83 protein-coding genes, 1 tRNA gene and 3 pseudogenes (2 of these 87 cut by a window edge) are annotated in these 115,343 nt (G+C 71.2%); 45 read left to right on the forward strand and 42 right to left on the reverse strand.

The genetic code is table 11. The features are described 5' to 3' along the window. Positions 1–2,675 carry the 3' portion of a glycoside hydrolase family 3 C-terminal domain-containing protein gene (locus ACFO60_RS14610; protein WP_380840722.1) on the forward strand. It extends 286 nt beyond the left edge of the window, so 2,675 of the gene's 2,961 nt are visible here — the last part of the coding sequence; its start codon lies beyond the left edge, outside the window; its stop codon occupies positions 2,673–2,675. A gap of 123 nt (positions 2,676–2,798) precedes the next feature. On the opposite strand, the gene ACFO60_RS14615 is transcribed toward ACFO60_RS14610, so the two are convergent. After that, positions 2,799–3,218, reverse strand: a complete 420-nt coding sequence (locus ACFO60_RS14615; protein WP_380840723.1) for a PIN domain nuclease — start codon at positions 3,216–3,218, stop codon at positions 2,799–2,801. A 139-nt stretch (positions 3,219–3,357) separates the two neighbouring features. Then, a pseudogene (locus ACFO60_RS14620) lies at positions 3,358–3,438 on the reverse strand (hypothetical protein); the annotation flags it as partial. Between the two features lie 558 nt (positions 3,439–3,996). Here ACFO60_RS14620 and ACFO60_RS14625 point away from each other — a divergent pair. The 6 genes from ACFO60_RS14625 to ACFO60_RS14650 all read left to right on the forward strand — a co-directional run bounded on the left by ACFO60_RS14625 (position 3,997) and on the right by ACFO60_RS14650 (position 8,480). Continuing rightward, a complete protein-coding gene (locus ACFO60_RS14625; protein WP_380840724.1) occupies positions 3,997–4,593 on the forward strand; it encodes a DUF3626 domain-containing protein in 597 nt (198 codons plus the stop codon). A gap of 99 nt (positions 4,594–4,692) precedes the next feature. Further along, a complete protein-coding gene (locus ACFO60_RS14630) occupies positions 4,693–5,559 on the forward strand; it encodes a hypothetical protein (RefSeq protein WP_380840725.1) in 867 nt (288 codons plus the stop codon). Between the two features lie 63 nt (positions 5,560–5,622). Further along, entirely contained in the window at positions 5,623–6,048 is a 426-nt protein-coding gene (locus ACFO60_RS14635) for a hypothetical protein (protein ID WP_380840726.1), read from the forward strand. A 295-nt stretch (positions 6,049–6,343) separates the two neighbouring features. After that, on the forward strand, positions 6,344–7,156 hold the full coding sequence (locus ACFO60_RS14640; protein ID WP_380840727.1) for an alpha/beta hydrolase: 813 nt from the start codon (positions 6,344–6,346) through the stop codon (positions 7,154–7,156). Positions 7,157–7,461: 305 nt separating this feature from the next. Next, complete coding sequence (locus tag ACFO60_RS14645; protein ID WP_380840728.1) at positions 7,462–8,292, forward strand: helix-turn-helix domain-containing protein; 831 nt, start codon at positions 7,462–7,464, stop codon at positions 8,290–8,292. Then, positions 8,283–8,480 carry a DUF397 domain-containing protein gene (locus ACFO60_RS14650; RefSeq protein ID WP_380840729.1) on the forward strand — a complete coding sequence of 66 codons (198 nt, stop codon included), beginning with the start codon at positions 8,283–8,285 and terminating at the stop codon, positions 8,478–8,480. The genes ACFO60_RS14645 and ACFO60_RS14650 overlap by 10 nt, the downstream gene beginning before the upstream one ends. Here ACFO60_RS14650 and ACFO60_RS14655 read toward each other — a convergent pair. Together ACFO60_RS14655 and ACFO60_RS14660 are read right to left on the reverse strand one after the other, a co-directional pair. Next, positions 8,458–10,491 (reverse strand): protein kinase domain-containing protein, encoded by a 2,034-nt coding sequence (locus ACFO60_RS14655; protein WP_380840731.1) that lies wholly within the window; start codon positions 10,489–10,491, stop codon positions 8,458–8,460. The two genes, ACFO60_RS14650 and ACFO60_RS14655, sit on opposite strands and share 23 nt — an antisense overlap. Before the next feature lie 6 nt (positions 10,492–10,497). Continuing rightward, complete coding sequence (locus ACFO60_RS14660; protein ID WP_380840732.1) at positions 10,498–12,582, reverse strand: serine/threonine protein kinase; 2,085 nt, start codon at positions 12,580–12,582, stop codon at positions 10,498–10,500. A 311-nt stretch (positions 12,583–12,893) separates the two neighbouring features. Between ACFO60_RS14660 and ACFO60_RS14665 the strand changes: the two genes are divergently transcribed. Continuing rightward, on the forward strand, positions 12,894–13,145 hold the full coding sequence (locus ACFO60_RS14665) for a hypothetical protein (protein WP_380840734.1): 252 nt from the start codon (positions 12,894–12,896) through the stop codon (positions 13,143–13,145). Positions 13,146–13,199: 54 nt separating this feature from the next. Here ACFO60_RS14665 and ACFO60_RS14670 read toward each other — a convergent pair whose 3' ends face one another. Genes ACFO60_RS14670 through ACFO60_RS14685 form a run of 4 tightly spaced genes read right to left on the reverse strand, consistent with a single transcriptional unit; the run spans position 13,200 to position 18,554 of the window. Continuing rightward, entirely contained in the window at positions 13,200–14,828 is a 1,629-nt protein-coding gene (locus ACFO60_RS14670) for an alkaline phosphatase family protein (protein WP_380840735.1), read from the reverse strand. 10 nt (positions 14,829–14,838) lie between these two features. Then, positions 14,839–15,744 (reverse strand): carbohydrate ABC transporter permease, encoded by a 906-nt coding sequence (locus tag ACFO60_RS14675; RefSeq protein ID WP_380840736.1) that lies wholly within the window; start codon positions 15,742–15,744, stop codon positions 14,839–14,841. After that, on the reverse strand, positions 15,741–16,796 hold the full coding sequence (locus ACFO60_RS14680; protein ID WP_380840737.1) for an ABC transporter permease: 1,056 nt from the start codon (positions 16,794–16,796) through the stop codon (positions 15,741–15,743). Before ACFO60_RS14680 ends, ACFO60_RS14675 begins: the two co-directional genes overlap by 4 nt. 45 nt (positions 16,797–16,841) lie before the next feature. Continuing rightward, entirely contained in the window at positions 16,842–18,554 is a 1,713-nt protein-coding gene (locus tag ACFO60_RS14685) for an extracellular solute-binding protein (RefSeq protein ID WP_380840738.1), read from the reverse strand. 338 nt (positions 18,555–18,892) lie between these two features. On the opposite strand from ACFO60_RS14685, the gene ACFO60_RS14690 reads away from it, so the two are divergent. From ACFO60_RS14690 to ACFO60_RS14700, 3 genes are all read left to right on the forward strand, one after another. Beyond that, entirely contained in the window at positions 18,893–20,104 is a 1,212-nt protein-coding gene (locus tag ACFO60_RS14690; RefSeq protein WP_380840739.1) for an ROK family protein, read from the forward strand. A 380-nt stretch (positions 20,105–20,484) separates the two neighbouring features. Beyond that, positions 20,485–23,322, forward strand: coding sequence for a glycoside hydrolase family 3 protein (locus ACFO60_RS14695; protein WP_380840740.1), 2,838 nt, complete (start codon positions 20,485–20,487; stop codon positions 23,320–23,322). Continuing rightward, the gene (locus tag ACFO60_RS14700; RefSeq protein WP_380840741.1) at positions 23,319–24,326 is read left to right on the forward strand and encodes a LacI family DNA-binding transcriptional regulator; all 1,008 of its coding nucleotides are present in this window, start codon (positions 23,319–23,321) and stop codon (positions 24,324–24,326) included. The genes ACFO60_RS14695 and ACFO60_RS14700 overlap by 4 nt, the downstream gene beginning before the upstream one ends. Positions 24,327–24,442: 116 nt before the next feature. Here the strand turns inward: ACFO60_RS14700 and ACFO60_RS14705 are convergent, their stop codons facing one another. Continuing rightward, positions 24,443–25,219, reverse strand: a complete 777-nt coding sequence (locus ACFO60_RS14705; RefSeq protein WP_380840742.1) for an ankyrin repeat domain-containing protein — start codon at positions 25,217–25,219, stop codon at positions 24,443–24,445. A 140-nt stretch (positions 25,220–25,359) separates the two neighbouring features. Continuing rightward, on the reverse strand, positions 25,360–26,466 hold the full coding sequence (locus ACFO60_RS14710) for a Dyp-type peroxidase (protein WP_380840743.1): 1,107 nt from the start codon (positions 26,464–26,466) through the stop codon (positions 25,360–25,362). 305 nt (positions 26,467–26,771) lie between these two features. On the opposite strand from ACFO60_RS14710, the gene ACFO60_RS14715 reads away from it, so the two are divergent. Both ACFO60_RS14715 and ACFO60_RS14720 read left to right on the forward strand, forming a co-directional pair. After that, the gene (locus tag ACFO60_RS14715; protein WP_380840744.1) at positions 26,772–34,340 is read left to right on the forward strand and encodes an RHS repeat-associated core domain-containing protein; all 7,569 of its coding nucleotides are present in this window, start codon (positions 26,772–26,774) and stop codon (positions 34,338–34,340) included. A 49-nt stretch (positions 34,341–34,389) separates the two neighbouring features. Beyond that, complete coding sequence (locus ACFO60_RS14720; RefSeq protein ID WP_380840745.1) at positions 34,390–35,271, forward strand: hypothetical protein; 882 nt, start codon at positions 34,390–34,392, stop codon at positions 35,269–35,271. A 15-nt stretch (positions 35,272–35,286) separates the two neighbouring features. On the opposite strand, the gene ACFO60_RS14725 is transcribed toward ACFO60_RS14720, so the two are convergent. Next, positions 35,287–36,453: a low temperature requirement protein A gene (locus tag ACFO60_RS14725; RefSeq protein WP_380840747.1), complete on the reverse strand. Its 1,167-nt coding sequence runs from the start codon at positions 36,451–36,453 to the stop codon at positions 35,287–35,289. Positions 36,454–36,590: 137 nt separating this feature from the next. Here ACFO60_RS14725 and ACFO60_RS14730 point away from each other — a divergent pair, with 137 nt between their 5' ends. Continuing rightward, positions 36,591–37,553, forward strand: a complete 963-nt coding sequence (locus ACFO60_RS14730; RefSeq protein ID WP_380840748.1) for a hypothetical protein — start codon at positions 36,591–36,593, stop codon at positions 37,551–37,553. Between the two features lie 42 nt (positions 37,554–37,595). On the opposite strand, the gene ACFO60_RS14735 is transcribed toward ACFO60_RS14730, so the two are convergent. Together ACFO60_RS14735 and ACFO60_RS14740 are read right to left on the reverse strand one after the other, a co-directional pair. Next, on the reverse strand, positions 37,596–38,477 hold the full coding sequence (locus ACFO60_RS14735) for a DoxX family protein (protein WP_380840749.1): 882 nt from the start codon (positions 38,475–38,477) through the stop codon (positions 37,596–37,598). A gap of 108 nt (positions 38,478–38,585) precedes the next feature. Next, complete coding sequence (locus ACFO60_RS14740; protein ID WP_380840751.1) at positions 38,586–40,100, reverse strand: MFS transporter; 1,515 nt, start codon at positions 40,098–40,100, stop codon at positions 38,586–38,588. 405 nt (positions 40,101–40,505) lie between these two features. Between ACFO60_RS14740 and ACFO60_RS14745 the strand changes: the two genes are divergently transcribed. The 7 genes from ACFO60_RS14745 (at position 40,506) to ACFO60_RS14775 (ending at position 51,632) form a co-directional block, all read left to right on the forward strand. Next, positions 40,506–42,368 carry a CHAT domain-containing protein gene (locus tag ACFO60_RS14745; protein ID WP_380840752.1) on the forward strand — a complete coding sequence of 621 codons (1,863 nt, stop codon included), beginning with the start codon at positions 40,506–40,508 and terminating at the stop codon, positions 42,366–42,368. 214 nt (positions 42,369–42,582) lie between these two features. Next, a complete protein-coding gene (locus tag ACFO60_RS14750) occupies positions 42,583–43,017 on the forward strand; it encodes a CBS domain-containing protein (RefSeq protein ID WP_380840753.1) in 435 nt (144 codons plus the stop codon). Positions 43,018–43,237: 220 nt separating this feature from the next. Beyond that, complete coding sequence (locus ACFO60_RS14755) at positions 43,238–45,589, forward strand: AAA family ATPase (protein ID WP_380840754.1); 2,352 nt, start codon at positions 43,238–43,240, stop codon at positions 45,587–45,589. Between the two features lie 201 nt (positions 45,590–45,790). Continuing rightward, positions 45,791–46,774: an ABC transporter permease gene (locus tag ACFO60_RS14760; protein ID WP_380840755.1), complete on the forward strand. Its 984-nt coding sequence runs from the start codon at positions 45,791–45,793 to the stop codon at positions 46,772–46,774. Then, positions 46,775–47,689, forward strand: coding sequence for an ABC transporter permease (locus ACFO60_RS14765; RefSeq protein WP_380840756.1), 915 nt, complete (start codon positions 46,775–46,777; stop codon positions 47,687–47,689). Between the two features lie 89 nt (positions 47,690–47,778). Beyond that, entirely contained in the window at positions 47,779–49,884 is a 2,106-nt protein-coding gene (locus tag ACFO60_RS14770; protein ID WP_380840904.1) for a dipeptide ABC transporter ATP-binding protein, read from the forward strand. Between the two features lie 38 nt (positions 49,885–49,922). Next, complete coding sequence (locus tag ACFO60_RS14775) at positions 49,923–51,632, forward strand: ABC transporter family substrate-binding protein (RefSeq protein WP_380840757.1); 1,710 nt, start codon at positions 49,923–49,925, stop codon at positions 51,630–51,632. A gap of 18 nt (positions 51,633–51,650) precedes the next feature. On the opposite strand, the gene ACFO60_RS14780 is transcribed toward ACFO60_RS14775, so the two are convergent. Together ACFO60_RS14780 and ACFO60_RS14785 are read right to left on the reverse strand one after the other, a co-directional pair. Continuing rightward, positions 51,651–53,426, reverse strand: coding sequence for a hypothetical protein (locus ACFO60_RS14780; RefSeq protein WP_380840905.1), 1,776 nt, complete (start codon positions 53,424–53,426; stop codon positions 51,651–51,653). Positions 53,427–53,572: 146 nt separating this feature from the next. Then, positions 53,573–53,779, reverse strand: coding sequence for a hypothetical protein (locus ACFO60_RS14785; protein ID WP_380840758.1), 207 nt, complete (start codon positions 53,777–53,779; stop codon positions 53,573–53,575). Between the two features lie 637 nt (positions 53,780–54,416). Here ACFO60_RS14785 and ACFO60_RS14790 point away from each other — a divergent pair. The 3 genes and pseudogenes from ACFO60_RS14790 to ACFO60_RS14800 all read left to right on the forward strand — a co-directional run bounded on the left by ACFO60_RS14790 (position 54,417) and on the right by ACFO60_RS14800 (position 59,712). Next, positions 54,417–56,515, forward strand: a pseudogene (locus tag ACFO60_RS14790) (SpoIIE family protein phosphatase). A 237-nt stretch (positions 56,516–56,752) separates the two neighbouring features. Beyond that, positions 56,753–58,468, forward strand: coding sequence for an RNA polymerase sigma factor (locus ACFO60_RS14795; protein WP_380840759.1), 1,716 nt, complete (start codon positions 56,753–56,755; stop codon positions 58,466–58,468). A gap of 269 nt (positions 58,469–58,737) precedes the next feature. Next, positions 58,738–59,712, forward strand: coding sequence for a hypothetical protein (locus tag ACFO60_RS14800; protein ID WP_380840760.1), 975 nt, complete (start codon positions 58,738–58,740; stop codon positions 59,710–59,712). On the opposite strand, the gene yaaA is transcribed toward ACFO60_RS14800, so the two are convergent. Further along, positions 59,699–60,463, reverse strand: a complete 765-nt coding sequence (yaaA, locus tag ACFO60_RS14805) for a peroxide stress protein YaaA (RefSeq protein WP_380840761.1) — start codon at positions 60,461–60,463, stop codon at positions 59,699–59,701. The genes ACFO60_RS14800 and yaaA overlap by 14 nt on opposite strands. Positions 60,464–60,696: 233 nt before the next feature. Between yaaA and ACFO60_RS14810 the strand changes: the two genes are divergently transcribed. Next, positions 60,697–61,434, forward strand: coding sequence for a GNAT family N-acetyltransferase (locus ACFO60_RS14810; protein WP_380840763.1), 738 nt, complete (start codon positions 60,697–60,699; stop codon positions 61,432–61,434). A 125-nt stretch (positions 61,435–61,559) separates the two neighbouring features. Here ACFO60_RS14810 and ACFO60_RS14815 read toward each other — a convergent pair whose 3' ends face one another. Then, positions 61,560–61,787, reverse strand: a complete 228-nt coding sequence (locus ACFO60_RS14815) for a DUF7455 domain-containing protein (RefSeq protein WP_380840764.1) — start codon at positions 61,785–61,787, stop codon at positions 61,560–61,562. 243 nt (positions 61,788–62,030) lie between these two features. On the opposite strand from ACFO60_RS14815, the gene ACFO60_RS14820 reads away from it, so the two are divergent. Next, complete coding sequence (locus tag ACFO60_RS14820) at positions 62,031–64,103, forward strand: DNA gyrase/topoisomerase IV subunit B (RefSeq protein WP_380840765.1); 2,073 nt, start codon at positions 62,031–62,033, stop codon at positions 64,101–64,103. A 111-nt stretch (positions 64,104–64,214) separates the two neighbouring features. On the opposite strand, the gene ACFO60_RS14825 is transcribed toward ACFO60_RS14820, so the two are convergent. Beyond that, on the reverse strand, positions 64,215–64,715 hold the full coding sequence (locus tag ACFO60_RS14825; protein ID WP_380840766.1) for a beta-class carbonic anhydrase: 501 nt from the start codon (positions 64,713–64,715) through the stop codon (positions 64,215–64,217). Between the two features lie 140 nt (positions 64,716–64,855). Between ACFO60_RS14825 and ACFO60_RS14830 the strand changes: the two genes are divergently transcribed. After that, a complete protein-coding gene (locus tag ACFO60_RS14830; RefSeq protein WP_380840767.1) occupies positions 64,856–65,185 on the forward strand; it encodes a hypothetical protein in 330 nt (109 codons plus the stop codon). A 68-nt stretch (positions 65,186–65,253) separates the two neighbouring features. Here the strand turns inward: ACFO60_RS14830 and ACFO60_RS14835 are convergent, their stop codons facing one another. Then, entirely contained in the window at positions 65,254–65,811 is a 558-nt protein-coding gene (locus ACFO60_RS14835) for a thioredoxin family protein (protein WP_380840768.1), read from the reverse strand. 227 nt (positions 65,812–66,038) lie between these two features. On the opposite strand from ACFO60_RS14835, the gene ACFO60_RS14840 reads away from it, so the two are divergent. Further along, the gene (locus ACFO60_RS14840) at positions 66,039–66,413 is read left to right on the forward strand and encodes a VOC family protein (RefSeq protein WP_380840770.1); all 375 of its coding nucleotides are present in this window, start codon (positions 66,039–66,041) and stop codon (positions 66,411–66,413) included. A 44-nt stretch (positions 66,414–66,457) separates the two neighbouring features. Here the strand turns inward: ACFO60_RS14840 and ACFO60_RS14845 are convergent, their stop codons facing one another. Further along, positions 66,458–68,971, reverse strand: a complete 2,514-nt coding sequence (locus tag ACFO60_RS14845; RefSeq protein WP_380840771.1) for a DNA gyrase/topoisomerase IV subunit A — start codon at positions 68,969–68,971, stop codon at positions 66,458–66,460. 542 nt (positions 68,972–69,513) lie between these two features. On the opposite strand from ACFO60_RS14845, the gene ACFO60_RS14850 reads away from it, so the two are divergent. Next, positions 69,514–71,760 carry a RecQ family ATP-dependent DNA helicase gene (locus ACFO60_RS14850; protein WP_380840772.1) on the forward strand — a complete coding sequence of 749 codons (2,247 nt, stop codon included), beginning with the start codon at positions 69,514–69,516 and terminating at the stop codon, positions 71,758–71,760. Positions 71,761–72,089: 329 nt separating this feature from the next. On the opposite strand, the gene ACFO60_RS14855 is transcribed toward ACFO60_RS14850, so the two are convergent. Further along, positions 72,090–72,983, reverse strand: coding sequence for a carbohydrate kinase family protein (locus ACFO60_RS14855; protein WP_380840774.1), 894 nt, complete (start codon positions 72,981–72,983; stop codon positions 72,090–72,092). Positions 72,984–73,136: 153 nt separating this feature from the next. Here ACFO60_RS14855 and ACFO60_RS14860 point away from each other — a divergent pair, with 153 nt between their 5' ends. From ACFO60_RS14860 to ACFO60_RS14870, 3 genes are all read left to right on the forward strand, one after another. Continuing rightward, entirely contained in the window at positions 73,137–76,013 is a 2,877-nt protein-coding gene (locus ACFO60_RS14860) for a bifunctional acetate--CoA ligase family protein/GNAT family N-acetyltransferase (protein WP_380840775.1), read from the forward strand. Positions 76,014–76,434: 421 nt separating this feature from the next. After that, positions 76,435–77,025 carry a DUF5998 family protein gene (locus tag ACFO60_RS14865; RefSeq protein ID WP_380840776.1) on the forward strand — a complete coding sequence of 197 codons (591 nt, stop codon included), beginning with the start codon at positions 76,435–76,437 and terminating at the stop codon, positions 77,023–77,025. Between the two features lie 346 nt (positions 77,026–77,371). Continuing rightward, positions 77,372–78,175, forward strand: coding sequence for a sulfurtransferase (locus ACFO60_RS14870; RefSeq protein WP_380840777.1), 804 nt, complete (start codon positions 77,372–77,374; stop codon positions 78,173–78,175). Between the two features lie 102 nt (positions 78,176–78,277). On the opposite strand, the gene ACFO60_RS14875 is transcribed toward ACFO60_RS14870, so the two are convergent. From ACFO60_RS14875 to ACFO60_RS14905, 7 genes are all read right to left on the reverse strand, one after another. Next, on the reverse strand, positions 78,278–78,514 hold the full coding sequence (locus tag ACFO60_RS14875; protein ID WP_380840778.1) for a helix-turn-helix transcriptional regulator: 237 nt from the start codon (positions 78,512–78,514) through the stop codon (positions 78,278–78,280). A 9-nt stretch (positions 78,515–78,523) separates the two neighbouring features. Continuing rightward, positions 78,524–78,931: a hypothetical protein gene (locus ACFO60_RS14880; protein ID WP_380840779.1), complete on the reverse strand. Its 408-nt coding sequence runs from the start codon at positions 78,929–78,931 to the stop codon at positions 78,524–78,526. Positions 78,932–79,092: 161 nt separating this feature from the next. Beyond that, a complete protein-coding gene (locus tag ACFO60_RS14885) occupies positions 79,093–81,438 on the reverse strand; it encodes a polysaccharide lyase 8 family protein (RefSeq protein WP_380840780.1) in 2,346 nt (781 codons plus the stop codon). Positions 81,439–81,709: 271 nt separating this feature from the next. Further along, complete coding sequence (locus ACFO60_RS14890) at positions 81,710–84,961, reverse strand: CHAT domain-containing protein (RefSeq protein WP_380840781.1); 3,252 nt, start codon at positions 84,959–84,961, stop codon at positions 81,710–81,712. Between the two features lie 20 nt (positions 84,962–84,981). Then, entirely contained in the window at positions 84,982–85,902 is a 921-nt protein-coding gene (locus tag ACFO60_RS14895) for a hypothetical protein (protein WP_380840782.1), read from the reverse strand. After that, entirely contained in the window at positions 85,899–86,420 is a 522-nt protein-coding gene (locus ACFO60_RS14900; protein ID WP_380840783.1) for an RNA polymerase sigma factor, read from the reverse strand. The genes ACFO60_RS14895 and ACFO60_RS14900 overlap by 4 nt, the downstream gene beginning before the upstream one ends. A 43-nt stretch (positions 86,421–86,463) precedes the next feature. Next, positions 86,464–87,495, reverse strand: coding sequence for a S8 family peptidase (locus ACFO60_RS14905; RefSeq protein ID WP_380840784.1), 1,032 nt, complete (start codon positions 87,493–87,495; stop codon positions 86,464–86,466). Between the two features lie 200 nt (positions 87,496–87,695). Here ACFO60_RS14905 and ACFO60_RS14910 point away from each other — a divergent pair, with 200 nt between their 5' ends. After that, on the forward strand, positions 87,696–88,190 hold the full coding sequence (locus ACFO60_RS14910; protein WP_380840785.1) for a DUF3145 domain-containing protein: 495 nt from the start codon (positions 87,696–87,698) through the stop codon (positions 88,188–88,190). Between the two features lie 223 nt (positions 88,191–88,413). On the opposite strand, the gene ACFO60_RS14915 is transcribed toward ACFO60_RS14910, so the two are convergent. From ACFO60_RS14915 to ACFO60_RS14955, 9 genes are all read right to left on the reverse strand, one after another. Then, entirely contained in the window at positions 88,414–89,841 is a 1,428-nt protein-coding gene (locus ACFO60_RS14915; RefSeq protein WP_380840786.1) for an acyl-CoA carboxylase subunit beta, read from the reverse strand. A 13-nt stretch (positions 89,842–89,854) separates the two neighbouring features. Continuing rightward, the gene (fabF, locus tag ACFO60_RS14920; protein ID WP_380840787.1) at positions 89,855–91,087 is read right to left on the reverse strand and encodes a beta-ketoacyl-ACP synthase II; all 1,233 of its coding nucleotides are present in this window, start codon (positions 91,085–91,087) and stop codon (positions 89,855–89,857) included. Positions 91,088–91,166: 79 nt separating this feature from the next. Then, on the reverse strand, positions 91,167–91,406 hold the full coding sequence (locus tag ACFO60_RS14925) for an acyl carrier protein (protein WP_184979702.1): 240 nt from the start codon (positions 91,404–91,406) through the stop codon (positions 91,167–91,169). 71 nt (positions 91,407–91,477) lie between these two features. Then, positions 91,478–92,425, reverse strand: a complete 948-nt coding sequence (locus ACFO60_RS14930; RefSeq protein WP_380840906.1) for a beta-ketoacyl-ACP synthase III — start codon at positions 92,423–92,425, stop codon at positions 91,478–91,480. Positions 92,426–92,430: 5 nt separating this feature from the next. Next, the gene (locus tag ACFO60_RS14935; protein ID WP_380840908.1) at positions 92,431–93,372 is read right to left on the reverse strand and encodes an ACP S-malonyltransferase; all 942 of its coding nucleotides are present in this window, start codon (positions 93,370–93,372) and stop codon (positions 92,431–92,433) included. A gap of 117 nt (positions 93,373–93,489) precedes the next feature. Further along, positions 93,490–94,599: a PucR family transcriptional regulator gene (locus tag ACFO60_RS14940; RefSeq protein WP_380840910.1), complete on the reverse strand. Its 1,110-nt coding sequence runs from the start codon at positions 94,597–94,599 to the stop codon at positions 93,490–93,492. 158 nt (positions 94,600–94,757) lie between these two features. Next, a complete protein-coding gene (locus ACFO60_RS14945; protein WP_380840789.1) occupies positions 94,758–95,207 on the reverse strand; it encodes a DUF350 domain-containing protein in 450 nt (149 codons plus the stop codon). Positions 95,208–95,331: 124 nt separating this feature from the next. Then, complete coding sequence (locus ACFO60_RS14950) at positions 95,332–96,486, reverse strand: glutathionylspermidine synthase family protein (protein WP_380840790.1); 1,155 nt, start codon at positions 96,484–96,486, stop codon at positions 95,332–95,334. 1 nt (position 96,487) lies between these two features. Continuing rightward, positions 96,488–96,883 (reverse strand): hypothetical protein, encoded by a 396-nt coding sequence (locus ACFO60_RS14955; protein WP_380840791.1) that lies wholly within the window; start codon positions 96,881–96,883, stop codon positions 96,488–96,490. A 209-nt stretch (positions 96,884–97,092) separates the two neighbouring features. Between ACFO60_RS14955 and ACFO60_RS14960 the strand changes: the two genes are divergently transcribed. Together ACFO60_RS14960 and ACFO60_RS14965 are read left to right on the forward strand one after the other, a co-directional pair. After that, positions 97,093–98,124, forward strand: a complete 1,032-nt coding sequence (locus ACFO60_RS14960; protein ID WP_380840792.1) for a PHP domain-containing protein — start codon at positions 97,093–97,095, stop codon at positions 98,122–98,124. A 53-nt stretch (positions 98,125–98,177) separates the two neighbouring features. Continuing rightward, complete coding sequence (locus ACFO60_RS14965) at positions 98,178–99,116, forward strand: helix-turn-helix transcriptional regulator (RefSeq protein WP_380840793.1); 939 nt, start codon at positions 98,178–98,180, stop codon at positions 99,114–99,116. A 165-nt stretch (positions 99,117–99,281) separates the two neighbouring features. On the opposite strand, the gene aceE is transcribed toward ACFO60_RS14965, so the two are convergent. Beyond that, complete coding sequence (gene aceE, locus ACFO60_RS14970; protein ID WP_380840794.1) at positions 99,282–102,038, reverse strand: pyruvate dehydrogenase (acetyl-transferring), homodimeric type; 2,757 nt, start codon at positions 102,036–102,038, stop codon at positions 99,282–99,284. An 827-nt stretch (positions 102,039–102,865) separates the two neighbouring features. On the opposite strand from aceE, the gene ACFO60_RS14975 reads away from it, so the two are divergent. The 8 genes from ACFO60_RS14975 to ACFO60_RS15010 all read left to right on the forward strand — a co-directional run bounded on the left by ACFO60_RS14975 (position 102,866) and on the right by ACFO60_RS15010 (position 107,128). Then, positions 102,866–103,060, forward strand: a complete 195-nt coding sequence (locus tag ACFO60_RS14975) for a DUF1918 domain-containing protein (protein WP_380840796.1) — start codon at positions 102,866–102,868, stop codon at positions 103,058–103,060. 10 nt (positions 103,061–103,070) lie between these two features. Then, on the forward strand, positions 103,071–103,478 hold the full coding sequence (locus tag ACFO60_RS14980; RefSeq protein WP_380840797.1) for a secondary thiamine-phosphate synthase enzyme YjbQ: 408 nt from the start codon (positions 103,071–103,073) through the stop codon (positions 103,476–103,478). A 134-nt stretch (positions 103,479–103,612) separates the two neighbouring features. Continuing rightward, positions 103,613–104,041, forward strand: coding sequence for a DUF3052 domain-containing protein (locus ACFO60_RS14985; protein ID WP_380840799.1), 429 nt, complete (start codon positions 103,613–103,615; stop codon positions 104,039–104,041). 312 nt (positions 104,042–104,353) lie between these two features. Next, positions 104,354–104,812: a peroxiredoxin gene (locus tag ACFO60_RS14990; RefSeq protein WP_380840800.1), complete on the forward strand. Its 459-nt coding sequence runs from the start codon at positions 104,354–104,356 to the stop codon at positions 104,810–104,812. A gap of 117 nt (positions 104,813–104,929) precedes the next feature. After that, positions 104,930–105,205, forward strand: coding sequence for a hypothetical protein (locus ACFO60_RS14995; protein ID WP_380840801.1), 276 nt, complete (start codon positions 104,930–104,932; stop codon positions 105,203–105,205). 204 nt (positions 105,206–105,409) lie between these two features. Next, positions 105,410–106,627 (forward strand): ROK family protein, encoded by a 1,218-nt coding sequence (locus ACFO60_RS15000; RefSeq protein ID WP_380840802.1) that lies wholly within the window; start codon positions 105,410–105,412, stop codon positions 106,625–106,627. A 34-nt stretch (positions 106,628–106,661) separates the two neighbouring features. After that, positions 106,662–106,736: transfer RNA gene (locus tag ACFO60_RS15005), tRNA-Val, on the forward strand. A gap of 218 nt (positions 106,737–106,954) precedes the next feature. Beyond that, positions 106,955–107,128 (forward strand): hypothetical protein, encoded by a 174-nt coding sequence (locus ACFO60_RS15010; protein ID WP_380840804.1) that lies wholly within the window; start codon positions 106,955–106,957, stop codon positions 107,126–107,128. Here ACFO60_RS15010 and ACFO60_RS15015 read toward each other — a convergent pair. The 4 genes and pseudogenes from ACFO60_RS15015 to ACFO60_RS15030 all read right to left on the reverse strand — a co-directional run. Next, positions 107,115–109,343 carry a beta-L-arabinofuranosidase domain-containing protein gene (locus ACFO60_RS15015; protein WP_380840805.1) on the reverse strand — a complete coding sequence of 743 codons (2,229 nt, stop codon included), beginning with the start codon at positions 109,341–109,343 and terminating at the stop codon, positions 107,115–107,117. The two genes, ACFO60_RS15010 and ACFO60_RS15015, sit on opposite strands and share 14 nt — an antisense overlap. Positions 109,344–109,461: 118 nt before the next feature. Next, positions 109,462–109,962: an RICIN domain-containing protein gene (locus ACFO60_RS15020; protein WP_380840806.1), complete on the reverse strand. Its 501-nt coding sequence runs from the start codon at positions 109,960–109,962 to the stop codon at positions 109,462–109,464. A 27-nt stretch (positions 109,963–109,989) separates the two neighbouring features. Continuing rightward, positions 109,990–111,552, reverse strand: a complete 1,563-nt coding sequence (locus ACFO60_RS15025; protein ID WP_380840911.1) for a cellulase family glycosylhydrolase — start codon at positions 111,550–111,552, stop codon at positions 109,990–109,992. Positions 111,553–111,786: 234 nt separating this feature from the next. Further along, positions 111,787–112,143, reverse strand: a pseudogene (locus ACFO60_RS15030) (cellulose binding domain-containing protein); the annotation flags it as partial. 483 nt (positions 112,144–112,626) lie between these two features. On the opposite strand from ACFO60_RS15030, the gene ACFO60_RS15035 reads away from it, so the two are divergent. After that, complete coding sequence (locus tag ACFO60_RS15035) at positions 112,627–113,694, forward strand: LacI family DNA-binding transcriptional regulator (RefSeq protein ID WP_380840807.1); 1,068 nt, start codon at positions 112,627–112,629, stop codon at positions 113,692–113,694. Positions 113,695–114,098: 404 nt separating this feature from the next. Then, a protein-coding gene (locus tag ACFO60_RS15040) for an RICIN domain-containing protein (RefSeq protein WP_380840809.1) crosses the window boundary here: on the forward strand, positions 114,099–115,343 show its 5' portion. Its footprint extends 759 nt past the window's final position; only the first 1,245 of its 2,004 coding nucleotides appear in the window; its start codon is at positions 114,099–114,101; its stop codon lies beyond the right edge, outside the window.

The raw sequence follows: 115,343 nt of genomic DNA on the forward strand, positions 1-115,343 counted from the left end.
AGACCTTCGCGAGCGGGACGGTCTTCCCGCAGGCCGTCGGCCTGGCCAGCACCTGGGACCCCGAGCTGGTCAAGAAGGTCGGCTCCGCCGTCGGCGACGAGGTGCGCGGCTACAACTCCGCCGACCCGGTCGCCTGGGGCACCCAAGTGTGGGCGCCGGTGGTCAACCTGCTGCGCGACCCGCGCTGGGGCCGCAACGAGGAGGGGTACTCCGAAGACCCGCTGCTGACCGGCGCGATCTCCGTCGCCTACGGCAAGGGCCTGTCGGGCGACGACCCGCTGTACCTCAAGACCGCCCCCGTGCTGAAGCACTACCTGGCCAACAACAACGAGTACCAGCGCAGCCTGACCTCCTCCAACCTGCCGCCGCGGGTCAAGCACGAGTACGACGAGGCGGCGTTCAGGCCGGCCATCGCGGCCGACGCGGCCACCGGCGTCATGGGGTCCTACAACCTGGTCAACGGGCGGCCCAACACCGTCAACCCCGACATCGGCGGCCTGGTGCGCGGGTGGACGTCCAAGGAGCTCTACAACGTCAGCGACGCCTGGGCGCCGCACGCGCTCACCGACCCCGAGCACTACTTCGACAACGAGACCGAGGCGTTCGCGGCCACGCTCAAGGCCGGCATCGACAGCTTCACCGTGGACGACAACAAGCCGGCCACGATGACCGCGCTCATCAAGGACGCCCTCGCCAAGGGCCTGCTGACCGAGGCCGACGTCGACCGGTCGGTGCACCACGCGCTGTCGATCCGCTTCCGGCTCGGCCAGTTCGACCCGGACGGCGGCCCGTACGCCAAGATCACCAAGGACGTCGTCAACAGCCCGGCCAACCAGAGGCTCAACCGTGAGACCGCCGGCAAGGCCGTGGTGCTGCTGGAGAACTCCGCGAAGACCCTCCCGGTCGACCCCGCGAGGACCAAGAAGGTCGCCGTCATCGGGCCGCTGCACGACACCCTGCTCAGCGACTGGTACGGCGGCAAGATGCCCTACAAGGTGACCCCGCTGGCCGGCATCAAGGAGCGGCTCGGGGCCGGCGCCACCGTGACCGGCGCCGACGCGCTCGACCGGGTCGCCTTCAAGGACGTCAAGACCGGCAAGTACATCACCGTGACCGGGGACTCGGCCGCGGTCACCGTGTCCGACACGACGCCGACGGCCGCCTCGCAGTTCGACCTCACCGACTGGACCGACGGCGTGTCCACCCTGCGCAACGCCGGCAACGGCAAGCTGCTCACCGGCAACTGGGGCACCTTCATCGCCAACTCCGACACCCCCGGCGGCTGGTTCGTCCAGCAGCAGTTCTCGCTGGAGAAGCAGGCCGACGGCGCCTACCTCATCAAGTACGTCGGCTACGAGATCAACGAGGGCTGGTGGTCGCCCCCGAACCCGTACGTTACCATCGACGCCGACGGCACGCTGAAGATGGGCGCCAAGGCCGACGCCGCCCGCTTCGCCAAGGAGGTCCTCACCAGCGGCGCCCAGGCCGCGGCCGCCCAGGCCAAGGCCGCCGACGTGGCCGTCGTCGTGGTCGGCAGCGACCCGTTCGTCGCAGGACGGGAGAACCACGACCGCACGGGGCTGGCGCTCGGCGACAGCCAGCAGGACCTCATCGCGGCCGTCCTGAAGGCCAACCCCAACACCGTCGTCGTCCTCGAGGACAGCTACCCCACCACCATGCCCAAGGTGCAGGGCAAGGTCGGCTCGCTGCTGTGGACCACCCACGCCGGCGCCGAGACCGGCCACGCCCTGGCCGACGTGATCTTCGGTGACGTCAACCCCGCCGGGCGGCTCACCCAGACCTGGTACAAGTCGGAGGCCGGCCTGCCGAGCATCCTCGACTACGACATCACCAAGACCGGCCACACCTACCTGTACTACAAGGGCTCCCCGCTGTACGCCTTCGGCCACGGGCTCAGCTACACGACCTTCGGCTACCAGGGCCTGAAGCTGAACTCCGGCTCGGTCAGGCCGGACGGCACGGTCACCGCGACGGTCAAGGTCACCAACACCGGCAAGCGGGCGGGCGACGAGGTCGTCCAGCTCTACACCCACCAGCGCACCTCGCGGGTCACCCAGCCGGTCAAGGAGCTGCGCGCCTTCCAGCGCGTCCACCTCGCGGCCGGTCAGACCAAGACGGTCACGCTGTCGTTCAAGGCCGCCGAGCTGGCCCTGTGGGACGTCACCCGCAACAAGTGGGCCGTCGAGAAGGCCCCGCACGACGTCATGGTCGCAAGCTCCGCAAGCGCCGTCCGCCAGCGCACCACGCTGGACGTGCTGGGCGAGAAGATCCCGCACCGCGACCTGTTCACGGCCACCCGCGCCGCCGACTTCGACGACTACGCGGGCGTGGAGCTCGTGGACGAGACCAAGGCGTCCGGCGACGCCGTCGGCAGGACCGGCGCCGGCGACTGGATCGCCTTCAAGGACGCCGACCTGCGCACCGGGGCGACCGGCCTCACCGCCGGGGTGGCGGCCACCGCCGCCGGGAGGATCGAGGTCCGCCTCGGCTCACCCACCGGCAAGCTGCTCGGCACCCTCCAGGCCCCGGCCACCGGAAGCGTCTACACCTACACCTCGGTAACCGCGTCGCTGACCAAGGCCGCCGGCATCCACGACCTCTACCTCGTCTTCAACGGAGACCTCCGCATCAAGGACTTCTCCCTGACCCGGTGACCCTTCGCTCCGCTCCCGGCGCGGCCGACCCGCCGCACCGGGAGCATGATCGGGCACACTTCAGGGATGAACGCCTGCCCGCCCAAGAAGATCGCCCCTGGGCCCGTCCGAGGAGTTCAATGGTCAGCTCAGAGATCCAGGAGGTGCTAGCCACTCCACTGGCTGCCCGGTGACCTTCGCGATGGTGTCGTAGTCGCGGTCATAATGCAGGATGGTCAGCCCGTTGAGTTCCGCGGTCGCCGCCACCAGCAGGTCTACGGGGCCGGCACACCGATGCTGTTTTTGCTTTGTCAGCAATTCCTGGATGTCGGCCGCCCGTTGGAAGGCGCGATCGGGCATCGGGACCCAGCAGTACTCATCATGCAACCTGCCTAGCACCGACGTCCTGTCGGCGAAGGATCTAGCACTAAGCAGCAGTTCCAGTTCGGTGATGGGGCACAGACCGATCCTGCCGCTTCTCAGCGGCTCCTGCCACTTCACCCGCAGATCCTTCTGCCGTCCCAGACGTGCAAGCGCACTGGTGTCGATCAGATACCGGGGCATGACCGCCTCGGTAGTTTCTCTTGTCCATCAGCCAGTCCAGGTCGAGCGCGCCTGAGTCCGCCAGTTCCACGAAGTGGTCGAAGGCGTCCGCCCTTCGGCGCCAGTCTGCTGTCGCCTCCAGCAGAATTGTATTGACCGCTTCCTCCTGGCTTGACGTGTGGCACATCTCCATGGCCGCGGCAAGGGCCGCATCGTCCACATCGATCGTTATCTTCGCCATCGTGCACCTCCGGAGTTCGGGGCGTCGCCTGGAGTCTACCCGAGCGGTACGCGTCCATTCGGTGACTTTGCGTAGTGGACCTCATGCAAGCAGAACGTAATTGATCCGATGCGTTGCGTGATGAGAATCCGTAAATCAGAACCGGTCGAGCCCCAGAGTCGTACCCAACCGGTCGAGGGTGAACATCGCGGCCGGTCGGCCCAGATGATCTGGATGTTGCCGTGCGCCGGCCCGGCGTGCCGGGAAAGGACGCCGACCTGCGCACCGGGGTGACCGGCCTCACCGCCGGGGTGGCGGCCACCGCCGCCGGAAGGTCGAGGTCCGCCTCGGCTCGCCCACCGGCAGGCTGCTCGGCATCCTTCAGGTCCCGGCCACCGGCGGTGTCCACGCCGCGGTCACGACCTCGCTGGCCTAGGCCGGCGGCGTTTCACGACCTCTACCTTGTCTTCGGCGGGGTTATCCGCATCAAGGACCTCCGCCTGACCCGGTAGTCCTTCGACCACGCTCCCGGCGCCGCGGACACGCCGCACTGGGAGCATGGTCGGGCACACTTCAGGGATGAGCGACGGCACCTCCCCCTCGTCTTACGAGCGAGCTCTGCGCCATGTCGAGGCCCACTCGTCGGGAGGGCCGCTCGACTCCCGGTTACGCGTGACCTTGAACTTCCATCCGGACAGACTGGTCGGCGGCCGGCCGATCCTGGGCAGGCTGGCCGACGATGGCGTCTACCTCTCGCAGTTCGTCACGGGCGTCGGCAACGGCGGGCTGACGGCCCACCCCGGAGGCGACCGGTGGCGCTGGGAGAGCCGCATGTTCGGCGGTGCCTACGACCACGCGCCCGCTAACGAGCGCCCCGTCTACGGAGCGTTGAACTTGCGGCGCAAGGAGGTCGGCGCGGCACCGCGGTTCGGGTCCGCCCACTTCAGGCTGACGGAGGAGACCCTCGCGCGTGCCACGCTCTGTTACCCGGACAGCTTCTTCGAACCCTCGGCCTTCGGCGTCGCGTCCCGGATGCGACTCGTCGATCTGGCCGAGAACGACCGCCAAGATCTCCTGGACGACTACAAGACGCTCAAGAAGGTCTGGCACTGCCTGGCGCGTTTCGGCTCCGCGTCCGCCGAGCCCGTCGCCGCCGGCGCGTGCCGGCGCTGTTGAAGCAGGCGGTCAGGTCATAGACCATGATGCTCAGCGTCGACGTCGCCGGTGGGGCACACGCGGTCCGTGCATGTTCTCGGACGGAAGGATGGGCCGGCAATGCGAGCCATTTCCCGCGCGAGGTGGGAGTCTCTCGCGGCTTACTGTCGTAAGCCGCCCGCGCAAGCCCTGTCGCATGAGCTTGCCTGGTTCGAGGCCGATGGTGAGCGTATCGTCGCCACGCTCATCGTCGACACGGACGGCGAGTATTCCGGGATCATCCTGGCGCGTGACCGCCTGGAGAGATTCCGGTGGGTCGGAGGCACGGGCTACTTCGACACCCCCGAGGATGCTCTCGCCGACCTGAACCGCGAAATCCTCGACCTGCTGCCCAACCTGGAGGAGGAGCGCCTCCAGGGCGATGAGACCGGCAGAGCCGTCGACTTCTTCACGCCGCTCGCCGACTCGGCGAGGTTGCATCCGCACTTCCGCAGGATCTCCTCCGGTGACGAGTTCTCGGCCGCACGCGAGATCATCAGCGCGATGATGCGCTGGCACGAGGATGTGGACGGGAACTTCGTCGAGCAGTTCCAAACCACCGGCTTCGATGCCCGTGTCTGGGAGTTGTATCTGTTCGCGGCCCTGACCGAAGCCAACCTGGAGGTCTCGCATCCCAAGCCGGCCCCGGACTTCCTGGCTCGCGGCCTCGAGGGTGAGTTCGCCGTGGAGGCGACGACGATCAATCCGAGCATGGGCCGCGATGGCCGGCCGACTACGCCTCCGCGGCCCCAGACCGGCGAGGAACGAAAAGCGTACTTTCTGCATTACCTGCCCATCAGGTATGCGGGACCCTTGACCACGAAACTGCGAAAGGAGTACTGGAAGCGTCCTTCGGTGGCCGGAAAGCCGTTGGTCTTCGCGATCCAGGACTTCCATGGCGTGATGTCGATGACCTACAGCGGCTCGGCGCTGCCCATTTATCTCTAGGGCCGCGCGCAGGACGCCCGGCAGGATGAAGAAGGGCGGCTGACCATCACGTCGGCCGAGATCGTGGAGCACAAGTGGGGGAACAAGGTGGTGCCATCAGGGTTCTTCGCGCTGCCCGGCGCGGAGAACGTCAGCGCAGTGATCTTCAATGGTGGCGGCACGATCACCAAGTTCAACCGGATGGGCGTGAGCGCCGGATTCGGCTCGGACGAGGTCGTGCTCATCCGCCGCGGCACCGCTTGGGATCCCGACCCCCATGCGTCCACCGCCGTGCCCTTTCTGCATGTCGTGAGCAATGGGTATCCAGAGACCTGGATCCAGGGCATGGACGTCTACCACAACCCGAACGCGCTGCACCCGCTCAATCCGGACCTTCTTCCCGGCGCGGCGCATCACCGGCTACGGGCGGACGGGCAGATCGAGACGACCGCGATGGGCTTCAAGCCGATAACGTCCGCTACCACGGCCCTAACGTTCCGCGCCGACTGACGATCCGCCGCCCCGGCTCCGCGTCTGCCGGCCCTTCGCCGCCTTCCGAGCCCCGAGCCGGCAGATGATCGGATGGCGGCACCAGCCTCCTCCTGGGCGATCGGGCGCGACGGGTTGACAGCGCGGTCGCGCAGGTGCGAGGAAGCTCAATGTGAATCGTGGTCGTGGCGTCATCGCCCTCGTCTTCTGTGGCGTCTTGTCCGCCTGTCAAAGCGGTACGGAAGGGGCGGGTCCGCAGGAGACCGCTCCGGCCTCCGCGCCCGCCGTGGCCCGGACACCCCGTGAGCCGGCCAAAGTGGTGTCGACCGAGGTCGTGGACGAGCGGACCGACAAGCTCACCATCGAGTCCGCGGCCACGGGCGGCCGGCGCTCCGTGTGGGTCATGCGTCCGGCGGCCTGGAAGCAGGGGTCCACGGGCTGGCGGGCGCTGTACATGCTGCACGGCTGCTGCGCGGGCGGCGGATGGGACTGGCTCGGCAGCGGCGAGGTGAAGGCTATGACCGCCGGCCTCGACGCCGTCGTCATCGTCCCCGAGGGCGGCATCATGGGCTGGTACACCGACTGGCGTGACGGCCCGGCCTGGGAGACCTTCCACACCTCCGAGATACCCGCCCTCGTCGAGCCGAAGTACGGGGTTGGCGAGCGCCGGGCCGTCGTGGGCTTCTCGATGGGAGGCTTCGGCGCGTTCGGTTACGCGGCCCGCCACCCCGGCATGTTCGAGGCGGCCGCCTCGCTTTCGGGTGTGCTGGACATTCGGCGGGACGTCCGCGGCTACCGTTCGTTCTTCGAGAGCTACGGCCTTGACACCGGCGACGTCTGGGGCGACCCCGGCTCCTGGGCCGCGTACAACCCCGCCGACCAGGCCGCCCGCCTCAAAGGCGTCCGGCTGTACCTCTCGTGCGGCAACGGCGAGCCCGGCCCTCTCGACCCCGGCCAAGGCGCCCACGACGACGTCGAAGACGGCATCCTCCGCCAGAACGAGAACTTCGCCGAGGCGGCCAGGAAGGCCGGCCTCACCATGACGAAGGACTTCTACGGCAAGGGCACCCACACCTGGCCCTACTGGATCCGCTCCCTCCAACGGGCCCTCCCCATCTTGCTTCCCTGACCTGCCGACCTCGCGGTCGTCGTGCGACGGCTCATGGGCGGGCCTGATCGCGTAGCACTTCGGTGGCCGTCGGAGGTCCCGCTTTCGCGGGCGTGATGCTCGTTCCGGTCGCTCAGACGATCACCTCGGGCGGGGTGACGCATTGCGATAAGTGCCGCTTTCCGGATGCGTCCACGGAGTCGTGATTTCTCGCCCCACGCCGGGAGTCGGGGCGTTACCCTTGGTGGTCAATTGACTACGGAATGACTTCACGGTTGTTCTGACGTCGATGAGTCAGGTCTGGCCAGGTGTCGCGAGGGGACCTCATGACCAAGATGATCGACATTGACCCCGAGGAGTCGCCGCGCGCGCGGTTCGCGTACGAGTTGCGCCGCCACCGGCTTGCGGCGCGCCTCACCCAGAAGCAACTGGCCCGGCGCATCGGGTTCTCCAGCAGCGCCGTCGCCATGGTCGAGACGTCCAAGTTCCGGCCGTCCGAGCGCTTCGCCCAGCTCTGCGACCAGGTCTTCGGCCTGGACGGCGTCCTGGCCGGCCTCTATGCCGAGGTCTGGCCGCCCCCGCCCCCCGTTCCGGCCCACTTCCGCGACTGGGCGAAAGAGGAACAGAGGGCCACCGCGCTGCGGCTCTGGTCCCCGCTTCTGATCCCGGGCATCCTCCAGACCGAGGCCTTCGCCCGGAGGATCTTCGAGCGAGAGCCCGGCCTCACCGGCGAGCAGATAGAGGAGCGGCTCGCCGGCCGCATGCAACGCAGGTCGATCTTCTCGCGCACCGATCCGCCGGCCGTCATGTGCCTGATCGACGAGGGCGTCCTTCACCGTCCGGTCGGCGGTCCCGGGGTGATGCGCGAGCAGCTCGAGTACCTGGTGGAGATGGCACGCCGGCCCCGGGTGACCATCCAGATCGTGCCCTATAACGCGGAGGCCCTTTCGGGCCTGATGGGCGCCTACGCCATTGCCGAAATGCGGGGAAACGCGTATACGGTGCGAGTGGAGGCTCAGCCCAAGGGCCGGACGATAACCGACAGAAGCGCCATCACCGAGATCATCGACCGCTATGACGCCGTCCGGGCGGACGCCTATCCGCAGCACCTGTCCTGCAAGATCATTGAGGAAGTGGTGGCGCAGAAATGGACCTGAGCGCGGCGCGCTGGCGGAAGTCGACCTGGTCGGGCGGGGACGGCGGCGAATGCGTCGAGGTGGCCGGCGGGCCGGCCGGGGTCGTGGCCGTGCGGGACTCCAAGAATCCTCATGGCCCCGTGCTGCTGTGCGGCGCCGGCGAGTGGAAGGCCTTCCTCGGCGGCGTCAGAGGCGAGGCGTTCGGGTGAAGCGGTGGGTGGACCGGCCGGGGGCGCCGTCGACCTCGTTGGAGGGGACGTCGGCGAGCACACGGGCGACCTTGCCCTTCAGGTCGACCACGACGATCTGCTGAGGGCTCTTGGTCTGGTCCCGGTACATGACGTGGGCGTCGTTGAACCAGCCGATGGTGCTGTACGACTTCGGCACCGAGAAGGAGGCGCGACGGCGGCCGGTGGCGAAGTCCCACACGCACATGGCCGCGTAGGCGTCCGGGCACGTCGTGAGGAACGACTTCCCGGCCGGCGAGATGGCGCCCTCGGTTCCGTACGCCTCGCCGACGCCGGGGATGGTGCGGACGGTCTTCCCGCGCAGGTCGAACACGCGCAGTCCTGCCCTCGGGCCGCTTCCGTAGTACTGCGCGACGGTGGTCTCGCCCGGCGCCCACATGAAGGGCGCTCCGGTCGCGCCCTGGGCGTCGGCGGTGACCAGGCTCGCCTTCGCGCCGGCGACGTCGACGACGGCGAACCCGACCGGTCTCCTGCCCTCCGTCGTGGCCTGGAATGACGTCAGCAGCAGCCTGCGGCTGTCGGAGGACCAGTGGGGGTTGAAGTTCTGCAGCCGCTTGTCGGTCAGCCGGACGATGAACTGCCGCTCGCTCGCCCGTTCGATCAGCCGGATGAAGTCGTACGGCTGGGGGATCGAGTCCTTCAGCCAGGGCAGCACCGCGGCCCACTTGCCGTCCGGCGAGATGAGCGGCTCCTGGAAGGGGCCGGCCGATTCGAATCGGCCGGACGCGGGGTCCCTCAGGTAGCCCTTCGACTCCTTCCCGGTGGTGTAGATGACGGTGGTCAGGCGCACCGGGTCCGCGGGGTTCTCGTGCAGCGTCGTCTTCAACCCGGGCAGCCGCACGTCGTCGGTCTTCGACGCCGGAGCCGCGGTGACCTCGGCGACGGGCTTCGGCGGCCCGGCGGACGTCCGCGGTGGCGCCGTCGCGGTGCCGCCGCGCGTGCTCAGCCCGTACACCATGGCCGCGGAGGCCAGCGCGAGCGCCACGGCGCCCCCCGCCAGCCAGGCGCGGCTCGGAGACCTGCCGCCGTCCCCCCTCGGCACGGTGGTGATCTCGCCGGCGGCCGGCACGTTCAGGGGCGCGGCGCGGGGCCCGGCGGCGCCGCCGGCGGCGACCGCGGAGCCGGCCGAGAGCAGGTCGGTGCCCGCGGGGCGTTCACGCGCGCCGAGCAGGCGCATCAGCGCCTCCCGGGCGGCGGGACGCCGCGACGGGTCCTTGGCCAGGCAGTCGGCGATCAGTTCGCGCAGGTCGCCCTGGAGGCCGCCGAGGTCGGGCTCGCGGTGCAGGATGCGGTTCACGACGGCGGGCAGGGAGTCCATGCCGAACGGCGGCCGCCCCGTCGCGGCGAACACCATCGTCGATCCCCAGGCGAACAGGTCGGCGGGCGGCTCCACCGTGGCCGTCTCGAGCTGCTCGGGGGCCATGTACGGCGGGGTGCCGACCACGCCCGAGCCGGTCGCGGCGGCGTCGAGCGCCCGCGCGATGCCGAAGTCGATCACCCGTGGGCCGTCCCGGCCCAGCAGCACGTTGCTCGGCTTGAAGTCGCGGTGCACGACCCCGGCGCGGTGGATCGCGGCCAGCGCCGTCATGGTGCCGACGGCCAGGCGCCGCAGCCGGGTGTCGCGCAGCGGGCCTTCGGCGTCCACGACCTGCTGGAGGGTGGGGCCCTCGATGTACTCGCTGACGATGTACGGCCGGCCGTCCAGGGTGCCGCTCTCGACGACCTGGGCTGTGCAGAACGGCGCGACCCGGCGCAGGATCTCGGTCTCGCGCAGGAAGCGGCCGGGGGCGGACACACCTCCGGCCTCCGGCCCTGCGAGGCCCTGGCGCAGCACCTTGACGGCCACGCGTTCCCCCGAGGGCGCCGCGGCGAGGAACACCGAGCCCTGTCCCCCTTCCCCGAGTCGCGCGGTGAGCTCGTAGTCGCCGATCTGGGACGGATCGCCTGGGCGCAGGGGAGTGGTGGAGTTCACGGCCGGCTACTTCCACCCGAACCGGACGAAGACCGTCTCTGAGTCCTTCTTCGGAACATCGACCAGCGTGCGCTTGACCTTGCCGTGGAAGTCGATGACGACGTACTTCTTGACGTCCTTGCGCGTGTCGAGGACGACCAGGTGGTGCTCGTCCCACCAGCCGTGGACGGAGATGTCGTCACTCCAGACGGGGATGGTGGCCGTCCGGTTGCCCGAGTCGAGATTCCAGACGCAGACGGTGTCCGGCGCCTTGGCGTCGGAGGACGGCGGGCAGTAGGTGAAGAAGGAGCGGCCGGAACGGGAGAAGATGCCCGGCCCCGGGATGAGGCCGACCCACGGCAGGGTGCGTACGACGTTGCCGTTCAGGTCGCGGAACCGCAGCCCGAACCTCGGCTTGCCCTTCTTCTCGTACGCGCCGACGACGTAGGCGCCGTCGGGGCTCCAGTCGAAGTTGCCGTACCCGTCGCGCTGGTCGTCGGTCTTGACGACGGTCGCCTTGCGGGTCGCGACGTCCACCACCACGAACCCGGCGGGGTACTGCGTCTTCTTCTTCAGGTCGAATTCGTAGAAGGTGAGCAGGAAGCGCTTGCTGTCCCTGCTCCAGACGCCCGACAGCCCGCGAAGTGGCTGCTTGAGCGTGTCGATGGAGAACTTCTCACCGGTGGCGCGGTTGTGGAAGACGATGTAGTCGTAGCTGGACGCCGCGAACTTCAGCCACGGGTTGATCGTGGCCCACTTGCCGTCCGGCGAGACGGCCGGGTCGCCGAACTCGGCGTTCTCGGCGATCTTGCGGAAGGTGTCGGCGCCGGTGTCGCGGGTGTAGCTCTGGTACAGCTTCTTCTTGATGTCCTGGACGAAGTAGGCGTTGAGCTGGAAGGGGTCCGCGGGGTTCTCGTGCAGGGTGATCTTCGACCCGGGAAGGGTGACGTCCTTGGTGGCCGGGGGCGGCGGGCTGGGCGAGGCCTCGATGACCGAGGCAGACGGGGCGGGGACGGGCGTCGGGGCGGGCGCCGGTGCGGCCACGGGCGCCGTGGTCGTGCGGGGGACCAGCGCGTACACCGCGCCTCCTGAGGCGAGCGCGATGGCGAGGGCGCCGGCCACGAGCAGCAGGGACCGGCGGCGCCGGGCGGCCCGTCCCGGCGGCGGCAGCGTCACGCGGGCCGTCGAGTCGGGCGGCGGCGCGGCGAGCAGGTCGCCGAGCGGCCACGGCCCGGCCCCCTGAGGCGCGGACCCCTGAGGGGCGGCCCCCTGAGGGGCGGGCGCCGCGGCGATGGACTCCGCGGTCGCGAGGATCTGCGAGTGGCCGACCAGGCGGAGCAGCGCCTCGCCGGCCGACGGGCGGCGGGCGGGGTCCTTGGACAGGCACTCGCCCACCAGGCTGAGCAGGTCGCCGTCCAGGACGCTCAGGTCGGGCTCGTCGCGCAGGATCTTGTTGATCGTGGCGGACATGCTCCCCGCGTCGAACGGGTCGCGCCCGGAGGCGGCGAAGAGCATGGTCGCGCCCCAGGCGAACATGTCGGACGACGGCCCGACGGGAGCGCCGTCCAGCTGCTCGGGGGTGAGGTAGGCCGGGCTGCCGACCGACCGCGTCGTGCTGCTCACCCCGGCGTTCAGGGCCTCGGCGATGCCGAAGTCGATCACCCGGGGTCCGTCGGGGCCGAGCAGGACGCTGCGCGGGCCGAACTCGCGGTGGGCGATGCCTGCCTGGTGGATCGCCACGAGCGCGGTCATGGTGCCGATGGCGAGCCGGTGCAGCGCCGGGCCGCGCAGCGGGCCCTCCACTTCGACGGCCTGCTTGAGGGTGGGCCCGTCGATGTACTCGCTGACGACGTACGGCTGGTCGCCGGCCATGCCGGTCTCGATCACCTGGGCCGTGCAGAAGGCCGACACCTGCCGCAGTTCGTCCACCTTCGCGAGGAACCGGTCGGCGCCGGCCAGGTCAGAGTGCAGCAGCTTGACCGCCACGTGCTCCTCGCCCGGCCTCTTCGCCAGGTAGACCGTGCTCTTGCTCCCCACACCGAGCCGGCCGACGATGTGGTAGCCGCCTATATCGGTTGGATCATCCGTGAGGAGGGGCGAAGCCTCCGGCATGTCGGGATTCTCCTTAGGAAAGTCCGTCGGTAGATCGTTAATTATGCGTACGGAAAGCGATGGCGGGGTGGTTGTCATCACTTTCGCCGGGCTTTCGACAGCCTCTCACGCCTGACGGGCCGCGGGGAGCGCCAGGCGGGCGCGGCTCTGACGGGCGCGCGGGACCGCTGTGAGACCGGCGCGGGTGGGTGGTCTCCACCGGTTTCCGGCCCCACAGAGCTGATCAAAGGTGTGTACGGAATCAACCGGCTTAGAGTCGCCCGCCACCCTTTCTGGGTACTTCGGGAGAAAGCAAACCCGAAGGGGAGATCATGGCTAGATGCGAAGTATGCGGTAATGATTATGAAATGAGCTTCGAAGTGCATGCCAAGGGCGGTGTGCACACCTATGACTGCTTCGAGTGTGCCATCCAGGGCATGGCGCCGGTGTGCGAGCACTGCGGGTGCCGCATCATCGGCCACGGCGTCGAGGCGAGCGGCCACTGGTACTGCTGCGCCCACTGCGCGCGGGAGAAGGGCGTCTCTGAGCTGGTCGATCACATCGGAGCCGTCTCCTCGCGCTGACGACGACCCGCTCATGGCCCCGGCCCCCTGATCGCGAGAGGGCCGGTGCCGAGGTCACAGGGAGCCGGCGGCGCGCAGGGCGCCGGTCAGGTCGTTGACCCGCGTGTCCCGGATGCCCACCGGCGCCAGCTTCAGCCCGCGCTCGATCGTGGCGAGGATCGATGTGGTGTCGTACACCGTGTGGTCCACGCCGGAGTGCCGCAGCGACCGGCCGACGACCAGGGTGGGGATGCGGGTGCCCGGGCCGAACGCGTCGAAGGCCCCGCGGGTGCGGCCGTCCGCCCCAGGCGGCGGGACGTGGTCCCACTGGCCGCCGAACTCGTCGTAGGTGACCACCACGAGCGTGTCCTTGCTCTGCGGGCCGCTGTCGATCGTCTCGAGCAGGTCGACCAGGTGGTCGCTGCCGTCGGCCTCGCTGGCGTAACCGGGGTGCTCGTTCTCCGCTCCGTACGGCTTGACGAAGCTCACCGTCGGAAGCGTCCCCTTCTTGGCCGCCGCCAGGAACGCCTTCTCGTCCTTCAGACGCGCGCGGCCGGGCTGCCCCGGCGCGTACGCCGCGAAGTAGTTGAACGGCTGGTGGTGGTACTGGAACAGGGGACCGGGGCGCCCGGCCTCGGCGTCGTCCCAGCCGCCGGAGTACCAGGCCCAGCTGACGCCCTTGCCGCTCAGCCGGTCGCCGATGTTGGGGTACACGGCGTCGTCGATCAGCGGGAGCCGGTCCCCGTCGCCGTGCGGCGCGACGGCCGGCTGGATGGTGTTGACCGCGTAGTCGCCGCAGACGACCGCGGGGTTGGCCGCGGGCCCGCACGCCTGCGTCAGCTGGGCGTCCTCGACCGAGGTCTTCGGCACATAGAGCGGGTAGTCGGCGCTGGGGAACCCCTCGGCGTCGACCACCGAGTGCAGGATCTCGTTCGGCCCGCCCGGCCCCGCGCTGGTGTCGACGGGCGCGCGGCCGGCGATCAGCCACTGGTGGTTGAGGAACGAGCCGCCGAAGGCCCCCTGGAAGAACCGGTCGGCGACCACGTAGCGGGGCGCGCCCGCCGAGTGCAGGTACTTCCAGATGGGCAGCCTGCGCGTGTCGTAGACGCCCATGGTGAGGCCGACGGCGTCGCTGCCGGTCACGTAGCGGTCCTGCCTGCCGCCGTGGATCTGGTACTGCTCCTGGTAGAAGCGGTGGACCAGGTCGCGCGTGCAGCCGCCGGGCTCGGCCCCCTCGCCGCCCCTCGGCACGCCGTTGGGCGCCGCGACGCCCGGGGCCGGGCACGTCCTGTCGTCCGGGCCGATGTGGTCGTCGATGGTGAACGGCTTGTCGGCGAAGTGGCCGGAGAGCACGCCGTGCGCGGCGTCCTCGCAGGTGGCCTTCAGGGGCGGGGTGGTGAGGTTCACGTCGTTCTGGGGCAGGCAGGTGTAGGGGGCGCCGTCCTGGGCGACCTGCCGCACCCGCGACGAGGCCCGGTCGAGGCCGTCGACCCGGTGGCCGCCCACCGGCCCCCAGCCGCCGTAGAGGTTGTCGAAGCTGTGGTTCTCCTCGTAGATGACGACCAGGTGGCGGAAGCCGGCGATCACCCGCGGCCCGGCGTCCGCGTCGCCGCCGCCGGCCACCGCCGCGCAGGCCGGCAGCGACAGCGCCGCCAGCAGCGCGCACGCGGCGACGGCCGCCGTCGGTCTTCTCGTCGCTAGCACCCGCTCATCATCACCCCTTGACCGCGCCGATGATGACTCCCTTGGTGAAGTGTCGCTGGACGAACGGGTAGAGGAACAGCACCGGCACCAGCGCGATCGTCACGATCGACATCTGGATGGCCAGGCTCGGCGGCAGCGTCTGCCCGGCGATGGTGTCGCTGGTCTGGCCGACGACCAGCGACTGCCCCTGAAGGACGTACTGCCGCAGGACCACCTGCAGGGGCCATTTGCTGTTGTCGTTCAGGTACAGCACGGCGTTGAAGAACGAGTTCCAGTAGCCGACCGCGTAGAACAGGCCGATCACCGCGACGACGCCCTTGGAGACCGGAAGCACGATGCGCCAGAGGATGCGGAACTCTCCGGCGCCGTCGACCCGGGCGCTGTCGGTCATCTCGCCGGGGATGTTCATGAAGAACGCCCGCATGACCACCAGGTTGAACGCCGTGACCGCCGAGGGCAGGATCAGCGACCAGTAGCTGTCGATGAGCCCGAGCGAGCTGACCAGCAGGTAGTTCGGGATGATCCCCGGCCCGAACAGGAACGTCAGCAAGATCATGAAGAGCAGCGGCCGGTGGAACAGCGAGCCGGGACGCGACAGCCCGTACGCGGCGAGCACGGTCACCGACAGGCTGATCGCCGTCCCGACGCCCGTGACGGCCAGGCTCACGGCGACGGCGCGGGTGACCACCCCGCCGGCGAACAGCTCGCCGTAGGCGGCCACCGAGAGCTCGCCGGGGACGGAGACCAGCCCGCCGGCCCTGGTGACGGTCTCCTGGGTGGACAGGCTGGTGAGCACCACCATGTAGACCGGGAAGACGACGCAGGCCGCGATCAGCGTGAGCGTGAGGTTCTTGATCAGCCGCCCTGCCAGGCTCGGCGGCTCGTCCCAGACGGGGCGCGAAGTCGTGGTCATCATGATCGTTTGTAGATCCCCTGCTCGCCGAATCGGTGGGCCACCTTGTTGGCCACGAGGATGAGCAACAGCCCGACCAGGCCCTTGACCAGGCCGGCCGCCGCTCCGTAGCTCCACTCGCCGGTGGTGAGCGTGCGCCAGTACACGAAGGTGTCCAGCACCTCGGCCGCCTCCCTGCCCACCGCGTCGCGCTGGAGGAAGAACTGCTCGAAGCCCACGTTGAGCGCTTCGCCCAGGCGCAGGATCAGCAGCAGGATGACCACCGGCCGCAGGCCGGGCAGCGTGATGTGCCAGATGCGCTTCCAGCGGCTCGCGCCGTCCACCGCCGCGGCCTCGTACAGATGCTGGTCGATGGCGGCGAGCGCGGCCAGGAAGATGATCGTCCCCCATCCCGCGTCCTTCCAGACGGTCTCCGCGGTGACCAGTAACAGGAAGGTGTCCGGGTTGGTCATCAGCTCGATGCCCTTGTGGCCGTGGTCGCGCAGGATCTGCGAGATCAGGCCGGCCCCGCCGAGCATCTGCTGGAACAGCGTCACGACCAGCACCCAGGAGAAGAAGTGCGGCATGTAGACGATGCCCTGCATGATCAGCCGCAGGCGGGGGCGGACGACGCTGTCCAGCAGGATGGCGAGCGCGATGGGCACGGGGAAGTAGAAGACCAGCTGGAACGTCGTGATGCTCAGCGTGTTCAGCGTGGCGTCCCAGAAGCTCTCATCCTGCAGGAGCCACTGGAAGTTGCTGAACCCGATGAACGGGCTGTCCTTGAAGCCGACGTAGGGCGAGTAGTCCTGGAAGGCGATGATGTTGCCGAGCAGCGGCACGTAGTGGAACAGCAGCAGCAGTCCCGCCGCGGGCAACGTCATCAGCAGCAGCGGCCAGTCCCGTCGCAGGCGGCTCGCCAGCGGCCTGCGGGCCGGACTCTGGCCGGACTTGCCCGTTTTCCTGCCGTTCCGGCTTGCCTTAGAGGTGGTGTTGCGGACATTGTTAGTGGTGCCGGTCTCGGCGGGTGAGGTCAGGTCACCCGCCGGGCCGGTCCTCAGGCCTTTCCTCAGCACGCCGGCCGCCGTCGTCCGCCCGCTCCGGACCCGGCCGCGGGCCGGCTACGCACGGCCGTTGTCCCGCAGGACCTTCATGTAGAACTCGCGCGCCTCGTCCCCGCCGTCGCGCCGCCACTCGGCGGCGATCTTCTTGACGTCGCTCACCGGCCGGCGCCCGCGCATGACGTCGGTGAACTTGTCCTCGGTGGGGATCTGCAGGCCCGCCATCCGTGAGGGCCGCTGGTCGCGGATACCGTCGAGCGGGGTCTTCTCGATGTACTTGAACGAGGCGTTCTGCCATCCGATGTTGCCCTGGACGGCGTCGGGGAAGGCCACGTAGTCGGCGACGATGGGCCTGCCGCCGAGGAACACGTACGACGGCTGGGCCTCCTTGCGTCCGAGATCGGTGTACTGCGGCACGCCCTTGTCGTCCCGGTTGAAGTGCTTGCCCTCCACGCCGTAGGTCGCGAGCTCGTACTCCTTGGTGCCGAACGGCGCGGCGCACCAGTTGAGGATGGACAGCAACTCGGCGATCTTGTCCTTGCCCAGGCCCTTCTTCACGAACGTGAAGATCCCCGCCGGCTTGTTGTGATACATGATCGGCGTGCTGCCGTCATGGGAGAACAGCGGCATCACGTCGATGGCGAACTTCGGGTTCTTGCCGCGGTGCTGCTGGAGCATCTCCTTCCAGGCGCCGAGGCCGTCGCGGTAGACGACGATCTGGCCGGAGGCGAACAGGTCCTTCTCGTTGGCGCCGCGGTTGCTGCTGATCACGTTCGGGTGGATGAGCTCCGCCTCGAAGAGCTTGCGCATGAAGGCGGTCATCTCCTCCCACTCGGGCGTCTCGTACCTGTAGACGAGCTTGCCGCCCTCCAGCCGCCACTCCTGCGGGACCTTGAAGACCGGCCACACCATCTCGTGGATGTCGCCGAACGCCCAGCGCTTGGCCTTGGGGTCGGTGATGGTCTTGCCCAGGGCGAAGAGCTCGTCGGCGGTCTTGGGCAGCGCCCAGTCGGAGTGCTGGTCGAAGATGTCCTTGCGGTACAACAGGGCGTAGGGGAAGGGGTCGGTCGGGAAGGGCACCGACATGAGCTTGCCGTTGAAGACCGAGAAGCTCCAGGCGGTGGTGGGCAGGTTGGCCAGCATCGGGTAGGCCTTGACCTTGTCGCCCTGCAGGTAGGGGGTGAGGTCCTCGAACGTCTGGTCGACGGCCCGGTTGAAGTCGGCCATCTTCTCGATCTCCCACTGCGGGATGACCATGAGATCGGGGATGTCGCCGCCCGCGAGCCGCGCCGTCACCTTGTCGACGTAGGTGATCCCGTCGGCGATCTGGAACTCGATGGTCGCGCCGATGTCGGCGTTGCACGCCTGGAAGTAGGCGTTCTCCGACAGCCCGGGCGGGGGAGGGCCCCACAACGGCGTCATGGCCTTGTAGGTGCCGCCCTTGCCGGCCGTGCCGGGGACCGCGTCGGCGAGGGTGGCCGGGTAGTTCACGAAGCCGCCGCCGACGTCCGGCACGCCGAGAAGCGTCGAGGTGGTGCCGGGGATGTCCGGCTTCACCCCTTGGAACGGGACGTAGGACGGGGTGAGGGACTTCAGCTTGTCGGCCGCCGCGGCGGTGGCGCCGCCGCTGCCCGGCCTGCGTCCGGCGGGGGTGGAGCAGCCGGCCAGCAGGCCGCCGCCGGCGAGCGAGGCGGCGCCGAGGCCGACGAGGCCGAGGAAGCCCCGGCGGCTGGGGTTGCCGGCGGCGCTCGTGCCGTCGTGGGGAGATGTCACCGGATGCTCCCTTCGTACGGGCGTACGGTGCTTCGCGTGGGGGATGTCAACGGGACTCCTTCAGGTCGTGCCAGGTGTATGGCCTGTCAAGGGTGTCGAGGGGCGGAGCTGCGCGGTAGAGTTAGTTCGTCTGGTGACCAAACAAATTAGTCCAGGGGCACGGACGCCACAAGGGACGGCCCGCGTCGCCGACCGCGGATCCATGACATCGCCGGTCAGGGATCGATGACATCGGCGCGGCGGTGCGTGCGGCGAGGGAGCACAAGGCGAGGTATGACCAGCGGCTCGACGATGCGGCATGATGGGCCCACCGGGGCTCAGCGGGAACGGGGCTGATTTTGATCAACACGCACACCGGGCCTCAGCCGGCGGACTTCGCCGACGTAAGGGCCACCAACCTCGCGGTCGTGCTGCGGTTCGTGCGGGAGAACGCGCCCTGCTCCCGGGCCGACATCGCGGCCTCGACGGGCCTCAACAAGGCCACGGTGTCGAGCCTGGTCGCCGACCTCATCGACCGGCGGCTCCTGCGCGAGACCGGCCTCACCGAGAACCGCGTCGGCAGGCCGGCCACCATGCTCGTGCTGGACGGCTCCCCGTACGCCGCGATCGGCATCGAGGTCAACGTCGACTACCTGACCGCCGTCGCCGTCGACCTGGCGGGAACCGAGCTGCTGTCGTGGCGGCGGTCGTTCCCCGGCGCCACCGCGACTCCGAACCAGGCCGTCGCGTCCGTCGCCGCGCTCGCCCGGCGGGTGCTCAACCGCATGGGCAAGGAGGCTCGCCAGGTGCTCGGCCTGACCGTCGCGGTGCCGGGCCTGGTCGACGTGAACGGTTCGGTGCGCATCGCGCCCAACCTGGGCTGGCGCGACGTCGACCTGTCGGGCGACCTGACCAAGGCCCTGCGCGACCCGGGCTTCCCCGTGCTGGTCGACAACGACGCCAACCTCGCCGCGCTCGCCGAGCACCGTTTCGGCCCGCACGGCGGCGCGGGCGACCTGGTCTACCTGACCGGCGAGGTGGGCGTGGGCGCGGGCGTCGTCCTGGACGGCCGGCTGCGCCGGGGCGGCCAGGGCTTCGCCGGAGAGGTCGGCCACATCCAGATCGATCCATCGGGCGCCGAGTGCCGCTGCGGACGGAGGGGCTGCCTGGAGGCGGTCGCCGGGATGGCGGCCGTGCTTCAGCGCACCGCCCCCGACGCCACGCCCGCCGAGCTGGAACCCGAGATCGAGGAGGTCGTGCGGCTGGCCCGCGGCGATGATCCCGCCATCCTCGATCTGCTCGCCACCATCGGCGGCGAACTCGGCAAGGGCGTGGCGATCATCGCCAACGTGCTCAACCCCGAGGTGGTCGTCCTCGGCGGGTACTACATCGCCGTCGCGCCGTGGATGCTGCCCGCCGCGCGCGAGGAGTTCGCCCGCCGCAGTTTCGCCCCCGACGCCGGAGGCACCAGGCTGGTCGCCTCCACCCTCGGCTACGGGGCGGCGGCGCTGGGCGCGGCCGCCCGGCTGCTCGACTCGATCGACTCCGGCCGCCTGCCCGCCCAGCGCTGACCGCGCCGGCCCGGTTCGGACCGCTCCATTCCGGCCCGGCCGGCGTGGGCCGGCGCCGGTTCGCGCTCGCGAAGGTCCGTCGTCACGCGGGCTCGTGATCACGCCGGTTCATGATCGTGCGGACTCCGGCTCAGGACGATTCCCAGGTCGGCGCACGCTCGCGCCGGAAGCCGCCGAAGTGGCTCTTGACCCGAAGGCCGCGAAGCGGCACTCTTCAGGAGAACCCCGGATGTAACACTGTTGAAATCTTCGTATACACCGTCGAAGCGCTTCGAAACTCCTCGTGAGTCAAGCTCCGTCGAAGCGCTTCGACCACCAGAGACGCTTCGGCGTCGAAGCGTTTCGAAACGCACCTCGGTGAGCGAAGGACGGTCCCCCAGATGAACGAACCGGTGTCAGGCACCTTCCGCGATCCCGCCCTGCCGACCGAGGCGCGCGTCGCCGACCTCCTCGGCAGGCTGACGCTGGAGGAGAAGGTCGGCCTGCTCCACCAGTACCAGGCGGCCGTGCCCAGGCTCGGCCTCGGCGTCTTCCGCACGGGCACGGAAGCCCTGCACGGCCTCGCCTGGCTGGGGCCGGCGACCGTCTTCCCCCAGGCGATCGGCCTGGCCAGCACCTGGGACCCCGACCTGGTGCGCCTCGTCGGCGCGGCCACCGGCGACGAGGTGGTGGCGCTGCACCACAAGGACCCGGCCGGAGCCGGCCTCAACGTCTGGGCGCCTGTGGTGAACCCGCTGCGGGACCCGCGGTGGGGGCGCAACGAGGAGGGCTACTCCGAGGACCCGTGGCTGACCGGCGTCATGGGCACGGCCTACTCCCGCGGCCTGAGGGGCGACCACCCGACCCTGAAGACCGCTCCCACGCTCAAGCACTTCCTGGCGTACAACAACGAGACCGACCGCTGCGTCACCTCCAGCAACCTGCCGCCGCGGGTGCTGCGCGAGTACGAGCTGCGGGCCTTCCGCCCGGCCATCGAGGCCGGGGCCGCCGTCTCGCTGATGCCTTCGTACAACCTGGTCAACGGCCGCCCCGCGATGCTCAGCCCGCTGATCGGCGACGTGGTGCGCACCTGGACGCCCGACGACCTGCTGGTGGTCAGCGACGCCCACGCGCCGGCCAACCTCACCGGCCTTCAGGGCTACTACGCCGACCCGCCGGAGGCCTACGCGGCGGCCGTCAAGGCGGGGACCGACAGCTTCACCCAGGACGACGACCGGCCCGCGGACACCCTGCGGCACATCACCGAGGCGCTGGAGCGCGGGCTGCTCGGCGAGGACGACGTCGACACCGCCGTCAAGCACGCGCTCGCCATCCGGGTCCGCCTCGGCGAGTTCGACCCCGCCACCCCCTATGACGGCATCACCGAGGAGGTCGTCAACAGCCCCGAGCACCAGGCGCTCGCCCGCCGGGCGGCCACGCGGTCGATCGTCCTGCTGAAGAACGAGGGCGTCCTGCCCCTGCGCGACCCGGGGCGCGTGGCGGTGATCGGCCCGCTCGCCGACACGCTCATGGAGGACTGGTACAGCGGCACGCTGCCCTACGCCGTCACCGCCCGAGCCGGGCTCGCCGATCGGTGCGTCACCGCCTTCGTCGAGGGCGTCGACCGGGTGGCGCTGAACACGGCGGGCGGCCACATCACGGCGGTGGAGCACTTCGCGGGCGGCCCGCTGACCGTCTCCACGGCCGGCGAGGCGCGCGCCGCCTGGTTCGACCTGTTCGACTGGGGCGGCGGAGCGTACGCGCTGCGGACCTGCGCCAACGGAAGGTACGTCTCGGTGGGCGACGACGGCGTGCTCGTCAACGACCAGCCCGGCCCGAACGGATGGGAGGTGCGCCAGACGTTCCGGCTGGACGAGCGGCCCCGCGGCACCCTGGCCCTGCGCCACATCTCCACCGGCCGCCATGTCGGGCTGTCGCCGGACGGCGCGCTGCGGCTCACCGACGACCCCGACGCGGCGGCCGTGCTCACCCTGGAGCTGGTCGAGAGCGGCGCCCAGGCGGCCGCCGACCTGGCCGCCACCGCCGACGTCGCCGTCGTCGTGCTCGGCGACCATCCGCTGGTCAACGGCAGGGAGACCGAGGACCGCACCGAGCTCGGCCTGCCGGCCGCGCAGGAGGCGCTGCTGCGCGCCGTCCACGCCGCCAACCCCCGCACGGTGCTGGTCGTCAGCAGCGGCTACCCGTTCGCGGTCACCTGGGCCGAACAACACGTGCCCGCGATCCTGTGGTCCTCCCACGGCGGCCAGGAGTACGGCAACGCTCTCGCCGACGTGCTGTTCGGCGACGAGGACCCCGAGGGCAGGCTCACCCAGACGTGGTACCGCTCGGCCCGCGAGCTGCCCGACCTGTTCGACTACGACATCATCGCGACCGACTCGACCTACCTGTACTACCGGGGCACGCCGCTGTACCCGTTCGGGCACGGCCGCAGCTACACCCGGTTCTCCTACTCCGACCTGCGGCTCTCCTCGGCGACGCTGGAGCCGGACGACGTGCTCCAGGTGCGGGTGACGGTCACCAACGTCGGGTTGCGGCCCGGCACCGAGGTCGTGCAGCTCTACACCCGCCAGCGGCGCTCCCGCGTCAAGCAGCCGCTGCGCCAGCTGCGCGGGTTCGAGCGGGTGCGGCTCGCGCCCGGCGAGAGCCGCACCGTCACCATGGCGGTCGACGTCGCCGACCTCGCCTTCTGGGACGTCACACGGGGAAGGTTCGTCGTCGAGGCGGCTCCGCACAAGGTGCAGGTGGGTGCGTCGGCCCGTGACATCAGGCTCTGCGCCCACTTCACGGTGGCCGGCGAGCGGATTCCCGCCCGTGACGCCTACGCCCGCCCTCTGGACGCGGCCGACAACGACGAGTACGACGGAATCGTGCTCTGCGACGCCGCCCGCTCCGGCGGCGACGCGGTCCGGGGCACCGACCCTGGCGGGTGGATCCGCTTCCGGGAGGTCGACTTCGCCGGCGGCGCCTCCGACTGCGTGCTGTCGGTCGCGAGCACCGAGGGCGGCGTGCTGACGCTGCGGCTGGACGATCCGCTCTACGGCGACGTCATCGGCGCGGTGTCGGTGGCGCCGTCGCGGGACAGATATGACCTGGCCACGGTCACCTGCCCCCTCACCGGGGCGGCCGGAGTGCACGATCTTCATGTCGTGTTCGAGAACGAGGGGGTCACGGTGAGCGAGCTCCGCTTCACCCGGCAAGCCACGGGGAGCGCCTCTTGAGAACGGTCACCATCGCCGACGTCGCCAAGCACGCCGGAGTCGCCGTCAGCACCGTCTCGTACGTCCTCAGCGGCAAGCGGACGATCTCGGCGACGACCAGCCAGCGCGTCATGCGCAGCGTCCGCGCGCTCGGCTACCACCCCAACGCCGGGGCACGGGCGCTGGCCAGCAAACGGTCGAACGTGATCGCCCTGGTGCTGCCGCTCCGCGCCGGCATGCACCTGCCCGTCCTGATGCAGTTCGCCACCTCGGTGGTGACCACGGCCCGGCAGTTCGACCACGACGTGCTGCTCATGACCGCCGACGAGGGGCCCGACGGGCTGCGGCGCGTCGCCGCGAGCGCCCTGGTGGACGGCCTGGTGCTGATGGACGTGGAGATCCACGACCTTCGGGTGCCGCTGCTGCGGGAACTGGAGGAGCCGAGCGTGCTCATCGGCTTCCCCGCCGACGCCTCCGGGCTCACCTGCGTGGACCTGGACTTCGCGCGGGCGGGGGCGATCTGCGCCGACCACCTGGCCTCCCTCGGTCACCGGGAGATCGCGTTGCTCGGGGCGCCGAACGTCGTCTACAAGCGCGGCACCGGCTACGCCGAGCGCACCATGGAGGGTTTCGTCGAGGCCGGCCAGGCGCACGGCGCGACGGCGCTCGCCTGGCCGTGCGAAGAGAGCTTCGACGAGGTGTGCGCCACCGTGAAGGCCCTGCTGGACGGGCATCCGGGCCTGTCGGGCATCGTGGTGCACAACGAGGCGGCGGTCGGCCACGTCCTCGGGGCGCTGCGGGTGCTCGGCCGGCGCGTGCCCGAGGAGGTCTCGGTCGTCGCCATCTGCCCCGACGACGTCGCGGAACGGGCCAGCCCGGCTCTCACCTCGGTGCTCATCCCGGCGGCCGACGTCGGCCACCAGGCGGTGCGCCTGCTGATGGCCAAGCTGGAGGGCGACACCGTGCCCGACGCCACCCTCCTCGCGCCCCGCCTGACCATCCGCCAGAGCACCACGAAAGTCTGACCCCGCCTGACCGCCACGAAGGCATCCGATCCGCCCAAGGCGTCAAGTCCGTCATGCGGTCCGCGAGTGTGGGATCGGTCGGCGCATCACGTCGTCGGCCCACGGTCCCGAGAGCGTCATGGACGGCTGGTGTAGCCGGCGGTCCGGGCCTCCAGCAGGCGGATGATCTCGGCGTGGCCGGTGCCGAGCCACGACTCCGAGCGAAGGCCGCCCGTGCTGTCGCGCACCTCGGCCACGATCCGTACGTCGCCTCCTTCGCACTCCTCACGGCGAACAGCGATCCGCGCTCCCGGTGGGGCGTGTTCCGTGGCTCGCGCGAGCACCTCCGCCTCGATGTCGCGCCCGGCGTACCGCCGGGCGAGATCGATGGAGCGCCGGCCCTGACCGTCGGCCGATACGGGGTTCGCCCCATGGTCGAGCAGCGTCCTGACCACGGCCGTCGCACCACGCCCGGCGGCGTGTGAGAGGGCGGTACAACCGGCGGAATCAACGATGTCGGGGGCAGCGCCCCGGTCGAGCAGTGCTTTCACGACGGCCAAGTGCTGGTTCGACGCCGCCCAGTGCAGGGCCGTCATGGCGGCCCTCGCGATGTCTTCCCGCCGGTCGGGATCGGCGCCGGCGTCAAGGAGCGCGATCACCACCTCGATGTGCCCCCAGCACGCGGCGGCACATAGGGGCAGTCCCTCGCTATCGCCTTCGCTCTCCCGCTCGGGATCGGCGCCGGCCGCCAGCAGCATCCGTACGATGCCCGCGTCCCCCTGCACGGCGGCCCGGTAGAGGGCCGTGCCACCGTCCGCGTCCGGCTCATCCGGAGACACACCGCCGGCCAGCAACCGCCGGACTCCCTCGGCATCCCCGATCACCGCCGCCGTCGTCAGCTCATCTCCCGTCACGCGACCCAGTCTGCACAGTACCGACCTCATGATCCATTGGTTTTCAGCAGAGCGAGCCGGCCTCTCCCCGGCCTCTGCCGAGGGGCTCGGAAGTCATTGCGTTCGAGGCCTCGGCCCGTCACCTGTGCCCGGCCGGCGGCTCAGCCCGTCAGCTCGGCGGGCAGCCCCCGCGACACGTCGGGCAGGAAGAAATAGCCGCCGCCCACAGTGAGGGTGTACCGGTCGAGGGGCTGGCCGGCCAGGCGGCGCTGGACACCGGCGAAGCCCAGCTCCAGATCGCCCTGGTAGGCGACGAAGAGCATGCCCTGGTCCTGCGGGCCCTCGTGGTAGGAGTAGCCGCGCCGCAGCATCCGGGGAGCCGGCGTCCCGGGCGTGCCGGGGTTGGCACGGCGCACGTGGGCGTCCAGGGGAGTGGCCGTCCCGTCGGGATCGTCGGCGAAGGCCGGGCGGCCGGCGGCAGGGGTGCCGTCCAGCCAGGTGCCGTCGCGGCGGCGGCCGATCACCCGTTCCTGCACCGGCACAGGCTCGGCGTCCCACAGCCGGGTGGCGAAGCGGATGACGCGCACGACCTGGTGACTGCCGCCCACGGCCCAGGCGGGCACGCCCGGCCCTGCGGCGACCCGCACGACCTCCCCCGGGCCGGGCTCGGCGTCCGCCCCGGCGGGGGAGCGGCCGGTCCCCGCGGCACGGAACGAGGGGTTGCCGTGGCCTTCCACGAAGCCGAACAGGTTGCGCGCGAGCACCCTGCCGCCGCTCACCTGGTTGCCCGGCCGGAAGCCGCGCCTCTGCCAGCGGACGCGCGCCGAGGGCGCCGAGCGCAGCCACGACCCGCTCGCCAGGCGGGCGGCCTCCGCCGTGGCCGCGCCGACGTGGAGCAGCAGGTCGCCGTGGGTGAGCGCGTCGTCCGGCACGTCGCCCGTGAATCGCGGCATGGGGATCAGCGCGGCGGGGCGGGCGGCCTCCAGCCCGGCCTTGGCGAACCACGACGCGCCGAGGGCCACCCCGGCCTGCACGCCGCCGGAAGCGGGAGTGGCGCGGGCCAGCGCGGCGTACGCCCGTGCGGCGTCCTGGCCCGGCGGCACGTCCAGCGCGGTCAGGACGACGTGCGCGGCGGGCGGGAGCAGCGCCGCGGGCAGGGCCTCGGCGTCCGCGGCGGCGAAGGCAGGGGCCTCCCCCGAGTCGGCCCCCACCGCGCACGCGGCGACCACGAGCCCGCCAAGGGCGAACGCCGTGCGCCGCCCGACCACGGCGGATCCTCCACCGGCGAGCGGGGAACCGGCCGGTTCCCCGCCGTCACGTCCAGGTGAGGCCGGGGAGGCGCCGTGGCGTCGGGTCAAGGGGTCTCCGTAGCGTCCGGCGAATATCGGACCAGAATCGAACGACACGATCGACGCCGAGTCAAGGCCTGTTATCGGACCGAGACGCTGCGGATTTTGAGGGTTGTTCGATTGATCAACTTACCTTAAAGTCCGAAATTGTCGAGTAAAGGACAGGTAAAGACGGAAGTCGTACAACTTTCATCTTTCTTTGGTCATTGTCACGGGGGAGCGGTATGTCGTTTGCGTGGAAGAAGCTGTCGGCCGTTCTCGTCGGCTTAGCGGTGGTGGCGACACCCCTCCCCGCGCAGGGGCAGAGCAGGCCCCCAGAGGCGGCGCGCCCCGTCGCCGCCCCCGCGCACGATGACACCTCCCGCGGATCCCCCGCCGTGGGCCCGTCCGCGACCGAGGCCGTCGCGCGGGCCGCCGCCGACCCGGCGGGGCCCTCCGTCTACGCCTACGACGCCGCCGGGAAGCTCGCCGGCGTCACCCACCCCGGCGGTGAGGCGGCCAGGTACACCTACGACGAGGCCGGCAACATGCTGGGCGTCGAGCGCTATCCCGCCACGCGGCTGTCGGTGATGAGCCTGGTCCCGGTCGCCGCCCGCCCCGGCGCGAGCGTGAGCCTCCAGGGCACGGGCTTCTCCACCACGGCCTCCGGCAACGCCGTCTCCTTCAACGGCGCCGCCGCCACCGTGACCGCGGCCACCGCCACCACGCTGACCGTCACCGTGCCCGCCGGCGCGACAACCGGCCCGGTGACGGTCACCACCGGCGGCACGACCGAGCAGGCCGGCGCCTTCACCCTGGCGCCCGCCGGGCCCGTGATCACCTCCCTCAGCCCCGCCTCCGGCCCGCCCACCACGGAGGTCACCATCACCGGATCCGGGTTCGCGCCCGGACTGCCGGACAACGTGGTGACCATCAACGGGACCCCGGCCGAGGTCGTCTCCGCGACGGCCACCACGTTGAAGATCGTCGTCCCCACCAGGGTCGCCACCGGCAGAGTGCAGGTCTCCACCTCCGCCGGCGACGCCGTCTCGGCGGCCGACTTCACCATTCCGTTGCCCGAGGTGGACTCGGCCACCATCGAGACCGCCGCTCGCGTCCAGGTCGGCGGCGCGGCCCAGAACTTTCTGATCACCACGGCCGGCAGGTCCGCGCTCGCCGTGTTCGACGCCCCGGCCTCCGGCAACGTCGACATCGGCCTCACCGGCATCACCCTGGGCGGCCTCTACGCCGAGGCCTACGACTACGGCGGAGAGAGGATCGCCAACCAGTACATCGGCTCCAGCGACGCCGTGCACCTCTCCGGCCTGACCGAAGGACGGACCTACCAGCTCCTGATCGACCCCACCTCGGCCACGGCCACCGGCCAGATCACCGTCACGATGTCGGAGCCGGTCGACGGCGGGGTGCTCTCACCGACCGGCGCGGGTTCGACCGTCGGGATCACCAGGGCGGGCCAGGCCGCGGTCTTCACCTTCGCCGGGACGACCGGCGCCGCCGTGAGCCTCGGGTTGACGTCCAACACCCTCAACAAGTCGGCGTATGTCAACGTGTGGGCGCCGGACGGCAGGCTCGTCACGCGGGATTTCTATTTGTCGGCGGGGTCGGCCGACGGGGTCGACATCGGTAAGTTGCCGGCGACCGGTACTTACCGGGTGGTCGTCGCGCCGAACTCGGCGGGTACGGGGTCGATCACGGTCACCCTGTCCAGCCCGGTCAGTGGCGGGACGTTGTCGCCGACCGGTGCGGGGACCGTCGCCGCCATTTCCCGGCCGGGTCAGGACGCGGTCTTCACCTTCGACGGTGTCGCCGATGGCGCGGTGAGCCTCGGGTTGACGTCCAACACCCTCAACAAGTCGGCGTATGTCAACGTGTGGGCGCCGGACGGCACGCTCGTCGCCCGGGATTTCTATTTGTCGGCGGGGTCGGCCGACGGGGTCGACATCGGCAAGTTGCCGGCGACCGGCACCTACCGGGTGGTCGTCGCGCCGAACTCGGCGGGTACGGGGTCGATCACGGTCACCCTGTCCAACCCCGTCAACGGCGGGACGCTGTCGCCCACCGGTGCGGGGACCGTCGCCGCCATCTCCCGGCCGGGCCAGGACGCGGTCTTCACCTTCGCCGGGACGGCCGGCGGCGCTGCCGGTCTCGGGCTGACGGCCAACACGTTGACCAAGACGGCCTATGTCAACGTGTGGGCGCCGGACGGCACCCTCGTCGCCCGGGACTTCTATCTGTCGGCGGGGTCGGCCGACGAGCTCGACATCGGCAGGCTGCCCGCGACCGGCACCTACCGGGTGGCCATAAGCCCGAACTCGGCGGGCACCGGGTCGATCACGGTCACCCTGTCCAACCCCGTCAACGGCGGGACGCTGTCGCCGACCGGCGCCGGGACCGCCGCCGCCATCGCCCGCGCGGGCCAGGACGCGGTCTTCGCCTTCGACGGCGCCACCGGCGCCGCCGTCAGCCTCGGCATCGTCCCGAACACCGTCAACCAGCCGATGTACGTCAACGTGATCGCGCCCGACGGGACGACGTCCGTGGTGCGGGACTACTACGTGTCGGCGGCGGCGGCCGACGAGATCGACATCGCCAAGCTGCCGCAGACCGGGACGTACAAGGTCGTGCTCGACCCGACGAAGTCGGGCACCGGTTCGGCCACCGTCACGTTCTCCGACCGGGTCGCCGCCGGTGCGCTCACCCTCGGCGCCGCCGCCAAGAGCGCGACCATCGCGCGGGCCGGCCAGGACGCGGCGTACACCTTCACCGGAACGGCCGCGCAGAAGGTCCAGCTCAGCGTGACCGGTGTGACGAGCTTCGGCGCGGCCGTCTACGTCGGGGTCTACAAGCCCGACGGCACCTCGCTCGGCAACTCCTATGTCTCCGCCAACCAGGTCATCAGCGTGGCCGACCTGCCGGCCGCGGGCACCTACACGGTCGTCGTCGACCCCACCAAGGGCGCCACCGGGCAGGTCGGGATGGCCCTGGCCACCCGCACCGCGCTCGCTCCCAAGGACGCCACCGGCGGCGCGGGAGGCCCGTCGGCGACCTCCGCCGCCGCCTCTGCGACGAGCGCCGCCCCCACGGCGGGCACCGCCTCCACGACGGGCGCCGCGCCCACGGCCGCGCCCGGGACGAGTCCCGCCGCCGAGCCGCCGTCCGCGACCCTCGCCGGTGAGAAGCCGGCCGCGGGCGACGCGGACTGGAAGCCCGACAAGGGCAACCTGCGGGGCGTCGACTGGAACATCCGCCGCGCCGAGCCCAAGCCCGTCACGCCCCTCCAGGCGGCCACAGGGACGACGGCCCTGTCCGGCGTGATCCGCACCGTGGACGGCAGGCCGCTGCCCAGGGTGGCGCTCGCCGCCGGACGGGTGAAGGCCGCGACGGACACCCAGGGACGCTTCCTGCTCGCGGGCCTGCCCTCCGGCACCGTCACGCTGGACGTCGACGGCGCCCCGGCGAGCGCCAAGGGCCACCGGTACGGCTTCTACTCGGTCAAGGTGGACCTCGCCGCCGGGCGGACCACCGTCCTTCCGTACACGATCTGGATGCAGCAGCTCGACACCCAGCACATGGTGCGGTTCGACTCGCCGGCGAGCGCCGAGGTCGTGCTCACCACGCCGAAGATTCCCGGCCTGGAAGTGCGCATCCCGAAGGGCTCGGTGATCCGCGACAAGTCCGGCAAGGTCCTCACCGAGCTGGGCATCACGCCCATCCCCATCGACCGGCCGCCGTTCCCGCTGCCGCCCAACGGCATCGTGCCGGTCTACTTCACCGTGCAGCCCGGCGGCACGTTCGTCTTCCCCGACGGCGCGCGCGTCGTCTACCCGAACTACACCAAGCTGCCGCCCGGCCACACCGTCGACTTCTGGAACTACGACCCCGAGCGCCAGGGCTGGCACGTCTACGGCCACGGCAAGGTCAGCGCGGACGCCACGCAGGTCGTCCCTGATCCGGGCACGAAGTTGTGGTCGTTCCACGGCGGGATGTTCAACACCTCGCTCATCCCCAAGTGGCTGACCAAGTGGTTCAAGGACGTCTGGGACTGGGTCAACGGCGACCCGGTGCAGCTGTCCACCGGACAGCTGATGGACTCGCGCACCGACCTCGCCGTCGACGACGTCATGCCGATCGAGGTCACCCGCACCCTGTACCAGGGCGACACGTTCAAGCGCGGCTTCGGCATCGGCCAGATCGGCGAGTACGACTCCTTCCTGCACTCCGAGGAGCAGTACCAGGAGGTCGACCTGTACCTGCCGGGCGGCGCGGTCATCCACTATGTCCGCACCTATGAGGGCACCGGCTACAGCGACGCCGAGTTCGCCGCCCGGGACACCCCGGGCGCGTACCGCGGCTCCACCATCGTCCGCGACGGGGACGGGTGGACGCTGACCCGGCGCGACGGCATGCGCTTCTACTACCCGCAGTACAAGCCGCTGGCCGAGATCAAGGACCGCAACGGCAACAAGATCACCCTGACCCGGGACGCCGAGCTCAACCTGGTCCAGATCACCTCGCCCAACAGCAGGTGGATAAGGCTCGCCTACGACACGCAGGACCGCGTCACCGGCCTGCGCGACAACATCGGCCGCACGGTCGGCTACACCTACAACGCCGGAGGCCGCCTGGAGACGGTCACCGACCCGGCCGGCAAGACCATGCGCTACACCTACGACGCCGCCGGCCGCCTGTACACCGCGACCGACACGCGCGGCATCGTCTACATGACCAACGAGTACGACTCCGCCGGCCGGGTGAAGAAGCAGACCCTCACCGACGGCCAGGTGTACACCTTCGACTACGTCACCGACCCGGGCACCGGCGCGATCACCGAGACCCGGGTCACCCAGCCCGGCGGCGCCGTCCAGCGCGCCACCTTCAACGCCGCCGGCGCCGTCACCGCCCAGACAGAGGCTTACGGGACCCCCGAAGCGCGGACCACCGTCTACACTCGCGGCGCCGACCAGCGGATCGACTCCTCGACCGACCCCGAGGGGCGGGTCACCGCCTACGCCTATGACGGCGAGGGACGGGTCAAGTACTCGACCCGGCTCGCCGGGACCCCGGACGCCGTGGACGGGGAGAAGGTCGTCTACGGGCCGTTCGACCAGCCCGCGGCGATCACCGACGAGCTCGGCAAGACCACCACCTACGATTTCGACGCCGACGGCAACGTCGTCAAGGAGACCGACCCGCTCGGCCGGGTCGTCAAGACCACCTACAACAAGGCCGGCCAGGTGCTCACCGTGACCGACGCCGCCCTGAAGGTCACCACCAACGCCTACCGTCTGGGCGCCCTGCGCACCACCACCGACCCCACCGGGCGCGTCACCCGGTTCTTCGCGGACGCGGCCGGAAGGGTCACTCACACGACCGACCCCGCGGGCGCGGTCGCGGTCGTCGCCTACGACGCGCGCAACCAGATCAGCTCCGCGACCGACCCGCTCGGCCACGCCTACGCCTTCGAGTACGACGACAACGGCAACCGCACCAAGCTCACCGACCCCCGGCACAACTCGATCAACTGGGAGTACGACGGCTCCGACCGCGTCAAGAAGGTCACCGACCCGCTCGGCCGCTCCTCGGTCACCACCTACAACCCGGCCGGTCAGGTCGACACGATCACCGGCCGGAGCGGCAAGGTCACCAAGTTCACCTACGACGCGCTCGACCGGACCAAGACCGTCGACTACGGCGTGACCGCGACCGGAGCCGAGTCCCGCGTGGTCCTCACCTACGAGGGCGACCTGCTGAAGAAGATCAGCGACACGGCCGCCGGAGGCGACACCACCTTCACCTACGACACGCTCGACCGGGTCAAGACGGTCGCCGCGCCCACCGGGCAAGTGGGGTACGGCTACGACGCCGCCGATCGCCGCACCAGCGTCACCGTTCAGGGCCGCACCCCGGTGATCTACGACTACGACGACACCGGGGCCGTCAAGCGCGTCGCCCGGGGCACCGTCGAGGCCGTTCCTCACTACGACGACGCCGGACGGCAGGACAGCCTGGCCCTGCCCGGCGGCTGGAGCCAGGCCTACGGCTACGACGACGCCGGGCGGGTCACCTCGATCTCCTACCGGTACGGCGGAGCCGCCAAGGGAGACCTGGCTTACGGCTACGACCCGCTCGGGCAGATCGCCTCGGTGACCGGCTCGTTCGCCAAGGTCGCGCTGCCCGCCGCCGCCGACGGGATGGTGTACGACGCCGCCAACCGGATGACCGGCCGCGCCGGGCAGACCCTCAGTTACGACCTGGACGGCAACCTCACCGGCGACGGCGCCACCACTTATACCTGGAACGCCCGCGGTCAGCTCACCGGCCTCAGCCGTGCCGGGCTGACCGCCGGGTTCCGCTACGACGGCGAGGGGCGTCGCGACCGGCGCACCGTCAACGGGGCGGTCACGGGCTACCTGTCGGCGGGCGACAACCCGGTCGCCGAGACCGACGCCTCCGGCGCCGTCACGGCCGACCTGCTGTCGGGGGCCGTCGACCGCTGGCTCGGCCGCACCACCGCGTCAGGGACGCAGACCTATCTCACCGACCTGCAGGGCAGCACCCTCGCCCTCGGCGCCTCCGACGGCGCCGTCAAGGCGAGCTATTCCTACGACCCCTACGGCGGCGCGGCGGTCACCGGCGACCCCGGTGGCAACGGCTTCACCTACACCGGGCGCGAGGACGACGGCACCGGCCTCATGTTCAACCGCGCCCGCTACTACAGTCCCACGCTCGGACGCTTCCTCAGTGAGGATCAGGTCGGCATCGACGGCGGAGCCAACCTGTACGGGTACGCGGCCGGCGACCCGGTCAACGCCACCGACCCGAGCGGCAACAATCCGCTTCTCGTCGCCTGCGCGGGCGGTGCGCTGTTCGGCGGGGGCCTTGAGTATCTGACGCAGCGGCTGTCCGGCCGCAAGGTCGAATGGGGCGCCGTCGGCACCCAGGCCGCGCTCGGCTGTGGCCTCGGGATGCTGGGCAAGGCGTTCCAGCTGGGCAAGCTCGCCCAGTGCGTCGGCAACAGCTTCACCGGTGACACCCCCGTCCTCATGGCCGACGGGACGCGCAAGCCGATCAGCGAGGTGAAGGTGGGCGAGCGGGTCACGGTCACCGACCCCGCGACCGGGGTAACCCGCGGCGAGCCGGTCACCGCCGTCATCCAGGGCGTCGGCCCCAAGGCCCTGGTGCACATCACCGTCGACCTCGACGGCGACCGGGGAACGGCGACGGGTGCCGTCACCGCCACCGACGGGCACCCATTCTGGGTGCCCGAGCAGGGCGGATGGGTCGAGGCGCAGGACCTCGTTCCCGGTACCTGGCTGCGCACCTCGGCCGGCACCTATCTCCAGGTGAGCGCCGTCCGCACAAGCTTCCAGTGGCAGCGCGTTCACAACCTCACCGTCGGCGATACGCATACCTACTACGTGGGCGCCGGTGGACAGGACGTCCTCGTCCACAACGGCGCCTGCCCGAAGGCGGCCTGGCTCGGCAAGGCCAACTTCACCAGTCCCAAGACGATGAGCAAGAAGTTCGACGCCCACGCGGCCGACTTCGGCATCACCGGCACTCGCAACAAGGCCAATCTGAAGGCGTTCGAAAAGGCGATGAGAGACCACATCGCGGCCCCCGGCACCAAGATCTACCGGTTCGACTACCGTGGGCAGGGAATCGCGGTGGGTTTCATCGACCCGAGCTCAGGAAAGATGGTCATGCTGCACGCGGACGGCACCTTCTGGTCGGCCTTCAACCTGGGCCGCAACCAGCTCGCGAGCGTCATCGACAAGGGCTTCCTCTGGTAAGCGCGGAGCGGGTCGGCGGGTCCGGGCCGGTTCTCACAGGGCGGGGCCGGTGAGACCGGTGCCCGGCGGCCACCGGTTCACGACCGGCGGGCGGCTCGTGGGCGCGCTCCTGCGATCCCCTTGCCGGTTCGCGCGCGAGTGGCTGGACGAAGGGCCCAAGACGGTGGTCCCCGTCCCGATCTCCCCGCCCGCGCTTCCGGGCGTCGTCGCCCGCGTGGCCGCCGGTGCCCGAGAAGCCGGCGCCGGGCACCTGCTGGCCGCGCGCACCGGCGACGAGCACGCCGGTGATGCGGTCGTGGAGCTCCCGGTGACCGGTGACCGCTCGCCACCCGAGCCTCCCTGGGAGGACGCCGGCCTCGTGCTGGCCCTGCCCGGGCTGGCCGGGGCGGCCCTGCTGACCGAGAAGGGGTATGGGCTGATCGCGGGGCAGGACCGTTTCGTGCGGGCCTGCCTGGAGGAAGGCATCGACGAGGCCAGGGCCCGTTTCGGCAGGTACGCGCGCCGTCTGGCGGCCTCGCACCCGGGCCTCGCGGCGGTGGCCGAGGAGTTCCCGCCCCGGCTGTCTGCGGTGTCGTCGCCGGCCGAGGCCGTTCCCGCATCGGCGATCGGCCGCCAGCTCGACCTCATGAGATCCCTCGCGTGCGGAGACCTGGACGCGGCCGGCTTCGCGCCCGCCTGGCTCGCCGCCCGCCGGCGGGCGCTCACCGCAGGGGAGCGGGCCCGCGGTACCGTGGAGCGGGCCCTGGACGACGTCTTCTTCGCGCTGGAGGACTACGCCGCCGACCCCGCCCTGCGGGAACCCGGCGACCTCACCGACGATGAGCTGAAGGCCCTGGTGCGCGCGGTCCTCGGCCGGCTAGGCGACTCTCCGCGCTCGACGCCGGCGCCCCGTCCGCCGGTCGCCGGGCCCGACCCTGAACAGGGTCGCTGACCCACAGCCTGCCCGTCAGCCGGCGGCCGGGCGGGCAGGGTGTGTGTGCTCGGCGGTCAGGGCGCTGGAGAGCAGGACCACCAGGGCCGCGAGCTGGGCGAGGGACGACCACAGGCCGAGCAGGATGGTCACCGGGGCGACGGCCGCCGCGACCGAGCGCAGCCTGCGCGCAGGCAGGCCGAGCACCAGGCGGTACATCGCGTCGCCCCCCAGGTAGAGCGTCACGCCGGCGGCCAGGGCGATCGCCGGACCGGCGTGAAGGTGGTCGAGCGGGTGGCCGATCGCGTTCTTCACGCCCGCCGCGACGCCGACGATGCCGAGCAGCATCGGGATGTGGGCGTAGAAGTACGCGCCGAGGATGAGCCGGGTGCGGCGCACGGTGTCGGCGCCCACCAGCGCGCGCTCCGCGGCCGCGTCGTCCTCGCCGCCGAAATAGCTCCACCACAGGCAGGCCGCCAGGACGAGCCCCAGCGTGGCCGCGACCAGCAGGGCCGGGCTCACCTCGCCGTGCGCGCCGATGCCGATGGCCACCACCGACTCGCCGAGCGCCACGATCACCAGCAGGCCGTGCCGCTCGACGATGTGCGACGGGTGCAGGGGGAAGCCCTTCTGCCCGATGAAGTACGGGCTGCCCCACAGCAGCACCATCGCCGCCGTCCACAGCAGGTAGACGAGCACTCCATCGGCGAGCCCGGCCGCGAACAGCAGCGCGGTCGCCGCGAGGTTGAACGGGACCACCCGCACGAACGAGGCGGTGGCCTGGAGGTAGAGGGCCGCGTGGACCAGCACGACGATCAGGTAGCCGAGCGCGAAGGCCCACCCGCCGCCGTCGAAGGCCCGCGGGATGGCCAGGGCCATGACGAGGAACCCGGCCATGCCGAGCAGGATGAGGACGCGGCGGGCGGGGCGGGCGGGCGGCACGGTGTTGGTCAGCCAGGCGTACCCGGAGTACATCCACCAGATGACGCCGAAGACGAGCAGCACGCGCAGCGCGCCTTCGAAGGGGCCGCTGTGGACGGCGCCGGGCGCCCGCTCGGCGAAGCCGTCGACGAGCAGGGTGGTGAGCTGTGTGACCGTGAAGACGAAGACGAGGTCGAAGAAGAGCTCGAGCGTGGAGACGCGCAGCTCTTGCTCGGGTGAGGTGGGCTCGACGCGTTCGGCGAACCAGCCGGGCAGACGCATGCGCCCATCTTCGCGGGCGAATGCCCCTTTTGAGCGTTCAGTTCGCCCCGGGCTGATCACCGTCCGGGGCCGGTAATGCGGATGGCGTGCCCGCCGATGAAGGGGGGAACATTCGTGATGCCCCAAGGGAGCGGTCCATGACGTTCATCCCATTACCCGGCTGCGAGACCACCATCGTCCCGGCGGGTTCCGGCTATCCGCAGTCGTTCCGCACGGACAACCCGGACGGCACCTACCAGACGCGAACCTACGACGGGAACATGAGGCTCCTGCAGGTCCAGGAGGGCCGGGTGACCCCCGGAGCGGACGGCGGCTCGGTCGAGCAGTACGTCACGCGGGTCTTCGACGCCGCGACCTGCCGCACGACGGGCATGGGGACGGGGACCGTCGTCAAGAGCGCCGACGGTCTGACGCAGGAGCGGACGATCACCTCGAACACGGCGGGCAGGATCGTCGAGACCGAGTACCTCGAACACGAGGTGAAGGACCAGGACGGCGTCTACCACTTCGTCCTCGACACCACCGAGAAGGTGACCGAGGCGGACGGCAAGACGGTCTCGGACCGATGGGTGCAGGACTGGGGCTCGGGCGGTCAGTCGAACATCAAGGAGCACACCGAGAACGGCAAGGTCACCGACCGCAGCGCCAGCTTCACCGACCATCCCGGCAACCCGGCCGAGGGCAACCAGAGCACGACGTCGGTGCACTATCACGCCGACGGCGGCGCGACCATCACGACCGAGACCAGGGACGCGAACGGCCACGCCGAACCTCCCAGGACGACCACCGTGGACAAGGAAGGCAATCCCATCGAGTCTCCGCTGGCGGACGACGACCCCCGCCCGCGCCCCGCGCAGCCCAACCCGCTCGCCATCGGCGAGGACGACTTCGAGCCGTCGCCGGAGTTCCAGGACAAGGCCGATTCCTATCTCACCCCTGAGGCCGTGGCGCAGATCGGGCGGCAGGAGGCCGAGGCGGGCGCGGCCTGGCTGGGCCCGGCCGCGGCCGGGCGGCTGAACACGCCCGAGGCGTTGCGCGGGTTCCTCAGCCACGAGGACGTCCTCGCCCATGCCCTGGACGGCCTGTATCCCGACACGTGACCGTCCCGCTCGCCCCGCCCCTGCGCCGCCGGGGCGGCTCGGCTAGTCGCCGTCGGACGGGGCGGCGGTCTTCCTGCCGCCCGCGACGAGGCGGTCGCCTCTGGTGGTGGGCTCGGACGGGGCGTCGGCGCCCGAAGCGGCGTCCTCGGCCTCGTCCGAGGGCTTGGCCGGCCGGCGTGGCCGCGTCTTGCGCGGGGCGGTCACCTCCGCCGTGTCGCCGGAGCCGGTGCGCTTCTCGGGGAAGGTCACCGGACCTTTGGCGGCGGCGTCCCTGGCCTCGCCGGGATCGCTCCCCGCCCGCCCGGTGTTCCGCCCGCCGCCCGTGCGGCCGGAGCCCCGGTCGTCGGGGTCGGTGCGGTCGCCGTCGCCCGCGGGGCCGGAGACCCGGGTCACGGCGGTGTCGGAGGCGCGGGCCGGGGCGTCGCCGGCCGTCGCGGTGGGACGCGAGGTGTCGCGCCAGGAGGCGATGACGTCGTCGGCCTCGGCGTCGGCGGCCATCTCGTCGGCGGCCTCGGCCTCACGCCGGCGGATCACGACGAGGTGGTCGACGGACAGGCGCCCGGCGCCCACGACGGCGAGGAGCACCGACGCCGAGCCGAGCGCCACGATGAGGTTGATGTCCCCGCCGGTCAGGGGAAGACCGGTATCCCCGCTGACCAGCACGAACACGGCCAGCGCCTCGGCGAAGAGTATGAGCCCGCAGGCGGGGACGGCCAGGCCCGCGACCAGCAGGGCTCCTCCGATGAGCTCGATGAGCATGGTGGCGGCGGCCCACACCCCCGGGCCGGGGGCGTCCATCTTGGCGAACTGCTCGCTCGTGGCGGTCAGCCCGAATTCGAGCTTGTGCCAGCCGTTGGCGAAGAAGATGCCGCCGACGCCCAGCCGGGCGGCCAGCGCGGCGAGATCCTGGAAGGTTCGTCTCACGGTAGCCATTCTCCTGGGGTCGGTCCGCGTTGCACAGACAATTGCCCTGTATCGCCCTCGCCATGCGCCCGGGGCAAGGGACGGGCGCGGGAGACGGGTGTGCCGGGGTCAGGCGGAGACGCGTTCGTGGCCGGGCGCCTCGGCGCCGGCGGCGGTGGAGGAGCGGCGGGGGAGCAGGACGGCGGCGGCGACCGCGGTGACGGCCAGCAGGGCGACGCTGACCAGCACCGTGGAGTGCAGGGCCGTGACGAAGGCGGTGCGCGCGCCCTCCATCAGTGACGCGCCCGCGGGCCCCCCGACTTCGCGGGCGACGTGCGCGGCCGAGGCCAGCGACTCTCTGGCCTGCCCGAGGGCCGCCGGCGCGACCCCCGGCACGGCGGCCACGCCGGGGGCGTACACGATCGTGGTCACGGTGCCGAGCACGGCCACCCCGAGGCCCGCGCCCAGCTCGTAGGCCGTCTCTTCGATGGCCGCGGCGCCGCCGGCGCGCGACTCGGGGGCGGAGGCCATGATGGTGTCGGAGGCGGCGAGCAGCGCGACCTCCACGCCGAAGCCGATGCCGGCGAAGCACACGCCGAGCATCACGGGATGCTGCTCGGCCCCCCACGCGAGGGTCGGCGCCAGGGCCAGCCCGGCCAGCGCCAGGCCGCCCGTCATGGTCGCGCGCAGGCCGAAGCGCTGCAACAGGTGGGCCGCGCACAGGCCCCCCGCGATGGCGGCGATCATGAGGGGGAGCATGCGGGCGCCCGCGCGCAAAGGGCTGTCGCCGAGCACGAGCTGGAGGTACTGCGCCAGCATCAGCTCCAGCCCCACCAGCGCGAAGACCGACAGCAGCACGCACAGGACGCCGACGGCGAAGCCGCGCTGGGCGAACAGCCCGATGTCCAGGAACGGGCGGGAGAGACGGCGCTGGCGCGCGGTGAACCACACCAGCAGGCCGAGACCGCCGATCATGATCGTGAAGGCCGGGCCCGCCCCGGCGATCCCGCCGTGGCCGGCCTCCTTCAGCCCGAAGGCCACGAACAGGATGCCCAGCGTGGACAGCACGGCGCTCGGCACGTCCCAGCGGTGGCCGCGGTCGCCGTGCGACCGGGGCAGCAGGCGTACGGCGAGCGGCAGCGCGACGACCAGCAGCGGGACGTTGATCAAGAAGACCGCGCCCCACCAGAAGTGCTCGACCAGGACGCCGCCGACCAGTGGCCCGGCGGCGGCGCCGCCGGCGGCGACCGCGCTCCAGACGCCGAGCGCGATGGCCCGCTCACGGCGGTCGGTGAACACCTGCCGGATGATCGACAGAGTGGCGGGCATGATCATGGCGCCGCCCACGCCGAGCAGCGCGCGCGAGAGGATCAGGGCGAGCGGGCCCGTCGAGAAGGCCGCCGACAGCGAGGCGACCCCGAAGACGACGTAGCCGGCCAGCACGAAACGGCGCTTGCCGTACTTGTCGCCGAGGGTGCCGAAGGTCACCAGCAGCGGGGCGACGACCAGCGAGTACACGTCGATGATCCACAGCAGTTCGACCGCGGAGGGTTCGAGCGCGGCGGTCAGGGCGGGGACGGCGATGTGCAGCACCGTGGCGTCCACGGCGATCAGCAGCAGGCTGAAGCAGAGCAATGCGAGCACCGACCACCGGTTCGCCGGATGGTCTATGGTCGTGCCCCGGACACGGCTCGCCGGTCGGGTGCCCAAAACGGTCATTGACTAGCCGAATGGCTTCAGCCCGCAGAACATGCGTGGCAGCTTAGGCCATGTCGGTTGATCGTTCAGCGGGTTGTGACAAAGGCCTTGACTCACCATCTCCCGGACGCCGAGCGGGCGTCCCGATGCCGCCGGATTCCGGCGGAGGCGGGGCGGAGGCGGCGGGAGGGCCGGGGCCGGGGGCTCCGGGACCGCTGGGGTTGGTGATCAAGGTGAGGCGACGCCGACCTCTCTAGAGAGCTATAGCTATATGTCCGACCTCTAGGCAACCGGTGATCCGCAACGGATCATGACGGCGTGGGGAACGCCAGCGAGTCAGATCCCTCACCGGTGCCATCCCCGCGAGATCGCTCCGATCCCCGCGCCTGGTGCGTCGTCGCCGTCGCACGGCTGGCGCGCGACCTGCCCGAGGGAGCGCTGGAGGCCGCCGGTGAGGCGGTCGCGCGCGACCCCGACGGCGAGTGGGGTCATCGGCTGGTGAGTCTCGCCCAAGAACGCCTCGGCCGCGACTCCGAGGCGGTCGTAGCGGCTCAGGACGCCGTCCGGCTCGCACCCGGCTCCTGGGCCGCACGGCTTCGTCTCGGATCGGTGCTGCGCAGGCTGCCCGGAGGGTGGCGCGACGCCTGGAGCGAGGCCCAGCGCGCCGTTCGCTTCGCCCCCGAGCAGCCCGACCCGCATGTCCTGATCGGCGACCTCGCCCTGCTGCGAGGCGACCACCGGCAGGCCGCCGCGGCCTACCGGGCCGCGTTGCGCAGAGAGGAGGAGCATCCCGGCGCGCGCGTCAACCTCGGGCTGGCGTACCTGCGGTGGGGCCGCCCGCGCGACCACCACGACCCGGCGTGGGCCGCCGACCCCCGCGAGACCGGCCGCGCCCGGCGGGCGCTCGAACTGTGGTCGCGGCAGGTGCGCCTGCTCCTGGTGGTCTGCCTCGCGGCCGTCGCCGTCCTGGCCTTCTGGTACGACCTGCGCGACCCGGCGCGCGCCGGCGGCGCCGCCGTGCTGGTCCTGGCGGCGGCGATCACGGTGCGGCAGGCCCGCAAGGTGACGGTGTGGCGGTACGTGCCGGGCATGCTGGCCCGCGACCTGTGGCTCTGCGTGGCGGTGTCGGTCACGCTCCTGGCGGTCGCGGCGTACGCGGCGGCGCTGATCACCCTTCCGGCCTGGACGCTCGCGGACGAGGTCGTCCCTCTGGTCGCCGCGGCCGGCGCGCGCGAACAGGTCGGCTGGGACGACGTCGTCGGGGGCTTCTGGGCCGGGCTGTTCGGGCTGGTGCTGTTCAACGGTGCGGCGGTGACCAGCCTGCGCGCGTTCGCGGAGACCTGGCAGGGCCGGCCCGTCCGCGCGCTGGCCGAGTTCACCGCGGTCCCGCCCGAGCGCGTCGGGCGGCGCGACACCGACGTGACCTTGTGGATCGTGGCGGCCCGTCTGTGGTTCCTCCTGGTGCTGCTCGCCGTGCTCCCGCTGGTGGCGGCCGAGCCGCGCGCCGCGCCGGCGGGGGCGTGCGTGCCGGCCGCGATGCTGTACGTGTGGTGGCGGGGCGGCCTGCGCTCGCGCCTGGGCGAGATCCTCCGGGACGACTGGGGGCTGGCGGTGGCGCTGGCCTTCCTCATGGCGGGCGCCGCCGCACTCGTCGTGGCGGGCGCCGTGCCGGCGCTGGGCCTGCCTCCCTCGATCGGCGCGCGGGCGTGGTGGGCGGTGGCGGCCGCTCTGGTGATCGTCGTCATGGCCTTCGCCGCACGGGCGGTGCGGGCGTGGTGGCGCGGGTCGTCCGGGCCGTGGCGGGCCTCGCTGGTGCTGTGCGAGGGCTGCGGCCCCCGCCTGCCGGGGGACGCGGGCCCGTCGGTCACGCTGAGCCCCGAGGTGCGCCGGGCGTTCACCTACTCGCGCGGCGTCGTGCTCTCCTACACCGACGCGGGCGGCCCCCGCACGCTCGCCGTCGGCGCGGTCACCTCGGTCACCCGGTCGGGGGAGCTGCGCCTGATCGCCTCGGAGGAGGCCTGGGCCGCGGCCGAGCGCGACCCGCGGGTGGCGGTCTTCGTCGCAGACCCGATCGGGCGGCGGTTCTGGACCGAGGTGCGCGGCATCGCCCTGGCCGACGCCGCCGACAACGTGCTGCGGGTGACGCCCAAGCACGTCCTGGTGGGGGAGTTCCCCGGCCGCCACGAGGCGAGGCCGTCCCCGCGCCGGTCGTGAGCGCGCGGCGTACCGCGGGCTGCGTGGGGCGTCCCCGTGGGCTGCGGGCGGCGCCCCAGTGGGGTGCGGGACGGCGTCCTCGCGGGCGTGCGGGCCTTGGGCGCCGGAGCCGAAGTTTCCGCGAAGTTACCCGTGGGTAGGGTTGGCCCTGTCTCGGAATCTGGACATACATGGATGTATAGGGACAAACTCACCGCATCCTTCGGGGGTACCGATGAGCAGACCGCAAAAGGACAAGCGGGCACAGGACGTCATGCACTCGGGGGCCGAGTGCATAGGCGAGCACGACAACCTGCGCACGGCCGCGCAGATGATGCGCGACCTCGCGGTGGGCGCGCTGCCCATCTGCGGAGACGACGACCGGCTCAAGGGCATCATCACCGACCGGGACATCGTCGTTAAGTGCTGCGCCGAGGGCAAGGACCTCGACAAGACCACGACCGGCGAGCTGGCCCACGGGCTGGTGTGGGTGGCCGCGGACAGCAGCATCGAAGACGCGCTGGCGAAGATGGAGCAGCACCAGATCAAGCGCCTGCCGGTGATCGAGAACCACCGCATCGTCGGCATGATCAGCGAGGCCGACCTGGCCAAGGAACTGCCCGACAACAAGCTCGCCGAGTTCGTCCACCGCCTCTACGCGGGGGCCTGACCCCCCGGCGACGGCCCGCGCGCGACAAGCCCCGAGCGGCCGTTCGCGCGCGGCGCGGCGACGCGCCTTCGGCGGCGCATCGTGGGACGACCACGACGCGCCACCGGGGGCGCGTCGCCGTGCGCGGGCCGCCGATCGCGGCGCGTCGCGGCGGGCGCGGCGCGGGACGCGCGCCCGGAGCCCCGGTGCGGTATAACCGGGAGGCGACCGGGGAGGCAAAATGCGGGACTCCGACAGGGCCCGGCCGGCGGGGCGCGCCGCGGCCCGTGATGCGTTCGAGCACGTCCGGCTACGTTATTTCCAGCTCTCCCGTACGACGAGACGGGTCATCTTCGGCGCCGTCCTCGTCTGCGCCATCGTGCTCGCCGTCGTCCTCGGCGGGTCGCCGTTCTCCGCCTTCGTCACCACACTGTTACTCCTCGGCTACGCCGAGCTGACGCTCCGCTATCCCCGCGCCGCCGCGACCGTCCTGGTCGTGGTGGCATGGTCGTCCCTGATGGTGGTCGCCGCCGAGTACGTCCGCCCGCACACCCTGCTTCCCACCCTCTACATCCTGCTCGGGGTGCTGACCGGCGCGGCGGCCCATCTGATCAGGTGGGTGACGCCGTGGATCACCACCATGGCCGCCCTGGGCGCCGCGGCCATGGTCGGGCTGGCCGTCGCCACCTTCTCGGCGGACGCCGCCTGGGCGGCCTACGGCGTCGCCGCGGCCGTGCTGGTCTACCGCCTGGTGCAGGCGCGCCAGGTGCGCAGGCGGCTGGCCGCCGCGCCCGCCGAGACGCCAGGGAAGGCGCGCCAGCGCGTGCGTGACGGCGCGGGCGAGCGTGACGCCCCGGCCGAGCGCTCCGCGCCGCCGCCGCCGATCTCCGTCGACGACGCCCTCGGCGAGCTCGAAAGCATGATCGGCATGGAGCCGGTCAAAGAGCAGGTGCGCTCGATCGCGGCCTCCATCGAGGCGTCGCGGCTGCGCGCCGAGGCCGGGTACGCCACCGAGCAGCCCATGCGCCACTTCGTGTTCGTCGGCCCGCCCGGCACCGGCAAGACCACCGTGGCCCGCACCGTCGCGAAGATCTTCTACGCTTTCGGCCTGCTGGAGACGCCGTACGTCGTCGAGGCCCAGCGCGCCGACCTGGTCGGCGAGTACCTCGGCGCCACCGCGATCAAGACCAACGAGCTGATCGACCGGGCGCTCGGCGGCGTGCTGTTCATCGACGAGGCCTACAGCCTGGTCAACTCCGGCGAGGGCCAGCACGACCGGTTCGGCGCCGAGGCGGTGCAGACCCTGCTCAAGCGCGCCGAGGACGACCGCGACCGGCTCGTCATCATCCTGGCCGGCTACGAGAAAGAGACGGCCGCCTTCCTGACCTCCAATCCCGGCCTGTCCTCCCGCTTCGCGACCCGCGTCAAGTTCCCCACCTACTCGCCGGCCGAGCTGGTCAGCATCACCGAGCTGCTGCGGGCCCGGCGGGGCGAGCGCCTGACGGCCGACGCCCCGGCCGTGCTGCACAGGCTGTTCGAGGACGTCCACCGGCGCGGCCTGATCGACGAGCTCGGCAACGCCCGCTTCGCGCGCAGCCTGGTCGAGACCGCGGCCCAGGCCCGCGACGTGCGCGTGGTCGGGGCCGGAGGCTCGCCCAGCCGCGACGACCTGCTCACCACCACCACGGCCGACCTCACCAAGGCCTTCAACGAGATCACCGCCAGGTTCCGCGGCTACCAGGCCACCCCGAACCTTCCGGAGGCCCTCGCCGACCTCGACCGCATGGCGGGGCTGGAGCCGGTCAAACGCCAGGTGCGGGCCATCGCCGCCCAGCTCCGCGTCGCCCGCATGCGCCAGGAGCAGGGCCTGCCCGCGCCGCCGCAGATGCGCCACTTCGTGTTCGTCGGCCCGCCCGGCACCGGCAAGACCACCGTGGCGCGCGTGCTCGGCCGCATCTTCGCCGCGCTCGGCCTGCTGTCGCGCTCCGACGTGGTCGAGGCGTCCAGGGCCGACCTGGTCGGCCAGCACCTCGGCGCCACCGCGATCAAGACCAACGAGCTGGTCGACCGGGCGCTCGGCGGCGTGCTGTTCATCGACGAGGCCTACAGCCTGGTCAACAGCGGCTACCAGGGAGGCGACGCCTTCGGCGCGGAGGCCGTGCAGACTCTGCTCAAGCGCGCCGAGGACGACCGCGACCGCCTGGTCATCATCCTCGCCGGGTACGCCTCCGAGATGGAGCGCCTCCTGGCCACCAACCCGGGCCTGGCCAGCCGGTTCAACCAGCACGTGTCGTTCCCCTCCTACAGCCCGGCCGAACTGACCGAGATCGCGGCGCTGCTGGCCGAAGAGTCGGGCGACCGGTTCGACGACTCCGCGCGGCGCGATCTGGCCGACGTGTTCGCGTGGGTCTGCGCCGAGGGCCTGATCGACGACCTCGGCAACGGCCGCTTCGCCCGGTCGCTGTTCGAGCGCGCCGCGCTCGGCCGCGACGTCCGCCTCGCCGGGCGCGGCGGCACCGCCAGCGCCGAAGAGCTCACCACCATCACCAGCGCGGACGTGCGCACCGCCGTCGACGAGCTCGCCGACCGCTGACCGCCGGCGGGCGCCCCGCCGCGCCCGTCTCCGGCACGCCGTCACCGCCGCAGACGCTTCTTTGGGACGACACCTGGCCAGATTGACGACTTTCTTGTCACCGGACGGTTACGCCATGTAGCAGGATGGGCACGGAGGGACGCGGAACGGCCCTCTCGGTGCGCGATCCGGCGCGACTCGGCAGTCGGCGGAAGGGGGGCGATGGCGGGATTCCTGCTTCGCCGGTCGGTCAACTACGTGGTGCTGATCGCCGTGGCCGCTAGCCTGGCGTACCTTCTGGCCGCGACCGCGCTCGACCCGCGGTCCAACTACGAGGGCCGCAACCCGCGGCCGCCCGCCGCGGTCATCGACGGCCGCCTCGCCATGTACAACCTCGACGACCGCGCCCCGCTCTTCGAGCGCTACCTCGTCTGGGCCGGGGGAGTGCTGCGCGGCGACCTCGGCCGCACGTGGAACGGCGACCAGGTCGGCGCCCAGCTCGGGCGGCGCCTCGGCGTCACCCTGCGGCTGGTCGTGCTCGGCGTGGTGCTGGGCAGCGTCGCCGGGGTGCTCGTCGGCGCCTGCGCCGGCATCGGCCAGTACGGCTGGTTCGACCGCCTGTCCACCATCGCCTCCTTCACCGTGCTCGCGATCCCGACCGTCGTGCTGGCCAACATGCTGATCATCGGCGCCATCTGGCTGAACGACCACCTCGGCGTCCAGATGTTCCTGGTCAGCGGCGAGGCCACCCCGGGCCTGTCCGGCGGAGCCGGGGCGGGGCTGCTCGACCGCGTCAAGCACCTGGCCCTGCCGACGCTCTCGCTGGCGGTCGGCCAGATCGCCGTCTACAGCAGATACCAGCGCAACATGATGCTCGACGTGCTGGAGGCCGACTTCGTCCGCACGGCGATGGCCAAAGGGCTGCGCAGGCGCACCGCGCTCGTCAAGCACGCCCTGCGCACCGCCCTCATCCCCGCCGCGACGTACTTCGCCTTCACCTTCGGCGCGCTGCTGGTCGGCGCCACCATCACCGAGTCGGTCTTCGGCTGGCACGGCATGGGAGAGGAGCTCGTGGCCTCCATCCGCACCAACGACGTCAACACCGTCGCCGCGATCAGCTGCTTCGCGGCCCTGGCCGTGCTGACGGCCTCCCTGGCCGCAGACGTCCTGCACGCCGTCCTGGACCCCAGGGTGCGGGTGGGCTAGATGACGACGACGCTGCGCGAGGAGGACTTCGCCGAGGGCCAGGCCGGAGACGGGCGGGCGCCCGCGCCCTCCAGGGGCCGGGTGGTGGCCGGGCGGTTCTTCCGCGCCAGGCAGGGCTCGCTGGGCTTCGCGCTGCTGACGGCCATGTTCCTGCTCGCCTTCGCCGGGCCGAAGGCCTGCCGGTGGTCGGCCGCCGAGCTCGACTTCACGGCGTTCATGCAGCCGCCCTCGACCGCCCACTGGTTCGGCACCCTGCAGACCGGCGCCGACGTGTTCGCCGTCACCATGCGCGGCGCCCAGAAGTCACTGCTCGTCGGCCTGCTCGTCGCCGTGCTGTCGACCGGCCTGGCCGCCGTCGCCGGCTCGTTCGCCGGCTACTTCCTCGGCTGGACCGACCGCACGGTCATGTGGGTCGCCGACCTGCTCCTCGTCCTGCCCGCCTTCCTGATCCTCGCGGTCATGTCACCGCTGTTCACCGGCGGGCGGTGGGTGCTCTTCGTCGCCATGCTGGCGCTGTTCCTGTGGATGGTCACCTCCAAGATCGTGCGCGGCATGACCAGGGCGATCAAAGAACGCGAGTACATCAAGGCGGCGCGGTTCATGGGAGTGCCGTCCCACACGATCATCTTCCGGCACGTCATGCCGAACCTCGCGTCCCTGCTGATCGTGGACGCCACGCTCAACGTCAGCGCGGCCATCCTCACCGAGACGAGCCTGTCGTACTTCGGGTTCGGCATCCAGCCGCCGGACGTCTCCCTGGGCGGCCTGATCGCCGACGGGGCCAAGACGGCGCTGTACGCGCCCTGGACGTTCTGGTTCGCGGCAGGAGGGCTGATCATCACCATCCTGTCGGTCAACCTGGTCGGCGACTCGCTGCGCGACGCGTTCGACCCCGGCGCGAGGAGGTCCACGTGAGCGGCCGGGCACAGGGCGCGCGCGAGGCGGAGCCCGCCGTGGAAGCACGGGCGCGGGACGGGCGCGACGCGCGCGACGCGCGGCCCGCCGTGCGCGACCCCGCCCTCGCGGTGGACGACCCCGTCCTCGCGGTGCGAGAGCCGGTCCTCGCGGTGCGCGACCTGGAGGTGTCGTTCGGCGGCGCGCGCGTCGTCCGCGGGGTCGGCTACGACGTCGGCGCGGGCGAGGTGCTGGGCATCGTCGGCGAGTCCGGCGCCGGCAAGTCGGCCGCCGCCCTGGCGGTCATGGGCCTGCTGCCCCGGCACGCCAAGGTGTCCGGCTCGGTGCGGCTGCACGGCCGCGAGCTGCTCGGCGCCTCCGAGAAGAGCCTGGCCGCCTTCCGGGGCCGCGCCATCTCTATGGTGTTCCAGGACCCGCTGTCGGCCATGACGCCCGTCTACCGCGTGGGCGACCAGATCGCCGAGGCCGTGCGCGTCCACCAGCGGATGAGCAGGCCGCGGGCGGCCGAGCGCGCCGTCGAGCTGCTCGACCTCGTGGGCATCCCCAACGCCCGCCAGCGGGCCAGGGCGTTCCCGCACGAGTTCTCCGGCGGCATGCGGCAGCGGGCGATGATCGCGATGGCGATCGCCAACGACCCCGACGTCATCATCTGCGACGAGCCGACCACCGCCCTGGACGTCACGATCCAGGCCCAGGTGCTGGAGGTCCTCAAGAAGGCCAAGGGCGAGACCGGCGCCGCCATCGTCCTGATCACCCACGATCTCGGCGTCGTCGCGGGGTTCGCCGACCGGGTGCTGGTCATGTACGCGGGAAGGGAGGTCGAGTCCGGCGCCGTCCGCGACGTCTACCACCGCTCCCGCATGCCCTACACCGTGGGCCTGCTGGGCTCGGTGCCCCGGCTGGACATGGGCAGGCGGGTGCCGCTGACGCCGATCGAGGGCGCCCCTCCCAGCCCGTCCCGCCTTCCGCCCGGCTGCCCGTTCGAGCCGCGCTGCCCGATGGCCGTCCCCGCGTGCGCGCTGACCGAGCCCTCGCCGGCCCACGTCGGCCCCGGCCACCGCGCGGCCTGCCACCGCTCCCGCGAACTCCCCGTTCCGGCCGGGCCGCCGGAGGCGACGGCCGGGCCCCGCGACGCGCGCGGTGAACCCGCGCGGGAGGCCGCCGGGGCGACCCCGCCGGCCGCCAGGGACGAGCGGGCCGTGGTGCTGGAGGTCGGCGGCCTGGTGAAGCACCACCCGCTGATGAAGGGGGCCGTCTTCCGGCGGCGGGTCGGCACCGTCCGCGCCGTCGACGGCATCGGCTTCGACATCCGCGAGGGCGAGACGCTCGGCCTGGTCGGCGAGTCCGGCTGCGGCAAGACGACGGCGCTGATGGAGATCCTCGAGCTGGCACGGCCCGAGGCAGGGCGCGTCGTGGTGTTCGGCCGCGACACCGCGGCGCTGGCCCCGCGCGACCGCCTGGCCGTCCGGCGGCACCTGCAGGTGGTCTTCCAGGACCCGCTCGCCTCGCTCGACCCCCGCATGACCGTCCACGACATCGTCGCCGAGCCCCTGATCACTCACGGTCGCCGCGACACCGGCTCCCGGGTGCGGCGCCTGCTCGCGCTGGTCGGGCTCGACGCAGCCGACGCCGCCCGCTACCCGCGGGAATTCTCCGGCGGCCAGCGCCAGCGGGTCGCCATCGCCCGCGCCCTGGCCCTGGAACCACGCCTGATCGTGCTGGACGAACCGGTGTCCGCGCTCGACGTGTCGATCCAGGCGGGGGTGCTCAACCTCCTCGCCGATCTTCGGCGGCGCCTCGGTCTGTCCTATCTCTTCGTGGCCCACGACCTGGCCGTCGTCCGGCACATCGCCGACCGCGTGGCCGTGATGTACCTCGGCAGGATCGCCGAGATCGGCCAGGTTGACCTGGTGTACGGAGGGCCGGCGCATCCCTACACGCAGGCCCTGCTGTCCGCGGTCCCGATCCCCGACCCCGACGCCGAACGCGGGCGCCGCCGCATCCTGCTGGAAGGCGACCTCCCGAGCCCCGCCGACCCTCCCTCCGGTTGCCGGTTCCGCACGCGCTGCCCGAAGTTCGCGGCGCTCACCGGCCCGCCGCGGGCACGTTGCGTCGATGAGGAGCCCGAGGTCCGCCCGATGGGGGGCGACCACGGGGCCGCGTGCCACCACGCGCAGAGGTTCGGCGTCGTCTGAGGGCCGCGCCGGTTCGAAAAGTGAGATCTGGAGGAAAAGTGACCGGAGTTCGCAGGCGCGCGCTGGCCGCCGCCCTGGCCGTCGCGGTGCCGCTCACGGCCGCGGCCTGCGGGAGGGGGGCGAACGGCGGCCACGAGGGCGCCGGCGGCGCGCCCTCGTCGGTCAAGGCCTTCGACATCAACCCGATGCCGCGCGAGCGCGTCAGGGACGGCGGAACCCTGCGATGGGGGCTCACCGAGTTCCCCACGCAGTGGAACCTCAACCACATCGACGGCAACCTGGCCGAGGTCAAGAAGGTCATCGACGCGCTCATGCCCGCCGCCTTCCGCTCCGACGAGAAGGCCACCCCCACGCCGGACGCCGACTACGTGACCGACGCCCGGGTCACCGCGACCAACCCCCGCCAGGTCGTGACCTACACCCTCAACCGCAAGGCCCGGTGGTCGGACGGACGGCCGATCACCTGGCAGGACTACGAGTCCCAGTGGAAGGCCATGAACGGCCGCGATCCTGACTTCCACGTCCGCGCGACGACCGGCTACCAGGACATCGCGAGCGTCACCCGGGGCAAGGACGACTACGAGGTGCTGGTCGCCTTCCAGACCCCGTTCTCCGAGTGGCAGTCGCTGTTCTGGCCGCTGTACCCGAGGTCGTCGAACGCGACGCCCGACGCCTTCAACACCGGCTGGCTGAACCGCGTGCCGGTGACCGCTGGACCGTTCCGGTTCCACGCCTTCGACCAGACCGCCAAGACCGTCACGGTCGTCCGCGACGAGAGGTGGTGGGGAGACCGGGCCAAGCTCGACAAGATCATATACCGCTCGCTGGCGACGGACTCCCTCGTCGGGGCCTTCACGAACGGCGAAGTGGACGTCTTCGACATCGGGCCGTCCGCGCCCGACTTCGCCAGGGCCCGCAACGCCAGGGGAGCGGCCATCCGGCAGGCCGCGGGGCCCGACTTCCGGCATTTCACCTTCAACGCCGAAAGCCCTGTGCTGTCCGACATCAGGGTCCGCCAGGCGATCGTCCTCGGCCTGGACCGTTCCGCGATCACCCGGTCCGACCTTCAGGGGCTCGGCTGGAACGGTTCGCCACTGCACAACCACCTGTTCATGGACACCCAGGTCGGCTACCAGGACAACTCCGGCGAGCTCGGCAGGTACGACCCGGCGAAGGCCGAGCGACTGCTGGACGCCGCGGGCTGGCACCGGGCGAGCCCGACCCGGCGCAGGGCCGGCAAAGAGCTCGCCCTCCGCTTCGTCATCCCGTCGGGGCTGCAGCTCAGCAAGTCCGAGGCCCAGCTGGCGCAGGCGATGCTCCGGCGCATCGGCGTCACGGTGACCATCCAGTCGGTCCCCAGCGACGACTTCTTCGGAAAGTACGTCATCCCCGGCAACTTCGACATCGCGCCGTTCTCCTACATCGGCACGCCGTTCCCGGTCTCCAACAGCTACGGCATCTACGCCGACAAGGTCAAGGGGTCCGACGGCAAGGCGCGATGGAACGCCAACTTCGGCAGGTCGGGCAGCCCCGAGATCGACGCCGCGATGCGCAAGGCGTCCTCCGACCTCAACCCCGTGCGAGCGCGCCGCGACGCCAACGAGGCCGACGAACTGATCTGGCGCGAGGTCAACGTGCTGCCGTTGTACCAGCGCCCGCAGAACTGGGGCGTCAAGGCGACGCTCGCCAACATCGGCGCCCCCGGATTCCACACCCTCGACTACGCCGACATCGGCTTCACCCGCTGATCTGCGGGCCGCGCCGGGCTAGGCGGAGGGTTCGTCCGGAATGTCCGCTATGTCGTCCAGGGCGGCGGCCAGTTCGTCGGGGTGGTCGCCGATGCGCTCGGCGATCTCCATGAGGACGTGCAGCACGTCGTGCCGGTCGTGGCCGAGGTCGAGCAGGCGCTGGGCGGCCTCCCACATCTGCTCGGGCTCGCCGTCCCACAGCCGCTTTGCGATCTCTTCGTGCCAGGCCAGGTGCTCGGCGAAGTCGGGACGGTCACGCTCGGCCGCGTGGTCGATCTCGAGCAGGATGCGCCGGTCGGCGTCCTCCGACGGGCGCAGCCTCCACAGGTCGACGTCGCCGTGCGTGCCCTCCAGGAACGGGAAGGCGAAGGCCCTGCGCGCCAGCGCCGACAGGTCGCCGTCGGGCAGGAGACGTTCGACCAGGGAGCGGTCCAGGCCGAAGGTCGTGGGGTCGCGGTAAGCCTCGGTGAAGCGTCCTGTGGCCTCCCAGACGGCGTCCAGGGTCGCCCGCATGCCCTCCACGGGCAGCCCGGTCTTCGGGGCCGCGAACCGCACCCACGACAGCAGGACGTGCGGCATGGCCTCCTGATCGGCGGGGCTCAGCAGCACCTTGCGCGGCAGCCAGTCGAGCAGGAACGTCTCGCACTTGGTCGGGCTGACCCGCAGCGGGCGGTTGAAGTCCTGGTCGCACCCGTAGTCGATGATGTGGTCGGCGCACCGGGAGGCCGCCGAGGGGTCCGACAGGTGCTCGGCGGCGTCCGAGGCCAGGAACTCGGCCGCGAGCATCGCCCGGCGGTCGCGGCTGTAGGGGGCCTCGCTGAGCAGCGGGGCGGGGCGCTTGCGTCCCGGGGGAAGCGCCTTGATGCGCGCCCTGGCGAAGGCGTGGAAGGCGCTGTAGCCGTCGCTGACGAGCTGGGGCCCCTTGCGGCGGCCCAGCGACTCGGTGGTGGCCCTCATGGCGAACTCCAGCAGCGCCCTGGCCTGCTGGGGCTCGATCTCCTCGAAGCTCAGCATCGGATTGCCCGCGGCCTCGACGGCGGCCTTCTCCAGCAGTTCGTCCACCTGGGAGGACACCCACGCGTCCCGGGCCATGCCGCGCATGTTGTAGTCGACGACGACCACGAGCGCGTGCGCGTCCTCGGGGTGCTCAAGGGGACGGGCCTGCGCCCCCGGCGGCCGGGCGGGCGCCGAGGCGGTGACGCCCTGACCGGAGGCGGCCGGCGCGGGCGAGGCCGGGGAGCCCGGCCCGGGGGAGCCCGCGCCCTGGGAGGCGACGGCGGGCGCCGCCGCGGCGGCGCTCTGTGAGGAGGCGCCGGCGCCCTGCGCGGAGGAGGCGGCTCCGTGGGAGGCGACGCGAGCCGAGACCGACGGGGCCGAGGAGGCGCTGTCGCGGCCCTGGGCGGCCGGAACCGTCCCGCGGTAGGCGAAGGTGCACACGACGGTGTCCTGATCGCCGTAGGCGTCCCTGGAGACGTAGCAGCCGCGTGGTTTGACCGCTCCAACGCGCTCGGCCCAGCGAGGCCTCGCGACATCGGACTCCATGAGGGCCAGCGCGGCCCCCTCGGCCTTGGCGGCCTGCCGGGAGGTGCCGAGATAGGCGACGGCGACCAGCAGCGTCAGGGCGGCGGGCGTGCCGGCCTTGGCGGCGTAGTCGACCAGGCCCTCGCCGAGGAACTCCTCGACGTCGCCGCGGCGCAGCCGGTGGCCCCACCAGGAGCCCAGCATGTCGGAGACCATCAGCTCGGCGTCCAGCGGGGTGCGCACGGCGAGCAGCTCGCGGGCCGCCAAGAGCATTTCCGCGAACACGTCGTCCGGCGGCTGGGTCCCCCGGGGGTCTCGTCGTCGTCGGCGGCTCACTCCATTACCTTCTCGCATTCCGCGTCCGAAAGGTGCACGGAACGCCGCCTGGTGACCCCGCTGTTACCGTCAGGACCGGACCGTTATCCCGCCGACCCCGCGATCGTCAACGGCCGGGGCGCGCGCGTGCCGCCGCTTTCGGGCGGACCGACCAGAGGCGCCGAGCTCGCCACCGCGAGGAGGTGCTCGCGCGCGATGCGCTCGACCACGGCCGTGGTGACGTCGACGCCGAGGTGGGCGGCGCATGCCTGAACGTCCTCGACGCAGCGGTCCACGACTTCGACGGGCACGCCCAGGAACTCGTCCTGGAGTCGTGCGCTCAGAGGTCCTCCGCCCTCCGGCTCCGGAGAGCGCGCGTCGCGCGGCCCGGTCGCTCGCGGGTCGGTCGCTCGATGATCGGCGGTCCCTTCGGCGGAACGCGTTGCTAGAGCAGGCATGGGCGGTTTCGCATCCTCCCGTGAGCCGGGGGACATCCGTCCCCCGGACCAGTGCTCTGAGGGGGCGTGCGGTTCCCATTCCATCTCGTATCCCGGAGCTGTCAACCCCTGCCGCTGTAAGGGTTCGGCACATCGGGCACCCCAGAGCCGCTCCTGTGGGAAGCTGTCTTCGAGCGCGTCCGGCTTGCCGGGCGCGCCATGTGCCGTCGCGGCGCCTGGCGCCGCCGTCAGGGTTCGCGGATGCCGGAGGGGTGGAGGCTTGGCCGAGGTGGCGCAGACCGACCAGGCCACGATGCGCGTGGTGAGAAAGTCGGCCGATCTTGCTGCACACCACGGCGCGTTTTTGACAGGATGCGTTGACCGCATCGCGGCCGGGGCTTCCGTCCGCGCGTGCCCATCGCCGATGATGTAGTGCAGATTCTGCGTTACCAATCACAGTTATGGAGATGTGCCTCGTGGGAGACCCTGGCACGCGACGGAGGTGCCGACCATGAGCGCCGAAACCTCCGTGCCCCGTCCCCGGGAGTCGGGTGTGGACATCTCAGACCCCGCCCTGTTCCAGGGCCTACTGGCAGAGGCGCCGTTCGCCTTCGCGTTCTTCGACACGACCGGCAGGTTCCAACGGGTCAACCAGAGCTTCGCCGACGTCAGCGGGGTGGCCGCCGAAGAGCACGCCGGCCGTCCGGCGGCCGAGATCGTCTCCGCCGAGCTGTCGGCCCTCATCGAGGCCGCGCTGCGCAGGGTCGTCGAAGAGCACCACGCCGTCGTCAACGGTGATCAGCGCTACCGCAGCATGTCCTCCACGGGCGAGCTCCGCCACTGGAGCCTGTCGTTCTATCCGATCCACGGCGACAAGGGGGCGCTCGCCGGGGTGGCGATGTTCGGCGTGGACGTCACCGAGCGCCAGCTCGCCGAGGAGGAGCTGCGCCGCAGCGAAGAGCGCTATCGCTCGCTGGTCGAGTCCCAGCAGCAACTGGTGTGGATCGCCTCGCCCACCGGGGCCGTGATCGACGACGCCCCGCAGTGGCGGGCCATCACCGGTCAGAGCCTCGAAGAGTACCTGGCGTACGGCTGGCTGGAGGCCGTCCATCCCGACGACCGCCCGGCCGCCGAGGAGGCCTGGCGCGAGGCGCTGCGCGGCCGCACGCTCTTCGAGTGGAGCTACCGCGTCCGCACCCGCGCCAGCGGCTACCGCCACTTCGAGGTGCGGGCCGTCCCGATCATCCGCCATGGCCGGGTGGTCGAGTGGGTGGGCGCCAACAGCGACGTGACGCCTCAGCGTGAGGCCGAAGAGATGCGCGGGCGGCTGACCGACCAGCTCGGCGCCGCCGCGCTGCGAACGGCCCGTCTCCAGGGCGCCACCGCCCAGCTCGCCGAGGCCCTCACGGTCGAGCAGGTCGTCCAGGTCATCATCGATGTCGGCCGCACCGCGCTGGCCGCCGACAGGTCCGCCGTGGCGCTGCTCGACAGCGACCGCGCCGCGCTGAAGTTCACCAACAGCGGCGGCCTCCCCGATGTTCCCGGCGGGTCGGGCGAGGAGGTCCCGCTCTCGCAGACGAGCCTGATGACCATGGCCGTCAACAGCCGCAGGCCCGTGTTCGCCGAGTCGCCCGAGAGCCTCAAGGCCCAGCTCGTGGACGCCGGCGCCGACGAGGCCATGATCTCGGGGTTCCTCGCCGGCAGCGACGAGCGGGCGTGGGTCGGCCTTCCGCTGCTGGCGGCGGGACGGGCGCTCGGCGCGCTGAGGTTCGCCTTCACCCGCCCGCAGAAGATCTCCCAGGAGGACGGCGTCTTCCTGGAGGCCCTGGCCGGGCAGTGCGCCCTGGCGGTCGAGCGGGCCACGCTGTTCGAGCGCGAGCACCGCACGGCCGAGACCCTCCAGCGCAGTCTGCTGCCCGACCGTCTGCCGGTGATCCCCGGCCTGGTCCTGGCCCAGCGCTTCCGGTCCGGCAGCAGGCACGTCCAGGTCGGCGGCGACTGGTACGACGCGTTCGTCCTGCAGGACGCCCGGGTCGCGGCCGTCGTCGGCGACGTCATGGGCAAGGGCGTCAAGGCGGCGGCCGGCATGGGCCGCATCCGCAACGCCATGCGCGCGCTGGCCCTCACCAATCCGCCGCCCGCGGCCGTGCTCACCGGCCTTGACCGGGTGTTCGACGCCACCGAGGAGGAAGAGCAGGTCACACCCTGGCGTACATGGTCGTCGAGCCCGCCACAGGCGAGGGCACCCTGGCGCTGGCCGGCCACCCGCCGCCCCTGCTGGTGTCTCCGCAGGGCACGGCCGTGCTGTCGGACGGCGAGCCGGGCACGCCCCTCGGCTGGCCCACCACGCGCAAGCAGTTCCGGTTCTGCGTCCCGCCGGGGCACACGGCGGTGCTGTACTCCGACGGACTGGTCGAGAATCGCAAGCGCGGTCTGGACGCCGGACTCGCAGAACTTTCTTCTGTCGTCGCGGAGGCGCCCCCCGAGGTCCTAGGAAATCCTCATATGTTGCTTGACTTCCTGGTGGATCGCATGCTGGCGGGGTATGAGCAGGACGATGACGTCACGGTGCTCGCCGTCCACGTGCCGGCCACCACAAAGAGTGACTGAATGAAACAGTCATAAGGGTTGCTTTCGGGTATCGGTGGCCCGCTTCCGTACGCACTACTGTTCCGGTCGGCCTAGGGTGGAGGGCAACCGCTGTGAGGCGGCCGTATGGACTGCGGGGGCATGCCACAATGCTGGACAGGCACGTCGCGGTTCGCACGGCCCACCACCGAAAAGAAGCAAGAGCCCCTAGCGGGCACCTGGGTCCATTCTCACCATGCGTTCGTTCGAGAGGTGTTCGTGTCGCCTGCAAGTTCGACTCGCTCGAAGCCGTCTGAGCTGAACGAGCCCGTCATTCAGCGGCTCATCGAGCGTGGGCGCTCGCAGGGTTTCCTCGAGTCTGAGGATGTCCGCAAGGCCTTCGAGGAGGCGGACATCCCGATGTCGCACGCCGCGGTGTTTCTGCGGAACCTCAGCAAAGAGGGTGTGACCGTCGTGGTGACCGCTGCGGACTCGGCGGCGCCCAAGAGGTCTCGTGGCCCGGCCAAGCGTCGTACCGCCGCCCCCGTCAAGAAGACCAAGACCGCCACCGCGGCGGCCAAGGAGCAGCCCGATACCGTCACGGCCGTGGTGAGCGGTGCCGGGGGCGAGGCCGCGGCGGCCGGTGACAAGCCGGTCGCCAAGAAGCCCGTGGCCAAGAAGGCCGCGCCGGTCAAGAAGACCGAGACCGCCCCTGACGCTCCCGCCAAGGTCGCCACCCCTGCAGCCCTCGCCAAGAAGGCCAAGCCGGAGGTCGCCGTGCCCGCGTCGCCATCGCCCAAGATCGAAACAAAGCCCAAGGTCTCCTCCGAGGATGACGAGGATCTCGACATCGAGGGCGACCTCGAACTCGAGGACTTCGACATCGACGTCGAGGTGGACGCCGAAGCCGAGACCGACACCGAGGTCGAGGCGGCCGAGGTCGAGGCCGAGCCCGAGGCTGAGGCCGAGGTCGAAGTCGAGGAAGAGCCCAAGGCCGGCGTCGAGGTCCAGAGCGACGACGAGGTGCTCATCCTCTCCGATGACGACGACGACGCGCCGGTGGCGCAGGTCGCCGCCGCCGGAGCGACCGCCGACCCGGTGAAGGACTACCTCAAGCAGATCGGCAAGGTCCCGCTGCTCAACGCCGAGCAGGAGGTCGAGCTCGCCAAGCGCATCGAGGCCGGTCTGTTCGCCGAGGAGCAGCTGGCCAACGACGGCGAGCGCCTGCCCGTCGACGTCCGCGCCGAGCTCGAGTGGATCGCCGAGGACGGCCGCCGCGCCAAGAACCACCTGCTGGAGGCCAACCTCCGCCTGGTGGTCTCGCTGGCCAAGCGCTACACCGGCCGCGGCATGCTCTTCCTGGACCTGATCCAGGAGGGCAACCTGGGCCTGATCCGCGCGGTGGAGAAGTTCGACTACACCAAGGGTTACAAGTTCTCCACCTACGCCACGTGGTGGATCCGCCAGGCGATCACCCGGGCCATGGCCGACCAGGCCCGCACCATCCGCATCCCGGTGCACATGGTCGAGGTGATCAACAAGCTCGCCCGGGTCCAGCGGCAGATGCTGCAGGATCTCGGCCGTGAGCCGACCCCCGAGGAGCTCGCCCGCGAGCTCGACATGACCCCTGAGAAGGTCGTCGAGGTCCAGAAGTACGGGCGCGAGCCGATCTCCCTGCACACCCCCCTCGGCGAGGAGGGCGACAGCGAGTTCGGCGACCTCATCGAGGACTCCGAGGCGATCGTCCCCGCGGACGCCGTGAGCTTCACCCTGTTGCAGGAGCAGCTCCACTCGGTTCTCGACACGTTGTCGGAGCGCGAGGCGGGCGTGGTGTCGATGCGGTTCGGTCTCACCGACGGCCAGCCGAAGACGCTGGACGAGATCGGCAAGGTCTACGGGGTGACGCGCGAGCGCATCCGGCAGATCGAGTCCAAGACCATGTCCAAGCTGCGCCACCCGTCGCGCTCGCAGGTCCTGCGCGACTACCTCGACTGACGAGTCGTCACGGCTCCCGCCCGCGCAGGGCGGGGGCCGTCGCTCGTCCCGGGCGGAAGGCGCCTCGGCCGTGCCGAGCGTCCGAGACGCGCCGTCCGATGCTTCGCCACAGGGCGATCGGTGCGGTCCTTCGCGCGGGCCTCGCCGGCGCGCGGGCGTGTCGCACCCATTTCGGGCGGCCTTCTTCCATAGTGCGGCTATTCGCCGTTTACACACCCGTAACCCGCCGGTAGTAGCGCGCGTCTCGGGGGCTTCTAGGCTCACGCGCCATGGGTGTGATCGAAGTGGATCGGGCGCGTGCTCGGGGGCCACGACTGATCGCAAGCCGTCCCTGGGCGGACGCCGTGCTGGACGATGCGGTGACCGCCCTCGGGCGTGGGTACCTCGAACCTGCCATCCCCGCGCTGGTCGCGACCCGGGCTGATCCGGAGTCGCGCGCGATGCGGGTGGAGGCGCTGGCCAAGGCCGCCGTGGGTCTCACGGACGGCATCGAAGCCCTGATCGAGCGAGATCGGGTCAATCCCGATCTGTGGCTGTGGCTCGGCCGCGCGCGCGTCGAAGAGGCATGGGAGATCAAGCCGGACGTGCGGGCGCGTGCCGTGCAGGCCGACCGGCTGCGCATGTTCCACCAGGCCATGGAGTCGGCGCGAGCCCCGCTTCTCGCGGCGGCCCAGTTCATGCCCGCGGATCCCGCGCCCTGGGTGTCTCTGCTGTGGATGGCGCTGGCCCTGGAGCGCCCGCGGGAGGAGAAGGACTCCATCTGGGCCGAGGCCTGGCGCCGCCACCCCTCGTCGTACGCCGCCCACGTCGCGCGGCTGGTCACGCTCTCGCCCGGCTGGGGCGGCACGAGCCAGGAGATGTTCGACTTCGCCCGCGCCGCCGGCGCGGCGGCGCCCGACGGCGATCCTCTCTGGGCGCTGCTGCCGCTCGCGTACTTCGAGCACGTCGCGGGGGAGCGCTCGGGACGCTCGCGCGCGTGGGTCTCCTACGACGTGCAGCGGGAGATCAGCGCGGCGGCCGGGCGCTGGCACGTCAGCCGGGGCTCGCGGCCGCATCCGCGCGCTGTGGAGGCGCACAACGCCTTCGGGGCGGCCTTCTACCTCGCCGACATGCGGCGGCCTGCCAGAGGCCACCTGTCGCGCACGGGAGGCAGGCACAGCGACATGCCCTGGTCGCATCTGGGTGATCCGGCCAAGGAGTTCCACAAGGCGTGCTCGCGGCTGAATGTGATCACGAACGGATAACGACGTCGAGGACGCGGGGGCCGCCCTTCGGGGGTGCGGCGCCCAGCTCGGTGGCGTGGCCGAGGCCGGCCAGCACCTCGGCCAGCTCCTGCGGATCGCGCGGGTCCTCGCCGGACTCGACCAGCGAGCGGGCCACGGCACCGCGCGTCGCCTTGGCCATGTGGCTGACCACCGTGCGGGCGCCGGCCGACTCTCTGAGCACGCGCACCGTGACCGCGCGTGGGCCGGGCTGCCAGGCCTGCGCGTACGTCGAGGACCGCATGTCGACGATCATGCCCTTCCGGCCGTCCAGGACCTCCCTCAGGCTCGGGCGCCAGTAGGCCGCCAGACCGCCCAGAGGCGGCAGGCGCACGCCCATGGACAGGCGGTAGGGCGGCACGCGGTCGGTGAGCCGCAGCGCGCCCCACAGCCCCGAGAACACGATCACCCGGTTGTACGCGCGGCGGCGCGCCCGGGCGTCGAGCGAGGCGAGGCCGAGGTTGTCGTAGAGGACGCCGGTGTAGAGCCGCGACGCCGGCAGGGCGGCGGCGGCGCGGAGATCGCGGTTCCGGTCGAGCTCGCCGGCCTGGCCGGGGGACAGGCCCAGCACCGCCATCGCCTCCTGCGGCGGACCCTTGACCAGCCTGTCCAGCGCGTCGAGGACCTTCTCGCGGGCCGAGGTGAGCTCGGGGAAGGACAGGGCGCCGAGGTCCAGAGAGGGCCCGGCGCCGTGGGGGGCCTTTCCCTCGGATGGCGGCAGCAGGATGAGCACGGCTCCTGATCCTAGCCTCCCGCAGGTCAGCCGGGGTTTGCGGGCGGCGGGGCGGCGGCGGGGGCGCGGGCAGGCCGGGCCGTGAAGGGGACCGGCCCGCGATTGTGCGGTGAAGCGGCCCGACATCAGGGGTCCGCCTCCGCCGGGCCGGGGTGCGTGGCCCTCCGCCGTGAGGTGATCCGGTCGCGCGTGGGGATCCGGTCGCGGGGGGTGATCGGCTAGAGTTTGCGCTGATGAGCGGGGAACGAGTGGAGATCGAGACCCTTGTCCACCAGGCATGGCCCGCGCCGCACCAGGAGGCGATCGGCGGCTGGATCCTGCGCTACGCCGACGGCGTCACCAAACGCGCCAACTCCGTGCTCGCGTGGGGCGAGCCGGACAACCTGGATGAGGCGGTCGGCGCGGCCGAGAAGTTCTACGCCGAGCGCGGGCTGCCGTGCGTCTTCTCCATAGGCCCGCGCGCGACGTCCCGGCTCGACGCGTTCCTCGCCGATCGCGGGTACCGCCTGGTCGACCAGGCCCTGTACATGACCGCCCTGCTGGACGGCGAGACGCCCCGGCCCGCGCACCATGCGACGATCGCGGACGAGCCCTCCGGCGACTGGCTGGCGACGTGGTGGGAGGTGGACGGCCGCTTCGACCGGGGCCTCGAGACGGCCGAGCGCATCGCCCGCGGGGTGCCCGCGAGCTACGCCACCGTGGAGGAGGACGGCGCTCCGCTCGCCGTGGGACGCTCGGTGCTCCAGGACGGCATGCTGGGGATCTACTGCATGGCGACGGTGCCCGCCGCACGGCGGCGCGGCCTCGGGCGCAGCGTGCTGCGCGCCCTGCTGGCGCACGGCCGCGCACGCGGGGCCACCGGGGCGTACCTGGTGGTCCTGGCGCGCAACACCACGGCCATCGCCATGTACGCCGCCGAGGGCTTCACACCGGCCGGCCGCTACCACTATCGCGTGTCGACGCCGGCGTGAGGCGCCCTGACAGCGCGACGCGGCGAGGCCTGGGGAGGTGTCCGGGGGGACACCGCCTCAGATCGCCGCGTTCACGTTCTATGAGGTTGTGCTCGGTTATCTGGCTCAGAACGACGGGCCGGGGCTCATCGTTCGCTGGTGTTCGTAGAAGGGGTTTCGCTGAGGCGCGCCGACTCGTCCTGGATGTCGGCGCCCTTGTCGCGCAGAGCCGCAACGTGCCGACGCCCGTGGTGAGCGCAGAACAGTAGCTCCCCGCCCATGGGGAGGGACGCGCGGATGTACGCCTGGGCGCCGCATCGGTCGCAACGGTCGACGGCGGTCAGCGGCTTGGTGGGGGCGAGAGCTCCAGTCACGTATCGCCTTTCGGGTCACCCCACTGACGTGGGGATTTGGCGTCAGTCACTTGGCTCAACATCTAACCCGATGAGGACGTTCCCAATCGCCCCCCGGATACGCCGAGAGCAGAATGTGTCGTTAAGTGACGTGATTCGGCTGCGGGCTGACGCAGAACCCCCTGTTGATGGCACGCTTAGGCGCGCCGGACCATACGAAACGGTAGGCTACGCACACATGTTCGATGCTCAGTGGGAGTGGGAGTGACCGCAGTCAGCACAGAGACGGGCTACACGGCCCGTCATCTGTCGGTGCTGGAGGGCCTGGAGGCCGTCCGTAAGCGCCCCGGAATGTACATCGGGTCCACTGACAGCCGCGGTCTCATGCATTGCCTCTGGGAGATCGTGGACAACGCCGTCGACGAGGCCCTCGCCGGCTACTGCAAGCGCATCGAGGTCGAACTGTTCCCCGACGGGTCCACCGAGGTCCGCGACGACGGCCGCGGCATCCCGGTCGACATCGAGCCCAAGAGCGGCCTGGCCGGCGTCGAGCTCGTCTACACCAAGCTCCACGCGGGCGGCAAGTTCGGCGGCGGCTCCTATGGGGCCTCCGGCGGCCTGCACGGCGTCGGCGCCTCCGTCGTCAACGCCCTGTCCGCCCGTCTGGACGTCGAGGTCGACCGCGGCGGGCGCGTCCACGAGATCAGCTTCCGCCGCGGCGTTCCCGGCGTGTTCGACGGCGAGGGGCCCACCGCCAAGTTCAAGAAGAAGTCCGGCCTGCGCGACGGCGGGGCCCTGGGCCGCAAGGCCACCGGCACGCGCGTCCGCTGGTGGGTCGACAAGCAGATCTTCCTGCCCGAGGCCGAGGTCTCGCTGGACGAGATCCACGTCCGCGCCCGGCAGACCGCCTTCCTGGTTCCCGGCCTCACCATCGCCGTGCGCGACAGCCGGGGCGAAGAGCCGGTCGAAGAGGAGTTCCGCTTCGACGGCGGCATCTCCGAGTTCACCGAGTTCCTGGCCCGCGACGAGGCCGTCTGCGACGTCATGCGCCTGCAGGGCGTCGGCCACTTCCACGAGACCGTGCCCGTGCTCGACGAGCAGGGCCACATGACCTCCACCGAGGTCGAGCGCGAACTGACCGTCGACGTCGCCGTCCGCTGGGGCAAGGGCTACGAGACGACCGTGCGCTCCTTCGTGAACGTCATCGCCACGCCCAAGGGCGGCACCCACCTCAGCGGGTTCGAGCGGGCCCTGCACCGCACGATCAACGAGCAGCTCAGAGAGACCCGCCTGCTCAAGAACGGCGACGACCCGGTCACCAAGGAGGACCTCCTCGAGGGCCTCACCGCCGTCGTCACGGTCCGGGTGCCCGAGCCCCAGTTCGAGGGCCAGACCAAGGAGGTCCTCGGCACCTCCGCGGCAAGCCGCATCGTCTCCCACGTGGTCTCCCGCGAGCTGAAAGAGCTGTTCGGCAGCACCAAGCGTGCCCACAAGCTCCAGCTCAGGGCCGTCCTTGAGAAGATCGTCGCGGCGGCCAAGGCCCGCATCGCCGCCCGCGAGCACCGTGACAACCAGCGGCGCAAGAGCGCCCTTGAGAACTCCGCGCTGCCCGCCAAGCTGGTCGACTGCCGCAGCGACGACGTCGACCGCAGCGAGCTGTTCATCGTCGAGGGCGATTCGGCCCTCGGCACGGCCCGCGCCGCGCGCGACTCCGAGTTCCAGGCGCTGCTGCCCATCCGCGGCAAGATCTTGAACGTGCAGAAGGCCTCGGTGGCCGACATGCTCAAGAACGCCGAGTGCGCCGCGATCATCCAGGTCATCGGCGCCGGCTCGGGCCGTGGCTTCGACCTCGACGCCGCCCGCTACGGCAAGGTCATCCTGATGGCCGACGCCGACGTGGACGGCGCGCACATCCGCTGCCTGCTGCTCACCCTGTTCCACCGCTACATGCGTCCGATGGTCGAGGCGGGGCGCGTCTTCGCCGCCGTGCCGCCCCTGCACCGCATCGAGATCATCAACCCCGGCAAGGGCAAGGACAAGTTCGTCTACACCTACTCCGACGCCGAGCTGCACCGCGTCCTGCGCGATCTCGAGCGCCGGGGCAAGCGCTGGAAGGACCCGATCCAGCGCTACAAGGGCCTGGGCGAGATGGACGCCGACCAGCTGGCCGAGACCACCATGGAGCCGCGCCACCGCACCCTGCGCCGGGTCCGCATCGAGGACGTCGAGGCGGCCGAGCAGATCTTCTCGCTGCTCATGGGCAGCGACGTGGCCCCTCGCCGCGAGTTCATCGTCAGCAGCGCCGCCGAGGTCGACCGCGACGCCATCGACGCCTGAGGGCCGGCCTCGCCGGTGGCGGCGGGTGGCGCGGGCGTCGAGATCGCCGAGAACGACGTGAAGGCCGGGAGGCTCCTCCCGGCCTTCACGCTGCCCAGGCGGTGACGGCGGTCAGAGTTCGACCGGCATCAGTTTGCCGGTGTGGACGTCGTACACCGCTCCGCCGACGGCCAGGCGGTCCGGCAGGTACGGGTAGGTCCTGATGCGGATGATGTCGCGGCGCAGCGCCGCGTCCTGGTCGGGCACGGTGTGGAATTCCAGGCTGCGCGTGTCGACGCCGTACTGGCTGCCGATCAGGTCGTGGACGTCTTCGTCCGTCGACTTGGCCATCCGGCAGTCGGTGTGCGGCATCACCAGCACGCGGTCGACCCCGAGGAGGTACACCGCGAGGACGAGAGTCCGCAGGACGTCGTCGGTCACGCGTGCCCCCGCGTTGCGCAGGATCTTGGCGTCGCCGGCCGAGAGGCCGAGCAGGTTGAGCGGGTCGATCCGCGAGTCCATGCAGGTGACCACGGCGAGGCCGCGCTTGGCGCGTCCGGTCAGATCAGAGTGCTGGAAAGATCTGGCGAAGTCCTCGTTGGCGGTGAGCAGATCGTCGAAGGCTTCCGTCATGGAGCCAATATTCCCGGATGCCGATTTCGCGAATACCTGCGGGGGGCCTGTTAAGAGGGTTCGCAAAGATCCCACGATCACGCGTCACGATGAGTGATGATGTTGACACTCAAGGTGAAAGATCGTGGAGGGGCTTCGTTGTGGGGACGACCGATTCGCTCGCCGGCCATCTACGCGCGCGGGCCAGGTGGCGGCTCGACCGGGTCCAGACCCGTGACGGCGACTGGAACGCGCGCTGCGCGCTCGCCCTGCTCGACGCCGCGGCCTACACGCAGGCCCTTCCCGCCGACGACCCGCTGATCACCGCTCTGGAGGACTCCGGCTGCTTCGGCGCGTACGGCTGCGGCGACTTCGAGCCGGGGGAGGCGGTGGCCAAACTCATCGACTCCTGGCACGACGGCGACCCCTGGGAGCTCCTGACGGCCATCCCCGCGGCCGCCAGAGCCGACGGCCTGCCCTCGCCCCGCTGACCGGCCCGCCGCGCCCGTCGTCCACCAGCCGGGGCCGGAGACCTGAGCGCCGGTCTCGTCCGGTCGCGCTAGTCGTTTCCCGGCTTCCACTTGATGCCGCAGCCGAGGCTGGGGTTCTGCGGGCCGGGAACCGGCTGCCCGGCGAGCACGGCGTCGATCGCCCGGCGCAGCGTCGAGCCGGTCACCGGCACCTGGTTGGACGGCCGCGCGTCGTCGAACTCACCCCGGTAGGCCAGGCGGCGGTCGGCGTCGTAGAGGAAGAAGTCCGGCGTGCAGGCCGCGTGGTAGGCCTTGGCCACGTCCTGCGGCTCGTCGATGAGGTAGGGGAAGTCGAAGCCGGCGCGCCCGGCCTGCTCGGCCAGGTGGCCGGCGTCGTCGTCGGGATAGTTGACGACGTCGTTGCTGCAGATCGCGACCGTGGTGACCCGCCCGCGATAGTCGGCGGCCAGCGCGCCGATGCCCTGCTCGATGCGGCGGACGTACGGGCAGTGGTTGGACAGGAAGATCACCAGGGTCGCCGGGGTGCGCTCGAGCTCGGCGAGCGACACGCGGCCACCGCCGACGGACGGAAGGTCGAACTCAGGGGCGGCGGTGCCCAGCGGCACCATGAACGATGTGACGGCCATGCCGCCATTCTCTCCCACCGCCGGCCGCTGGCCGCCGGATGGCCGGGGCGTGCGCCACCGTCGACCAGGTGGCCCGGGTCCGTTTCGGGGCAGGGCGCTCGGGTAAGCGGTGGTCCGGCCATGCTCGTGCGGGGCGGGCCGGCGCACGAAATAGAGAGGCCATCTTGTGCGACACCACTGTAAGGTGATCAACGGTGTTGCCGAGTGATGGAGAGAAGGGAGCGACGATGGCGGAGATCGCGCGCATGCGGAACATCGTCCTGGACTGTCCCGACCCCAGGGCGCTGGCCGAGTTCTACTCGTCCGTGATCGGGTGGAAGGTCGCCTACGGGGACGACGAATGGGTGAGCCTCGGCGACGGCGGTTCGATCAGGCTGTCGTTCCAGCGGGCGGAGGGCTACCAGCCGCCCAACTGGCCCAGCTCGGAGCATCCGCAGCAGGCGCACCTCGACCTCACCGTGGACGACCGCAAGAAGGCCGAATCGGAGGTGCTGGCGCTGGGCGCCGTCAAGCACCCGTACCAGCCCGGCGAGGTCGACGAGGGCTTCACGGTCTTCCTCGACCCCGCAGGGCATCCCTTCTGCCTCTGCGACGCAGACTGACGCGCCCGGACGGCGCCTTCGCGAGGTCCGGGCGCGCGGCATGGTCACCGCGGGTCGGCCTCCTCCAGAGGCGTCCGCCGCGGCGAGGGGACCAGAGTGTCCTCGGGCGTGCTGCCCAGCGCCCCGCCGATCGCCGAGATGGGAGCGCTCAGGCGGACGCCCGAGCCGTCGCGGCGGCCCAGTTCCGCGGGAAGCTCGACCGGCTTGCCCGTGGACGACACGGCCTTGATCGGAGCAGGACCCGCCCAGGCGAGGATCAGCGCGTCCTCGCCCTTGAGGAAGCGCTGAGCCCGCACGCCGCCGGTGGCCCGGCCCTTGGGCGGATAGTCGGCGTAGTCGGAGACCTTGGCGCCTCCCGGCTCGGTGCCCGGAAGCGCGGTCGCCGTCCCGGCGACGGTCACGACGCGGGCCTCCCTGCCCGGGTCGACGACGCCGAACCAGATGACCTTCGCGCCGCCGTCCAGCCGGATGCCGGTCATGCCGCCGGCCGGACGCCCCTGCGGGCGCACCGCCGAGGCGGGGTAGCGCAGCAACTGGGCGTCCGAGGCGATGAACACCAGATCGTGGTCCTCGGAGGACAGCTCGACGGCGCCGATCACGCTGTCGCCGGGCTTGAGGCCGATGACCTCGAAGTCGTTGCGGTTGGCCGGGTACTCGGGCACGACCCGCTTCACCATGCCCTGCGCGGTGCCGAGAGCGAGCCCGGCGCCCTCAGGATCGAGCGAGCCGAGACCGACGACCAGTTCGCCGGGATTCAGCGTGACGTACTCGCTGACCGGGTGGCCGCCTGACAGGGACGGCGGGCTGGCCGACGGCGGCAACGTCGGCAGATCGACGACCGAGACCCTGATCAGACGCCCGGCCGACGTCACGACGCCGACCTCGCCCCGCACGGTCGAGCGCACCACCGAGATCAGCACGTCATGGGCCGAGCGTTCGTCGCCGGAACCGAGCGGTGAGGCGTCGGAGGTGCGGGCCAGCAGGCCGGTCGAGGAGAGCAGGACCAGGCAGGGGTCGTCGGCGACCTCCAGCGGGATGGCGCCAGGGGTGGTGACCACCCCGCCCTCCAGCAGGACGGTGCGGCGAGGGGTGCCGTACGTCTTGGAGACCTCGGCCAGCTCGTCGGAGACGACCCGGCGCAGGCGGTCCTCCGAGGACAGGATGGCGGTCAGCTCGGCGATCTCGTCCTGCAGGGTCTGCCGTTCGCGGTCGAGCTCCAGCTTGTCGTACCGGGTGAGGCGGCGCAGCGGCGTGTCGAGGATGTAGTTCGCCTGGATCTCCGACAGCTCGAAGATCTGCATGAGCCGCGTGCGCGCCTCGGCGGAGTCCTCGGAGGAGCGGATGACCTGGATGACCTCGTCGATGTTGAGTAGGGCGACGATGAGGCCGTCGACCAGGTGCAGGCGGTCCTCGCGCTTGCGCCGGCGGTGGGCGGAGCGGCGGCGCACCACCTCGATGCGGTGGTCGACGTAGACCTGGAGGAGCTCCTTCAGGCCGAGAGTGCGGGGCTGGCCGTCGACCAGCGCCACGTTGTTGATGCCGAACGTCTCTTCCATCGGAGTCAGGCGGTAGAGCTCGGCGAGCACGGCCTCCGGGTGGAAACCGTTCTTGATCTCGATGACCAGGCGCAGGCCCTTGTGCCGGTCGGTGAGGTCCTTCAGGTCGGAGATGCCGGACAGCCTCTTTGAGGTCACCAGCTCTTTGATCTTGGTGATGACCCGCTCGGGACCGACGTTGAAGGGCAGCTCGGTGACGACGATGCCCTTGCGCCGCGGGGTGACCTGCTCGATGGTGGCCTTCGCCCGCATGCGGAAGGTGCCGCGGCCGGTCTCGTAGGCGTCCCTGATGCCCGCGAGGCCGATGACCGAGCCTCCGGTCGGCAGGTCGGGGCCCGGGACGAAGCGCATCAGCTCGTCCAGGGAGGCGTCCGGCCTCCTGATCAGGTGGCGGGCGGCGGCGATGACCTCGACGAGGTTGTGCGGGGCCATGTTGGTCGCCATGCCGACCGCGATGCCCGCGGCGCCGTTCACCAGCAGGTTGGGGAAGGCGCTCGGCAGGACCGTGGGCTCGGTCTCCTGGCCGTCGTAGTTGGGCTTGAAGTCGACGACGTCCTCGTCGATCGACTGCACCATGAGCATGGCCGCCGGGGCCAGGCGCGCCTCGGTGTACCGCATGGCGGCGGGCAGGTCGTCGGGAGACCCGAAGTTGCCGTGGCCGTCGACCAGCGGCAGCCGCATGGAGAACGGCTGCGCCATGCGCACGAGCGCGTCGTAGATCGCGGTGTCGCCATGGGGGTGGAGCTTGCCCATGACGTCGCCCACGACGCGTGAGGACTTGACGTGTCCCCGGTCGGGGCGCAGGCCCATCTCGCTCATCGAGTAGAGGATGCGGCGCTGAACCGGCTTCAGCCCGTCGCGCGCGTCAGGGAGCGCGCGCTGGTAGATCACGGAGTAGGCGTACTCCAGGAAGCTGGTGCGCATCTCGGTCGAAACGTCGATGTCGACGATCCGCTCCTCGAAGTCCTCGTCTTGCGGGGGTGTGGTAGTCCGTCGGGCCATATCGAACATTGTGCCGAAGCTGCGAGGTGCTCCGCGACACGAAGCCCTTTTGCCCACCTCCGGCCACCCTCGAGATCGCCTCGCATACCCTCCTTTGACCCCGCCCTGCTGACGCGCTTGGCTCCCGTTCCGTGCCTCCGCTGGTCTTCGGTCTCCGATCGCCTCGCATGTCCTCCCTTGGCCTCGCCCGTGTCGGCGCGCTTGGCTTCGTCTCCCGTTTCGTGCCTCGGCTCGTCTTCGGTCTCCGATCGCCTCGCATGTCCTCCCTTGGCCCCGCCCGTGTCGGCGCGCTTGGCTTCGTCTCCCGTTCCGTGCCTCCGCTCGTCTTCGGTCCTCATGCGGTCTCGGCCGGACGGATCCTTCCGCTCGTGTTGTGCTTGTAGAGGGCGCCGCGACGGCGGGAAGTGGTACGGCGAGGCCGGCGCCTGGTGCGGTGGGGCACCCGGCCTGCACGCTGGGGATGACTTGGTGGACGATCGCGAGTTGTCCACAGGTTGGCGTCGACGGCCGAAAACGTCGCTCGGACCTGGTAGCAAGGAGCCATGGTTGACGAGAGTGGCCTGAGGGCCGAGGCCGAGCGCAGGCTGCGCGCCCTTGCGGGCGATCAGGCGGTTCTACGCGACGACCAGTGGTCCGCCATCCGGGCCTTGGTCGTCGACAGGCGGCGCGCGCTGGTCGTGCAGCGCACCGGGTGGGGCAAGTCGGCGGTCTACTTCATCGCCACCGCCCTGCTGCGGGCGCGGGGCGCGGGGCCCACGGTCATCGTCTCGCCGCTGCTGGCGTTGATGCGCAACCAGATCTCCGCCGCCGAGCGCGCGGGCGTGCACGCCGCCACGATCAATTCCGCGAACGCCGACGAGTGGGACACCGTCCATGCCGAGGTCGAGCGCGGTGAGATCGACGTGCTGCTGGTCAGCCCCGAGCGGCTGAACAACCCTGACTTCCGCGATCAGATTTTGCCGAAGCTCGCCGCCGGCGCCGGGCTCGTCGTCGTGGACGAGGCCCACTGCATCTCCGACTGGGGTCATGACTTCCGCCCCGACTACCGCCGGCTGCGCACCCTGCTGGCCGACCTGCCGCCGGGCGTGCCGGTGCTCGCCACCACCGCGACGGCCAACGCGCGGGTCACCCGAGACATCGCCGAGCAACTCACCCCCGTCCCCGGAGACCTCGCCGACCATGCCACTTCCGTCTCCGGAGACCTCGCCGGCCGGCTCGCCCCAGAGCCTCAGGATGCCGCCGAGCGCGTCGCCTCCACCGGCCCACACGACGCCCCGCCCCCGGGGCGATCCGGCGAGCGAAGCGGCGCCAACGGCACTCCGGCCGGAGACACGCTGGTGTTGCGGGGGCCGCTCGAACGCGACAGCCTTCATCTCGGCGTCGTCCGGCTGGGCACGGCCGAGCAGCGGCTCGCCTGGCTCGCCGAGACGCTGCGTGAGCTGCCGGGTTCGGGCATCATCTACACCCTCACCGTGGCCGCCACCCAAGAGATCGCCGCCTACCTCCGCGACCAGGGGCACGTGGTGGCGGCGTATTCCGGCCAGACCGACCCCGCCGAGCGCCTCGCCGCCGAGCAGGCCCTTCTCGCCAACCGCCTCAAGGCCCTGGTCGCCACCTCCGCGCTCGGCATGGGGTTCGACAAACCCGATCTCGGGTTCGTCATCCACGTCGGGGCTCCCGCGTCGCCCGTGGCGTACTACCAGCAGGTCGGCCGGGCCGGGCGCGGTGTCGAGCGCGCCGAGGTGATCCTGCTCCCCGGGCCGGAAGATCGCGACATCTGGGCCTATTTCGCCTCGCTGGCCTTCCCTCCCGAACAGGTCGTGCGAACCACCCTCGACACCCTGGCCGATCAGGGGACGATGTCCACGGCCGGGCTTGAGCCCCGCGTCGATCTGAGCCGCAACCGGCTCGAGATGATGCTCAAGGTCCTCGACGTGGACGGCGCGGTCAGGCGGGTGAAGGGCGGCTGGCAGGCCACCGGTCTGCCATGGGAGTACGACACCGACCGATACGCCCGGGTCGCCGCCGAGCGCGCGGCCGAACAGCGGGCCATGCTCGGCTACATCTCGACCACCGAGTGCCGCGAGCAGTACCTCAGACACCACCTGGACGACGACACCGCGCATCCCTGCGGTCGCTGCGACAACTGCACAGGGGTGCACCGCCCGGTGGAGATCGCCTCCGCCGCGGTCCGCCAGGCCCGCGAACGGCTCCACCGCCCGGGGGTGGACGTCGAGCCCCGGCGCCAGTGGCCCACGGGCCTCAAAGAGCTCGGCCTGTCCGGCCGCATCCGCCCTGAGGTGGCGGCGGAGCCGGGGCGTGCCCTCGGCCGGCTCACCGACATCGGCTGGGGCAACGTCCTGCGCCGGCTGCTCGCCGAGGGGGCGCCCGACGGCCCGGTGCCGGACGAGGCGTTCGACGCCGTGGTCGCGGTGCTGAGCGCGTGGCAGTGGGCCGAGCGGCCGGTGTCGGTGGTCACCATGCCGTCGGTCACCCGGCCGGTGCTGGTCTCCACCCTGGGGGAGCGGGTGGCCGCGATCGGCCGGCTCCGCCACCTCGGCTCCCTGACCTACCAGCACGGTCCCGCGGGACGCCAGCACAACAGCGCCCAGCGGGTCCGTGCCCTGCGGGCCACGCTGGCGCCGCCGGACGCCGACGTCTCCGGCGGCCCGGTGCTGCTCGTGGACGATCGCATCGACACGGGCTGGACCATGACCATCGCGGCAGTCCTCCTCCGCCAGGCCGGCGCCCCCGCCGTCCTTCCCCTGGCCCTCGCCACCACGACATGACCAGCCGGCGCGGCCCTCGTGCCCGGGGGAGTCACAGGCGGAGGTGAGGTACCGGGCCACGTGCCTGACCACGCGGCGTGCCCGACGCCTGGGCGGCGAGTGGGCAAGCGCGCACAGGCGTGAGACGGTACGCGACTCGTGCCCAGAGGGAGTGGATCGGAGCCAGGGCGAGCGACGAGACTCGTGCCCAGGGGGTGGTGGGTCAGAGCCGAGGGGGTGGTGGGTCAGAGCCGTGGGCGGGCGTGTACAGGAGTGAGACGGCACGCGACTCGTGCCCAGGGGGGCGTACTGCTGCCGGCTGGACTCCGCCCGGCCTGCGCCCCGGTGGGTCAGAGGCGGGGGCGGGCGCCCAGGTTGCTGATGGCCTTGGCGGCCAGGGCGTTGCCCGCGGCGAGCGCGTCGGCCGGCTGCTTGCCCTCCAGCCACGGCTGCAGGAAGCCCGCGGTGAAGGCGTCACCCGCGCCGGTGCCGTCCACGATGCGCTCGATGTGGTCGGCGGGCGCGCGCACGGGCTCGGCCCGGTTGTTGGTGTACCACAGGGAGCCCTCGGCGCCGAGCTTGATCACGACCTGCGGGAACCAGGCGGTGAGCACCTTGGCGGCCGAGGCCGGGTCGTCGCGACCGGTCAGGACCTTGGCCTGGGCGTCGTTGGCGAACAGCAGCTTGGCGCTGTGGGTCCACTCGAGGAACGGCTCGGCGCCGGTGCGCTCGAGCGGAGCCGCGGAGGCGCAGTCGATCGAGATCGACATGCCGGCGCGGCGCGCGTGGTCCAGAGCGGCGAGCCCGGCGTCGCGCGAGCCGTCGTTGAGCAGGGTGTAACCGGAGACGTGCAGGTGACCGCCCTGGGCGAACAGATCACGAGGAAGGTCTTCCGGCGACAGGGCGGCGTTGGCCCCCGGGTCGGAGAGCAAGGTGCGCTCGCCCTTGTGGGTGACCAGCACGACACAGGTGCCGGTCGGCCGCTCGGGATCCATGACAAGGCGGGCGTCCACGCCGTAGCCCATGAGCTCCATGTCACGGTTGCGGCCCGTGATGTCGGCGCCGCGACGGCCGACGAACGCGACCTCGGCGCCTTCGACGGCAAGCCAGGAAGCGATGTTCGCCCCGGAGCCGCCACCGTGCATCGTGACGACGGCGGGAGTGTCGCTTGCCCTGGCGAGAGGGTAGCGGGCGCGTGCGACCGCATCGGTCATCAGATCGCCCACCACGACAACCCGGGTCATGATGTCACCACCTTGCTGGCACTACAGGAGGCTGCTGACAGAAAACCTAACAGCTTCAAGCCGGGGCGTGGGGCATAGAGCGGACACCCGTGCACAGTCGATGCACAAGCGTTGCCCAACGAATCGGACAGAAGGCCGCTTACCCTCATCAATGTGGAACCTCACTACCCGGCCCACCTGGAGGCCGACGTCGTGCTCGCCGACGGGGGCACCGTGCACGTGCGCCCGATCCGGCCCGAGGACGCCGACATCCTCCGCGCCTTCTACTCCCGGTTGTCGGAACAATCCATCTACTTCCGGTTCTTCGGCCCGCGTCCGCGACTGTCGGACCGGGAGGTGGCCTGGTTCACCACCGTCGACTACGTGAACCGGGTGGCGCTGATCGCGACGCTCGGCACCGAGATGGTGGCGGTCGTCCGCTTCGACCGTCTGGACCAGCAGGACACGGCCGAGGTGGCGTTCCTCGTGGAGGACGCCCACCAGGGAAGGGGCGTCGCCTCGGTGCTCATGGAGCACCTGCGGGCCGCGGCGCGGGAACGCGGCATCAGGACCTTCATCGCGGACGTGCTGCCGTCCAACACCCGCATGACGGCCTTCTTCCGCCACGCGGGCTACACCGCGCAGAGCCAGTTCGAGGACGGCGTCGTGCGGATGACCCTGGACCTGGCGACCACCGAGACCTCACGCGAGGTCACCATGGCGCGCGAGCACCGCGCCGAGGCCCGGTCGATCGAACGGCTGCTCACCCCCACCTCGGTCGTCGTGGTCGGCGCGGGCCGCGAGGCGGGCGGCATCGGCCAGACCGTGCTGCGCAACCTCCTCGGCGCCGACTTCAACGGGCCGGTGTACCCGGTCCACCGCGAGGTGCGCGCGGTCGCCGGCGTCCGCGCGTACAAGAGCGTCTCGGCCATCGACGGGGACGTGGACCTGGCCGTGGTCGCCGTGCCCGCCGACGCGGTGCTGGACGTCGTCGAGGAGTGCGCGGAGAAGGGGGTGAAGGGCCTGGTCGTCGTCTCCTCCGGTTTCGGGGAGACGGGGGCGCAGGGCCGTGCCCGGCAGGACGAGCTGGTGCGCATCGCCCGCGCGTACGGGCTGCGCGTGGTCGGGCCCAACTGCCTCGGCATCGCCAACACCGACCCGAAGGTGCGGCTCAACGCCACCCTGGCCGCCCGGCTGCCCGGCAGGGGACGGGTGGGGTTCTTCAGCCAGTCCGGCGCGCTCGGCACCGCGCTGCTCCAGCGGGTGGCCCAGCGGGGCATGGGCATCTCGACGTTCGTGTCCGCCGGCAACCGGGCCGACGTGTCGGGCAACGACCTCCTGCAGTTCTGGGAGCAGGACCCGGCCACCGACGTGATCCTTCTCTACCTGGAGTCGCTCGGAAACCCGCGCAAGTTCGCCCGGCTGGCGCGGCGTACGTCCCGTGAGAAGCCGATCGTCGTCCTCAAGAGCGGAGGCGTCACGCAAGGGGTGCCGGTCGGGCACGCGGCGCCGGTGCTGGGACTGCCGGACACCGCGCTGAGCGCGCTGTTCGAGCAGGCCGGAGTGATCCGGGTGGACGACCTCACCCAGCTGTTCGACGTGGCCCAGTTGCTGGCCTACCAGCCGCTGCCCGAGGGGCCGAGGGTCGGCGTCGTCAGCAACTCCGACGCGATGGCGCTGCTCGCCGCCGAGGCCTGCGTGGCGGCCGGACTCGAGCCGTGCCCGCCCGCGAACCTGGGCGCCCACGCCGGGGCGCTCGACTACCGCAAGGCGCTCGCGGACATGGACTGCCAGGTGGACGCCATCGTCGCGATCTACATGCCGCCCGTCCCCGGCAACGCCGCCGAGGTCGCGGCCGAACTGGTCCGGGTGGCGAAGGAGACCGGCAAACCCTTTCTGGCCACCTTCGAGGGCCGCATGGGCATACCGGACGAACTTCGCATCCCAGGGGAATGCGGGGACCCGTGCAAGGGGTCCATCCCCTCATATCCGGCGGCCGAGGAGGCCGTCCGGGCCCTGGCCCACGTGGTCCGCCACGCACTCTGGCGCAAGACCCCGCTCGGCACGCCCCCGGACCTCGAGGGCGTGGACACCCCGGCGGCCAGAGCGGTGGTGGAACGCATGCTCTCCTCGCCCCGCGAAGAAGAGGTGCGCGTGCTCTCCTCGCCTTCGGAAGAGGGACGTGCGCTCCCTTCGCCGGGAGAAGAGGGACGCGGGCTCCCTTCGCCGGTAGAAGAGGGACGTGCGCTCCCTTCACCCGGCGAAGAGGGACGCGGGCTCCCTTCACCCCGGGAGGAGGAGCCGCCTTCCGCCCGGCCGCCCCTGACCGGATCAAGATCGGCCGGGCGCCGCGGAACGTCGCGGACGCCGGCCCCGGCCGCCGGGTCGCTGGAGATCGACGCCACCGAGCTCCTCGCGTGCTACGGGGTGCCGGTGTGGCCGTCGGAGGTGGTGTCCTCGCCCGAGGACGCCGTCGCGGCGGCCGAAGGACTCGGCTGGCCGGTCGTGGTGCGGGCCGCCGACCCTGAGGCGTCCCACCGGGCCGGCACGGTGCGCCTCGGCCTGTCCGACCCCGGCGGCGTGCGGCGGGCGTACGTCGACCTCGCCGGGCGGCTCGGCGCCGAGGTGACGCTGTCGGTCCAGCGGATGGCGCCGCAACCGGCCGTGGCGACCGTGGTCCGGGTCGTGGACGATCCGGATTTCGGCGCGGTGGTGTCCTTCGGACTCGGTGACATCACCGCCCGCCTGCTCGGCGACGAGGCGTTCCGGCTCGCGCCGCTCACCGTGGAGGACGCCGCCGCGCTGGTGCGGTCCGTCCGCGCCGCTCCGTTGCTCTTCGGCCGGTACGGGTACCCGCCCGTGGCGGTCGAGGCGCTGGAGGATCTGCTGATCCGGGTGGGGCGGCTGGCCGACGAACTGCCGGAGGTGGCGCGGCTGGTCCTCGACCCGGTGCTGGTGGGGGAGGCGGGGGTCAGCGTGCTCGGCGCCCGCGCCCTGCTCCGCGGCAACGTCGGCCCGCGCCCCGACCGGGGCCCACGGCGCATGAGGTGAGCGGCAGCCCCGACCGGGGCCCCGGCGCATGAGGTGACGGCGGCCTCCGACCGGCCCCCGGCGGGCTGAGGTGACGGCCGCCCCGGCCGGTCCCGGCGGACGAGGTGACGGCCGGCCGCGGCCGAGGGGCACGTCCGGCGTGGGTCGTGGTGACCGGCCGGAGCTCCATGGTGACGGGTGCGCCGGAGCTCCATGGCGACGGGAGCTCGGGTGGGCTTTTCATGGTCCGGCGGGCCGCGGGTGGCCCGCTCGCCCTGGGCGTACAACGCTGTCCGCGAACGTGACGCGAGACGTCTGTTGTGGTGGAAGCGACGAATGGTCGCAGGCTCGGTGATCCGGCATAGGGCATCCCCGGCCGGACGGGGTCAAGCTGGACGTCCATGAGGTGAAACACCATGCCGAGACAGGGCAGGATGGACCCATGAGGGAAACCCGAGTCTCGGCCGCTGGCTTGCGCGAGGCTATCGAACGCAGTGGCTACTACCCCGATCTCGTGGCCGACGCGGCGGAATCCGCGCTGGGTAAGGAGCAGGTGACGGCGTTCGTCGTCCACCATGAGGCCACTTTCGATCCTGCGATGGAGGTCCGCAGGCACGTCACCGTCGTGATCCTCTCACCCACCAGGCTTTTGGTGTGCCACACCGACGAGCACCCGCCCGCCGACGGCATGCCCACCTCCCACGCGTCCACGACCACAGAGGCGGTGCGCCTGAGCCGCGTCCAGTCCGTAGCGGTCACTCGAGTGGTCCCCGACCCCGCGGCGTACGTGCCAGGGGTTCCGCCGACCGAGGTGACGCTCACCATCGGCTGGGGCGCGATCTCCCACGTCGATCTCGAGCCGGCCACCTGCGGGGACGAGAACTGCGACGCCGACCATGGCTACACCGGCGCCATCACCGCCGACGACCTGTCGCTGCGCGTCAGCGAGGCCGCCGACGGACCGGAGGCCGTCAGCAACGTCCTGGCCTTCGCCAAGGCCCTTTCCGAGGCGACGGCCCGCTCGGCGAGCTGACGCCCCCGGCCTCCGGCGCGGCGCCCGCCGCGATCCGGGACCGATGACCGCATGAAGTGACCGTTTCGAGTGACCGCCCGCTGGGACGCCGAAGCTCGCCGGAAGCCCGGTTCTCCTTCGGGCGGATCACCGTCGATCCTTCATAGGGGTGCCACAGACGACACGCGGATCACCTGGTGTCGCGGTGTCCGGCGTGGTTGACTCCGGGGACGGTGGACCGTCGGTGGAGGCCGGCGACTCCGGAGCCGGCCATCATCGGCGGCCGGACCGCCGACCATTCGCAGACAAGGAGGCAAGGGGCTACCTCCCATGGCCGCGAAGGCCGGGTGTCCGCCCCGGAATTCCGATGAGCCCGTTGATCAACCCTGATGACCTTGGCGATTCCACACTCCTCGATGTGCGGTGGCGACTGGTCGGCACGCCCGGCATCGAGTCCTACCGCGAAGGGCACCTGCCCGGGGCCGCTTTCTGCGACCTGGACCGCGACCTCGCCGCTCCGCCGGGGGCCGGCGGTCGTCACCCGCTGCCGGACGCCGCAGCCTTCCAGGACGCCATGCGGCGACTCGGCGTGTCAGGGTCCCGGCGGGTCGTGGTCTACGACGAGGCCGACTCCACGGCCGCGGCCCGCGCCTGGTGGACGCTTCGCTACTTCGGGCACCCCGACGTGCGCGTGCTCGACGGCGGCTACCGGCGGTGGGTCGAGGAGGGCCGCCCGGTGACCAAGGAGGAGCCGGTGGTCGAGCCCGGCGACTTCACCGCGCGCCCGGGCGGCATGCCGATCTTGGACGCCGCGCAGGCGGGCCCGCTGGCCGAGGAGGGCGTGCTGCTCGACGCCCGTGGGGCCGAACGCTATCGCGGCGACGTCGAGCCGGTCGACCCGGTCGCCGGCCACATCCCCGGAGCCGTCAGCGCCCCGACGATGGACAACGTGGACCCGTCCGGGCGGTTCCACCCGGCGGAGTTCCTTCGCGAGCGTTTCTTCTCCTTGGGGGTGACGCCGGAGGTGCCGGTGGGCGCGTACTGCGGTTCCGGTGTGACGGCCTCCCACGAGGTGCTGGCGATGGAGATCGCCGGCGTCCACGCCGCCCTCTACGTCGGCTCCTGGTCCAACTGGGTCACCGACCCCTCCCGCCCCGTCGCCAAAGGCTGACCCCTTCGCGCCTCGCGCACCCGGCACCCTCACCTCGGGCACCCATGAGGCGAGGGTGCCGGACGGCTCGCCGCCGTACGGCGGTCGATTCGCTGGCGGGTCCTACTTGTGCGGCGGCCGCTCGGCCGGGGCGTCCGTCGTTTCCGCCCGGTCAGGACGGAAGATCTCCTCGATGGTCAGGCCGAAGACGTCGGCGATGGTGAACGCCAAGGGCAGGCTGGGGTCGTACCGCTCGGTCTCGATGGCGTTGATGGCCTGCCGGGAGACGTGACACCGGTCGGCCAGGTCGGCCTGGCTCCACCGGCGAACTGCGCGCAGTTCGCGTAGTCGGTTCTTCATGGTGCGCCGTCACCGGTTCAAACGGGTACGCAGGTCCGCGATCAGCTGCCAGAGCGCCACGCCACCGAGGAGGATCAACTGCGCGAGCTGATGGAGCCGGATGATGCCCGCGGCATCGAGCAGGGTGGCCACCTGCAGCGCCACGAGGACCGCGGCGAACGCGATGGCCATGCTCTCCAGCTGAATCCTGCGCAGGTATTCGTCCGCGCGCCGGAATGCCCGTAGCAGCACCCACGCCATCGCGAGGGCGAACACTGTGGTGATCGCGATCCACCAGGCCTTCTGGGCGGTGCTCTGATCGGGGTTGCTGCCCAGGGCCAGAGCGATGCCGCCCAAAGTGACCACGGGTATGCCGTCGATGAGCACAGCGCGGCGGGCCGCACGTGTCACCTGGTCCTGTTCTACCTGCTTTGCCATGACCTGAATGTAAGGTTTCCCTTCCATCAGGTCAAGTGACCCTGACTCGACGGAAGGGAAGCCTTACATTCTGGTGACACTGCGTCGGCGCCGCGGCGATGAGAGGTGGCTCGGCGGCCCCGGCGCCGCCCTATGACGGGTGACCGGCGAACGTTCGCGGATCACCGCCGGCCGAGTCGTACGGTGATCGTGTGTGAGGAGCCCAGCCGGTCGGCCAGGCGTCCGAACGTGAGCCCGAGCGTGTCGCCGGTCCGGGCATGCGTGAGCAGCGGATGTCCGTGCAGCACCTCGGCCACCGGCCGGTCCCACGTCACGGCGAGCCGGTCCAGTTCGCGGCGCGGGTCCGCCACGGTGACCGTGGCCGTGCCGTCGTCGCGCTCCCTGACGAGGACGGCGCACGGGGCCGAGGCGGCCAGCCCGCCCGCGGTCCCGCCGGTCCAGAAGTTGACGGCGGTGATCCCCAGCGAAGGGACATGGACGGCCTGCAGGCGGGCGGTGTTGGCGAGCACGCGTGCCCAGCCGGGGTCGGTGGCCCGGGCCCGGGTCGCCTCGAGGCTCGCGCCCGGCAGGAGCAGGTACACGTAGCCGGCAGAGACGGGGTCCACGCCGTGGTCGAGCCAGAGCGTGACGTAGCTCCGGGCGACCGGCTCGGGGCCCTCGCTCGTACGTCGCTCGCGCGACGTGCGCAGTGAAGCGCCCCCGGGCAGGACGTAGCCCCCGTGCCCGGCGATATGCGCCCACGTCTCCACGCGCGCCACACCCGTGTCCGCCACTGCCGCGTCCGCCGCGTCCGCCGTGCTCGCCGTCGTCAGGGCCGCGTCGGTCCGGCGGTTGTCGATGACGGTCTCGATCGGCACGCCGTCCCGGGCGGTGATCCCCGCCCCCAGGCACACCACCGCGTCGTCGAGGAAGAACCAGGACTTCAACGCCTCCATCGTGCTTTCCAGGCCGTTCAGGTGCTGGCCGGCGGTGGCGTACAGGCCGTCGGTGGCGCCGCCCACCCAGCGGCCCGGCGGGCAGGTGCCGCCCCACGCCTCACCGGCGCCGTCGGCCAGCCGCCGGGTCGAGACGGTCGTGCCCGGCAGACGGTAGGGGTCGACGGTGACCCAGAACGAGTCCGAGTATTGATCGCCGTGGCCGTCGGCCCACCAGTAGAGCATCCCCGAGCCGGTGTGCCAGCCGCGCAGGTTCTCGCCGTTGCCGTGCTCGTAGTGGCCGATGCGCGATGACGCCATGCTGAGCCCCGCGCACCAACCCGGCCTGCGGTGGACGGCCCGCGCGCTCATCGCCATCAGCCGGTGCCCGACGGGCTCCGCGGCCGCCTCGACGGCGTCATCGGCCATGATCGCGGCCAGGCGGGCGTGGAAGCCGAGGTCGCGGGCCGCGGCCGTCCGGAGCATGGGAACGCAGGTGTCGCGCCGCGCCCACCCTTTCACCATGGCCTGCCAGCGGGCCCGCTCGCCGTCGGACGCGGACTCACCCAGCAGCAGGATCGCGGAGGCGATCTCGTGCCCCCTGCCGTGGTCGCCGTACGGTCTCCTGGCGACTCCGCGGCCGCGCACCATGTCCATGCAGAAGCCGTCGTGGATCACGGGTGCGAAGGACCTCTCGACGCTGTCGAAGACCACCTGCGCGTCCGGATCGGCGATCTCCCAGGGCGAGCCGCGCAACACCGCGAACAGGGTCGAGAGGCCGGACAGCAGCGATGCTCCGTACGCGCCCTGATAGGGGACGGAAGTGTGCTGGACGAAAGACCCGTCTCGGTAGAACCCATCGCCTTCCTCGACGTAGGGGAAGACGGGCGACAGAGCCGACACGGCCAGCGCGGCCTTCTCGGGGTCGGAGCTGATGATCGCGCGCAGCAGCATGACGATGCACAGGTCCACGCGGTTGGCCCCGGTGCTGGTGCCCTTGTAGGAGGCGAGGCGGCGGCCGGGGACGAAGTGATCCACAGCCTCCCGCAACGCGACGCTGTGAGGTTCGGTCAGATGCGAGCCGATCAGCACGGCCGCGTCGAGGAGCTTCTTCGGCACGCCGATGTGCCAGATCCACCAGTTGCCCACCTCTTCGGCGTCCGCCGCGTACACGCGCCGCCGATAGTGGTCGATGCCGGTGGCGACCACGGCGGCCATGCCGGCGTCGCCGGTCACTCCGGTGCCTGGCAGGGCGTAGGCGCGGGCCATGGTGCGCAGCCGCGCCGGAGTGGTGGCGAACGACGGGAACGGCTGGTCGGGCCACAACCAGGCGTCCGACGGCGCCATGGCCTCCCCGTAGCGGACGGCCGTCGCGCCGATTTCGGCCAACTGGGCGCGGTACGGCTCGGCCGCGGGGTCGAACCCCGAGCCCGCCGTCACCTCACGCCACCGGCGGCGGAGCATGGCGAAGTGGCCGGAGAACGGGCCGGTGAGGCCCCCGCCCCCGCCGGGCGCGGCGGACGCCGGGACCAGCGCGCCGAACGCGGCGGCGCCGCCGAGCCGGAGGAATGATCGCCTGCTACGCCCGCTCACGCCTGGATTATGGCGTGTTCTAATCCCCGCCGTCCGTGCTCCGCGGTCCGCCGCCCCCGTCCGTGGCCCGGGGCCCATGGTCCGCCGTCCCCGTCCCCGTCCCCGTCCCCGTCCCCGTCCCCATCCCCATCCCCATCCCCGTCCGTGGTCCGCCGCCCCGCCGTGCGTGGTCCGCCGTGTGCCGTGTGCCGTGTGCCGTGTGTTCTCCGCCGTGTGCTGTCCGCCGGCCGCTCTGGCGCGGCGAGCGGTCCGCGACGGGAGAAGGTGAGTGCTAGGTGCCGTGTAGGGGTGGCGGGTCGCCGAGGGAGCCGAAGCAGGCGAAGCCCTGCACCCCGGTCTTGTGGGACGCGACGGCCAGTGCCTCCGCCGGGCCGTGCCCGCGCACCAGCAGGCCGTGCAGAAGCGTCATCAGGGCCAGCGCCTCGTCGTCGCGCACAGGGACCAGCCCGGCGATCACACAGGCCGTGTCCTGGTCGAGGAAGGCGCCCGCCAGCCCCAGGGTGGTCCCGTCGACCGGGGCGTGCGCCATGCCCGCGTCGCAGGCCGACAACACGGCCAGCCACGGTGTCCGGCCGAGTCCCAGCAGGTCGTACGCCATGAGGGGACCGTCGTCGAGGGCGATGCGGGACAGCAGCGGGCTCCGCGCCGAGAAGAATCCGTGAGCGGCGATGTGCACGATCTCCGCCCGCCCCAGTGCGTCGAGCACGTCGGCCGTGCCGGCGCGGACCCGCACCGCCGTCTCCTGACAGGTACGGACGGCCTCCCGGCACGCGCCGGTGGTATCCCGACAGACGCGGACGCTTCCCTGACAGGCGGGGACGGTTCCCGAACAGGCGCGGACGGCCTCCTGGTGGTCGGGGACGGTCTGCGAACAGGTATGGGCGGCGTCATGGCAGGCGGGGATGGTTTCCGGACAGGTATGGACGGCCTTTTGGTAGGCGGGGACGGTTCCCGGGCAGGTGCGGACGGCCTCCTGGTAGGCGGGGACGGTTTCCGGACCGGTATGGGCGGCCTCCTGGCGGGAGCCGGTGGCTTCGCGGCAGGTGCAGGCGGCTTCCTGGTAGGTGCGGACGACCATCGCGGCCTCCGCGCGGGCGTGTTCCAGTCCCGGCCCCGCCACGGCCGCCACCAGCGGCGCCCGGTGGCCCGGAGCCGGACGGCGGGAGGCCGCGTCCAGCCAGGCGCCGGCGCTCGCGGCCACGCAGATCGCCCGCCCGCGGAACGGCGGCAGCGCCGCCCACGGCAGCGTGTGCAGCGCGCCGGTCGGCACGATCACCGCCGGGCGATCGCCGATGTCGCGGGCCAGTGGTGCGAGGAGTCGCGCGGCCAGGTCCTCAGACTCCCGGGCGACCCCGCAGAGCCCGGCGCCGGCGTCCCGCAGGCCGGCTCGCCGGAGCCCGTACCTCAGCCGGATGGTCGCCTCGGCCGCCGCCGTGTACGAGCCGAGACGACGTAGCACGCGACGTTCCGCCGTGACGACCACGGCCGCGAGCAGGTCGTCGTGCCGTACCAGCTCGATCAGCGCGGCCCCGCCGAGTTCGGCGGACAATCGTTCCGCCGACAGGGCCTCCCCGGCATGTCCCCGCGCGACCGCGCGCCAATGTTCGGCCCAGCCGAGGACGGTGTCCGCCCGCCCGTCGCGCAGAGCCAGCGACAGGCCGAAGCCTGCGAGCCGCTCACCGGCCCGCAGGGCATGGGCCCGGACTCCTGGATCGCTCAGCTGCTCGCTTCCCGCGGCGGCCTCACGAAGCCCCTCGCGAAGGGCCGAGAACGCGCCCGCGAGGTCTCCGCCGAGGCTGTGCCGTAGCGCCAGAGCATGGTGCCGCACCACGCGATGCGCTCGCCCGGCCGCCGCCGGCCCGTCGATGACGAACTCCAGATCGTCCGCGACCATGCTCTGTACGGTCGGCGCCGTGTCTCGCCCAGCGGTCCCGCCCGTGGCGCGGGCGCCCGACCCGCTGCTCCCTGGGCCGGCGTCCTCTCCATCGGCGCATCCCGAAGAAGCCGGTGGCACCGCCGCGATCGAAGGCGATCCGATGGCCGGGGTGAGCCCGGCCGGGATTGGGAGTGGTCTGGTGGGCGGGTTGGGTTCGGTGGGGGTTGGGAGCGGTGCGGTGGCAGGGGTGGATTCGGCCGGGATCGAGGGTGGGGTGGTGGGGAGGGTGAGTTCGGCGGCGGTCAGGCGGAGGGCCGCGGCGGGCGCGGGCCATCCGTGCGCGGCGAGCCGGGCGGCCAGCGCCCGCGCCTCCTCCGCCAGCCGATGGGACGGCCCTTCGACGGCGATGCGGGCCCGCAGGGTCACCTCGTCGGCCAGCGGCACCCACGCGTCACGTCCCTGCCCGGCCAGCTCGCCCGCCGCGGTCTCCGCGGTCACCCGCGCCTGGTGCGGGTCGCCGACCAGGAGCTCGACCTGGGCCAGCAGCAGCCGCGACTCGGCGAGGGCGACGAGGGAACCCGTGGCCGCGAGGTCGGGGACGGCTTCCCTGAGCAGCGCGCGTGCCTCCCCGGGCAGATAGGCGGCGAGCAGAGCGCCCGCGAAGTCGGCGCGCATCGCGGCGAGGCGTTCGGGATAGCCCGCCAGAGCCCGCTCGGCGGCCTGATGGCCGGCGAAGGCGGCGGGGATGTCCCCGCGCCGGGTGGCCACGAACGGCAGGTTGGCCTCGGCGAGGGTGGCGATGTGATCGAGCCCCGCGTCGCGTGCGACGGCCACGCAGGCCGACAGGTCGCGGGACGCGGCGTCGTAGTCTTCCAGGTAGGTGTGGGCCAGGCCGCGGTTGAGCAGGGCCCCGGCCAGGAAACGCGGGTCGCCGGCGCCCGAGAGCCGCTCGACGGCCCGGTCGCACTGGGCCACCGCCTCGCGCGCCCGGCCGAGGCGGACCAGCGCGACCGACCGCTGGACGCCGAGCCGTGCCTGGTCGAGGCCGTCCAGCCCGCTCTCCGCGAGATCGGCGATCTGAAGGGCGCCGACGGGGTCGCCGAGGTCGGCGCGGACCGTCACCAGCGACATCCGGGCCTGGGCGGCGCGCCCGGCGAGGTCGCCGGCCACGGCGATGGCCTGGTGCAGGTGGTCGGCGGCCGGTGTGAGATGCCCGAGTTCGCGGGCGGCGAGCCCGAGTGCGCGGTGCGCGATCGACTCGGCCTCCCGGCAGTTCCGCGCCCGCGCCTGGTCCAGGACGGCCAGCGCGCGCTCGCGCGCCCGCACGGGGTCGACTCCCGAGGTTTCCACGGCCTTCTCCGCCGCGGCCGTCAGGTGTGCGGCCTCCTGGGCCGGGATGGACGGCGCGTGTTCGCGTGCCCGTAGGGGAGCGATTCCTGAGGCTTCCACGGCCTTTTCCGCCGCTGTGGCCGCGAGGTGCGCGGTCTCCAGGGCTGGGGTGGACGGCGCGTGTCCGTGTGCCTGTAGGGGGTCGATTCCCGACGTCTCCAGGGCTTCCTCCGCTGCGGTCGCCAGGTGCGCGGTCCCTTGGACCGGGGCGGGGGCGCCGTCCGCGGCGTCGGGGCGTTCTTCGTCCAGGGTGGGCATCTGTCGGGTCTCCGATGGCTTCACGGCCGGATGCACTGCCAGCGGGTCGCCACCGGGGGATCGCCGAGGCGGTGGCAGACGATGCTCACCCATCCGTGGGGCAGGCCGGTGATGGCGAAGCTCCCGATCTCGGTGGGGGAGCGGATCTTGCTGATGTGCGGAGTGCGGATCTCGACACGGGCCCCCTTGCCCGGCGCGGGGCGAACCTGGCCGGCGAGGTCGAGATGGGAGTCGCACACGATGATCTCGACTTCGATGGTGAGCCCGCCGGCGGCGAAGCGCAGCAGGCGCGGCTCACCCTCAGCGGCGTGCCCGTCGGAGCGGACCCCGGCCGGCGGCCTGGCCGGCGGGAACAACGGCCGGGCGTCGGAGAACAGCCCTGGTCTGAACAGACTCCCCGCCCCGGCCGCCGGCCTGCCATTGGACAGGGGCCCGCCGGGGGGTGTGGTGCTGTCGAACGAAGAGCCGTCAGGAGGCGTTGCCGTGCCGTTGGACGGGGACCCCTCAGGGGGCGTCGCCGTGCCGTTGAACGGAGAGCGGTCAGGGGGCGTCGCCGTGCCGCCGGACGCGGCCCCGTCAAGGCGCCTGCGGGCATTGCCGTCCGCCGGATCGTCTCCGGTGCCGTCGCCCCCGGAGGCGCCCCTGAGGTGGCCGTCCCGGGTGTGGCCGCCCGGGGCGCTCCCGGTGTGGCCGTTCCCTGAGGCGCCCCCGGAGTGGCCGTTCCCTGGGGCGCCCAAGGTGTCGCCGTTCGCCGGGGCGCCCCCGGTGTCGCGGGGAGGTGGGCCGCCGGGGGCGGTGTGGGCGGAGACCAGGTCGGCGATGACGGCGCCGGGAAGACGGAGGGCGTACACGGCGTGAGCGTCCATGATCACCCGGTCCGGCACGGGATCGGCGCCGGCGGCCAGGCGCAGAGCGGCCAGAAGATGCTCGTCTTCGGTCAACGTTCGTCCTCCATCAGGGACCGCAGGCGCTTGAGACAGCGGATGCGGGTAGGTCCGATGCTGCCGATGGGCATGTCCAGCCGCCGGGACAGCTGCGCGTAGCTGGCGTCGGGCACCATGACGATCAGGCGCACCAGCGCCCGGCACGGCCGGGGGAGGGTGTCGACGGCGGCCCAGAGCCGACGTCCCTGATCGTCGCTGAGCATCGCCGCGGCGGGGTCGTCGCCGCCCGGCGCGGGGAGGTCGGCGGGCAGGCCGGACGGCCGGTCGCCCGCCCGCCTGCGGCCGATGCGCGCCGCCTCGTGCCGGGTCGTGGTGATCAGCCAGGCGCCGACGCGCTCGGGGTCGCGAATGGTGTGCAGGCTTTCGAGCAGGCGGAGCCAGGCGGCCTGCACCGCGTCGCCGGCGTCGGCGGGGCCGAGGCCGGCCGCGCGGGCGACGGCCCACATGCGGCGCCCGAAGCGGGCGACGAGGTCGCGCCAGGCGGTCTCGTCGAGAAGGTCGAGGTCATAAGGCATAAGAACACTTCGCGTGATGGGGGAAACGCGCTCGGTGAGCAGACTAGCGAGGACCGGGGACGTGGACCCCGAGATCGGGAAATCGCCTGCCGCCGGTCGCGCCGAGGACGTGCCGTGCCGCGTCGCCGGGGGACATGCGCCGGGCGGCGCCGGCGATGGCTCCTGCCACGACGGCGGCCGCGAACGACGTGCCGCTCCACGAGGCATAGCCGTCGAACGGGTGAAAGTCCACGAAACTGCTGGTCAAGGCTTCGCCACGCGCGCAGGCGTCCACCCAGGGGCCGTAGGCGGAGAACCGGGCGCGGGTGGTCTCGGCGGAATCGAGGGCGCCCACCGCGATCACGCCGGGCAGCGCGGCCGGCCAGAAGGGCCGCGAGGAGGCGGTGTTGCCCGCGCAGGCGACGACCACGGTGTCCGGGAGCGCGGCGAGCGCCCGTTCCACAAGCGGCGAGGGCCGGTCGTCGTAGGTGTGGCAGCCGAAGGACAGCACCAGGACGTCGGTGTGCGCGTCGCGCAGGGCGCTCAGCGCCCGCAGCACGCCGGCCTCGTCGCCCACGCCGTGGCTGTCGAGGACCCTGACCATGCGGAGCCGGGTTCCCGGGGCCTGGCGCAGCAGCAGGCCGGCGATGAAGGTGCCGTGTCCCGCCTGACCGTCGAGAAGCCCGTCGCCATCGGCGTCGAGGACCTCCGCGGGTTGTCCGGGGAACCAGTCGGCCTTTTTGAACCAGGGGTGCGGGGCCACCCCGGTGTCCAGCACGGCGGCCGTCACCCGGGACGGTTCGCCGCCGTCGCAGGCGAGGGCGGGCGCGGGCAGCGGAGCGCCGCAGGGGCCCCCGAAGAACAGCGGCTGGCCGACGACGACATGGTTGGGCGAGGCTTCGTGGCCCTGGTCTCGCAAGGTCGCGGCGATCTCGCAGGGGTCGGCCCCCGGCGCCAGCCGCAGCGTGAAGACCCCGTCGGTGTACTCGGCCGACTGGGTCCATCGTCCCGCGGCGTCAGGCGAGCGGGCGAGCAGGACACCTGGGCGGATGAAGGCGCGGCGGCCGGGGAGGTGCTCGACGGCCTGCACGTTCACGGGGGCTCCCGGGGGGTTCGCATAGACACGGCAATCACGGAGTGCATCTTTCCCCATGCGCAGAGTTGCCAAGCGTGATTAGGTATGACCCGGCTCTGGTGCCCCGCCACGACGGACGGTAGTCTCTCCCTCAGTCACTTGTGATCATCCCAGTATGAGGACGTTGGGGAAGGCGCACCTCGTACGAAACGGGAGGTCCGGTGTCTGCTCGTGGCGTGCTGTACGTCCACTCGGCTCAGCCCGCGCTGTGCCCGCACATCGAATGGGCGGTCGCGGGTGTTCTTGGCATACCCGTCGACCTGTCGTGGACCCCGCAGCCGGCCCAGCCTGGCACTGTGCGCACACAGGCCGAGTGGGAAGGCCGTCCTGGCGTGGCCGCGGCGATCACGTCGTCGCTCATGGGCTGGCAGCGCATCCGTTTTGAGATCACCGAGGACGCCTCTCCGGGCGTCGACGGCTCACGACATGCCTACACGCCGACGCTCGGCGCCTTCACGGCCATGATCGGCGTGTCCGGCGACATCATGATCCCCGAGGACAGGCTGCGCAACGTGATGTTGATGGCGGCCCAGGGCCGGGCGGTCCTCGAGGACGAGCTGGACAAACTGCTCGGCAAGCAGTGGGACGAGGAACTGGAGCCGTTCCGGTACGCGGGCGACGGCGCCCCCGTGCGGTGGCTGCACGCCGCCGTGTGACAGCTCGCAGGCGCTCGCAGGCGCTCCGCAGGCGCGGAGCGCCATGAACGCGGAGCGCCATGAACGTGGAGAAGACCCCGCACCGGTACTCCGGTGCGGGGTCTCCGTTCATGGCGCGAGCCCCGCGTTCACGGTGTGCGCACCGTGTTCACCATCCGGGCCCCGCACGGTTCGCGTCCGCGGCACACCCCTGGCCCGGCGGCATCGCGCCGGACCGGCGGGGTCACAGCGGGATGTTGCCGTGTGAGCCTCGGGCGGGGGTCGCCTGGGCCAGGACCTTGGCGATGGCGCTGCGGGTCTCGGCGGGCTTGATGACCTCGTCGATCACCCCGATCTCGATGGCGCGGTCGAGGCCACCGGAGATCTTCTCGTGCTCCTCGGCCAGCCGCGTCTCCAGGGCGGAACGCTCCTCCTCGGGGGCGGCGGCGATCTCGCGCCGCTTGAGCACGCGCACGGCGGCGAGCGAGCCCATGACGGCGACCTCGGCGGTCGGCCAGGCGAACACCTTGGTGGCGCCGAGGGCCCGGGAGTTCATCGCGATGTACGCCCCGCCGTACGCCTTGCGGGTGACCAGGGTCACCCGCGGAACCGAGGCCTCGGCGAAGGCGTGCAGGAGCTTGGCGCCGCGCCGCACGACGCCGTCGTGCTCCTGGCCGACGCCGGGAAGGTAGCCGGGGACGTCCACCAGGACGACCAGCGGCACCCCGAAGGCGTCGCACATGCGCACGAAGCGGGCGGCCTTCTCGGCCGAGGTGGAGTCCAGGCAGCCGGCGAGCCGCATCGGGTTGTTGGCGATGACGCCGACCGTGCGGCCGCCGAGGCGGCCCAGCGTGGTGACGATGTTGGGCGCCCACTTGGGGTGCAGTTCCACACCCGGCTCGTCGAGCAGGCCGTTGACCAGCGGCTGCACGGAGTACGCCCGGCGCACCTCGTCGGGCAGCAGGCCGGAGAAGTCGACGTCCTGCACCGATTCCAGGCGGACGCGGCTCTGGTGGCCGAGCAGCACGGCCAGGCGCCGTGCCTGCAGCATCGCGTCGGCGTCGGTCTTGGTGACGACGTGGACCACGCCGCTGCGCTTACTGTGCGGATCGGGGCCGCCCAGGGCGGCCATGTCGATCTGCTCGCCGGTGACGCTGCGCACGACGTCGGGGCCGGTGACGAAGATGCGGCCCTGGTCGGACAGGATCACAAGGTCGGTGAGGGCGGGCCCGTAGGCGGCGCCGCCGGCGGCGGGGCCGAGGACGACGGAGATCTGCGGGACCAGGCCCGAGGCCCTGGTCATCGCGGCGAAGACGCGGCCCACGGCGTGCAGGGACTCGGCGCCTTCGGCCAGGCGGGCGCCGCCGGAGTGCCACAGCCCCACGATCGGCACGCGCTCGCGGACCGCGACGTCGTAGGCGTGCACGATGTGCTCGCAGCCTGCGGTGCCCATGGCGCCGCCCTGGACGCGGGCGTCGCTGGCGAAGGCGACCACGGGCACCCCCTCGACGCGGCCCATGGCGGCGAGGGCGCCGCTGCGGTCGTCGGCGGGGGAGAGCAGGTGGAGGGTGCCCTCGTCGAACAGGGCGGAAAGACGTATATGAGGGTCGCGAGGGTCGGGGGGCTCCTCTTCGGAGACCCGGGCCGCCACCTCGTTGTCGAGCACAGTCACTGGCGCTCCAAACTCAGACGCTGGCGAAGGCGACGGCGACGTTGTGGCCGCCGAAGCCGAACGAGTTGTTGATCGCGGCGATCTGGCCATCGGGGAGCTTGCGCGGCTCACCGCGCACGATGTCCACCTCGACTCCTTCGTCGAGGTTGTCGACATTGATGGTGGGCGGTACGACGCGGTCGTACAGGGCCATGATCGTGAAGACCGACTCGATGCCGCCGGCCCCGCCGAGCAGGTGACCGGTCGACGACTTGGTCGCCGTCACGAGCGGGTGGTCGCCGAGGATCTCCTGGATGGCCACCGCCTCCACCACGTCCCCCGCGGGGGTCGAGGTGGCGTGCGCGTTGACGTGCCTGATGTCCCCGCCGGTGAGGCCGGAGTCCGCAAGGACCTTGCGGACGGCGCTTCTGATGCCCGCGCCCGTCGGCTCGGGCTGGGCGATGTGGTGGGCGTCGGCGGAGTAGCCGACGCCGGCCGCCTCGGCGTAGACGCGGGCGCCGCGGGCGAGGGCGTGCTCCTCGGACTCGAGGACGATGATGCCCGCCCCCTCGCCGAGGACGAACCCGTCGCGGTCGACGTCCCAGGGGCGGGAGGCGTGCTCGGGGTCGTCGTTGCGCGTGGACATGGCGCGCATGGCGGCGAAGGAGGCGATGTTCAGCGGGTGGATGGCGGCTTCGGTGCCGCCCGCCACGACGACGTCCGCCCGGCCCGACTTGATCATCTCCATGGCGTAGCCGACGGACTCGGCGCCGGTGGCGCAGGCGCTGACGGTCGCGTGGACGCCGGCCGTGGCGCCCAGCTCGATGCTGATCCACCCGGCGGAGCCGTTCGGCATCAGCATGGGGACGGTGAAGGGCGACAGTCGCTGCCAGCCCTTCTCTTTGTAGGTGTCGTAGGCGGCGAGGATCGTGGTGATGCCGCCGATGCCGCTGCCGACCACGACGCCGAGCCGGTCGGGCGCGACCTTGGGCGTCCCGGCGTCCCGCCAGGCCTCCCGGGCCGCGATGAGCGCGAACTGCTCGGCGCGGTCGAGCCGGCGGGCCTCCGGCCTGGGCAGGACCTCGCCCGGCTCGACGGCGGCCTTGCCGGCGAACTTCACCGGTACGGTGTCGAGCCAGTCGTCGGTGAGGGGCCGGACGCCCGACCGCCCGGCGAGGAGCGCCGACCAGGACGAGGCGACGTCTCCGCCGAGGGGCGTTGTCACGCCGAGCCCGGTGACAACGACACGAACCCGATCTCTGCTCACTTGATGCGCTCCTTGTGATTCGACCTCAAGCATGGGGGGCTCAGACGCCAGGCCGGGGGGCCGGACGCCTGAGGTGGATCTAGTTCTGGATGAAGTTGATGACGTCCTTGACGGTCTTCAGGTGCTTGAGCTGGTCGTCGGGGATCTCGACGCCGAACTCGTCCTGCGCGGCGACGGCGATCTCGACCATGGAGAGCGAGTCGATGTCGAGGTCGTCCACGAAGTTCTTCTCGGGGGTGACCTCGGCCGCCGGGATGCCCGTGATCTCGTTGACGATCTTGCCGAGGCCCGCGAGGATCTCCTGCTCGGTCAGTGCCATGTCGCGATTTCTCCTTGGAATCGGGTGCTTCTCTTGATATGTACGGCGCCGTGCGGGCCTTCCGTACAAGCTCAGGGAATCTCCACCACTTGGCCGGCGTAGGTCAAGCCCGCGCCGAAGCCGAGCAGCAGGGCCAGGTCGCCCGACTGGACCTCGCCGCGCTCGATCATGCGGCTCAGCGCCAGCGGGATCGAGGCCGCAGAGGTGTTGCCGGCCAGGACGAGGTCCTTGGCGATGACCGCGTTGTCCGCGCCGATCTTGCGGGCGATGGCCTCGATGATGCGGAGGTTCGCCTGGTGGGGGACGAAGGCGGCGAGTTCGGAGGGGTCCACGCCCGCACGCTCGCAGGCCTGCTTGGCGACCGGGTGAAGCGCGGTGGTGGCCCACCGGAACACCGTCTGGCCTTCCTGGTGGAGGAAGGAGTCGCGGTCTTTGACGATGATGGCGTCAGACTTGTCGCCGGCGCTGCCCCACACGACGGGCCCGATGCCCGGCGTCTCGGAGGGCCCGACCACGGCCGCGCCGGCGCCGTCCGCGAAGATCACGCAGGTGGCGCGGTCGGTCCAGTCGACCCACTGGGAGAGCTTCTCGGTGCCGACGACCAGCACGTTGGTGGCCGACCCTGCCCGCACCGCGTCACCGGCGGCGGCCAGGGCGTAGCAGAAGCCCGCGCAGGCGGCGTTCACGTCGAAGGCGCCGGGGGCCTGGATGCCCAGGCGGTGGGCGACGCGGGCGGCGGCGTTGGGGATCTGCGCCTCAAGCGTGCAGGTGGCGACGACGACCAGGTCGATCTCGTCGGCGGCCAGCCCGCTGGCGGCCAGCGCCTTGCCGCCGGCCTGAACGGCGATGTCGATGTCGGTCTCTTCGGGGCCGGCGATGCGGCGCTCCTTGATGCCGACGCGGCTCTGGATCCACTCGTCGTTGGTGTCGATCGTCTTGGCCAGGTCGTCGTTGGTGACGACGCCGGCCGGTTGGTAGCCGCCGAAGGCGAGCACCTTGGCGCCCGGGGAGCCTCGCATGATCCTCACTGGCCGGTCTCCTTGCTGGTAAGGGCGTGCGCGGCCGCGAGGTCGTCGGGAGTCTTGAGCGCGAGTGTCGCGACACCGGGCAGCGCGCGTTTGGCGAGGCCGGTCAGCGTGCCTCCCGGCAGCAGCTCGATCATGGCGGTGACGCCGAGCCCGGCCATCGTGGCCATGCACAGGTCCCACCTGACCGGGCGGGCGACCTGGTCGACCAGTCGCCGCACGAACTCGGCGCCGCCGGCGACGGCCTGGCCGTCGGAGTTGGACAGCAGGGTCGCGCGCGGGTCGCCGGGAGTGATGCCGGCGGCCTCGGCCCGCAGGTGGTCGACGGCGGGCACCATGTGGCGGGTGTGGAACGCGCCGGCCACCGACAGCGACCGCAGCCTCGCCCGCGCCGGAGGCTCGGCCGCGAAGGCGGCGAGCTGCTCGCTCGTGCCGGCGGCGACGATCTGGCCGGCCCCGTTGATGTTGGCCGGCGTCAGGCCGTGCCGCTCGATGGCCGCGAGGACGTCCTCCTCGGCGCCGCCGAGCACGGCCGTCATGCCCGTCTCGGTGACGGCGGCGGCCTTGGCCATCGCCTGGCCGCGCTGCGCGACCAGGCCCATGGCCTGTTCGGGGGTGAGGACGCCCGCGATGGCCGCGGCGGTGAACTCTCCGACGCTGTGGCCGGCGAGCACGTCTGGGATCACGGGGGGCTTCGCCGCGGCGTCGCCCGGGGCCAGCAGCACCTCGGCGACGGCGAGGCCGGCGGCTACGAGGAGTGGCTGCGCGACGGCGGTGTCACGGATCTCGTCCGCGTCGGCCGAGGTGCCGTAGGAGATCAGATCGAGGCCGGCGACGTCCGACCATGCCGAAAGCCGGTCACGCAGACCGGGGATCTCAAGCCACGGGGACAGGAAGCCTGGGGTCTGGGCGCCTTGCCCTGGAGCGACGATGACGAGCACAAAATCCACCATGCCCTGTAGGAGTTCACCACACTGCTAATGATCCGTACGAACTTTATCGGTGGGTCTTTGTAGGAATCCTCCAGCGAAGGTTTCCGGACCGTTACCGAACCATGGTTAAGTTACGGTTGCCTGCGACAGCCGTCCGAGGATCAGGCCGACCTGCAGAGTGAAGGCGGACCGGCCCTCGGTGGGCTGGTAGCCCGTCAGTTCCGTGATCTTTTTCAGACGGTAACGCACCGTGTTCGGGTGGACGAACAACAGACGGGCCGTGGCTTCCAAAGATGTGCCCTGCTCCAGGTAGGTCGCCAGAGTGTCGAGCAGCGGAGTGCCCTCCAAGGGCTTGTAGACGTTCTCGATGAGCTGCTCGCGGGCGTCCTCGTCGCCGTCGATGGCCCGTTCGGCGAGCAGGTCCTCGGCGAGGACCGGCCGTGGCGCGTCGGGCCAGCCTTGCGCCGCCCGCAGGCCCGCCACGGCCGCGCGCGCCGAGTTGGCCGCGGCGTGCAGGTCGGCCACCTCGGGGCCGATGACGATCGGCCCGGGGCCGAAGCGCGGCACCACGTGCCTGGCGGCGTCCTTGATGCTGCCGGCGCCGCCGACGATGACGATCAGGCGGTCGCCCTGCACCCCGGCCAGCAGGTCGTGGCCGAGCCGCCGGCCCTTGTCGCGCATGCCGTCGATGACGGTCTGGGGGTCGACGTCCGGGGCGTACCCGGCGAGCACCACGACCGGGGAGGACGTCCAGCCGAGCGCCGCCGCCCATGAGTGCAGCCCGTCGTCCACCTCGCCGCGCACCAGCGCGTCCACGATGAGGGCCTCCAGGCGGGCGTCCCACGCGCCGCGCACCTCCGCCTCGCGCGCGTAGACGTGCGCGGCGGCGAAGGCGACGTCGCGGGTGTAGCGCAGCATCGCCTGCCGCAGGAGCTCCTCGCCGCCGGGCGCCGCGAGATCCTGCACCTCGGCCTCGACCACCTCGACGACGACGCGCACGAGGTCGACCGTCTGCTGCAGCGAGACCGAACGCTTGAGCTCGCGCGGAGCCGTGCCGAAGATCTCGATGCTCGGCGTCGGCCTGCCCTCGTCGGCGTGCTGGAACCACTCGACGAAGGCGGCGATGCCGGCCTGGGCGACCAGGCCCACCCACGAGCGGTCCTCCGCCGAGAGCGCGCGGTACCACGGCAGCCGTTCGTCCATGCGGGTCATCGCGGCGGTGCCGAGGGTCCCCATCGCCCGCTCGAGCCGTCGTGCGGTGTCCTCGCGTACCCGGTCATTCACATCCCTAGGGTGCCAGGTCAGCGTGAGTGCGACAGCCCTACGTGCGCTATGTCACGCCGTGCGACGGCCCTACCTGCGCATTGTCGCCGCCAGGCGGCGGCCCGCGTGTGCTAGATCACCGCGACGGCGGTGATCAGCCCGATCACCACGTGGGTCACGGCGAGCAGGACGGCGCCAGGCTGCAGCGCCGGCTCGCGCACCAGGTCGCGCACCGAGATGCCGGCCACCCGGTCGAACAACAGCATGCCGAGAGCCTGCACGACGATGCCGGTGAGGCCGAACGCGAGCGTGACGAGCAGCCCTTCCTGCAGCGCGCCGCCCGACGACCAGATGGAGGCGGCGACGATCAGCCCGACGGCCGTCAGGCCGGAGGCGGCCAGCAGCGCCGCGTTGGGGTTGCGGTCCTGCTGGATCAGCTTGCTGAGCCGGCCGGGCGTGGCGAGGTCGACGACGTAGAAGCCGGCGATCAGCAACAGGACGCCCAGGACCGCGTACGCGAGGATGGCGAGGGCTCCTCGTCCGAGCGCCTCCCCGAGGGGGGCGGCGAGCGCGATGGTCAATTGGTGCTCCTTGGGCGTGCTGGGCGGGGGGTGGGAGGGACGGCCGACGCGACGCGATGCGGTGCGGAACGGATCAAGTCGGGCTGCGGTGCGGGGGTCACGGTGCGATGCGGTGCGGGACGGGTCACGGTGCGATGCGGTGCGGGACGAAGGAGGAGGAGTCATCGGTGATCAGGCCGGAGGTCTCCCGGATGCCGAGCCCCGCGGCCTCGTCCCCGACGACCCAGGCGCCGAGCACCGGCCGCCAGCCGTCGAAGTCGGGCAGAGCAAGGAACTCCTGGTAGACGTGGCCCTCGGCGCCGTAGGAGCCCTCGGTGCTCTGGGCGCCCTCCGGGGTGACGATGCGCATCCCCGCGCCCTCCCGGCCGAGCAGCGGCTTGACGATGTGGGCGCGCAGGTCGCGCGGGCCGTCCAGGTAGGCCGGGAGCAGGTTCGGATGGCCGGGGTGCATCTCCCACAGGACCGCCAGCAGCGCCTTGTTGGACAGGAGCATCTTCCACAGCGGTTCGATCCAGGTCATGGACACCTGCTGCCTGACGGCCTGCGGCCCGAACGGGTCGGCGACCGCCCACTCCCACGGGTAGAGCTTGCACAGCGTGCGGATCACCCGGTTCTCCATGTCGACGAAACGCAGCGCGCGGGGGTCCCAGCCGATGTCCTCCATGGCGACGGCCACGGTGGCCAGCCCGGCCTGCTCGGCGGTCTCCTGCAGGTAGCCGAGCGTCATCGCCTCCTCGCCCGTCTCGTCCATGTTGGTCCAGGAGAAGTGGGCGGGCCCGCTCTGCAGCGGCAGCTCCCGCCACCGGTCGATCAGGCGCTCGTGGATGGAGTTCCACTGGTCGTCACCGGGATGGACGTCCTGGAGCCAGAACCACTGGACGATCGAGCTCTCGACGAGGCTGGTCGGGGTGTCGGCGTTGTACTCCAGCAGCTTGGCCGGCCCTCGCCCGTCGTAGCGCAGGTCGAAGCGGCCGTACACGTGTGGGTCGCCGCGCCGCCAGGACGCCTCGATCTCCGGCGCCACCCAGTCGGGGATCGCGAAGTCGCGGTAGCGGCCGGCGGAGATCACGTGCTCGACGGCCGCGAGGCACATGCCGTGCAGTTCATCGACCTGGCTTTCCAGGGCGAGGATCTCCTCCATGGTGAACACGTACTGCACGCCCTCGTCCCAATAGGGCCGCGCGAGATGGACCGGGTGGGCGGAGCGGTGGTAGGCCAGGCCCTGCGCCTCGATGGTCTTCTCCCAGCCGTCCCGCCGCGTGGACGCCTGCCTGCGCATGTCAGCTCCCCCCGATGCCCCGGCCGCCGAAGCCGCCGCGCTGGAGCACCGTGCCCGACCGGCTGCTGATGTGGGCGCCGGCGGGTTTGACGGTCGTGCCGTGCAGCACCCGGCCGGCCTGCCTGACCCCTCCGTAGTACCAGCCGTAGGCGCCGTGCGAGCCGTGGTAGGAGCCTCCGGCGCGGTCGTCGTCGCAGCGGTCGTCGTCCACGACCGGATAGGACCCGTCGGCCCCGCGGCCGCCGAGGTCCACGCAGTCGGCGGAGACCCGTTCGGCGAAGGTGTCCTGGGCGGCGCAGAACCCGACCACCAGCGTGGAGAGCAGGCCCATCGCCCCCAGGGTGATCACACTGGAGGACAGCTTCCTGCCGCCGGCCGGCACCGCCGCGGGGTTCATCGCCAGTGGATGCGACGGCCGTGTGCGCTTGGGCGGCCGGGGGTTCGCCATCGGGTTCCGTCTCTCGAAAAAATGTGGGCAAAGCCTATGATTCATGTGATCAACGGAGCAAGTCTGGGTGAAGTTTCCCGAATCCTGGTAAATGGCGAATCACCGGGCGTATCGGGCGACGGCCGCGGGGCCGCGGGATGCTGGGTAGATTCGCAGCTGTGGAACCGGTCGAAGCGCTGAAGCGGATCGCCTTTCTCCTCGAACGGGCCGGCGAGCCGACCTACCGGGTGCGCGCCTTCCGCGGCGCCGCCGCCACCATCGGCGAGATCCCCCGAGGCGAGCTCGTGCGGCTCGCGCGCTCCGGCGGGCTGTCCGACCTCAAGGGCATCGGCAAGGTCACCGCCCTGGCGATCGCCGAGGCCCTGGACGGGCACGTGCCCACCTACCTGCGCCGCCTGGAGGACACCGCCGGCCTCGACCTGGACGAGGCGACCGCCGCCCTGCGCGCCGCGCTCCAGGGCGACCTGCACAGCCACTCCGACTGGTCGGACGGCGGCTCGCCCGTCGAGGAGATGGCCGTGGCGGCCCGCGGGCTCGGGCACGCCTACCTGGCGCTCACCGACCACTCGCCGCGCCTCACCGTCGCCCGCGGGCTCTCCCCGGCCCGGCTGCGCGAGCAGCTCGACCTCGTCGCCGCGCTGAACGAGAAGCTCGCGCCGTTCCGCGTCCTGACCGGCATCGAGGTCGACATCCTGCCCGACGGCTCGCTCGACCAGGAGCCCGAGCTGCTCGACCGGCTCGACGTGGTGGTCGCCAGCGTGCACTCCAAGCTCAGGATGGACGCGGGCGACATGACCCGCAGGATGGTCATGGCCGTCGCCGACCCGCGCGTCGACGTGCTCGGCCACTGCACCGGCCGCATCGTCCAGGCCGGCGGGCGGCGCGGCGGGCTGCGTCCCGAGTCGGCGTTCGACGCCGAGATCGTCTTCGAGGCCTGCCGCCGGTTCGGCGTCGCCGTGGAGATCAACTCCCGTCCCGACCGGCTCGACCCGCCCAAGCGGCTGCTGCGGCTGGCCTACGAGATGGGGTGCCTGTTCTCCATCGACTCCGACGCCCACGCTCCCGGGCAGCTCGAATGGCAGCACCTCGGCTGCGAGCGGGCCGTGCGGTGCGGCATCGAGCCCGCCCGGGTGGTCAACACCTGGGCGCCAGACGCCCTGCTCGCCTGGACCGCCGCCACCGCCGCCTGATCCGGCCACCCGCGTCCGGCGCGAAAGCCGGCCGCGCGGCGTAGGTTCGGGATGTGAACCGTACCGATCGGCTGTACGCCCTCGTCGAGGAGCTGCGCGCGATCTCCCCCCGGTGCCGGTCCGCGGGCGAGCTGAGCGAGCGATTACAGGTGGGCGTCCGCACCGTCGAGCGCGACATCAAGGCCCTGCGCAAGGCGGGTGTGCCCGTACGCGCCGAGGACGGCGGCCGGGGCGGCTACGCCCTCGACGAGACCGGGACGCCGTCCCCGCTCGGCCTCACACCCGACGAGGCGGTGGCCGTGGCGATCGCCCTCAGCAGGGCCGCGAGGCGTCCCCTGGCAGGCGGCGCCCGCACCGCGCTGCGCAAGCTGAAGGCCGCCATGTCCGCCTCCGCGGGCGCGCGCCCGCCGGCGGAGTCCGGCGAATCCGGCGAGTGCGGCGAGCCGGCGGACGCCGCGGCGCTCGCCGCGCTCAGAGACTTCGGCGACGTCGAGAGCCCCGCCACAGGTACCACCGGCTCGGCGAAGCCCGCCGATGCCGAGGCGGCCCCGGGCGCCGAGGGTTCAGGGGGTGTGGACGCCGAGCGTTCAGGGGGTTCGGGCGTCAAGGGTTCAGGGGGTGCGCAGGGCGCCGGGGGCGCGGGCTCGGGGGGTGCGGCGGGCTCCGTGGGCGCGGACGGCGAGCGGCGGGCGGCGGTCGCGCGGGTCATCGACGAGGCGTTGCTCCACCGGCAGGTGGTGCGCATCACCTACGACGCCAAGTCGGGGGAGGTCACCGAGCGCGATGTCGAGCCGGGCGTCTTCATCGGCGGGCGAGGCGGCTTCTGGTATCTGGTGGGGTGGTGCCGCCTGCGGGAGGACGTGCGGGTGTTCCGGCTCGACCGCATCGCCGGCGCGGCGCTCACCGACGAGCAGGCACACCCCCGCCGTCCCCTGGAGGAGTACGCCCCGCACATCCCCGACCTGATGGCCCAGGACCAGGCGCGCGGCTGACCACGGCCCAGGACCAGGCGCGCGGCCGGCCACGGCCCAAGACCGGACGCGCGGCCGGCCACGGCGCGGGACCGGAGGCGCGGCCGGCCACGGCGCGGGGGCCGGACGCGCGGCGGGCCCCCGCGCGCATTCGCACGGGGGCCCGCCGTAAGCCGTCCAGAAGGGTCAGACCCCCATGGACTGCGTCTCGTTGCTCTCAGGGGTCGTCTGGGCGACCGCCTCGGTGACGCCGTTCTTCAGGTGGTAGCGCGCGATGGCCTCGCGCAGGACCTCCTGCTTGACCTCGCCCCGCCTGGCCAGCTCGGTGAGCACCGCCAGGGTGATCGACGCCGCGTCCACGTGGAAGTGGCGGCGCAGCGCGGACCGGGTGTCCGACAGGCCGAAGCCGTCGGTGCCGAGCGAGGTCCAGTCGCCGGGCACCCACCGGGAGATCTGGTCGGGGACGGCGCGCATGTAGTCGCTGACCGCGACGAACGGGCCACTGGCCTGCGACAGCACCTGGGTGACGTACGGCACGCGCTGCTCGGCCTCGGGGTTGAGCAGGTTGTGCTCGTCGCACTCGAGCGCGTCGCGGCGCAGCTCGGACCACGACGGCGCCGACCACAACTCGGCCGCCACGCCCCACTCTTCGGCGAGCAGGCGCTGGGCCTCCAGCGCCCAGCGGCCGGCCACGCCGGAGGAGAGGATGTTCGCCCGCGGGCCCTCGATGTCGGGAGCCGGGGCGAAGCGGTAGAGGCCCTTGAGCACGCCCTGGACGTCCAGGCCCTCGGGCTCGGCCGGCTGCAGGTAGGGCTCGTTGTAGACGGTGAGGTAGTAGAAGATGTCCTCGGGCTGCTCGCCGTACATGCGGCGCAGGCCGTCCTGCACGATGTGGGCGATCTCGAAGCCCCATGCCGGGTCGTAGGACACGGCGGCGGGGTTGGTCGAGGCGATCAGCGGCGAGTGGCCGTCCTCGTGCTGCAGGCCTTCGCCGTTGAGGGTGGTGCGCCCTGCCGTCGCGCCGAGCAGGAAGCCCCGGCCCATCTGGTCGCCGAGCTGCCACATCTGGTCGGCGGTGCGCTGGAACCCGAACATCGAGTAGAAGATGTAGATCGGGATCATGTGCTCGCCGTGGGTCGCGTAGGCGCTGCCTGCGGCGATGGCCGACCCCATGGAGCCCGACTCGCTGATGCCCTCGTGCAGGATCTGGCCCTCGACCGACTCCTTGTACGACAGCAGCAGGTTGCGGTCGACGGCCTCGTAGGTCTGGCCGTGCGGCGAGTAGATCTTCGCGGTCGGGAACATCGCGTCGAGGCCGAAGGTGCGGGCCTCGTCGGGAATGATCGGCACGAACCGCGCGCCGATCTCCTTGTCGCGCATGAGGTCCTTGAGCAGGCGGACGAACGCCATCGTGGTGGCGACGTTCTGCTTGCCCGAGCCCTTCTTCAGGATGTCGTAGACCTTGTCGCCGGGGAGCTTGAGCGGCTTGGCCCGCATGACGCGCTTGGGAAGGTAACCGCCCAGAGCCGCCCGGCGCTCGCGCATGTACGCGATCTCGTCGTCGTTCTCGCCCGGGTGGTAGTACGGGGGCAGGTCGCCCTCGAGGTCCTTGTCGGGGATCGGGAGATAGAGCCGGTCGCGGAACTCTTTGAGCTCGGCCTTGCTCATCTTCTTCATCTGGTGCGTGGCGTTGCGCGCCTCGAAGTCCTTGCCGAGGGTCCATCCCTTGATGGTCTGGGCGAGGATGACCGTGGGCTGGCCGACGTGCTCGCGGGCCGCCTTGAATGCCGCGTAGACCTTGCGGTAGTCGTGGCCGCCGCGCGACAGCTTGCGGATGTCGTCGTCGGACAGGTGCTCGACCATCTTGCGCAGGCGCGGGTCGTCGCCGAAGAAGTTCTCGCGGATGTACTCGCCGGACTCGACGGAGTAGGTCTGGAACTGCCCGTCAGGGGTGGTGTTCATCTTGTTGACGAGCACGCCGTCGACGTCGGCGGCGAGGAGCTGGTCCCACTCGCGGCCCCAGACGACCTTGATGACGTTCCAGCCCGCGCCGCGGAAGAACGACTCGAGCTCCTGGATGATCTTGCCGTTGCCGCGTACCGGGCCGTCGAGCCGCTGCAGGTTGCAGTTGATGACGAACGTGAGGTTGTCGAGCTCTTCGCGGGAGGCGAGGCCGATGGCGCCGAGCGACTCGGGCTCGTCCATCTCGCCGTCGCCGAGGAAGCACCACACGTGGCTGCGGCTGGTGTCCTTGATCTTGCGGTTCAGCAGGTAGCGGTTGAACCGCGCCTGGTAGATCGCTCCGATCGCCCCGAGACCCATGGAGACCGTGGGGAACTCCCAGAAGTCGGGCATCAGCCTGGGGTGCGGGTACGACGGCAGGCCGTGGAAGCCGTGGGAGAGCTCCTGGCGGAAGGCGTCGAGCTGCGACTCGTTCAACCGGCCTTCAAGGAAGGCGCGGGCGTAGATGCCGGGGGCGGCGTGGCCCTGGATGAACACCTGGTCGCCCGACTCGCCGTGGTCCTTGCCGCGGAAGAAGTGGTTGAACCCCACTTCGTACAGCGACGCGGCCGAGGCGTAGGTGGCGATGTGGCCACCGACGTTGGTGCGGGCGTTGGCCCGGGTCACCATGACCGCGGCGTTCCACCGGGTGTAGGCCCTGATGCGCCGTTCGACGTACTCGTCGCCCGGGAACCAGGGCTCGCGCTCCGGCGGGATGGTGTTGATGTAGTCGGTGCTCCGCAGCCCTGGGACCCCCACCTGATGCTCGCGCGCGCGCTCGAGCAGGCGCAGCATCAGATATCGGGCTCGGCTACGACCCTCCGTCTTGACGACGGTGTCAAGCGACTCGAGCCATTCCTGGGTCTCGCTGGGGTCGACATCAGGCAGCTGGCTGGGTAGGCCGTCGCTGATGATCGAGAAACGCTGGCGTCCGGAAGCCACTGGGTCTCGCCTTCCGAGGATGGACTGGTAAGCCTCTTCTTCGATGTCTAGGTCGCCTTCCATCCTGGCCGCTTACTCCGGAAAGTGCATCTCTACCGTCCGGTAACCAAGATGTCCCTGCTGGCAGGGCCGCAAATCTGGCCTAGACCACCGATGGTAGGACGATTTTCGCAGGACGCAACAAAGCATATCGATGCGGGGGTCCGTTCCGGTCCCCCCTGAGCCCCCCTGAAGGGTCTCCGCACCTCCCTGCCTCCCCTGCCGGAGAGAGTTCGAACCCCGCTCCCGCGCGATGAGCGGGACGTCCCCCCATCCCGCGCATCGTGCGGGCGGCCGTCCGCCCCATCGCCTCCGCTCCGCCCCATCGCCTCCGCTCCGCGCCGGAGCTTCCCGCGAGAAGCTCCGGGTGACCGTGGGCCGAGGGCCCGGGAATCGGGCTGATCCGTCGGGCCGCGGACCCCGCCGGCGTCCCCCTCTTCCCGCCGCGGCCCTCGTCGCGTCCTTGCCTGCCTGGTTCCGCGAGCGGGCGCCGAGGTCCGGCCCGCTCGCCGACGAGATCATCGGCCCAAGAAGCACGGTCTCCACGATGAGCACGGCGGCCGCGGTGACCAGGACGTGGGCGGCCGCGGTGTCGCGGACGCAGGACGCCGCCGTCCGCGCTCGCACCCCCGGGAGCCGCACTCTCCGGAGCCGGAAGCGGCACATCCGCGAAGGGTAACGTTTCGGTGTTTATTTCCCCTCCCTCCGTCGGGGGAGGGTCTCTCCCTCTTTCCTCCGGGAACGAGCCGTATGAGCGTGGAAGCGACCGCGAGGAAGGAGGGATCGTCGTGTACGCGACCATTGGAGATCGGCTCCTCGTCCACGGGAACATCGTGGGGGAGAGGGACCGGCCGGGCTTGATCATCGAGGTCCGGGGACCCGACGGCTGCCCGCCGTACGTCGTACGCTTCGACGACGGGCACACCGGTTTGGTGTTTCCAGGCCCGGACGCGATTGTCGTCCCAGTTCAGCGGGGATCATAAGATCCGTCAGGTGAGATCTCAGACGTTCGAGGTGAGGACCGGGAACAGGGAACGGGTGCACGACATCACCCGGCAGTGCGAGGAATTCGCGCGCTCGTGCGGGGGAGACGGGTTGTTGCACGTCTTCGTGCCGCACGCGACGGCGGGGGTGGCGCTGCTCGAGCTCGGCTCCGGCAGCGACGACGATCTCCTCGGCCTGCTGGGCGACCTGCTTCCAGCCGACGACCGGTGGCGCCACGCCCACGGCTCGCGCGGTCATGGCAGGTCACACGTGATGCCGGCGCTCATCCCGCCGTACGCGACGGTTCCGGTCCTTGACGGGCGGCTGGCACTGGGCACATGGCAGTCGGTCGCCATCGTCGACCTCAACGTCGACAACGCGGAACGGCGTGTTCGTTTGTCGTTTTTGTCGGACTAACAGATAACGGTGCGGGTCACCGGTCGTGGCGACCGTTGACGACGATGGGTCACAGCGTGTGGACTGTGCCGAAGCGGCCTCGCAGGGGCCGGCGAACCGCATTGGGCGGGGCCATCCAAGCAGGAGGGATAAACGTGAGCGCGACCGCGGGTCAGGCGCAGGGCGAGCGCGGCCTGGCCGAGCGACTCGGTCTGAAGCCGGGTCAGGTGGTGCAGGAGATCGGCTGGGACGAGGACTCCGATGAGGAGCTTCGCCAGTCGATCGAAGAGCTGACCGGCAACGAACTGGTCGACGAGGACTCCGAAGAGGTCATCGACGTCGTGCTGCTGTGGTGGCGCGACGGGGACGGGGATCTGTTCGACGCTTTGAGTGATGCGATGGCCGGGCTGGCCGACGGAGGTCAGATCTGGCTGCTGACCCCGAAGGTCGGGCGGGACGGCCACGTCGAGCCGAGCGACATCGGGGAGGACGCCGCCACGGCGGGCCTCTCGCAGACCAGCAGCGTCAGCGCGGCCCGAGACTGGTCGGGCACGCGACTCGTCGCTCCCAAGGGCCGCCGTTAGCCCCACTGGCCGTCGCCAAGGTGTCCGGTCGTCGTCACGGCGTCCGGAACGACGCCTGACCAGCCCGGCCGTTCACCGGTCGTCCGATCACCCGGGGGGTGTCCGGAGGTGCACCGGGGCGTGCTGCCGTCTTCGAGCGTCCAACTCATCAGGGCGTCGCCGCGGCTCTGCGACTTTCCGCTTCCTGCCGTACGGCTTACACAGGCCGTACGGCAGGCATGATGCTCTCGGTGTGCCGCCGGACGCGCAATCGCGGGAATCCGTTCATCTTCTAGGAACCTTCTAGGCGTTTTCGGTGGGGAAAGGACCGGCATGGCCGTCGAGGTGGGAGACAAGGCGCCGGACTTCGAGCTGCAAGATCAGCACGGCGCACCGGTGAGGCTGAGCGGCCTTCGTGGTGATCGTGTGCTGCTCGTGTTCTACCCGCTGGCCTTCAGCGGCATCTGCCACGGAGAGCTGTGCGCCGTTCGCGACGAACTCGTGACCTCGGTGCCGGATGATGTGCGGGTACTGACCGTGTCGGTCGACTCCCTCTTCAGCCAGCGGGCGTGGGCCGACAAAGAGGGCTTCACCTTCCCGATGCTGTCGGATTTCTGGCCGCACGGCGAGGTGGCACAGGCGTACGGTGTCTTCGATGAGCAGGGAGGTCGCGCCCTTCGCGGCACTTTCCTCATCGACGGCGAGGGTGTGGTCCGCTGGAAGGAAGTGAACCCGATCCCCTCGGCGCGCGACATCTCCGGGTACCGCAAGGTGCTCGACGAACACTCCTAGCGAAGCGCGCCGGGCGGCGGCCCGGCGAAGACGAAGGCGGTGGCGACGATGCCCTGCTATCGGTGCGGCGTCCGGCAGACGGATCCGGTTCGGGGCGCGAGCCCCTGGCGGCGCGGCGTGCGGCGTGAACGGCAGGTGCTCATCTGCCCGTCATGTCAGCGGGAGCATGACCTCGATCTCGATCTCGACCGCTGCGGATCCTGCGGCTCCACCAAGCTGATCTGCAGGCTCGGCGAGGTCGAGTGCCGCTCGTGCGGGGCGGTGCGGCTCGCGCAGGGCGGCGAGACCGATCCCGGCGAGAGGCACTCCCTGGTACGGGCCGGCGCCCCTGGCCTGTCAGAAGAGGTCGAGGCCGCCCTCAGCCGCGTCCTCGGCCGTCATCCGGCCTCCTGACCGGCCGGCACCCGTCCCAGGCGCAGGCCACGGCCGGGTCGAGGCACGTCCTCGCACGGTTTTGACTCATGCCCCTATATGGGCAAAACTGCGCGGGAATGCGCAATTTGGCGGGCCGTTCCGTGGCCCGCCGGGGATCGTGGAAGTGGGGAACACACCGGTGCACGAGTCCGGCCACGCGAGTTCGTCCACCGGAGCGACGGCATGAGCCCGAAGTCCTACGTCGTCGCCCTCGACGTCGGCGGCACCTCCATGAAGGGCGGACTGGTCGCCTCCGACGGCGAGGTCCTGCTGACCGACCGCCGCCCGACCCCCCGCGACGAAGGCCCCCAGCGCGTCATCGAGGCCATCCGCACCTTCATCGACGACCTGGCCCGATCCGGCCGCACCCTCCCCTCCCCGACCACCCCCACCGACACGACCGCGCCCACCCCCCGAACGCCCCCCACCGCCGGCGGCTCCCCCGGCACCGCCCCCCGGACGCCCCTCACCCCCGGCAGGCCCTCCGGCGGTACCGGAACCTCTTTCATCTCCGATGTGCCATACGGCACCGGAACACCCTTCACTTCGGGCAGGCCCTCCGGCGGCCCCGAGTCGCCCGTCACCTCCGGCATGCCGGCCGGCGTCGGCCTGGCGGTCCCGGGCCTGGTCAACTCCGACACCGCCCTCTACGCGGCGAACATCGGCTGGAAGGACGTCCCCGCGACCGAGTTCACCTCGCTCGACGTGCCGGTCCGGCTCGGACACGACGTCCGCACCGGAGGCCTGGCCGAGCGCGTCCTCGGCGCCGGCCGATCCGAGCCCGACTTCCTGTTCCTCCCGATCGGCACCGGCATCGCCGGCGCGTCCATCGTCCACGGGGAGCCGTACGGCGGCTCGGCCGGGTGGGGTGGCGAGATCGGCCACATCCCCGTCTTCCCCGACGGCGAACGCTGCGCGTGCGGCCAGGTCGGCTGCCTGGAGACCTACGCCTCGGCCGCTTCGGTGGCCCGCCGCTACAGCGAGCGCCTCAGCCGCGCCGCCTCCCTGCGCTCCCTGACGCCACCCCTCACCGGACCCGCCCCCGCCGCCGAGGACGTCGTGGCCCTGGCCATGCGCGGCGACCCCCACGCCTCCGCCGTCTGGGACGAGGCACTGGAGGCCCTCTCGCTCGCGCTGGCCTCCTACACCCTCCTCCTCGACCCCTCCTCGATCGTCATCGGCGGCGGCCTGGCGGAAGCGGGCCCCGCCCTCTTCGAGCCGCTGGCCGAGCGCCTGCAGTCCAGGCTCGGCTTCCGTCCCGCCCCGCCACTGCGCCACGCGGCCCTCGGCATGAACGCCGGCATGCTCGGCGCGGCCCTCCTCGGCTGGCAGGCGGCGGGCATCCCCGACGTGGGCTCCACCTGGGCTCTCGATGTGCTCAGGTCGCCCTCCGTACCGTAAGGTGTAGCCCACCTGCCCTCCACCAAGGGCATCCGGGCGCTTAGCTCAGCGGTAGAGCACTCGCCTTACAAGCGAGGGGTCACTGGTTCGAACCCAGTAGCGCCCACCAGCCAAAACACCCCGTCTCTGATCCAGGAAACGGGGCGTGGGCTCCCTCCGAAGAAGTGGGTGTCCCCACAGGTCACTTGCTTCCCTCTAGATCACTCCTTACACACCTGGAGAGATACCCCCGGACGTGCATCCGGCATGTCGTGGTCCGACAGCAGAGACGCGAAGCTATGCCGCAATTCCCCTGGTGCCCAGGCCTTTCCGTTGAATCCGGCATCGTTGAGCACCTTGCGGGCGTCGCGGCGCATGTTGTGGGCGGTCACGCGGGCGCCGCTGCTGGTCGAGAAGACCAACGCAACCTGTGACCGCAGCAGGATGAGCTGCGCCGCCGGTGGCCTGGGCGAGACGCCGGTGATCGCCGTGCCCACCTCCACCGCCGTCAGGTGGCGGTGATGGTCCAGAGGTTGTTGGTGTTGCTGTTAGGGGCCCACATGCCGACGGTGGAGCCGGCGGAGGTGTTGCCCATGCCGTCCAGGGCGGTACCGGTGCCGCGGTTGATGATCTGGTAGCGGCCGTTGCCGGTGTTGTTGAGGCGCCACTGCTGGTTGTTGCCGCCGTTCCAGGCGTTCTGCCTGGCGGGAGCGCCGTTGGCGGCGTTGCCCCAGCTGTCGGCGACCATGCCGTTGGTGCGGTTGACGATGCGGTACCAGCCGCTGCCCAGGTCGACGAGCTGCCATTGCAGGTTGGTGCTGCCGTCGTAGTTCCACAGTTTGAGGTTGGAGCCGGAGGCGACGTTGCCGCCACTGTCCAGGACCAGTCCGGTGGTGACGTTGGCGATCCGTGCCCAGCCAGTGGGGACGCCGCTGGTGCCGCCGCCGGTGTTCCAGTAAACGTTGTAGTTCACGGCGTGGGCATCGTAGAACGGGATCAAAGGGACGGTGGATCCGTTTGCGGTGGCCGTGAACGTCAGGGCCGTGCCGCTGGTCCGGGTCACGGACGCGGTGGCCAGGGCGGGCGGCGCGGACAGCGCGGTGCCGCCGTAGTTCCCGGCCAGCACGACCGGCCCGTGGGTGACCGCCGCGATGTTCGGGTTGTCGTTGGCGGACCTCATCACCACGCTCATGGGCAGGCGGACGGTGACGGTGTCGCCGGAGGTCCAGGAGCGGGTGAGGCCGGCGTACGAGCCCGGCGTGGTGCTCACGTTCTCCTGGACGCCGTTGACGCTGATCGCGGCCCCGAAGGCCCAGGCCGGGATGCGGACCCGCATCGTCCACGACCCCTCGGCATTGCCGGTGACCTGGAGGGTCGTGGTGTCGCTCGCCGGGTAGGACGTCGTCTGGGTGACCGTGATGCCGCGCTGGGTCCAGGACAGCACCGACGGGGCGAACAGGTTCACTATCAGCGTCGTGCCGTTGTAGAAGTAGATCGAGTCCGCGAGCTTGGTCTGGGTTTCCAGGCCGGTGCCCTGGCAGCACCAGAAGGAGTTGTAGTCGGTGCTGTAACCGCCGTTGTTGGAGGCGACGCCGCGGCGCCCGCCGGGGTTGAGCGGTGTGAAATAGCAGACGTGGCCGTGCGCGTCGGCGGGATTCTGCTGGCCGATCATCTGGTTGATCAGGGCCCGTTCGTAGTAGTCGAACAGATCGGCCCGGTCCGGGTACAGCGTGAACAACTCCCGGGTGAGCTTGAGCATGTTGTAGGTGTTGCAGCTCTCACAGGTGTCGTTGGTGAGGTACGCGGCGATCGCGTTGGGCGGCCTGAAATGTTCGGCGACGCTGTTGCCGCCGATGGCGTAGCTGTGCGCGCCGACGGTGAAGTTCCAGGCATTGGTGGCGATGTCCCGGTAGCGGGTCGTCCCGGTGGCCTTGTACTCCCGGGCGGCGCCGATCCACTTGGGGATCTGGGTGTTGGCGTGCAGGCCGTTGAGCTGGTCGGAGCCGGCCGCGAGCGGGGTGAAGACGGCGGCGTGGTCGAACCGCTGCGCCGCCGTCATCCACCGGGCGTCACCGGTCTGCTGGTAGAGGTCCGCCAGCGCGGCGTTCATGCCGCCGAACTCGGTGTTGAGCACGGCCTGCATCTGCGAGGCGCTGAGCCGGCCGGTGCGCCAGTCGACCCAGCCCGCCATGTTCGTGGCCACGGTGAGAGCTTTGGCGTTCCCGGCCAGCGCATACTGGTCGAGCAGGCCCGCCAAGATCTTGTGCAGGGTGTACCACGGAGCCCAGACTGTCTGGCCGCTCTCAAGCCGGTCGAAGAAGTTCTCCGGGAACGCCGACAGATAGCCCGCGTGGTAACCGCGCCCGGGCGAGGCCGCCTGGCAGCTCGCGAGCGCGTCGACCATGTAGTCGCCCTTGCTCTTGTACGCCGAGTCGCCCGTGATCGCGTATGCCTGGGCGAGGGCGGTCAGCACGTGCCCGGAGGAGTGCCCGCGCAGTTCGATGCCCGGTGCCTCCCAGCCACCGCACGGCTGGGCAGAGCTGGAGAGGCCGGCGTTCGTCCGGAAGGTGTGCAGCAGGCGGTCCGCGTCGACGAAGCGCAGGTACGTGAGTGTGCGGTTCTGGTTGTCCAGCCAGCGGCCGGAGGAGAGCCGGACCTGGCCGAGGGGGAACGCGTACGCCGACACGCCGATGTCGGGCCGGGCCGCGGAGGCCGAGGCTGCGGCCGCGGGCGTCATGGCGTGGTGAGGGCGACATCTCTCATCTCCTGAGGGTGGCCATGTTGAGGCGGGACGACACCACCCCGCCGGTCGGGCCATGTGCTGTCAGCGTTCGCGGGCGGCCCTTGTCACAAGATCAGCTGCGGGTCCACTTCTGGTTGTTGCCACCGTGGCAGCTCCACAGGATCACCTTGGTGCCGTTGGCGGTGCCGGCGGCGTTGGCGTCCAGGCACTTGCCGGACTGCACGCCGGTGATGCTGCCGTCGGTGTTGAGGGTCCACTGCTGGTTGGTCCCGCCGTTGCAGTCCCAGATGACGATCTGGGTGCCGTCGACCGTCCCCTGGCCGTTGGCGTCCAGGCACTTGTTGCCGTAGACCCTGAGCTCCTTGGCGGAGGTCGGCGTCCACTGCTGGTTGGCTTGACCGTTGCAGTCCCACAGCTGTGCCTGCGCGCCGTTGGATTGGGAGGCGTTGGCGACGTCCAGGCATCGGCCGGCGTTGACGTGGCGCAGCGGGCCGGTCGTGACGGAAGGCGTCTTCATCGGCCCGTTGAAGGTCGGCTTCACCACGTACGCGCAGGAGCCGTGCCCGTGCCGGCGCGGAATCCCGACGGGGTTCGGCGGGTGCCGTGCCCGCATGGTCACGGCACCCGCTCGTGCTGATCGTCAGCTGGTGCCGCCGGTCACGGTGGTGCCGGATTTGGTGATGTAGTACGTGAGCTGCTTTCCACTCCAGAAGTGGAAGGTGAGAGTGACGCGGCCGTCGTTGACCTCGGCGAAGAATTCGGGCTTGAGAAGGATGGTGCCGGCGCTGTAGTCGGGCTGGAAAGAGCTCCAGAACTCCTTGAACGACGTCCAGTTGGCCGGTCCAGCCCCGCTGCCGTCGGCGTACTTGGCCTCCATGGTGGCGAGCTGGTCGCCGCGGAACTGGGTGGGAATCGCGAACGACGACGTCGTGCCGGTGGCGGCGGCCTGCGTCGGCGTGTCGGAGGAGATGATGCTGATCTGCCACGGCGCGCCCTGGGAGAAGCGGGCCTCTATCGTGGCGTTCACCCCGTACGCCCGGTTACCGGCAAGCCGGGTGAGGGCGGACGACGTGAGCGTCAGCGTCGTGCCCGACACGGTGTAGTCGGTGCCCTGGGCCAGAGCGGTGCTGCCCTGTCGCAGTCCCTGGAACGTGGTGCCGTTGAGGTTGAGCGTGAGCGTCCGGCTCGGGATCGTGCCGGTGCGGGGCAGGTACACCTGATCGGAGGAGGCGGTGCCCGAGCGGGTGGTCCAGCTCGCCTTCATCATGTCGAACACGACCTGGTCCCGCCATCGCAACTGGTTCCTGTCCAGGAACGAGCCCGCGTCCCAGAGCATCGTGGTGAGGTTGCGTGTGCGGGCGTGGTACCCCACGGCCTCGATGAACTTCAGGAACTCGCCGCGCTCGATGATTCCCGGGCGGGTGTAGTCATAGGCGAGCAGCGCCCACTCCCCGACGATCACCGGGATGCCCCGGGAGACGAACGTGTCGCGCACCCGGTCGAACGAAGCGGTCAGGTCCTGCTCGACGTTGCTGTCGTACTTGGTGCCGCCGGCGATGTTCACGCTGAACGGCCACCAGCCGTAGAAGTGGACCGTCGCGGCGAGGTTGGGATCGCGCAGAGAGGAGAAGGTGGAGCTCAGTACGTCCAGGCGGGGCTGTTCGCTGCTGGTGTGCAGCGTGGGCAGCACCAGGACACGGGTGGCGTTGGTTCCGCCGGTCTGGCGTACGAGGCGGACGAACGCGGTGTTGAGCGTGTTCACCAGCTGATCGCCCTGGGCGTCGTCGGACGTGCCCGCGAACTGCGGCTCGTTGATGCTCTCGAACAGGAGCTTCGGTGAGTAGTCGCGGAAGGTGCCGGCGATCTGGCGCCACAGCGCGGTGTAGCGGTTCATCACCGTCGTGGAGTCGGCGGGGTAGGTGTTGATCCACTGCCACGAGTCGTGGTGCAGGTTGATCAGCACGTAGAAGCCCTCGGCCAGAGACCAGTCGATGACCTGGCGGACGCGGTTCAGCCACGCGGAGTCGATGGTGTAGTCGGGCGCCGCGCCGTGGTGGTTGCTCCAGGTGATCGGGATGCGGATGCTCTTGTACCCCTGGGACCGCACCTGGTGGAGCATGGCCTGCGTGGTGAGCGGGTTGCCCCACGACGTCTCGTCGGGGATGGCGTCGAACGTGTTGCCCAGATTCCAGCCGGGCTGCATGGCGGCCACGATGGCCATCGCATTGCCCGGCGTAGGCGTAGGCGTAGGCGTAGGTGTGGGCGTCGGCGTGGGCGTGGGCGTGGGCGTCGGTGTCGGCGTGGGGGTGGGCGTTGGTGTTGGTGTTGGCGTTGGGGTGGGTGTCGGCGAAGGTGAGGGGCTCGCCACTCCACCGGTGCACTTGACGCCGTTCAGCGTGAAGGACGTCGGCGCGGTGTTGGCGCTGGACCACGACCCGTTGAAGCCGAACGAGACCGTCGCGTTGGTGGCGATGGTCGCGTTCCAGCTCACGTTCGCCGCGGTGACCTGCGCTCCGGAGGAGGTGACCGTCGAGTTCCACGCCTGGGTGACCTGCTGGCCCGACGGGAAGGTCCAGGCGAGCTTCCAGCCGTTGATGGGATCACCCAGATTGTTAACGCTAACATTCGCAGTGAATCCGCCTGGCCACTGTGATGAGACGGTGTAGGTAACGCCGCAGCCCGCGGCGGCGTTCGCGCTCACGGCCGTCATCATTCCCGTCGGCACGAGCGCGGTCAGTGCGGCGAGGACCGCGCCGATCCGCAGGCGGACCCCCCGTAAGCTGTGCAGTTTCATTGCTCTCCCTCGATGGCGTCAGCCTTCAACGGCGCCGATCGGCAGTCTCTCGATGAGGAGCGGTCGGCTCCAACCGCCGAACCACCTTGAGCGTGGAAAGTTCCTGGCCAAATATTTAGAAACATAAAGTAGGTGTCGACCATATTTCCGTCCACCCGCCCTCGGCCCCGTCGACCTACACGAGCGACCCGGAAACCTGAATCCTTCACCTCGCCCCGACCGTCGATCGGTCGGCCGACTCGATGACCATTGCTTTTGTGGTCGATGCCGGTTTGGGGCCGTTGGACGTGCAGAAAGTATCGCGCTGAGTCTCCGTGAATGTTTCAAAGCCACTGTGCGCATGACGGTCGCCCCGCGTCCCATCTCGCCCCAGGCCGGTCGACCGGGGTCGATCCTCGACCTGAACGCGCAAGTCGCCGTTGCGGGCGACGGGTTATCCTTGCGCCGTGAACGGGCCTTCGCGCGGTGCTGACCGTGGGGGCGATGACGAAAGGGGCCAGGTTGTCCTACGCCGAGTCAGGCGGAATCGTCAGCGACCCGGAGCACCCGAAAGGCGACCCGACCCGACCCGTGACCATCTCCTACATCGCGGAGACGGCCGGAGTCTCGATCCCGACCGTGTCCAAGGTCATCAACGGCCGTCCCGGAGTGGCCGCCGACACCCGCGCCCGTGTCGAGGCGCTGATCAGCGAATACGGTTACCGCAAGACCAACCGCAGGAACGTGATGGAGCTCGTCTTCGGTGAGCTTGAGGACATGTGGGGCATGGAGATCATCCGCGGCGTCGAGCGGGTGGCCCGTGAACAGCGCGTCGGAGTCGTGCTGACCGAGTTCGGGCCGCCGCGGGATCCGGCGGGACATCCGATCGGCGACACGCTGGCCCGTCGTCCGGCCTGCGTCGTCACGGTCGCCCAACTGTCGCAGGAGCAGCGTGAGGAGTTGCAGGCCAAGGACATCCCGTTCGTGGTCTTCGACCCCACGATCGAACTGCCGGACGGCGTCCCGTACGTCGGCGCGACCAACTGGGCGGGAGGCCGGTCGGCGACCCGCCATCTCGTGCAACTGGGACACCGCCGCATAGCGATGATCGCCGGACATGACCGGATCATTTGTTGCCGGGCCCGGCTGGACGGCTATCGCTCGGCCCTTGAGGCCGCGGGCCTGTCCGTGGACACCGACCTCGTCGTACGCGCCGAGCTGACCACAGAGGGTGGACGTGTGGCCGCGCTCGGCTTGCTGAGCGGACCTGAGCGACCCACTGCGATCTTCGCCTGCAACGACCTGCAGGCGCTCGGCGTCTACCAGGCCGCCCGGGAGCTGGGGCTGCGGATACCGGCGGACGTGAGCGTGGTGGGCTTCGACGACCTGCCCGTCGCCGCGCTCGTCGATCCTCCGCTGACCACCGTCCACCAGCCGCTCACCGAGATGGCCGCCGCCGCCACCGAGTTGGCGCTCGCCCTGGGGCGTGGTGAGGAGACGCCACAGATAGGCCTCGAGCTGGCCACGACCCTGACGGTTCGGGAGAGCACCTCCTCGCCGGCCGATCAGTGACCGGTGGGCCCGGCTTCACCGGGCTCATGGCGCATCGATGGAAACTTTCAAATCGTTGACGGAGAAATTTCGTTCGAACCGGGGAGCTCCGACCGTCTCTGAGCCGTGAAACGCCGCTGTGGCCCGCCACTTCGGCCGTACCGGGCGACGACCTCACCGCAGCGGGACTCCTTGACACCATGGCGGTCCACGGTGATCGTGGCGCCGACGCCATCGAATCGATTCCGTAAGGCGCGCTTGCGTCCATGACCGCCCGTGCCTGCCGTACCGCAGGCATCTCCTCGGTTCACCTCCCGGGCCCACCGAACATCCGCGTGTCGAAGAAGGGACCACACATGTGGACTGCGAATCGGCGTACGTTCGCGCCGATGATGCGCACTCTTGTCAGAAGAACGCTCAGTGCGATGTCGGTTCTCGGCCTGGTCGCGGTCGCCTTGGCGCCGGCCGACGCCTCCTACGCCGCCACGGTCCAGGTCACGCCCGTGTCGGCGTCGGACTCCCCTGCGACGATCATCGCGAAGGCCGCTGATGTCGTGCCGGCGCCGCGCCAGCTCGCCTGGCAGCGGCTGGAGCAGTACAACTTCCTCCACTTCGGCATCAACACCTTCACCGGCAGAGAGTGGGGCACCGGCACCGAGGACCCGAACGCCTTTCAGCCCACGGGTTTGAACACCGACCAGTGGGCGGCCGCGATGAAGAACGCCGGGTTCAAGGGGGCCATCCTCACCGCCAAGCACCACGACGGTTTTCTGCTCTTCCCCTCCAAGTACAGCAACTTCGGCGTGGCGTCGTCCTCCTGGTCCGGCCGACAGGGTGATGTGGTCAAGAGCTTCACCGATTCCATGCACAAGTACGGGCTGAAGGCCGGGCTGTACGTGTCGCCCGCCGACCTGCACGAGAACCTGTCCGGCGGGCGGTTCGCCAATGGCAGCGCCGCCAAGCAGGTGACGATCCCTTCCGACTCCTCGGAGATCGTCAACGGAGTGACGTTCCGCTTCAACTCCGACGACTACAACGCCTATTTCGAAAACACCCTGTACGAACTGCTGACCCGCTACGGCGGCATCGACGAGTTGTGGTGGGACGGCGCCAACCCCACCGGCCGCAACCAGCCCTACAACTTCAAGGACTGGGCCACCATGGTCCGCACGCTGCAGCCGAACGCGGTCATGGAGAACGACGGCGGGCCGGACGTGCGCTGGGTCGGCAACGAGAACGGCTACGCGCGCACCTCGGAATGGTCGGTCGTGCCCGCCACCGGCGACGCCGCGACCGGCGCCGATTCGGTGCTGGGCGTGCCCGGCGGTAACGGCGCGAGCGATCTGGGCAGCGACAGCGTGCTGTCCCAGCGCAAGGCCGACGGGACCAGCGCGTGGAACATGCTGCGGTGGTTCCCTGGAGAGTGCAACGGAACCCTGTCAGCGCGCCACAACTGGTTCTGGCAACCCGGCGAGACCTGGAGACCCCCGAGCGAACTGCTCGAGATGTACTACGCATCGGTGGGACGCAACTGCAACATGCTGCTGAACCTTTCCCCGAATCGGCAAGGGCTGCTGGACCAGACGGCGGTGGACACCCTGACGCAGTTCGGCGCCATCGTGTCCTCGACCTTCGCCACCGATCTCGCGAGCGGCGCCGGCGCGGCCAAC

Origin of the sequence: Sphaerisporangium dianthi, assembly GCF_042654065.1 — a bacterium.
Lineage (GTDB): Bacteria > Actinomycetota > Actinomycetes > Streptosporangiales > Streptosporangiaceae > Sphaerisporangium > Sphaerisporangium dianthi.

What these genes read in the sequence shown, in the direction of transcription:
- ACFO60_RS14615 (WP_380840723.1), bottom strand. Translation starts at nt 3,218, where the DNA reads ATGCCCCGGTATCTGATCGACACCAGTGCGCTTGCACGTCTGGGACGG.
- ACFO60_RS14625 (WP_380840724.1), top strand. Translation starts at nt 3,997, where the DNA reads ATGAGCGACGGCACCTCCCCCTCGTCTTACGAGCGAGCTCTGCGCCAT.
- ACFO60_RS14630 (WP_380840725.1), top strand. Translation starts at nt 4,693, where the DNA reads ATGCGAGCCATTTCCCGCGCGAGGTGGGAGTCTCTCGCGGCTTACTGT.
- ACFO60_RS14645 (WP_380840728.1), top strand. Translation starts at nt 7,462, where the DNA reads ATGACCAAGATGATCGACATTGACCCCGAGGAGTCGCCGCGCGCGCGG.
- ACFO60_RS14650 (WP_380840729.1), top strand. Translation starts at nt 8,283, where the DNA reads ATGGACCTGAGCGCGGCGCGCTGGCGGAAGTCGACCTGGTCGGGCGGG.
- ACFO60_RS14660 (WP_380840732.1), bottom strand. Translation starts at nt 12,582, where the DNA reads ATGCCGGAGGCTTCGCCCCTCCTCACGGATGATCCAACCGATATAGGC.
- ACFO60_RS14665 (WP_380840734.1), top strand. Translation starts at nt 12,894, where the DNA reads ATGGCTAGATGCGAAGTATGCGGTAATGATTATGAAATGAGCTTCGAA.
- ACFO60_RS14675 (WP_380840736.1), bottom strand. Translation starts at nt 15,744, where the DNA reads ATGATGACCACGACTTCGCGCCCCGTCTGGGACGAGCCGCCGAGCCTG.
- ACFO60_RS14695 (WP_380840740.1), top strand. Translation starts at nt 20,485, where the DNA reads ATGAACGAACCGGTGTCAGGCACCTTCCGCGATCCCGCCCTGCCGACC.
- ACFO60_RS14715 (WP_380840744.1), top strand. Translation starts at nt 26,772, where the DNA reads ATGTCGTTTGCGTGGAAGAAGCTGTCGGCCGTTCTCGTCGGCTTAGCG.
- ACFO60_RS14725 (WP_380840747.1), bottom strand. Translation starts at nt 36,453, where the DNA reads ATGCGTCTGCCCGGCTGGTTCGCCGAACGCGTCGAGCCCACCTCACCC.
- ACFO60_RS14730 (WP_380840748.1), top strand. Translation starts at nt 36,591, where the DNA reads ATGACGTTCATCCCATTACCCGGCTGCGAGACCACCATCGTCCCGGCG.
- ACFO60_RS14750 (WP_380840753.1), top strand. Translation starts at nt 42,583, where the DNA reads ATGAGCAGACCGCAAAAGGACAAGCGGGCACAGGACGTCATGCACTCG.
- ACFO60_RS14755 (WP_380840754.1), top strand. Translation starts at nt 43,238, where the DNA reads ATGCGGGACTCCGACAGGGCCCGGCCGGCGGGGCGCGCCGCGGCCCGT.
- ACFO60_RS14760 (WP_380840755.1), top strand. Translation starts at nt 45,791, where the DNA reads ATGGCGGGATTCCTGCTTCGCCGGTCGGTCAACTACGTGGTGCTGATC.
- ACFO60_RS14765 (WP_380840756.1), top strand. Translation starts at nt 46,775, where the DNA reads ATGACGACGACGCTGCGCGAGGAGGACTTCGCCGAGGGCCAGGCCGGA.
- ACFO60_RS14780 (WP_380840905.1), bottom strand. Translation starts at nt 53,426, where the DNA reads ATGCTCTTGGCGGCCCGCGAGCTGCTCGCCGTGCGCACCCCGCTGGAC.
- ACFO60_RS14800 (WP_380840760.1), top strand. Translation starts at nt 58,738, where the DNA reads ATGGGTGTGATCGAAGTGGATCGGGCGCGTGCTCGGGGGCCACGACTG.
- ACFO60_RS14810 (WP_380840763.1), top strand. Translation starts at nt 60,697, where the DNA reads ATGAGCGGGGAACGAGTGGAGATCGAGACCCTTGTCCACCAGGCATGG.
- ACFO60_RS14825 (WP_380840766.1), bottom strand. Translation starts at nt 64,715, where the DNA reads ATGACGGAAGCCTTCGACGATCTGCTCACCGCCAACGAGGACTTCGCC.
- ACFO60_RS14835 (WP_380840768.1), bottom strand. Translation starts at nt 65,811, where the DNA reads ATGGCCGTCACATCGTTCATGGTGCCGCTGGGCACCGCCGCCCCTGAG.
- ACFO60_RS14840 (WP_380840770.1), top strand. Translation starts at nt 66,039, where the DNA reads ATGGCGGAGATCGCGCGCATGCGGAACATCGTCCTGGACTGTCCCGAC.
- ACFO60_RS14845 (WP_380840771.1), bottom strand. Translation starts at nt 68,971, where the DNA reads ATGGCCCGACGGACTACCACACCCCCGCAAGACGAGGACTTCGAGGAG.
- ACFO60_RS14850 (WP_380840772.1), top strand. Translation starts at nt 69,514, where the DNA reads ATGGTTGACGAGAGTGGCCTGAGGGCCGAGGCCGAGCGCAGGCTGCGC.
- ACFO60_RS14855 (WP_380840774.1), bottom strand. Translation starts at nt 72,983, where the DNA reads ATGACCCGGGTTGTCGTGGTGGGCGATCTGATGACCGATGCGGTCGCA.
- ACFO60_RS14865 (WP_380840776.1), top strand. Translation starts at nt 76,435, where the DNA reads ATGAGGGAAACCCGAGTCTCGGCCGCTGGCTTGCGCGAGGCTATCGAA.
- ACFO60_RS14870 (WP_380840777.1), top strand. Translation starts at nt 77,372, where the DNA reads ATGAGCCCGTTGATCAACCCTGATGACCTTGGCGATTCCACACTCCTC.
- ACFO60_RS14875 (WP_380840778.1), bottom strand. Translation starts at nt 78,514, where the DNA reads ATGAAGAACCGACTACGCGAACTGCGCGCAGTTCGCCGGTGGAGCCAG.
- ACFO60_RS14880 (WP_380840779.1), bottom strand. Translation starts at nt 78,931, where the DNA reads ATGGCAAAGCAGGTAGAACAGGACCAGGTGACACGTGCGGCCCGCCGC.
- ACFO60_RS14890 (WP_380840781.1), bottom strand. Translation starts at nt 84,961, where the DNA reads ATGCCCACCCTGGACGAAGAACGCCCCGACGCCGCGGACGGCGCCCCC.
- ACFO60_RS14900 (WP_380840783.1), bottom strand. Translation starts at nt 86,420, where the DNA reads ATGCCTTATGACCTCGACCTTCTCGACGAGACCGCCTGGCGCGACCTC.
- ACFO60_RS14925 (WP_184979702.1), bottom strand. Translation starts at nt 91,406, where the DNA reads ATGGCACTGACCGAGCAGGAGATCCTCGCGGGCCTCGGCAAGATCGTC.
- ACFO60_RS14930 (WP_380840906.1), bottom strand. Translation starts at nt 92,425, where the DNA reads ATGCGAGGCTCCCCGGGCGCCAAGGTGCTCGCCTTCGGCGGCTACCAA.
- ACFO60_RS14940 (WP_380840910.1), bottom strand. Translation starts at nt 94,599, where the DNA reads ATGGGGACCCTCGGCACCGCCGCGATGACCCGCATGGACGAACGGCTG.
- ACFO60_RS14950 (WP_380840790.1), bottom strand. Translation starts at nt 96,486, where the DNA reads ATGCGCAGGCAGGCGTCCACGCGGCGGGACGGCTGGGAGAAGACCATC.
- ACFO60_RS14955 (WP_380840791.1), bottom strand. Translation starts at nt 96,883, where the DNA reads ATGAACCCCGCGGCGGTGCCGGCCGGCGGCAGGAAGCTGTCCTCCAGT.
- ACFO60_RS14990 (WP_380840800.1), top strand. Translation starts at nt 104,354, where the DNA reads ATGGCCGTCGAGGTGGGAGACAAGGCGCCGGACTTCGAGCTGCAAGAT.
- ACFO60_RS15000 (WP_380840802.1), top strand. Translation starts at nt 105,410, where the DNA reads ATGAGCCCGAAGTCCTACGTCGTCGCCCTCGACGTCGGCGGCACCTCC.
- ACFO60_RS15015 (WP_380840805.1), bottom strand. Translation starts at nt 109,343, where the DNA reads ATGACGCCCGCGGCCGCAGCCTCGGCCTCCGCGGCCCGGCCCGACATC.
- ACFO60_RS15020 (WP_380840806.1), bottom strand. Translation starts at nt 109,962, where the DNA reads ATGCGGGCACGGCACCCGCCGAACCCCGTCGGGATTCCGCGCCGGCAC.
- ACFO60_RS15025 (WP_380840911.1), bottom strand. Translation starts at nt 111,552, where the DNA reads ATGCAGCCCGGCTGGAATCTGGGCAACACGTTCGACGCCATCCCCGAC.
- ACFO60_RS15035 (WP_380840807.1), top strand. Translation starts at nt 112,627, where the DNA reads ATGACGAAAGGGGCCAGGTTGTCCTACGCCGAGTCAGGCGGAATCGTC.